The following is a 115,343-nucleotide window of genomic DNA, read 5'->3' on the forward strand; positions in this document are numbered from 1 at the left end:
AATCAAAAAAGAATAAAACTCAGTCTTGGGGGACTCAGCCCGGTAGAATACCGGACTGAGTATCAAAAAGCCGGTTAACTGAAACTGTCCAGGTTTTGGGGTTCAGTTCATGGCGCGTCTTATCCAGCTTACGCAGGCACGATAGGGGGCAGCTTATTCCTCCACATACGCCAGCGAATACGGCTTCCCCAACTTGCCCACCTCCATACGTGTCCTCCTTACCAGAAATTTATCCTTAAGCTCCTCAATAACCATTTTCCTGCTAACTAAATTCGTGGTTAAGGTTGCATGATGATATGCAACAAATGTATAACATTTTCTTTACCAAAAGAAATAAACAAAAGCGACCGACAAAAGCATCGGATTACGGCAGGAGACATAATGGCATGGCTGAAAGTACTGTAACGGCAGACAGCAAACTGACAAGTAGTGATACTCGTCGCCGCATTTGGGCAATTGTGGGGGCCTCTTCAGGTAATCTGGTCGAGTGGTTCGATTTCTATGTCTACTCGTTCTGTTCACTCTACTTCGCTCACATCTTCTTCCCTTCCGGGAACACGACGACTCAACTACTGCAAACAGCAGGTGTTTTTGCTGCGGGATTTCTGATGCGCCCAATAGGCGGTTGGCTATTTGGCCGCATAGCCGATAAACATGGTCGCAAAAAATCGATGCTGTTATCGGTGTGTATGATGTGTTTCGGCTCACTGGTTATCGCCTGTTTGCCAGGCTACGAAACAATCGGTACCTGGGCTCCGGCATTATTGCTTCTTGCTCGTTTATTCCAGGGATTATCCGTTGGCGGAGAATATGGCACCAGCGCCACCTATATGAGTGAAGTTGCCGTTGAAGGGCGCAAAGGTTTTTACGCATCATTTCAGTATGTGACGTTGATCGGCGGGCAACTGCTAGCTCTACTGGTTGTCGTGGTTTTACAACACACCATGGAAGACGCTGCACTCAGAGAGTGGGGATGGCGTATTCCTTTCGCGTTAGGAGCTGTGTTAGCTGTTGTGGCGTTGTGGTTACGTCGTCAGTTAGATGAAACTTCACAACAAGAAACACGCGCTTTAAAAGAAGCTGGATCTCTGAAAGGATTATGGCGCAATCGCCGTGCATTCATCATGGTTCTCGGTTTTACCGCTGCGGGCTCCCTTTGTTTCTATACCTTCACCACTTATATGCAGAAGTATCTGGTAAATACTGCGGGAATGCATGCCAACGTGGCGAGTGGCATTATGACTGCCGCATTGTTTGTATTCATGCTTATTCAACCACTCATTGGCGCGCTGTCGGATAAGATTGGTCGTCGTACCTCAATGTTATGTTTCGGTTCTCTGGCAGCCATTTTTACCGTTCCTATTCTCTCAGCATTGCAAAACGTTTCCTCGCCTTATGCCGCTTTTGGTCTGGTGATGTGTGCCCTGCTGATCGTGAGTTTTTATACTTCAATCAGTGGAATACTGAAGGCTGAGATGTTCCCGGCACAGGTTCGTGCATTAGGTGTTGGTCTGTCATATGCGGTCGCCAATGCTATATTTGGTGGTTCGGCGGAGTACGTAGCGTTGTCGCTGAAATCAATAGGAATGGAAACAGCCTTCTTCTGGTATGTGACCTTGATGGCCGTGGTGGCGTTTCTGGTTTCTTTGATGCTACATCGCAAAGGGAAGGGGATGCGTCTTTAGTGACGGGTCAGTTGCCAGACGGTATAGCCAGTAGTTGCACCGGCGACATCCCAGGTAAAATCTTTCCAGCTCCAGCCGCTCCCCTCGGGGCGGCTATCCCAAAGTTCTTTTGACGCCCCCAGCCCAACAGAGAACATCAGCCCGAAAGTGGCACTGCGATCGCGACTCATCCCCTGATGCTGTGCATATTCATTTCCGGCGGCGGAAAGCATCGCCGAGGCGATAAAGTGTTGAGCTTTATCCTGCCCGCTCCAGCTATCGTTAGCCATATGGCTGCATCCAGAAAGTAATAATAGCGAACAGACAAAAAGAATACGCAAAACGTGGCCTCCAAAAAACAACCCCCGTACAGGACGGGGTTGTGATTACAGGATGCGGCTAATTAATCGGTCGATGCGGATACGGCGCAAACGACGGATGAGTTTACGAACCTTCACCGGATAATCGGCAATACTTTGCAGGTCGCGATAGTGCTTAACGATGGTGGTATGCTCGCGGATCAGCTCCAGTTCTTTCTCTCGCTGTGGCGCAAGCTCCAGTTGCGGATCGTGGATCAAAATAGCGTTTTCCAGATCCAGACGCCAGGCGCGCGGGTTCAGGTTATTACCAGTGATCAACATCCACTTATCATCAACCCACATCCCTTTCAGGTGATAGGTGTTGTCGTCATCTTTCCATAACCGAACCACTAACTGGTCAGTGTTGACGTAATACTGCAAACGGCTCAGGAAACGACGCAGATTGATCTCATAGAGATAAGGCAATGCGCCAATTATCTTGAAAGGTTCATCTTCCGGAATGTAGAAGTCATTCGCGGTTTTATCACCAACAATAATTTCGACCTTTTTCCCTTCGCGCAGCAACTGGATAATATTGCGCACAAGGATTGCTGGCAGGTTGAAGTAAGGTGTGCAGATGGTTAGTTTCTGCTCGGCACAAGGCATAAGATGGAAAATGGTCTTGTTCAACAGACTCGATTTCCCCAGACCTACCAACGGCGTTACGGAAAGCTGATCGTTGTCGGCATCGCCCTGGAAATGATAAGCGGCATCACGCAGCTCCTGGCGGAACAGACGAATATCGTTCTTGATTTCCGGGCTTTTTGGCCGATTAACATCATCCAGACGATTAACGCCGCGGCCATTCATAATATTCTGTGTAACCCATTCAAACATAATGTCTGACATCTTACGGTTACGGATAAGATGATAACGGTCGTAGCGATATTTATCGTGCTGATGCAGGTAAACATCGTTCAGGCTGGCACCGCTATAAAGTACGCTATCGTCGATGATAAAGCCTTTAAAGTGCAGAACACCAAGGGCTTCACGGGTATTGATTGGAACGCCATAAACCGGAACATCTACGCCCGGATTTTCCTGCGCCATGCGGCAGTACCAGTCAGCGTTAGTGTTAGATGCCGCAGCGCCAATGCGTCCACGTTGTGCACGATGCCAGTCGACCAGCACCCGCACATCCAGTTCCGGACGCTGCCTTTTAGCCTCATACAACGCGTTCAGAATGCCTTTGCCACCGTCATCCTGTTCGAGATACAGGGCGACAATGCAAATGCGCTGCTTCGCGCTGGCTATTTTTTCCAGCAGCGTCTCCCGGAAGTCGGCGGGAGCGTAAAAGAAATCGACATCATCAACTGATTGAGAAATCTTGGGTAGTTGGGCAAGGTGTTGTTGATGTTTATTACGCTTAAATTTTGACAACATCACAGTGCATTTCTTCTCTGTTCATTGAAGGGTCCTCTGTGCAATGCAGACGACATAAGCGGGCAATAATAACACCAGTCCCGATTAAGTGGTCAACATTTCCAGTACCTTACTCATGATTCCTCGCGCTGGGCAAGATTTAGCGTAAGCCCAACGATCCCCTCTTCGAGCTGGATATCAACGTTAAACCCGAGCTTGCGGGCCAGCGCCACCATGCCACGATTGTTTGGCATCGTAATACCATTCAGACGTTGCAGTCCGTGATCTCGCGTATAGGTAATCAACTTTTCCATTAAGCGTCGACCTAAGCCTAACCCTTTGAGATCCGAGCGAACCAGCACGGCAAATTCGGCATCGATGTTATCAGGGTCGGAGATCGCACGCGTGACGCCAAGGATCTCTTCCGTTTGATCAATACGTCGTACCGCTACAAATGCCATTTCCCGATCGTAGTCGATCTGCGTCATGTTGGCTAAATCTTCATGGGTAAATTCGTTGATCTCGCTAAAGTAGCGGTAATAAAGATCTTCTTTGGTGACTCGCGAAATGAATTGCTGAAGTTGTGGCTCATCTTCTGGCAAAATCGGGCGGAACAAGCAGCGTTCACCGTTTTTCAATTCTACCCATTCTTCCAGCTGATGCGGATAAGGGCGCACTGCCAGCCGACTCTCGTTATCGCCTTCAAACGGCGCGATATCCAGCGTGACATCCAGCGCGGTAAATTCACTGCCAGAAGCCAGCAAAGGATGAATATCCAGACGCTGAATTTCCGGGCAATCGACAATCAAGTTAGAAACCTGCACCAGAAGCTGGCTCAAGCCTGCAACATCTAATGGGCGTAGCGCACTGCGCGCACGAATCTTTTTACTTTTGATCCCCTGAATAACCAGATAGCGGGCCAGGTTCATGTTCAGCGGCGGTAGTGCGACGACGGCTTGATCTTCAGGACGCCACTCCACACCGCCTTCGCCCAGCATGATCAACGGCCCGAAAACCGGATCGTGCTCAACCACAACCCGCAACTCCTGAGCGCCAGCACGGTTAGCCATACTTTGCACCAACAGGCCGTGGATCCGCGCCTGCGGCCAGGCCATTTTTACGCGATCGAAAATAGCGTTTGCCGCTTGCTGGACTTCATTAGCTGTACGCAGGTAGAGCATTACGCCCTGAACTTCCGATTTATGTGGAATATCCGGCGAACGCAATTTCAGCGCCACCGGATAACCAATCTGTTCGGCAATATGCACCGCTTCGGTGCTATCGCTGGCAATCCAGGTGGGGAGCGTGTTCATGCCATATGCTTGCAGGATGGGCTGAACTTCATGGGTATCGAGTGACGTTGCTCCTTCGGCAATCGCCTGTTGCAACAGAAGATGCGCTTCTGCGGTATTGGAGGTCAGATTGCTGGGCAACGCCGGCGTTTCGCGTAGTTGCTTCTGATTACGCCGGTACTCCACCATATGCATAAAAGCAGTGATGGTTCCTTCCGGGGTACGGTAGGTCGGCAGCCCGGCTTCGCTGAATAATCGTCGTGCCTCTTGCGAGGAATGTTCGCCACACCAGTTCGTCAGCAGAGAAACATACTTGCTGCGGGGATGATGCTTTACCGCTTCAATTAATACTTGCGCGCTTTCTGTTGCGGGAGCAGCGGCGCTGGGCGAATGAATAACCATCAGCGCATCAAAATCCTGGCTGTGGAGCAGAATGTCCAGCGTTTTGACATAATGCTCGCTGCTGGCGTCATCGCGTAGATCGAGCGGGTTAGAGATTGCCACATGTTCTGGCAGTGCATCGCGCAGTTTCTGGCAGGTTTCTTCGCTTAGCGTTGCCAGCTTGCCATTGCGTGACCATAAGGCATCCAGCGCCAGCGCGGCAGGCGCAGCACCGTTGCTGATAATCATCAGCCGGTCGCCACGCAGTGGGCGCATATGGCTGAGGGTTTCCACTGCCGAAAACAGCTCGTGAGTATCCTGTACCCGCAACAAACCGGCACGCTGAATAGCCGCATCCCACGCCGGATCCATTCCTGCCGTGGTGTTCAACAGACGTTGAGCCGCCGGGCTACGTCCGCTTTTAATCACCAGAATCGGTTTATTGCGAGAGGCACTACGGGCCGCCGAAACAAAGCGTCGCGCGTCGCTTAACTGTTCGAGATAGAGCAGGATGGCGCTGGTTTTACTGTCGCGCGCCAGATAGTCGAGCAATTCATCAACGTCGATATCCAGGCTGTCGCCGAGCGCAATAAAGTAGGAAAAGCCCATCTCACGCTGTTGCGCCCAGTCGAGGATGGTGTTGGAGACGGCAGCCGATTGCGAAATAAACGCCAGTTTGCCGCGTTTAATCGGCACAGGTGAAAAGCTGGCATTTAGACCTTGCCAGGGAGCCAGTAAACCCAGACTGTTTGGTCCTAGCAGGCGCATGTTATGGCGCAGGGCGCAGGCGCGGAGATCTTCGTGTTGCGATGCCGGGGCGGAAAGAATAATGCAGGTTTTACAGCCTTTCTCGCCGAGCTCTTCCAGAAGAGCAAGATTACGGCTGGCATTGGTACATAAAACCGCAAGGTCGGGTGTAAAGGGCAAGCTGGCAATATCCGGCCAGGCCAACACACCCAACACCGCTTTCCAGGCAGGCGTCACCGGGAGTACCGGTCCGTTAAAGCCTCCCGCCAGCAGGTTACGCATCATCAGGTAACCTGCGCGATTGGGTTTCATCGATGCGCCAATTACCGCAATCGATTTTGGTCGCAGTAGTGCTTCCAGTCCTCGCTGACTCATACCGGTCTCCCGCAGAAGTGACCGAATGATTTTAAACGCTTTCTAACTGTTCTGCTGTGATGCTACCCAGATGTTGCGTTTTTCCTGCCAGATAGCGTGTTTTAAAGCGGGTAAAATGCTCGCCTAACCCTGCCGCCGCCCCGGTATCGCCGGCCATATCTAACAGTGCGATGGCTACCTCGGCAGTACAATATTGGCCTTCAGCCTGGGCTTCACGCAGGCGATAGGCAGAAAGCCGGGAAAGATCGACGGAAATGACGGGAAGATTATCCAGATACGGACTTTTACGAAACATCTTGCGAGCTTCAGGCCAGGTACCATCGAGCATGATAAATAGCGGAGGCTTACCGGCAGGTGGTGTGAAGATCACTTCCCGTTGCTCATCAGCATACGAGGCGGGAAAGACCACCATTGGCTGATAGTCCGGGTTTTGTACCAGATCCAGCAAATCTAGCGAGGGTTCGGTACGCGACCATTGAAACGCAACGGTATCAGGCAAAATATCAGCAATCAGACGCCCGGTATTACTGGGCTTCATTGGCTCGGTGTCGAACATCAGCAAACAGAAGCGACTTTTTGCTTGTGCTGGGGTAATTGTCGAACAGAGACATAATTTCTCTGGCAAAAGACAGCGTTGGCAGCGACGAACGCGATTACCGCGGGCAAGAAAAGGACGTGTTGCGCGCGCAATACGCTCGGCGCGTAACTGGAGAACAGCGTTTTCGGTCATAAGAGAGCGTCGAAAAAACGCCATTGTCGCAGAGGAGAAAACGGGGCACAAGATGCGCCCCGGTAAGATTAAAGAGATTCGTTCAGCCAGCTATCAAACGGCGCTTTCGGTACTGCGCCATTAAGCATGTCGACAACCTGACCGTTTTTGAAAATCATGATCGTCGGTATACTACGAATTCCAAAGCGACTGCTCAATTCACGTTCAGCTTCGGTATTCACTTTCACAAAGCGCACTTTACCGCTACGCTCTTGCGCGACATCTTCAAAAATTGGTGCGAAATTACGGCAGGGGCCGCACCACGGTGCCCAGAAGTCGATCACCACAGGTAGATCATCTTTCAGCAATTTGTCGAGCGTTTCACCGGTCGCATTAATCACCTCTCCGTCAAACAAGTCGTGACCGCAGCGTCCGCATTTTGCCGCATCTTCGATCCGATCGTCGGGAATGCGATTGATGGCCTGACAATGGGTACAAACGGTATTCATAACTAACCTCGGGATGAGTAAGGAGACTTATCGGCAACGACGCCGGTATGTTTCTAATATGTTACATATTATCGGGGACATTGTTCCAGACAACAATCTGTTTTATTCAATAGGTATGATAGTCGCAGGCTTTGGTACGAAATCATGGCGAACCGCGCGGACTTCGGGTAATCTGCGCGCTTCGCGCAGCGCTGGTGGAGAAAAGCATGAACGATGAAATGAAAGGTAAAAGCGGCAAGGTCAAAGTGATGTATGTCCGCAGTGATGATGATTCTGATAAACGTACCCACAACCCGCGTACCGGGAAAGGGGGCGGGCGTCCAGGAAAATCTCGTGCTGACGGTGGCCGTCGCCCCGCCCGCGATGACAAACAGAGTCACCCCCGTGACCGCAAGTGGGAAGATTCGCCGTGGCGCACGGTTTCCCGCGCGCCGGGTGATGAGACGCCGGAAAAGGCCGATCACGGTGGCATCAGTGGTAAAAGTTTTATTGATCCGGAAGTTTTGCGTCGTCAGCGTGCGGAAGAAACCCGCGTCTACGGCGAAAATGCCTGTCAGGCACTGTTCCAGAGCCGTCCGGAAGCGATTGTTCGCGCCTGGTTTATCCAGAGTGTAACGCCGCGTTTTAAAGAAGCCTTGCGCTGGATGGCAGCAAACCGCAAAGCGTACCATGTGGTAGATGAAGCGGAACTGACAAAAGCGTCAGGCACGGAACATCACGGCGGCGTTTGCTTCCTGATCAAAAAGCGTAACGGTACAACCGTGCAGCAGTGGGTAAGCCAGGCAGGCGCGCAGGATTGCGTTCTGGCACTGGAAAACGAATCTAACCCGCATAACCTGGGTGGCATGATGCGCAGCTGTGCGCACTTCGGCGTGAAAGGCGTTGTGGTGCAGGATGAGGCACTGCTGGAGTCGGGGGCGGCTATCCGTACCGCAGAAGGCGGCGCAGAGCACGTTCAGCCGATTACTGGCGACAACATTGTTAACGTGCTGGATGATTTCCGTCAGGCAGGTTACACCGTAGTGACCACTTCCAGCGAGCAGGGGAAACCGCTGTTCAAAACCAGTCTGCCAGCGAAAATGGTACTGGTGCTGGGTCAGGAATATGAAGGGTTACCGGATGCCGCACGCGATCCAAACGATCTGCGCGTGAAGATTGACGGTACTGGCAACGTTGCCGGGCTAAATATCTCTGTCGCAACTGGCGTTTTGCTTGGTGAATGGTGGCGTCAGAATAAAGCCTGATAAATCAGCCGGGTGGCAACGCTGCCATCCGGCGTTTTCCTGCAAATTTACTCACTCTCTGCCGGTAATACTGGCATCCAGTCAATCGGTTTCTCGCCACGTTGTTCCAGCCACTGATTTGCCAGCACAAAATGGTTGCAGCCAAAGAACCCACGATGCGCAGAAAGCGGTGATGGATGCGGCGCTTTCAGTACGTGATGGCGTTGCTTATCAATAATCGCCCCTTTCTTTTGCGCATGTGAGCCCCACAACAAAAACACCACGCCTTCGCGATGCTGGTTAATCAGGCTGATGACTTTATCGGTGAAGGTCTCCCAGCCGAGGCTGGCGTGGGAATGCGCCTGACCTGCGCGAACCGTCAACACAGTATTGAGTAGCAGAACGCCCTGACGCGCCCAGCTTTCAAGATAACCATGATTAGGGCGGGTGAAACCGGGAATAGTATTTTCCAGCTCTTTATACATATTCAGCAGTGACGGCGGTGTCGCAATGCCGGGGCGAACGGAAAATGCCAGACCATGCGCCTGTCCCGGTCCGTGATAAGGATCCTGGCCGAGAATCACCACTTTAACGTCACCCAACTCTGTAAAGCGGAACGCGTTAAAGACATCCTTTTGTGGCGGATAGATAGTGACGCCGGACTGCCGCTCGCTGGCGACGGTCTGTAGGGTATTAAGAAAATAGGGTTGTTGCTTCTCTTCAGCCAGCACGTCATGCCAGGTTAATTCGTTTGCCATCTCGCTCTCCCGCGAATCTTCAATCCGCCTAGCTTAACTGCTTCTTTCTACAGAACAAAATCATGCTCATTTTTTAGACTTAAACGAGTGCAAAAAAATGTAAATTGGTAAAATTTCACACCTGCATAAGTTGATGTAAAACAATAAAATCCATTTGCAACCATACTTGATGTGTGGTTTTTATTGATTTAAATCAAAGATTCAAGGGTGTTTGAGGAGTATATATACACTCAAGCAACAATGGTTTTACCAATTGGCCGCGACAGGCTGAACAAATCAAATAATTTTGCCGGGGAGGCATCACATGATTACAGGTATCCAGATTACTAAAGCCGCTAACGACGATCTGCTGAACTCTTTCTGGCTGCTGGACAGCGAAAAAGGCGAAGCGCGTTGCATCGTTGCGAAAGCAGGTTTTGCAGAAGACGAAGTGGTTGCAGTAAGCAAACTGGGTGATATTGAATACCGTGAAGTTCCAGTAGAAGTGAAACCAGAAGTTCGCGTTGAAGGTGGTCAACACCTGAACGTTAACGTTCTGCGTCGTGAAACTCTGGAAGATGCAGTTAAGCATCCGGAAAAATATCCGCAGCTGACCATCCGTGTATCCGGTTATGCAGTTCGCTTTAACTCTCTGACTCCGGAACAGCAGCGCGACGTTATCGCTCGTACCTTTACTGAAAGCCTGTAAGGCTTAAGTAGCAAGTTATTAAGCGGAAGAGGGTGACCTCTTCCGCTTTTCTTTTTGTCTTTCAATAGAAAATGCGTACCGCACAATAGACCAGCAACAGCGCCAGCACGATATTTAACGGGCGACCATACTGGCGAAACAATCGCTGAAACAGATGCCCCGCCAGCGCCCAGCACACATTGCCAAACGTCCCAATCATCGACAGCAAAACGCTGACGCCAACTACCCAGCTTAGCGCCTGCGTTTGCGGCAGGACAAACGTCGACAGTGCCGTAACGCCATACAAAATGATTTTGACGTTCACAAACTGCAAAGCAAAGCTGGCCCAAAAGCTGATTGGTTTTGCCTGAAGTCCGTCTTCCTTTGTTGGACTGGTAGCGATTTTCCATGCCAGCCAGACAATATATGCCGCTCCTGCCCAGCTCAACAGATGCACTGCTGCCGGGTCGATAACAGCCAGTGAAAACGAAATTCCCACGCATAGCAACATGACGATTAAAAATCCCAGACTCATCCCTGCCAGCACGCGAGTACTCTGACGAAATCCGTGCGTTGTAGCTGAGCTAAGGGCGAGAATATTGTTCGGTCCTGGCGTCATGGCGGTAATCAGGGTGTAAGTCCAAAAAGCACTTAAAAGGGTCGGTGTCACTTGTTATCTCCTCTGTTTTGGTAGACAGTACCCGACACGGAACATTTAAAAAAATGAATGTTTTTACATTCTAAATTCGATATTTTCGATAGGTTTGGGGTTATGGATCTGCGCCGTTTTATTACGCTTAAAACCGTGGTGGAAGAGGGTTCCTTTTTGCGAGCTTCGCAAAAATTGTGCTGCACACAATCGACGGTGACTTTTCATATTCAGCAGCTTGAGCAGGAGTTCTCAGTCCAGTTATTTGAGAAAATTGGTCGACGAATGTGCCTTACCCGCGAAGGAAAAAAGCTGCTGCCGCACATTTATGAACTCACCAGAGTGATGGATACCCTTCGTGAGGCTGCCAAAAAAGAGTCGGATCCGGACGGGGAACTACGCGTTGTTTCAGGCGAAACGTTGCTTTCTTACCGAATGCCGCAGGTGTTGCAGCGTTTTCGGCAACGCGCACCAAAAGTGCGTTTATCGTTGCAGTCTCTGAACTGTTACGTGATCCGTGATGCGCTACTGAATGATGAGGCTGATGTCGGCGTCTTTTACCGCGTAGGGAATGATGATGCTCTAAACCGACGAGAATTGGGTGAGCAATCGCTGGTGCTGGTAGCTTCACCGCAAATTGCAGATGTCGATTTTACTGAGCCGGGAAGACATAACGCCTGTAGCTTTATTATCAACGAACCGCAATGTGTATTCCGGCAGATATTTGAGAGCACGCTGCGCCAGCGGCGGATCACGGTGGAAAACACCATTGAGCTGTTAAGCATTGAAAGTATCAAACGTTGTGTCGCGGCGAATATCGGGGTCAGCTACCTGCCGCGCTTTGCGGTAGCAAAAGAATTGGCGAGCGGCGAGTTAATCGAATTGCCTTTTGGCGAACAGTCGCAGACGATTACAGCAATGTGCGCACACCATGCTGGAAAAGCGGTTAGCCCGGCGATGCACACTTTTATTCAGTGTGTTGAAGAGTGTTTTTTGCCGGGATAAAAATAATGCCGGGCTTAAACCCGGCATTGAAATTACTCTTCTGTCGTTTGCGGAGGCACGCCCGTTCCGCTTGGTTTACGGCGCTTACCAATATTTTTGGTGTCGCGATGGCGTTTTTTCACCCGCGGCTTCTCTTTCTCTTTAGCTTTTTTCTTCTCGGCACGTTTAGCCAGTACTTTCTTCGATGGCTTGCCGGTCTGCTTCTCGCTTGGTGCACGCGTTTTCGGGCGTAACTCATCAATTACGCGAGCTTTAATTGGCTCTTCAATATAACGGCCAACTTTGCCCAGCAGCAGATGGTCATGGGCTTCCACCAGCGAAATTGCGGTGCCTTTACGACCGGCGCGCGCGGTACGTCCGATACGGTGCAAATAAGTATCACCACTGCGCGGCATATCGAAGTTAAAGACGTGGCTGACATCAGGAATGTCGATACCGCGTGCAGCAACATCGGTGGCAACCAGTACGTTTACGCGGCCTTCGGTCAAACGCTTGATCGCTTCGTTACGCTTGCCTTGTACCATCTCACCTTCGAGATAGCAGTTGTTGATGCCCGCTTCGCGCAGCCAGTTTGCCAGCTCATGCACACGCTCACGCTTACGCACAAACACAATTGAGCGGGTCGCTTCCGGCTGTTTTAACAGATGCACCAGCAATGCGGTTTTATGTTCCAGGTCATCGGCGCGGTAATACCACTGATGAATTTTTTTGCGCTCACGGGTGGACGGATTGGCAGAAACCTCCACCGGATCTTCCAGCAGACGCTCGGCAAAGTCCTGAATCGCATCGCCTTCCAGAGTTGCCGAAAAGAGCAGGGTCTGTTTACGCCAGCGCGTTTCGCCAGCAATATGTTCGATATCCTGAGCGAAGCCCATATCCAGCATACGGTCTGCTTCGTCGAGGATCAGCGTTTCAACCGCGCGGCAATCGAAGTTCTCTTCTTTTATGTATTGCAGCAGACGTCCGGTCGTGGCGACCACGATGTCCTGATTTTCGCTGAACACTTCCGCGTGGTTCATATAGGCTACGCCGCCGGTGATGGTGGCAATATCCAGATGCGTATGTTTCGCCAGTTCGCGGGCATGATCGGCTACCTGCATCGCCAGCTCGCGAGTTGGGGTGAGGATCAAAATACGCGGCGGACCGGATTTCTTACGTGGGAAATCGAGCAGGTGCTGCAACGCTGGCAGCAGATACGCCGCCGTTTTACCGGTGCCTGTCGGCGCAGAACCGAGTACATCACGGCCATCGAGCGCAGGCGGAATGGCGGCAGCCTGAATGGCGGTCGGGCGAGTGAAACCTTTATCCTGGAGGGCTTCCAGCAGGCTTTCGTCGAGTTCAAGTTCGGAAAAAGTCGTTACAGTCATGTTCTACCTCTGTGTGGGGCGCTGATTATAGACGTTACGGCTGCAATCTTCATCTGTTTGTATGGATATCGCTTCTCGGGTATTGTTCTCACCCGGTGCTATCGCCGTTTTTCCTGCAAGGTTTTATTTTCATGTCACAGTCTACATCCGTGCTTCGTCGTAATGGATTTACTTTTAAACAGTTTTTTGTTGCTCACGATCGTTGTGCGATGAAAGTTGGAACGGATGGCATTTTGCTGGGCGCATGGGCACCGGTGGCTGGGGTAAAACGTTGCCTTGATATCGGCGCGGGTAGCGGGTTGCTGGCATTAATGCTGGCGCAGCGAACCGATGACAGCGTAATGATTGATGCAGTTGAACTGGAAAGTGAAGCTGCCGCGCAGGCGCAGGAAAATATCAACCAGTCCCCGTGGGCAGAGCGGATTAACGTCCATACGGCGGATATTCAGCAGTGGATCACACAGCAGACAGTACGCTTCGATTTAATCATCAGTAACCCACCTTACTATCAGCAGGGAGTAGAGTGCTCGACACCTCAACGGGAACAGGCTCGCTATACCACTACGCTTGATCACCCATCGTTGCTGACCTGTGCGGCGGAGTGCATTACCGAAGAGGGATTTTTCTGCGTGGTGCTGCCAGAGCAGATTGGTAATGGTTTTACTGAACTGGCATTAAGTATGGGCTGGCATTTACGTTTGCGGACGGATGTGGCGGAAAACGAAGCGCGACTGCCGCATCGGGTGCTGCTGGCATTCTCCCCGCAGGCAGGAGAATGCTTTAGCGATCGCTTAGTCATTCGTGGGCCAGACCAGAACTATTCCGAAGCGTATACGGCGCTGACCCAGGCTTTTTATCTGTTTATGTAATGATTGCCGGGGGAAAGGATCGATGGACCGGAATGCGTGAGTAGTTCCGGATAATCCAGCGTGAAATGCAACCCCCGACTCTCCTTGCGCATCATCGCACAGCGAACAATCAACTCGGCAACCTGTACCAGATTACGCAGCTCCAGCAAATTATTTGAGACGCGGAAATGGGCGTAATATTCGTCTATTTCTTGTTGGAGCATGGTTATCCGCCGCAGGGCGCGTTCCAGGCGCTTCGTTGTGCGCACAATGCCAACGTAATCCCACATAAACAGCCGTAGCTCGTGCCAGTTATGCTGAATTACTACCCGTTCGTCAGGGTTCTCAACGCGGCTTTCATCCCACGGCGGTAACGTACTGACGCCGTGGGCATAAGGCATACGTCTGGTGATATCTTCTGCCGCCGACCAGCCATAGACCAGACACTCCAGCAATGAATTCGAGGCCATGCGGTTAGCGCCGTGTAAGCCGGTATAACTCACCTCGCCAATGGCATACAAGCCCTCGACGTCCGTACGCCCATGATCATCAACCATTACACCACCGCAGGTATAGTGTGCAGCAGGCACAATCGGCACCGGTTCTTTTGTGAGATCAATGCCCAGCCCGAGCAGTTTTTCATAGATCATCGGGAAATGCTGGCGAATAAAATCGGCAGGCTTATGGCTGATGTCGAGATACATACAATCCGCACCGAGGCGTTTCATTTCATGATCAATAGCGCGGGCGACAATATCGCGCGGGGCCAGTTCGCCGCGCTCATCGAAATCGGGCATAAAACGCGTGCCATCCGGGCGCTTGAGATAAGCGCCTTCGCCGCGCAGTGCTTCTGTTAACAGGAAATTGCGTGCCTGTGGGTGATACAGTGCGCTAGGGTGGAACTGATTAAATTCGAGATTGGCAACCCGGCAGCCTGCGCGCCACGCCATAGCAATGCCATCGCCAGAAGAAATATCTGGATTGGTGGTGTACTGATAAACCTTCGACGCACCGCCGGTTGCCAGTACCACTGCTTTTGCGTGGCAGGTTTCCACCGTTTCTTTATTTCGGTTCCATACCCACGCGCCAACAACCCGTCGCGTGCCCGGCAGGCCAATTTTGTCAGAAATAATCAGATCAACCGCGTTGCTGCGCTCCAGCACGCGAATATTCGGATGGTTCAGCGCCTTGCTCACCAGCGTGGTTTCTACTTCTCTACCGGTGGCGTCGGCGGCATGAAGAATACGACGGTGACTATGTCCACCTTCACGGGTCAGATGGTAGCTTTCTGCGCCATTTGGCTGAATGTGGGTATCAAACAACACCCCCTGGTCGATTAGCCATTGCACACAGGATCGTGCATTGCTGGCGACAAATTCAACTGCATGACGATCGCAAATACCAGCCCCGGCAATCAATGTGTCTTCCACATGCGAGTCAATGCTGTCAGTTTCATCAAACACGGCGGCAATACCGCCCTGGGCATAAAATGTTGAACCTTCCGTTACCGGGCCTTTACTTAGAACGATGACCTGATGCTGATCAGCCAGGCGCAGCGCCAGTGAAAGTCCGGCTGCGCCGCTACCGATAATCAACACGTCACATGAATGATCAGGGAGAGTATTCATTTTCTTTGTTTAATTTACTAAACACGGTTTGGTCAGCATAGCATCATGTTGTGCGATTAAACACCTGCTATTTTAATATTTGTTACAGTGGCTAAACACGCTGACGCAGGGCGGCGAGAAAAAGAGAAGTTACTGGCTGGTGGAGGATTAGGTGGTGAAATAAAAAGGCCGTTGGGTTACTCTTCAGGCAGTTAAATGGGCATTTCTACACAGATAATGCGATGTTCAGATTCTGTAGACTTATAATGATAGATAATGATCCGTCTACAGCATGACAAACAAAAACAGATGCGTTACGGAACTTTACAAAAACGAGACACTCTAACCCTTTGCTTGCTCAAATTGCAGCTAATGGAGTGGCGTTTCGATAGCGCGTGGAAATTTGGTTTGGGGAGACTTTACCTCGGATGAGCGAGCAGTTAACGGACCAGGTCCTGGTTGAACGGGTCCAGAAGGGAGATCAGAAAGCCTTTAACTTACTGGTAGTGCGCTATCAGCATAAAGTGGCGAGTCTGGTTTCCCGCTATGTGCCGTCGGGTGATGTTCCCGATGTGGTACAAGAAGCTTTTATTAAAGCCTATCGTGCGCTGGATTCGTTCCGGGGAGATAGCGCTTTTTATACATGGCTGTATCGGATTGCTGTAAATACAGCGAAAAATTACCTGGTTGCTCAGGGGCGTCGTCCACCTTCCAGTGATGTGGATGCCATTGAAGCTGAAAACTTCGAAAGTGGCGGCGCGTTGAAAGAAATTTCGAACCCTGAGAACTTAATGTTGTCAGAAGAACTGAGACAGATAGTTTTCCGAACTATTGAGTCCCTCCCGGAAGATTTACGCATGGCAATAACCTTGCGGGAGCTGGATGGCCTGAGCTATGAAGAGATAGCCGCTATCATGGATTGTCCGGTAGGTACGGTGCGTTCACGTATCTTCCGAGCGAGGGAAGCTATTGATAACAAAGTTCAACCGCTTATCAGGCGTTGACGATAGCGGGATACTGGATAAGGGTATTAGGCATGCAGAAAGAACAACTTTCCGCTTTAATGGATGGCGAAACGCTGGATAGTGAGCTGCTTAACGAACTGGCTCATAACCCAGAAATGCAGAAAACCTGGGAAAGCTATCACTTAATCCGTGACTCAATGCGGGGTGATACTCCCGAGGTGCTCCATTTCGATATCTCTTCACGCGTGATGGCCGCCATTGAAGAAGAGCCAGTACGTCAACCGGCGACATTGATCCCGGAAGCCCAGCCTGCGCCGCATCAATGGCAGAAAATGCCATTCTGGCAGAAAGTACGTCCGTGGGCGGCACAGCTTACCCAAATGGGCGTAGCCGCATGCGTATCGCTTGCAGTTATCGTTGGCGTCCAGCACTATAATGGACAATCTGAAACGTCCCAGCAGCCCGAAACGCCGGTATTTAATACACTGCCGATGATGGGTAAAGCCAGCCCGGTTAGCCTGGGAGTACCTTCTGAAGCGACCGCAAATAATGGTCAACAGCAGCAGGTACAGGAGCAGCGTCGTCGCATTAATGCAATGTTGCAGGATTACGAACTGCAACGCCGACTCCACTCTGAACAGCTTCAGTTTGAGCAGGCGCAAACCCAGCAAGCCGCTGTACAGGTGCCAGGAATTCAAACTTTAGGAACGCAATCGCAGTAATGAAGCAACTTTGGTTTGCCATGTCATTAGTGACAGGTAGCCTGTTATTCTCTGCTAACGCCTCGGCCACTCCCGCGTCCGGGGCGTTATTACAGCAGATGAACCTGGCCAGTCAGTCACTGAATTACGAGCTGTCATTCATCAGCATCAATAAACAGGGTGTTGAGTCTCTGCGTTATCGACATGCACGCCTCGATAACCGTCCTCTTGCACAATTGTTGCAAATGGATGGCCCGCGCCGGGAAGTGGTACAGCGCGGCAATGAAATCAGCTATTTTGAACCGGGACTTGAACCGTTCACGCTTAATGGCGATTACATTGTTGATTCTCTGCCATCGCTCATCTATACCGATTTCAAACGCCTTTCTCCTTACTACGACTTTATCTCCGTCGGGCGCACGCGTATTGCTGATCGTCTTTGCGAAGTTATTCGCGTGGTTGCCCGAGATGGTACACGCTACAGCTACATCGTGTGGATGGACACCGAATCGAAATTACCGATGAGGGTTGATCTCCTTGATCGCGATGGTGAAACGCTGGAACAATTTCGCGTGATTGCTTTTAATGTCAATCAGGATATCAGCAGCAGTATGCAGACGCTGGCGAAGGCAAATTTGCCGCCGTTGCTTTCTGTTCCTGTAGGTGAAAAAGCTAAATTCAGCTGGACGCCAACCTGGTTGCCACAGGGTTTTAGCGAAGTTTCCAGTAGCCGACGTCCGCTACCGACGATGGACAACATGCCTATCGAATCACGTCTCTATTCCGACGGATTATTCAGCTTTTCGGTAAACGTTAACCGCGCTACGCCATCGAGCACCGATCAGATGTTGCGCACCGGACGCAGAACCGTCAGTACAAGCGTACGTGATAACGCCGAAATCACCATTGTCGGTGAACTGCCGCCGCAAACGGCGAAACGCATTGCCGAGAATATTAAGTTCGGGGCAGCGCAATGATCAAAGAGTGGGCTACCGTCGTCTCCTGGGAAAACGGGCAGGCGCTGGTCAGTTGTGATGTTAAAGCCTCATGCAGCAGCTGCGCTTCACGTGCCGGTTGCGGTAGCCGCGTGTTGAATAAACTTGGCCCGCAAACCACGCATACCATTGTCGTACCCTGTGATGAGCCGTTAGTGCCGGGGCAAAAAGTAGAATTAGGAATCGCCGAAGGCAGCCTGCTTAGCTCCGCATTACTGGTTTATATGTCGCCGTTGATGGGACTATTCCTCATCGCTTCACTATTTCAGCTACTCTTTGCTTCAGATATTGCAGCATTATGCGGTGCGATTCTCGGTGGCGTTGGTGGATTCCTGATTGCACGTGGCTGCTCTCGAAAGTTTGCTGCCCGGTCTGAATGGCAACCGATCATCTTAAGCGTGGCATTGCCGCCTGGCCTTGTGCGATTTGAAACATCTTCGGAAGACGCGAGCCAGTGATTTCACTGGCTTTGTTGCATTTTGCATAACAAATGCGAGGACGTTTCCAGATACCACAATCCATACGGTATGAACATTTCCTCGCCTCAATGTTGTAGTGTAGAATGCGGCGTTTCTATTAATACAGACGTTAAGCTCAGAACAGCGACTTCTAAAAGCCTGGTTAACCGGGCATTAAGGCACAATAATCATACTTTATGAAGAATATACGTAACTTTTCGATCATAGCTCACATTGACCACGGTAAATCGACGCTGTCTGACCGTATTATCCAGATCTGCGGTGGCCTGTCTGACCGTGAAATGGAGGCGCAGGTTCTCGATTCCATGGATCTTGAGCGTGAGCGTGGCATTACCATCAAAGCGCAAAGCGTGACGCTGGACTACAAAGCGTCTGACGGCGAAACCTATCAGCTTAACTTTATCGACACCCCGGGCCACGTTGACTTCTCTTATGAAGTTTCTCGTTCGCTGGCTGCCTGTGAAGGTGCATTGCTGGTGGTCGACGCCGGGCAGGGCGTAGAAGCGCAAACCCTGGCAAACTGCTACACCGCCATGGAAATGGATCTCGAAGTGGTGCCGGTACTGAACAAGATTGACCTGCCGGCAGCCGATCCTGAACGCGTGGCGGAAGAAATTGAAGATATTGTCGGCATCGACGCCACCGACGCGGTGCGCTGTTCAGCGAAAACCGGCGTTGGCGTGCAGGACGTTCTCGAACGTCTGGTGCGCGACATTCCGCCGCCGGAAGGCGATCCGGAAGGCCCGTTGCAGGCACTCATTATCGACTCCTGGTTCGACAACTACCTGGGCGTTGTTTCACTTATCCGTATTAAAAACGGCACCCTGCGTAAGGGCGACAAAGTGAAAGTCATGAGTACCGGGCAGACCTATAACGCCGACCGTCTGGGTATCTTCACGCCAAAACAGGTTGACCGCACTGAACTGAAATGTGGCGAAGTAGGTTGGCTGGTATGTGCGATTAAAGATATCCACGGCGCTCCAGTAGGCGATACCTTAACGCTGGCGCGTAATCCGGCAGAAAAGGCGCTGCCTGGCTTTAAGAAAGTCAAACCGCAGGTATACGCCGGTCTGTTCCCGGTAAGTTCCGACGACTATGAAGCCTTCCGTGACGCGCTGGGCAAACTCAGCCTGAACGATGCTTCACTGTTCTATGAGCCGGAAAGCTCCAGCGCGCTGGGCTTTGGTTTCCGCTGCGGCTTCCTCGGCCTGCTGCACATGGAGATCATCCAGGAACGTCTGGAACGTGAATACGATCTGGATCTGATCACCACTGCGCCGACCGTAGTGTATGAAGTTGAAACCACGTCAAGAGAAGTTATCTACGTCGACAGCCCATCCAAGCTGCCAGCGGTAAATAACATCTACGAACTGCGCGAGCCGATTGCAGAGTGTCACATGCTGCTGCCGCAGGCATATCTCGGCAACGTTATTACACTGTGCGTAGAAAAACGCGGCGTGCAGACCAATATGGTTTACCACGGTAATCAGGTGGCGCTGACGTACGAGATCCCGATGGCGGAAGTGGTGCTCGATTTCTTCGATCGCCTGAAATCTACCTCGCGTGGTTATGCGTCTCTGGATTACAACTTCAAACGCTTCCAGGCGTCCGACATGGTACGTGTAGACGTATTAATCAACGGTGATCGTGTTGATGCGCTGGCGTTGATCACCCACCGTGATAATTCGCAAAACCGCGGTCGCGAGCTGGTGGAGAAGATGAAAGATCTGATCCCACGCCAGCAGTTTGATATCGCCATTCAGGCAGCGATTGGTACGCACATCATTGCGCGCTCCACCGTGAAACAGCTGCGTAAAAACGTACTGGCTAAATGTTATGGCGGCGATATCAGCCGTAAGAAAAAGCTGCTGCAGAAGCAGAAAGAAGGTAAGAAACGCATGAAGCAGATCGGTAACGTCGAGCTGCCGCAGGAAGCGTTCCTCGCCATTCTGCACGTCGGCAAAGACAACAAATAACCCTTAGGAGTTGGCATGGCGAATATGTTTGCCCTGATTCTGGTGATTGCCACACTGGTGACGGGCATTTTATGGTGCGTGGATAAATTCTTTTTCGCACCTAAACGGCGGGAACGTCAGGCAGCGGCGCAGGCGGCTGCCGGTGACTCACTGGATAAAGCAACGCTGAAGAAAGTTGCGCCGAAGCCTGGCTGGCTGGAAACCGGTGCTTCTGTTTTTCCGGTGCTGGCTATCGTATTGATTGTGCGTTCGTTTATTTATGAACCGTTCCAGATCCCGTCAGGTTCGATGATGCCGACTCTGTTAATCGGTGATTTTATTCTGGTAGAGAAGTTTGCTTATGGCATTAAAGATCCTATCTACCAGAAAACGCTGATCGAAACCGGTCATCCGAAACGCGGCGATATCGTGGTCTTTAAATATCCGGAAGATCCAAAGCTTGATTACATCAAGCGCGCGGTGGGTTTACCGGGCGATAAAGTCACTTATGATCCGGTCTCGAAAGAGCTGACGATTCAACCGGGATGCAGTTCCGGTCAGGCATGTGAAAACGCGCTGCCGGTCACCTACTCCAACGTGGAACCGAGCGATTTCGTTCAGACCTTCTCACGCCGTAATGGTGGGGAAGCGACCAGCGGATTCTTTGAAGTGCCGAAAAACGAAACCAAAGAAAATGGAATTCGTCTTTCCGAGCGTAAAGAGACACTGGGTGATGTGACGCACCGCATTCTGACAGTGCCGATTGCGCAGGACCAGGTGGGGATGTATTACCAGCAGCCAGGGCAACAACTGGCAACCTGGATTGTTCCGCCGGGACAATACTTCATGATGGGTGACAACCGCGACAACAGCGCGGACAGCCGTTACTGGGGCTTTGTGCCGGAAGCGAATCTGGTCGGTCGGGCAACGGCTATCTGGATGAGCTTCGATAAGCAAGAAGGCGAATGGCCGACAGGTGTGCGCTTAAGTCGCATTGGCGGCATCCATTAATAGCCCATCTTCGTTCACGTTGTCGCCGTTATGGCGACAACGTGAATTATTTATGAGATAAATCTCCCGTGGCTAACGACATCCCCCGTCGTTGTGTATAGAATATTCCCCCGAAGTTTAAGGTTGGCACCTCCAGGTTGCCACGGCACACGAAACAGCGTTGGTCCCCATATACCGGTAAACTGAAACTGCAGCGAAGCAGTTAGCAGAACCATGTATATCAGGTCTGTTTCGTGTGCTGAATTGTTGACGCATTTATTTATTGGTATCGCATGAACCCCATCGTAATTAATCGGCTTCAACGGAAGCTGGGCTACACTTTTAATCATCAGGAACTGTTGCAGCAGGCATTAACTCATCGTAGTGCCAGCAGCAAACATAACGAGCGTTTAGAATTTTTAGGCGACTCTATTCTGAGCTACGTTATCGCCAATGCGCTTTATCACCGTTTCCCTCGTGTGGATGAAGGCGATATGAGCCGGATGCGCGCCACGCTGGTCCGTGGCAATACGCTGGCTGAACTGGCGCGCGAATTTGAGTTAGGCGAGTGCTTACGTTTAGGGCCAGGTGAACTTAAAAGCGGTGGATTTCGTCGTGAGTCAATTCTCGCCGACACCGTCGAAGCATTAATTGGTGGCGTATTCCTCGACAGTGATATTCAAACCGTCGAGAAATTAATCCTTAACTGGTATCAAACCCGTCTGGACGAAATTAGCCCAGGCGATAAACAAAAAGATCCGAAAACGCGCTTGCAAGAATATTTGCAGGGTCGCCATCTGCCGCTGCCGACTTATCTGGTCGTCCAGGTACGTGGCGAAGCACACGATCAGGAATTTACTATCCACTGCCAGGTCAGCGGCCTGAGTGAACCGGTGGTTGGCACAGGTTCAAGCCGTCGTAAGGCTGAGCAGGCTGCCGCCGAACAGGCGTTGAAAAAACTGGAGCTGGAATGAGCATCGATAAAAGTTACTGCGGATTTATTGCTATCGTCGGACGTCCGAACGTTGGCAAATCCACATTATTGAACAAACTGTTGGGGCAGAAGATCTCTATCACCTCCCGCAAGGCGCAGACAACTCGTCACCGCATTGTGGGGATCCATACTGAAGGCGCGTATCAGGCGATCTACGTCGATACCCCGGGCCTGCATATGGAAGAAAAACGCGCCATTAACCGCCTGATGAACAAAGCGGCGAGCAGCTCCATTGGCGACGTTGAGCTGGTGATTTTTGTCGTTGAAGGCACCCGCTGGACGCCGGACGACGAAATGGTGCTCAACAAGCTGCGTGATGGCAAAGCGCCGGTAATCCTCGCGGTGAACAAAGTGGACAACGTGCAGGAAAAAGCCGATCTGCTGCCACACTTACAGTTCCTGGCAAGCCAGATGAACTTCCTCGATATCGTGCCGATCTCTGCTGAAACCGGGCTGAATGTCGACACTATCGCAGCAATCGTGCGTAAGCATCTGCCTGAAGCGACCCATCACTTCCCGGAAGATTACATCACCGATCGCTCACAGCGTTTTATGGCGTCTGAAATCATCCGCGAAAAACTGATGCGTTTCCTCGGCGCTGAACTGCCGTACTCCGTGACCGTGGAGATCGAACGTTTCGTCTCTAACGAACGAGGCGGTTATGACATCAACGGTTTGATTCTCGTTGAGCGTGAAGGGCAGAAGAAGATGGTTATTGGCAACAAAGGGGCCAAGATCAAAACCATCGGGATTGAAGCGCGTAAAGACATGCAGGAAATGTTCGAAGCGCCTGTTCACCTTGAGCTGTGGGTAAAAGTGAAATCCGGTTGGGCCGACGACGAACGCGCACTGCGCAGTCTCGGTTACGTTGACGATCTTTAAGAGTAACTCCGATGGAAGGCTGGCAGCGCGCATTTGTCCTGCATAGTCGCCCGTGGAGCGAAACCAGCCTGATGCTGGACGTCTTCACGGAGGAATCGGGTCGCGTGCGTCTGGTTGCCAAAGGCGCACGCTCTAAACGCTCTACTCTGAAAGGTGCATTACAGCCTTTCACCCCTCTCTTGCTACGTTTCGGCGGGCGTGGCGAAGTCAAAACGCTGCGCAGTGCTGAAGCCGTCTCGCTGGCGCTGCCATTAAGCGGTATCACGCTTTACAGCGGTCTGTACATCAACGAACTTCTCTCCCGCGTACTGGAATACGAGACGCGCTTCTCTGAACTCTTTTTCGATTACTTGCACTGCATTCAGTCTCTTGCCGGGGTCACTGGTACGCCAGAACCCGCGCTGCGCCGCTTTGAACTGGCACTGCTCGGGCATCTGGGCTATGGCGTCAATTTTACCCATTGTGCGGGTAGCGGCGAGCCGGTAGATGACACCATGACGTATCGTTATCGCGAAGAAAAAGGGTTTATCGCAAGCGTCGTTATCGACAATAAAACGTTCACCGGAAGGCAGTTAAAAGCGTTAAACGCGCGGGAATTTCCTGACGCAGACACACTGCGCGCCGCGAAACGCTTTACCCGCATGGCGCTTAAGCCGTATCTTGGCGGTAAACCATTAAAGAGCAGGGAACTGTTCCGGCAGTTTATGCCTAAGCGAACGGTGAAAACACATTATGAATGATGAGGATTGTCATGGCTGAATTACTGTTAGGCGTCAACATTGACCATATTGCAACGCTGCGTAACGCACGCGGTACTGCTTACCCGGATCCGGTGCAGGCGGCGTTTATTGCTGAGCAGGCGGGAGCAGACGGCATTACCGTGCATTTACGTGAAGATCGCCGCCACATTACTGACCGTGATGTGCGCATCCTGCGTCAGACGCTGGATACCCGCATGAATCTGGAGATGGCGGTGACCGAAGAGATGCTGGCGATCGCCGTTGAAACAAAGCCGCATTTTTGCTGCCTGGTACCTGAAAAGCGTCAGGAAGTAACAACCGAAGGCGGCCTGGACGTCGCAGGGCAGCGTGAAAAAATGCGCGATGCCTGCAAACGTCTGGCAGATGCCGGGATCCAGGTTTCTCTGTTTATCGACGCCGATGTAGAGCAGATCAAAGCTGCGGCAGAGGTTGGCGCACCGTTTATCGAGATCCACACAGGTTGCTATGCTGATGCCAAAACTGACGCCGAACAGGCGCAAGAGCTGGCGCGTATCGCCAAAGCCGCGACCTTTGCCGCTAGTCTCGGTCTGAAAGTTAACGCTGGTCACGGTCTGACCTATCACAACGTGAAAGCTATTGCCGCCATCCCTGAGATGCATGAACTGAATATCGGTCATGCCATTATTGGTCGTGCAGTGATGACCGGACTGAAAGATGCGGTGGCAGAAATGAAGCGTCTGATGCTGGAAGCGCGTGGCTAATGACAATATTAGGTTTAGGTACGGATATTGTGGAGATCGCTCGCATAGAAGCGGTGATCGCCCGATCCGGTGAGCGCCTGGCACGCCGCGTATTAAGCGATAACGAATGGGCAATCTGGAAAACGCACCACCAGCCGGTGCGTTTTCTGGCGAAGCGTTTTGCTGTGAAAGAAGCGGCGGCAAAAGCGTTTGGCACCGGGATCCGCAATGGTCTGGCGTTTAATCAATTTGAAGTATTTAATGATGAGCTCGGCAAACCACGGCTACGGCTATGGGGTGAGGCATTAAAACTGGCGGAAAAGCTCGGCGTTGTAAATATGCATGTAACGCTGGCAGATGAACGCCACTATGCTTGTGCCACGGTAATTATTGAAAGTTAAAAAAATACCGTTCTCTTTATAAAGTAAAACCCCCGAACTGGTAAGGAACGGGGGTTTTACTTTTTAACTTTAATTTTGTGCAGCACGCACCCTCAACAAGAGCGATTATGGATCAGGGCGGTTATCTTTTACAAGCAACTTGCAATCTTTAGCATAAAAACTCGAGCCTTTACGAAGAAAACAATATTGATGGAAAGATTAACGTGACCGCCAATTCGGAAGTACATTAAAATTGGCTTCGTTATTGGCGATTTTGCTGTGCTTTATACCATGCCACAGAATTCCCCCATTGAAACGAGTGGTGTCGTCAAAGCTCTGGTGTGGAGTGCAGCATGCACCCTCAATAACTCGCACGTTCAGTTTTGGGGAGATGTAAGGGCTAATCTGAACGGCTGCATTCCTTGTTTAAGGAAAAACGAATGACTGATTGCCGATACCTTATTAAACGGGTCATCAAAATCATCATTGCTGTTTTACAGCTGATCCTTCTGTTCTTATAACATAAGGAAACGTACTTAAGGCGCGTCAGGTTAACCAGCCAGGCGCGCCTTTAATAATTATAAATAAGTGCTTATACAGATAGTGTTATCATTCATGAAATAATTGATATTTATGATCACATCACGAAAATAAATATAAGAACCTGAAGGCTCACACTATAAAGTCAACAATAGTCTACTCCAGGAGCAGAATATTAAATTTTATCCGCGTGATGCATCAGCACAAATTTATCCCACAACTGTTCTTCCGTCTCGACATGTTGCGGATCCTTCACAATAGTATTGGGGATCGGGCACACCTTCTGGCAGGTTGGTGTCTCGTAGTGCCCTACGCATTCGGTACACTTATCGCTGTTAATCTCATAGATATGATCGCCCATTGAAATCGCCTCATTCGGGCATTCGGGTTCACACATATCACAATTGATGCATTTTTTAGTGATTAACAGCGCCATAAGGAAACTCTCAAAACAACACAAACCGGGCGGGCATTATACGCGCATTCTTTACTCAGACCAGTTTTTTCACCAGCGCTTCACTGTGACGAATACGTTCTGGAGCCAGTTCCAGATCCTGCTGAATCAGCGCAATGAACAGCAAATCCGTTAACATTCCCTGCGCGTGACAAGCAGAGATTGAAGCACTGTTTGTCGCTTGTTCTTCGGCAATGGTATACAGGCAATGAGAAGCACGCTGTTGCAGGGCATTCGGAGTAAAGCCGGTAATCGCCAGCACTTTTCCGCCCACTCGCAGCATCTCATCTGCCGCCAGGTTTAACTCGCGTCGTACACCGGTGTAAGAAATGGCTAATAACAGATCGTCAGGGGACGACGCCTGTACGGTAGCGAGTAGCGCATGCATATCGCGCACTGCGGCAGCATTGAAGCCAATCTTCATCAGCTTCCAGGCAAAGTTTTGCGCCACCAGACCCGAAGCGCCAATGCCGGTCAGAATTATCCGCCGCGCAGAGCGCAACATTGTTACGCATTCATGCAGTTTCTCTTCACTATTAACGTTTAGCGTTGCGTACATAGCGGCAGTATTTTCTTTAATCAGTTTTTCGCCGACCAGCCGTAACGGATCATCACCGCGGATTTGGTTATGAATGGGCACGGAGGGCGATTCCGGCTGGCTTGCCAGCGCTTCACTCAACGCCAACTTAAGCGCCGGAAAACCTTTATAGCCGAGTTTTTGCGCGAACTTCACGACGCTGGACTGACTGACTCCGGCTTCGTTGGCCAGTTGCTGAGAGCTTAAATGGCGCGCCGTATCAGGTTGTAGCAGAAGATAATCCGCCAGTTTTTTATCACTCTGGGCAAGCCCCTGGTAACGCTGACGGATACGAAGTAAGCCGTTCATATCTTTCCTCGCGATGAAATAGTGGCGACAACAGGCAATATGAGACAAACGCGAGTGAATTTTATATTCCATTGCCGCTAATTTCCATGAATTAAAAATTCCAGTTAGCCATGATGCGGTCGATTGTTGCCGGAAAAGTGATGATCTATCTGTTAGGCTATGTAGTAGCGAAAATTAATCAGGATGTTTCAGTCCAGAGGAGTATGGTTTGGCAACTCACGAGCGTCGTGTGGTGTTTTTTGACTTAGATGGAACATTGCATCAGCAGGATATGTTCGGCAGTTTTTTGCGTTATTTACTGCGTCGCCAACCGCTGAATGCGTTGCTTGTCCTGCCGTTGTTGCCGATCATAGCCATTGCGTTATTGATAAAAGGCCGTGCGGCACGCTGGCCGATGAGTCTGCTTCTGTGGGGATGCACTTTTGGTCACAATGAAGCGCGTTTGCAGGCGTTGCAGGCCGATTTCGTACGCTGGTTTCGTGACAATGTTACCGCCTTTCCGCTGGTTCAGGAGCGATTAACCACCTACCTGTTAAGTTCCGATGCTGATATCTGGTTGATTACCGGCTCTCCGCAGCCGCTGGTTGAAGCGGTTTATTTCGATACGCCCTGGCTGCCGCGGATTAATCTTATCGCCAGTCAGATTCAGCGTGGCTATGGTGGTTGGGTATTGACGATGCGTTGTCTGGGACATGAAAAGGTCGCGCAACTGGAGCGTAAAATCGGCACGCCACTGCGGTTGTACAGTGGCTATAGCGACAGTAATCAGGACAACCCGCTGCTTTATTTCTGTCAGCATCGTTGGCGAGTAACCCCGCGCGGTGAACTCCAGCAACTGGAATAGAGTAAAGCATAGCGTCCGTGTATAATGCGCCGCGCTTTTATAACCGGAGTTTTCTTTTTGTCTGAAGTCGAATTTAGCCACGAATACTGGATGCGTCACGCGCTGACGCTGGCAAAGCGTGCCTGGGATGAGCGGGAAGTGCCGGTCGGCGCGGTATTAGTGCATAACAATCGTGTTATTGGCGAAGGCTGGAACCGTCCGATTGGTCGACATGATCCCACCGCACATGCAGAAATCATGGCTCTGCGGCAGGGCGGTCTGGTGATGCAAAATTATCGTCTGATCGACGCCACGTTGTATGTCACGCTTGAACCCTGTGTAATGTGTGCCGGAGCGATGATCCACAGTCGCATTGGTCGCGTGGTCTTTGGTGCGCGTGACGCGAAAACTGGCGCTGCGGGATCTTTAATGGATGTGCTGCATCATCCGGGTATGAATCACCGAGTGGAAATTACCCAAGGAATACTGGCGGATGAGTGCGCGGCGTTGCTCAGTGACTTCTTTCGCATGCGCCGCCAGGAAATTAAAGCGCAGAAAAAAGCGCAATCCTCGACGGATTAATTTTGTTTCTCTTCACTCCCTTTCCTGGAAAACAGCAGAGAGGGAGAATGGGTCAAATAGTTTGATGACGACTGGGAAAGAAACGAGAGAAAAGGAAATTTCTCTTTGCCCAACTCCGTAGGCGATACCGCCGGATAATCCTGCGCCAGTTGCATCGCCGCTTCTGTAGCCTGCTTCTCTTTCTCTTGCAGATAACCCACCAGGCTAATCTGATACTTACGAATATTTTCGACATAAGCGTAGGCTTCATGCCCACGAGCGTAGCCGTAAGTCAGCTTGCTGTAATAGGGTTTCTGGCTAAGTAAAGGCAGACGCTGTTTTACGTCAGCCCAACTGTCAGGATTGCCTTTGGTTTTTGCCGTCAGAGCGCGGGCATCCAGCATATGCGCATAGCCCATATTGTATGCGGCGAGGGCAAACCAAATCCGTTCGTTCTCCGGCACACTTTCCGGCACTTTACTCATCATATCCTGCAAATAACGCACGCCGCCGCTGATGCTCTGTTCGGCATCGGTACGATCCGTAATGCCGAGGCTTTGCGCGGTATTTTTGGTTAGCATCATCATGCCGCGCACACCCGTCGGTGAAGTGGCCTGCGCATCCCAGTGCGATTCCTGATAAGCAATAGCGGCCAGCAAACGCCAGTCAATTTCTTCGGCGTATTTCTCAAACAGGGGCTTTAACTGCGGCAGTACCGCATCGACGGCGCGTAAAAATGTGCGCGTATCGACGTAATCAAAATCATCGCCATGCCCCAGGTATTTCTCTTCAATGCGTGCCAGAGTACCGTCTTCATTCATTTCGTTGAAGAAATCGAGCAGAGCGGCGGAAAGGGTATTATCGCCATCTAATGGGCTAAACCAGGTCACCGGTTGTTCATCGGTAATGTCGAGCGCTACGGCGAGTTCCGGATGAACGCGCTGAAACAGGCTAATGGCAACAGAATCAGCAATGGTGTAATCGAGTTTTCCTTCGATGACATCTTCCATTAATTCCGCAGAGCCTTTTTTGTCGTCAACCTTCCAGCTTAATTCCGGGAATTTTGTTTCTTTCAGGGTCTGGAGATCGTTAACCACCACATGACCCGGTGCAACGGTGAGTTGCTCCGCCGTCAGGTTGCCCAGTGTACGTGGGCGATACTGACCCACTTTATAAACCAGTTGTTGTGAAACGGAGTAGTAGGTCGGGCCTGGCTGATAATTTTTAACCCTTTCGCTGTTATAGACCAGTCCTGCCGCCAGCAGGTCGGCGTTACCATTATCGAGGTCGTCAAACAGCTGGCTGATATTCTGCCGCACGGTCACTTTCAGTTTTACGCCGAGGTAATCGGCAAACTGTTTCGCCAGTTCGTAATCCAGGCCAAAAGGTTTCCCGTTGATTTCGTTATACGTCAGGGGAGTATGAATGGTGCTCACACGCAACTCTCCCCGCGCTTGAATGGCGGCGATACGGTTGTCGGCTTTACCAAACCAGGGAATGGATGGCCAGAGAGCGACCGCGAGCAGCAGTGCCAGAATGCCGATGAACAGATAATTAATCTTTAATTTTTTCAATTAGTTAATTCTCTGTGTCGTGCGCGTCCCAGCTTGAAAAAACGTAATAATAGTGAAAGGTTTACTCATAAATGAGCGGCATTTTGCGTAAACCTGCGCCAGTTGGCAACTTATTACAGCCAGTGGCGGCACGCGTTGCTAATTCGCGATGGTGATTTTATTTCCACGCAAACGGTTTCGTCAGCGCATCAGATTCTTTATAATGACGCCCGTTTCCCCCCCTTGGGTACACCGAAAGCTTAGAAGACGAGAGACTTATGATGGAAATTCTGCGTGGTTCGCCTGCATTGTCGGCATTCCGAATCAACAAACTGCTGGCACGTTTTCAGGCTGCCAGGCTCCCGGTTCACACTATTTACGCCGAGTATGTCCATTTTGCTGACCTCAATGCGCCGTTAAACGATGATGAGCACGCACAACTTGAACGCCTGCTGAAATATGGCCCGGCACTCGCCAGCCACGCCCCGCAAGGCAAACTCCTGCTGGTGACCCCGCGTCCTGGCACCATCTCTCCCTGGTCTTCGAAAGCGACCGATATTGCCCATAACTGCGGGCTGCAACAGGTAAACCGTCTTGAGCGCGGCGTGGCTTACTATATAGAAGCCGGTACGCTGACCAATGAACAATGGCAGCAGGTTACCGCTGAACTGCACGACCGCATGATGGAAACGGTCTTTTTTGCTTTAGATGATGCAGAGCAGCTGTTTGCACACCATCAACCGACTCCGGTCACCAGCGTTGATTTGCTGGGGCAGGGCCGTCAGGCGCTAATCGACGCTAACCTGCGTCTTGGCCTGGCACTGGCGGAAGATGAAATTGACTATTTGCAGGATGCTTTCACAAAGCTTGGTCGTAACCCGAACGACATCGAACTGTATATGTTTGCCCAGGCGAACTCCGAGCACTGCCGCCACAAAATTTTTAACGCCGACTGGGTTATCGATGGTGAACAGCAGCCGAAATCGCTGTTTAAGATGATCAAAAACACCTTCGAAACCACGCCGGATCACGTTCTCTCTGCTTATAAAGATAACGCCGCCGTAATGGAAGGTTCTGAAGTGGGCCGCTACTTTGCTGACCACGAAACGGGCCGCTACGATTTCCATCAGGAACCGGCGCATATTCTGATGAAAGTCGAAACTCACAACCACCCGACGGCGATTTCTCCGTGGCCGGGCGCGGCGACCGGTTCCGGCGGTGAAATCCGCGATGAAGGTGCCACCGGGCGCGGCGCGAAGCCGAAAGCTGGTTTGGTTGGTTTCTCCGTTTCCAACTTGCGTATTCCGGGCTTTGAACAACCGTGGGAAGAAGATTTCGGTAAGCCTGAGCGCATTGTCACCGCGCTGGACATCATGACCGAAGGCCCGCTTGGTGGCGCGGCATTTAACAACGAATTTGGTCGTCCGGCACTGAACGGCTACTTCCGTACTTATGAAGAAAAAGTGAATAGCCACAATGGCGAAGAGCTGCGCGGTTATCACAAACCGATCATGCTGGCGGGCGGGATCGGCAACATTCGCGCCGATCACGTACAAAAAGGCGAGATCAACGTTGGTGCGAAGCTGGTCGTTCTCGGCGGCCCGGCAATGAACATCGGTCTTGGCGGCGGCGCGGCGTCTTCCATGGCGTCTGGTCAGTCTGATGCCGACCTCGACTTTGCTTCCGTACAGCGCGACAACCCGGAGATGGAGCGTCGCTGCCAGGAAGTGATCGACCGTTGCTGGCAGCTTGGTGATGCCAACCCAATCCTGTTTATCCACGACGTCGGCGCTGGCGGTCTTTCTAACGCCATGCCGGAACTGGTGAGCGACGGCGGGCGCGGCGGTAAATTCGAACTGCGCGATATCCTGAGCGACGAACCGGGCATGAGCCCGCTGGAAATCTGGTGTAACGAATCCCAGGAACGCTACGTGCTGGCGGTTGCTGCCGATCAGTTACCGCTGTTTGACGAACTGTGTAAGCGTGAGCGCGCGCCATACGCGGTGATTGGTGAAGCGACCGAAGAACTGCATCTTTCTTTGCACGATCGTCATTTTGATAATCAGCCGATCGATCTGCCGCTGGACGTCCTGCTTGGTAAAACGCCGAAGATGACCCGCGAAGTACAAACGCTGAAAGCGAAGGGTGATGCGCTGGTTCGTGAAGGGATCACCATCGCTGACGCGGTGAAACGCGTACTGCATCTGCCGACTGTGGCAGAGAAAACTTTCCTGGTGACCATCGGTGACCGCAGCGTAACTGGCATGGTGGCGCGCGATCAGATGGTGGGTCCGTGGCAGGTGCCGGTCGCTAACTGCGCGGTCACTACCGCCAGCCTTGACAGCTACTATGGTGAAGCGATGGCGATTGGCGAGCGTGCGCCGGTTGCGCTGCTAGATTTCGCCGCCTCTGCCCGTCTGGCGGTCGGTGAAGCGTTAACCAATATTGCCGCAACACAGATTGGCGATATCAAACGCATTAAACTTTCCGCCAACTGGATGGCGGCGGCAGGCCACCCTGGTGAAGATGCGGGCCTGTATGAAGCCGTTAAAGCTGTGGGCGAAGAACTTTGTCCGGCGCTGGGCCTGACGATCCCGGTGGGTAAAGACTCTATGTCGATGAAAACCCGCTGGCAGGAAGGTAACGAAGAGCGCGAAATGACGTCGCCGCTGTCGCTGGTGATTTCTGCATTTGCCCGTGTGGAAGATGTGCGTCACACCATCACGCCGCAGCTTTCTACCGAAGATAACGCATTACTGCTGATTGATCTGGGCAAAGGCAATAACGCGCTGGGCGCAACGGCGCTGGCGCAGGTTTATCGTCAGCTTGGCGACAAACCGGCAGATGTACGCGACGTTGCCCAACTGAAAGGCTTCTATGACGCGATTCAGGCGCTGGTTGCACAGCGTAAGCTGCTCGCGTACCACGACCGCTCGGATGGCGGCCTGCTGGTAACGCTGGCGGAAATGGCCTTTGCTGGTCATTGCGGCATTGACGCGGATATCGCCACTCTGGGTGACGATCGCCTGGCGGCGTTGTTTAACGAAGAACTGGGTGCGGTGATTCAGGTTCGTGCCGCTGACCGTGAAGCAGTTGAAGCGGTACTGGCACAGCATGGGCTTGCGGATTGCGTCCATTATGTTGGGCAGGCGGTTTCCGGTGACCGTTTTGTGATTACCGCCAACGGGCAGACTGTATTCAGCGAAAGCCGCACCACGTTGCGTGTCTGGTGGGCAGAAACTACTTGGCAGATGCAGCGCCTGCGTGACAACCCGGAGTGTGCCGACCAGGAGCACCAGGCGAAATCAAACGACGCCGATCCGGGCCTGAATGTAAAACTGTCGTTCGATATCAACGAAGATGTGGCAGCACCGTATATTGCCACTGGCGCACGTCCGAAAGTTGCTGTGCTGCGTGAGCAGGGCGTGAACTCGCATGTTGAAATGGCGGCAGCTTTCCACCGTGCAGGCTTCGATGCTATCGACGTGCATATGAGCGACCTGCTGGCTGGACGCACGGGCCTGGAGGATTTCCACGCCCTGGTCGCGTGCGGTGGTTTCTCCTACGGTGATGTGCTGGGTGCCGGTGAAGGTTGGGCGAAGTCTATCCTGTTCAATGACCGTGTACGCGATGAGTTTGCAACCTTCTTCCACCGTCCGCAAACGCTGGCGCTGGGGGTATGTAACGGTTGCCAGATGATGTCTAATCTGCGCGAACTGATCCCAGGTAGTGAGTTGTGGCCACGTTTTGTGCGCAATACCTCCGATCGCTTTGAAGCGCGTTTCAGCCTGGTTGAAGTAACCCAAAGCCCGTCTCTGCTGTTGCAGGGGATGGTGGGCTCGCAAATGCCGATTGCTGTATCTCATGGTGAAGGGCGCGTGGAAGTGCGTGATGCGGCGCATCTGGCGGCACTGGAAAGCAAAGGGCTGGTGGCACTGCGCTATGTCGATAACTTCGGTAAAGTCACTGAAACCTACCCGGCTAACCCGAACGGTTCACCGAACGGTATTACGGCGGTTACGACTGAAAGTGGTCGAGTCACCATTATGATGCCGCACCCGGAACGTGTTTTCCGTACTGTCAGCAACTCCTGGCATCCGGAAAACTGGGGCGAGGATGGGCCGTGGATGCGTATTTTCCGCAATGCACGTAAGCAATTGGGATAAGCCGTCAACCCATTGGTTTTGCAGCCGCATCCGGCATTAAGCACCAACCGCTATTATAAGCTCCCAACTTCGGGAGCTTTTTTGTGTCTGTAAATCACGACAATGGGTGGTTTACCGTGTCGCTTTCTGGCGACACTTAACTGATTGATTTTAATAGTATCTAATAAGTTTATCTTAAGTTGTCTCTTTTTAGCGACACAGTGGCTGATTTACATTCAAATAGCGAAGAAGCCATAAATCCCTCAAAGCAGCGTATAATCAGTACGTTACCAAACTATTTTCTTTATTGGCACAGTTACTGCATAATAGTAAGCAGTGGCTCATTCACCGACTTATGTCAGCCCCTTCGGGACGTGCTACATAAAATTCGAATGACGCACAACAAGGTGCCTGCCGTCCAACTTCTGATATCAGCGTAGCTATATCAACCATCGGGCGAAACGTCGAGTTAGGCACCGCCTTATTCCATAACAAAGCCGGGTAATTCCCGGCTTTGTTGTATCTGAACTTCCCCTCGGTTAGCATCAGGCTATTCGCGTCTGACGAGAGTAACACCTTGAAACGCTGGCCCGTTTTTCCCCGCTCATTACGACAACTGGTAATGCTGGCATTTTTGCTGATTCTGCTGCCCCTGTTGGTGCTGGCATGGCAAGCCTGGCAAAGCCTGAATGCGCTTAGCGATCAGGCGGCGCTGGTTAACCGCACTACGCTTATTGATGCCCGGCGCAGTGAAGCGATGACCAACGCGGCGCTGGAGATGGAGCGTAGTTACCGTCAGTATTGCGTGCTGGACGACCCTACGCTTGCGAAGGTTTATCAAAGCCAGCGCAAGCGTTACAGCGAAATGCTCGATGCCCACGCAGGCGTACTGCCAGACGATAAACTTTACCAGGCATTGCGTCAGGATTTGAACAATCTGGCTCAACTTCAGTGTAACAACAGTGGTCCCGATGCCGCCGCCGCCGCGCGTCTTGAAGCCTTTGCCAGTGCCAATACCGAAATGGTGCAGGCCACGCGCACAGTGGTGTTCTCTCGTGGGCAGCAACTTCAGCGTGAAATCGCCGAACGTGGGCAATATTTTGGTTGGCAATCGCTGGTGCTATTTCTGGTGAGTCTGGTGATGGTGCTACTTTTCACGAGGATGATTATCGGTCCGGTGAAAAATATCGAGCGCATGATCAACCGGCTGGGGGAAGGGCGTTCTCTGGGCAATAGCGTTTCGTTCAGTGGACCGAGCGAGTTACGCTCGGTTGGGCAACGTATTCTTTGGTTAAGTGAGCGCCTGTCATGGCTGGAATCCCAACGTCATCAATTCTTAAGACATTTATCTCATGAATTAAAAACGCCGCTGGCGAGTATGCGCGAGGGCACTGAATTACTGGCTGACCAGGTTGTCGGGCCGCTTACGCCAGAGCAAAAAGAGGTGGTGAGCATCCTCGATAGCAGCAGCCGCAATTTGCAAAAACTGATCGAACAACTGCTTGATTACAACCGTAAACAGGCGGACAGTGCGGTGGAACTGGAGAATGTTGAATTAGCACCGCTGGTGGAGACAGTAGTTTCTGCTCATAGCCTGCCCGCACGGGCTAAAATGATGCATACCGACGTCGATCTCCAAGCAACAGCTTGCCTGGCGGAGCCAATGCTGCTGATGAGCGTACTGGATAATCTTTACTCCAATGCTGTGCACTACGGGACTGAATCCGGTAACATTTGCCTTCGCAGCAGTTTACATGGCGCGCGGGTTTATATTGATGTCATCAATACAGGAACACCCATTCCGCAAGAGGAACGCGCCATGATCTTCGAACCCTTTTTTCAGGGAAGCCACCAGCGAAAAGGGGCGGTGAAGGGCAGCGGTCTGGGATTAAGCATTGCCAGGGATTGTATTCGCCGTATGCAAGGGGAACTGTATCTGGTCGACGAGAGCGGGCAAGACGTTTGCTTCCGCATTGAATTGCCGTCGTCGAAAAACACGAAATAATGCTAACAGCCTATCCCATCAGGCTATTTTATTTGCCAGTTTGGCCCTGGGCAGTGCTCGAAATCCTCACGTACGACATGTACGCTCCGGTTTCTCCGCGCTGTCCGTATCCAAACTGCCTGCAACAATTACGCCCACTGGGAAAGGCGCTAAGTCTGGTGAATATGCGACACATTTTTCAACGATTATTGCCCCGACGGCTGTGGCTGGCAGGGCTGCCATGTCTGGCATTGCTGGGTTGCGTGCAGAGTCACAATAAGCCAGCCATTGATACGCCAGCAGAAGAAAAAATTCCGGTTTATCAACTGGCTGACTATCTTTCTACTGAATGTAGCGACATCTGGGCGCTGCAAGGTAAATCAACCGAAACCAATCCGCTTTACTGGCTGCGGGCGATGGATTGTGCTGATCGTTTAATGCCTGCGCAGTCGCGTCAGCAAGCCCGCCAATATGACGACGGCAGCTGGCAAAATACCTTTAAACAAGGGATTTTGCTCGCCGACGCCAAAATTACACCGTATGAGCGCCGCCAGCTGGTCGCGCGCATTGATGCGCTAAGTACCGAGATCCCGGCACAGGTTCGCCCTCTGTATCAACTCTGGCGCGACAGTCAGGCGCTGCAACTGCAACTGGCGGAAGAGCGCCAACGCTACGGCAAGCTCCAGCAATCCAGCGACAGCGAGCTGGATACTTTGCGCCAGCAATATCACGTTCTACAGCAGCAACTGGAACTCACCACCCGCAAGCTGGAAAACCTGACTGATATTGAACGCCAGCTCTCGACCCGCAAACCGGCTGGAAATTTCTCGCCGGATACGCCACACGAGAGTGAAAAGCCCGCGCCATCCACCGATGAGGTCACTCCTGATGAGCCATAAACCTGCGCATTTATTATTGGTCGATGACGATCCGGGATTGCTGAAACTGCTTGGCCTGCGCCTGACCAGCGAAGGCTACAGCGTGGTCACGGCGGAAAGTGGTGCTGAAGGATTACGGGTACTGAATCGCGAAAAAGTAGATTTAGTTATCAGCGACCTGCGGATGGATGAAATGGATGGTATGCAGCTGTTTGCTGAAATCCAGAAAGTGCAGCCGGGAATGCCGGTAATTATTCTTACCGCACATGGTTCTATTCCCGATGCCGTTGCTGCAACACAGCAGGGAGTGTTCAGTTTCCTCACCAAGCCTGTCGATAAAGACGCGCTATATCAGGCAATTGATGATGCGCTGGAACAATCCGCGCCAGCCACCGATGAACGCTGGCGCGAGGCGATTGTCACCCGCAGCCCGCTGATGCTGCGTTTGCTGGAACAGGCGCGGCTGGTGGCGCAATCAGACGTCAGCGTTTTGATTAATGGCCAGAGCGGCACCGGGAAAGAGATTTTCGCCCAGGCTATCCACAACGCTAGCCCGCGCAATAGCAAACCATTTATTGCTATTAACTGTGGTGCATTGCCCGAGCAATTGCTGGAGTCGGAGCTGTTTGGTCATGCGCGTGGCGCGTTTACTGGCGCTGTCAGCAATCGCGAAGGTTTATTCCAGGCGGCGGAAGGCGGTACGCTATTTCTCGATGAGATTGGCGATATGCCCGCACCGTTGCAGGTTAAACTGCTGCGCGTGTTGCAGGAGCGTAAAGTGCGCCCGCTGGGCAGTAACCGCGATATTGATATCGACGTGCGGATTATTTCCGCCACTCACCGCGACCTGCCAAAAGCGATGGCGCGCGGGGAATTCCGTGAAGATCTCTATTACCGCCTCAACGTTGTCAGCCTGAAAATTCCGGCTCTGGCAGAGCGCACAGAAGACATTCCGCTACTGGCAAATCACCTGTTGCGCCAGGCGGCAGAGCGACATAAACCGTTTGTCCGCGCGTTCTCCACCGATGCGATGAAACGCCTGATGACCGCTAGCTGGCCGGGTAATGTACGCCAGTTGGTCAACGTGATTGAACAGTGCGTGGCGCTGACCTCATCTCCGGTGATTAGCGATGCATTAGTAGAGCAGGCGCTGGAGGGCGAAAACACGGCGCTGCCAACCTTTGTTGAGGCGCGTAATCAGTTTGAACTCAACTACTTGCGTAAGCTGCTGCAAATTACCAAAGGCAACGTCACCCACGCGGCGAGAATGGCGGGGCGCAACCGGACAGAATTTTATAAACTGCTATCCCGACACGAGCTGGATGCAAACGATTTCAAGGAATGAATTGGCGTTATGTGTTACGTTTAGCAGATCAAAAGACAGGCGACCTTTTCAAGGAATAGCATGAAAAAGATTGATGCGATTATTAAACCCTTCAAGCTGGACGATGTTCGCGAAGCACTGGCTGAAGTCGGCATTACTGGCATGACGGTCACTGAGGTGAAAGGTTTTGGCCGCCAGAAAGGCCATACCGAGCTGTACCGCGGCGCGGAGTATATGGTGGATTTTCTGCCGAAAGTGAAAATTGAGATTGTCGTACCGGACGACATTGTCGATACCTGTGTCGATACCATTATTCGCACGGCGCAAACCGGCAAAATCGGTGATGGTAAAATCTTCGTCTTTGACGTGGCACGGGTCATTCGTATCCGTACCGGTGAAGAAGACGACGCGGCAATTTAAACCGCGTCAAGGGTTGCCGGATGTTTCCATCCGGCAACATCAAATCACAGCACCTTATGCGGGCCAAAGCATTCGTAATGAATGTTTTCCTGCTTCACGCCCAGATCCACTAACTGTTTCGCGGCAAACTGCATGAAGCCAACCGGGCCGCAGAGATAGAACTGCATTGTCGGATCGCTGAACGCACCTTCCAGTTTGCTCAAATCCATCAGACCTTCGCTATCAAACTGACCTTTAGCGCGATCGGCTTCGCTCGGCTGACGATACCAGGTGTGCGCGGTAAAGCGCGGCAGTGACAGCCCCAGTTCCTTAACTTCATCAGCAAAGGCGTGAACATCGCCATTTTCTGCCGCATGGAACCAGTTCACTTGTGCTGTGTGGCCAGCTTTTGCCAGCGTGTCGAGCATTGCCAGCATTGGCGTTTGACCGACACCGGCAGAGATTAACGTCACTGGTGTGTCATCTGCGACAGCCATAAAAAAATCACCTGCTGGAGCGACCAGTTTCACGACATCGCCAACATTGGCGTGATTGTGCAGCCAGTTGGATACCTGCCCACCCTCTTCGCGTTTCACCGCAATACGATAGCCTTTGCCATCCGGTTTGCGAGTCAAAGAGTACTGACGAATTTCCTGATGCGGGAAACCTTCCGGCTTCAGCCAGACGCCGAGATATTGCCCCGGACGGTATTCTGCCACTGCGCCACCGTCGACCGGCTCCAGTTCGAAGCTGGTGATAAGCGCGCTGCGCGGTGTTTTAGCCACAATGCGGAAATCGCGAGTACCTTCCCAGCCACCGGCTTTGCTGGCGTTTTCGTTATAGATTTCCGCCTCGCGATTGATAAATACATTAGCCAGTACGCCATAGGCTTTACCCCACGCGTCCAGCACTTCCTGGCCCGGGCTGAACATTTCGTCCAGCGTCGCCAACAGGTGTTCACCGACAATGTTGTACTGTTCCGGTTTGATCTGGAAGCTGGTGTGCTTCTGCGCGATTTTTTCTACCGCTGGCAGCAGCGCAGGCAGGTTTTCAATATTACTGGCGTAGGCGGCAATAGCGTTAAACAGGGCTTCACGTTGATCGCCATTGCGCTGGTTACTCATGTTAAAAATTTCTTTGAGTTCTGGGTTATGAGTAAACATACGGTCGTAGAAATGGGCGGTTAACTTTGGTCCCGTTTCCACCAGTAAAGGGATGGTGGCTTTTACTGTAGCGATGGTTTGAGCGTCAAGCATATGGTCTTCCTTTTTTTTGCATCTTAATTGATGTATCTCAAATGCATCTTATAAAAAATAGCCCTGCAATGTAAATGGTTCTTTGGTGTTTTTCAGAAAGAATGTGATGAAGTGAAAAATTTGCATCACAAACCTGAAAAGAAATCCGTTTCCGGTTGCAAGCTCTTTATTCTCCAAAGCCTTGCGTAGCCTGAAGGTAATCGTTTGCGTAAATTCCTTTGTCAAGACCTGTTATCACACAATGATTCGGTTATACTGTTCGCCGTTGTCCAACAGGACCGCCTATAAAGGCCAAAAATTTTATTGTTAGCTGAGTCAGGAGATGCGGATGTTAAAGCGTGAAATGAACATTGCCGATTATGATGCCGAACTGTGGCAGGCTATGGAGCAGGAAAAAGTACGTCAGGAAGAGCACATCGAACTGATCGCCTCCGAAAACTACACCAGCCCGCGCGTAATGCAGGCGCAGGGTTCTCAGCTGACCAACAAATATGCTGAAGGTTATCCGGGCAAACGCTACTACGGCGGTTGCGAGTATGTTGATATCGTTGAACAACTGGCGATCGATCGTGCGAAAGAACTGTTCGGTGCTGACTACGCTAACGTCCAGCCGCACTCCGGCTCCCAGGCTAACTTTGCGGTGTACACCGCGCTGCTGGAACCAGGTGATACCGTTCTGGGTATGAACCTGGCGCATGGCGGTCACCTGACTCACGGTTCTCCGGTTAACTTCTCCGGTAAACTGTACAACATCGTTCCTTACGGTATCGATGCTACCGGTCATATCGACTACGCCGATCTGGAAAAACAAGCCAAAGAACACAAACCGAAAATGATTATCGGTGGCTTCTCTGCATATTCCGGCGTGGTGGACTGGGCGAAAATGCGTGAAATCGCTGACAGCATCGGTGCTTACCTGTTCGTTGATATGGCGCACGTTGCGGGCCTGGTTGCAGCTGGCGTCTACCCGAACCCGGTTCCTCATGCTCACGTTGTTACTACCACCACTCACAAAACCCTGGCGGGTCCGCGCGGCGGCCTGATCCTGGCGAAAGGTGGTAGCGAAGAGCTGTACAAAAAACTGAACTCTGCCGTTTTCCCTGGTGGTCAGGGCGGTCCGTTGATGCACGTAATCGCCGGTAAAGCGGTTGCTCTGAAAGAAGCGATGGAGCCTGAGTTCAAAACTTACCAGCAGCAGGTCGCTAAAAACGCTAAAGCGATGGTAGAAGTGTTCCTGGAACGCGGCTACAAAGTGGTTTCCGGCGGCACTGATAACCACCTGTTCCTGGTTGATCTGGTTGATAAAAACCTGACCGGTAAAGAAGCGGACGCCGCTCTGGGCCGTGCTAACATCACCGTCAACAAAAACAGCGTACCGAACGATCCGAAGAGCCCGTTTGTGACCTCCGGTATTCGCGTGGGTACTCCGGCGATTACCCGTCGTGGCTTCAAAGAAGCCGAAGCGAAAGAACTGGCTGGCTGGATGTGTGACGTGCTGGACAGCATCAATGATGAAGCCGTTATCGAGCGCATCAAAGGTAAAGTTCTCGACATCTGTGCACGTTACCCGGTTTACGCGTAAGCGAAACGGTTAATCTGTTGAAAAAAGGCTTCCTTCGGGAAGCCTTTCTACGTTATCGCGCCATCAAATCTGTCGTAACTGCGCCTCAACATACAAATAGCCAATCCCCAGCACCTGTTGTGCGCGGCTTAATTGCCCAAAGCCAATTTTCGTCGCTTTCACGCTCGGTCCTTCGTCGCGGTCGAACGGGTTAAATCCCGTCTGGCGAATAATGGTATTAAGCCAGTGCTCACCAAAGGCACAACTGCGACCGTACAACCAAATCTGATTAATATTGAGGATGTTGAGGAAGTTATACAGACTCAAACCAATGGCATTGGCAGAGCGATCAACCCAGCTGGTGATCCACGGTTCTCCACTCTGCCAGGCAGCGATTAACTGCGCTGTTGTCAGTTTTTCAGGATCAAGCTGAGTATTAACCGGTTGTGATTTTAGCCATACCCGCGCCTGTTTTTTTAATGCGCTTAACGAGGCGACGGTTTCCAGGCAGCCATAACGTCCGCAGTCGCAGACGACGCCATCCGGATTAACGATGGTGTGACCAATCTGTCCGCTACCATACAAACAGCCGCGATAAATTTGCTCGTTAATCACGAACGACGAGCCAATGCCGTAATCAACGTTGATCACGCAGAAATCCCGTTCCTGCGAATTATTTTGCCATTTCTCCGCCAGCGCCAGCATCACGCAGTCATTATCGACCATCACCCGAATGCCGAGCTTCTCTTCCAGCAGATACTTTACCTCAACCGGCGTTGTCCAGGGCGCTTGCGGCATGGTTTGCGACACTCCGGTCACAGGATCAACCTGACCGTGGATTGCCAGCGCCAGATTGATGGTGCGGTCCGGCCACAATTTACGGTGGCGATGCCAGCATTTTTCGATTTCGGACAGCAGCGCCTGCGGCGTCGGTGCATCAATCTGTAAATACTCAAATTCACCTTTCGGACTTAAACAGGCGTTAGCGACCTGACACTCAATACTGGTGGGCGTTACGTTCAGACACAGCGTCCAGTCACCTTCCGGCGCAATCAGCCATGTACCGCTACTATGCCCGCGCGTCTGGCTTTCATCGTCGATATTCACCACCCGTTTTTCGCTTTCCAGTTCCTGCAAAATATTACTGACTGCCGGAATCGAAATTTGCGCCAGCCGGGCCAGCGTTGATTTATTGGCGCGCTTTTGCCGGTACAGCAGTTCCAGAATCACGCATTTGTTATGGTGGCGAATCTGTTGATTATTAATGCAGGCTCTCATCTTCACTAAACCTTGTTTAGTTAATTGCGTGATTATTCCGCGAAAACATTGCCAGATTGTTCAATACACTGCCACAAATCTTTTAATTCAGTATGTCTTGTTAATATTGAGGGCACCATGACTCCAGTAAAAGTGTGGCAAGAGCGCGTTGAGATCCCGACCTATGAAACCGGGCCGCAGGATATACATCCTATGTTCCTGGAAAATCGCGTTTATCAGGGATCGTCCGGCGCGGTTTATCCCTACGGCGTGACCGATACGCTGAGCGAGCAGAAAACCCTGAAATCCTGGCAGGCGGTGTGGCTGGAAAACGACTACATCAAAGTGATGATCCTGCCGGAGCTGGGCGGTCGGGTGCATCGCGCGTGGGATAAAGTGAAACAACGCGATTTTGTCTATCATAATGAAGTCATTAAACCGGCGCTGGTGGGGCTGCTGGGGCCGTGGATCTCCGGCGGGATTGAGTTTAACTGGCCGCAACACCATCGCCCGACCACCTTTATGCCCGTCGATTTCACCCTCGAAGCCCATGAAGACGGCGCACAAACCGTGTGGGTCGGCGAAACGGAGCCGATGCACGGTTTACAGGTGATGACAGGTTTCACCCTGCGCCCTGAACGGGCGGCGCTGGAAATCGCCAGCCGCGTCTATAACGGCAACGCCACGCCGCGTCATTTCTTGTGGTGGGCCAACCCGGCAGTGAAAGGGGGTGAAGGGCATCAGAGCGTCTTCCCGCCGGATGTAACGGCGGTGTTTGATCACGGCAAACGGGCCGTCTCCGCTTTCCCCATCGCCACCGGCACTTACTACAAAGTGGACTACTCCGCCGGAGTGGACATTTCTCGCTATAAAAATGTGCCCGTTCCAACCTCATATATGGCTGAAAAATCACAGTACGATTTTGTTGGCGCGTGGTGTCACGATGAAGATGGCGGTTTGCTGCACGTTGCCAACCACCATATTGCGCCAGGTAAAAAACAGTGGAGCTGGGGACACAGTGAATTTGGCCAGGCGTGGGATAAGAGTCTGACCGACAATAACGGCCCGTATATCGAACTGATGACTGGTATTTTTGCCGATAACCAGCCCGATTTTACCTGGCTTGATGCTTACGAAGAGAAGCGTTTTGAGCAGTATTTCCTGCCTTACCATTCTTTGGGCATGGTGCAAAACGCCTCCCGCGATGCGGTGATTAAACTCCAGCGTAGCGAGCGGGGGATTGAGTGGGGGCTGTATGCCATCTCTCCGTTGAAAGGATACCGTCTGGCGATCCGCGAAATCGGCAAATGCAACGCGTTGCTCGATGATGCCGTGGCCCTGACACCAGCGACCGCCATCCAGGGCGTGTTGCACGGTATCAATCCTGAAAGGCTGACCATTGAACTCTCCGATGCCGACGGCAATATCATACTGAGTTATCAGGAACATCAGCCGCAAGAGTTGCCGTTGCCGGACGTCGCCAAAGCGCCACTGGCAGCACAAGACATTGCCAGTACAGATGAAGCCTGGTTTATCGGTCAGCATCTGGAGCAATATCATCACGCCAGCCGTTCACCGTTCGATTACTACCTGCGCGGCGTGGCGCTGGATCCGCTGGATTATCGCTGTAACCTGGCGCTGGCGATGCTGGAATATAACCGCGCCGATTTCCCGCAAGCGGTGGCGTATGCCACTCAGGCGCTGAAACGCGCACATGCGCTGAACAAAAATCCGCAGTGCGGACAGGCCAGTTTGATTCGCGCCAGTGCTTACGAACGTCAGGGACAATATCAACAAGCCGAAGAGGATTTCTGGCGTGCGGTCTGGAGCGGCAATAGTAAAGCAGGCGGCTATTATGGTCTGGCACGACTGGCGGCGCGTAATGGTCACTTCGATGCTGGTCTGGATTTTTGCCAACAAAGTCTTCGCGCCTGCCCAACCAATCAGGAAGTGCTTTGCCTGCATAATCTGCTGCTGGTGTTAAGTGGTCGTCAGGACAACGCGCGTTTGCAGCGCGAGAAACTGCTGCGCGATTATCCGCTGAACGCCACTCTGTGGTGGCTGAACTGGTTCGATGGTCGTAGCGAATCAGCCCTCGCGCAGTGGCGCGGTCTGTGTCAGGGACGCGACGTTAACGCCCTGATGACCGCCGGGCAACTGATTAACTGGGGAATGCCCACCCTGGCGGCAGAGATGCTAAACGCACTGGACTGCCAGCGCACGCTGCCGCTTTACCTGCAAGCCAGCTTGCTGCCGAAAGCTGAACGCGGCGAACTGGTCGCAAAAGCCATTGATGTCTTCCCACAGTTTGTCCGTTTCCCGAATACGCTGGAAGAAGTGGCGGCGCTGGAGAGTATTGAAGAGTGCTGGTTTGCCCGTCATTTACTGGCCTGCTTCTACTACAACAAACGTAGCTACAACAAAGCCATTGCCTTATGGCAACGTTGCGTAGAGATGTCGCCGGAGTTTGCCGACGGCTGGCGCGGCTTAGCGATCCATGCGTGGAATAAGCAACACGATTATGAGCTGGCCGCGCGTTATCTTGATAATGCTTATCAGCTTGCGCCGCAGGATGCACGTCTGCTTTTCGAACGGGATTTGCTTGATAAGTTAAGTGGAGCCACACCGGAGAAACGACTGGCGCGTCTGGAAAATAATCTGGAAATTGCGCTGAAACGCGACGACATGACCGCAGAACTGCTCAATTTGTGGCATCTCACGGGTCAGGCAGACAAAGCGGCGGACATTCTCGCCACGCGCAAATTCCACCCGTGGGAAGGCGGGGAAGGGAAGATCACCAGTCAGTTTATCCTCAACCAGTTATTACGCGCCTGGCAGCATCTTGATACCAGAGAGCCGCAGCAGGCCAGCGAACTGCTTCATGCCGCGCTGCATTATCCGGAGAATTTAAGCGAAGGCCGTTTACCGGGGCAAACTGATAACGACATCTGGTTCTGGCAGGCGATATGCGCCAACGCGCAGGGCGATCAAACTGAAGCGATGCGTTGTTTACGTCTGGCGGCGACTGGCGATCGCACCATTAACATTCACAGTTATTACAACGATCAGCCGGTTGATTATCTCTTCTGGCAAGGAATGGCGCTGCGACTGCTGGGTGAACAGCAAACCGCACAGCAACTGTTTAGTGAAATGAAACAGTGGGCGCAAGAGATGGCGAAAACCAGTATTGAGGCGGATTTCTTTGCTGTTTCACAACCTGACCTGTTGTCGCTGTATGGCGATTTACAACAGCAGCATAAAGAAAAATGCCTGATGGTGGCGATGCTGGCGTCCGCGGGACTCGGGGAGGTTGCGCACTATGAATCTGCTCGCGCTGAATTGACGGCGATTAATCCGGCCTGGCCGAAAGCAGCATTATTCACCACCGTGATGCCTTTTATTTTTAACCGCGTTCACTAAACCTTATTAACTGTAATATTTGAGCGGCACGCGCTGCCGCTCACGCTCAAATAATTAAAATAAGCCGTTGTAAATAAAAACCCTACAGGAGGCACTATGCCTAAAAAAATGAGAACAACCCGTAATCTATTATTAATGGCTACGCTATTAGGTAGCGCACTATTTGCCAGGGCTGCGGATAAAGAAATGACCATTGGCGCAATATACCTTGATACCCAGGGATATTACGCTGGCGTGCGTCAGGGCGTTCAGGGTGCGGCAAAAGATTCTTCAGTACAGGTACAGTTAATTGAAACTAACGCCCAGGGTGATATTTCGAAAGAAAGTACCTTTATTGATACCCTCGTGGCGCGTAATGTCGATGCCATTATTTTATCGGCAGTGTCTGAAAATGGCAGTAGTCGTACCGTTCGTCGCGCCAGTGAAGCGGGTATTCCGGTGATTTGCTACAACACCTGTATTAATCAAAAGGGTGTCGATAAATATGTCTCGGCATATCTGGTTGGTGACCCGCTGGAATTTGGTAAAAAACTGGGTAACGCTGCCGCCGATTATTTTATTGCCAACAAAATTGACCAGCCGAAAATTGCCGTCATCAATTGCGAAGCCTTTGAAGTTTGTGTGCAACGACGTAAAGGGTTTGAAGAAGTATTAAAAGCCCGCGTTCCCGGCGCGCAAATTGTCGCTAATCAGGAAGGGACTGTTTTAGATAAAGCGATTTCCGTTGGTGAAAAACTAATTATCTCCACGTCGGATCTCAACGCCATTATGGGGGAATCGGGCGGTGCGACACTCGGCGCGGTAAAAGCGGTACGTAATCAAAATCAGGCCGGAAAAATTGCTGTTTTCGGTTCGGATATGACCACTGAAATTGCTCAGGAGCTGGAAAACAATCAGGTGCTGAAAGCGGTGGTGGATATTTCCGGTAAGAAAATGGGCAATGCTGTTTTCGCGCAAACTTTGAAGGTTATCAATAAACAAGCCGACGGTGAAAAAGTGATTCAGGTGCCAATCGATCTCTATACCAAAACGGAAGACGGTAAACAGTGGCTGGCAACGCACGTTGATGGTCTGCCCTAATCGCTGATTCGCAGAGGTCCCTATGTTCACGGCAACAGAGGCAGTCCCGGTAGCAAAAGTGGTGGCAGGAAATAAGCGTTATCCCGGCGTCGTTGCGTTGGATAACGTTAACTTCACGCTCAATAAAGGCGAAGTTCGTGCGCTGTTAGGCAAAAACGGCGCGGGCAAATCGACCCTCATTCGAATGCTTACCGGCAGTGAACGTCCGGATAGCGGTGATATCTGGATTGGCGAGACGCGACTGGAAGGTGACGAAGCTACGTTGACTCGCCGTGCCGCTGAACTGGGGGTTCGTGCGGTTTATCAGGAGTTAAGTCTGGTGGAGGGACTGACGGTGGCGGAAAACCTCTGCCTCGGTCAGTGGCCCCGCCGCAACGGCATGATTGATTACCTGCAAATGGCGCAGGATGCCCAACGTTGCTTACAGGCGCTGGGCGTTGACGTTAGCCCTGAACAACTTGTTTCAACGCTAAGCCCGGCACAAAAGCAACTGGTGGAAATTGCGCGGGTGATGAAGGGCGAGCCGCGCGTGGTCATTCTTGATGAACCTACCAGTTCGCTTGCCAGTGCGGAAGTTGAACTGGTGATCAGTGCGGTTAAAAAGATGTCGGCACTGGGCGTGGCGGTGATTTATGTCAGCCACCGGATGGAAGAAATCCGCCGCATTGCCTCCTGTGCCACCGTTATGCGCGATGGTCAGGTGGCGGGCGATATGATGCTCGAAAACACCTCCACGCATCATATTGTGTCGCTAATGCTCGGGCGCGATCACGTTGATATTGCGCCGGTTGCCCCTCAGGAAATTGTCGATCAGGCTGTGCTGGAAGTCCGTGCGTTACGCCATAAGCCCAAGCTGGAGGATATCAGCTTTACGCTACGTCGTGGCGAAGTACTCGGCATTGCTGGCCTGCTGGGGGCAGGGCGCAGTGAATTGCTGAAGGCGATTGTTGGGCTGGAGACGTATGAACAGGGCGAAATTGTTATCAACGGCGAGAAAATCACGCGCCCCGATTACGGCGACATGCTGAAACGCGGCATTGGCTATACGCCAGAAAACCGCAAAGAAGCGGGGATCATTCCCTGGCTGGGCGTTGACGAAAATACAGTGCTGACCAATCGGCAAAAAATCAGCGCCAACGGTGTGCTGCAATGGTCCACCATCCGCCGCCTGACCGAAGAGGTGATGCAGCGGATGACGGTCAAGGCCGCCAGTAGCGAAACGCCCATCGGCACGCTTTCTGGCGGCAATCAGCAAAAAGTGGTGATCGGTCGTTGGGTCTATGCCGCCAGCCAGATTTTGTTGCTCGACGAGCCAACGCGTGGCGTCGATATCGAAGCCAAACAGCAGATTTACCGTATTGTCCGCGAGCTGGCTGCCGAAGGAAAAAGTGTGGTGTTTATCTCCAGTGAAGTGGAGGAGTTGCCGCTGGTGTGTGACCGCATCCTGTTATTACAGCACGGTACGTTCTCGCAGGAGTTTCACTCGCCGGTCAATGTGGATGAGCTGATGTCCGCCATTCTGTCTGTGCACTGATGAATTTTACCGAGGAACCTGAAGATGTCTGCTTCGTCATTACCATTGCCGCAGGGCAAGAGCGTCTCGCTCAAACAATTTGTCAGTCGCCATATTAATGAGATCGGTTTGCTGGTGGTGATCGCCATTCTTTATCTGGTCTTCTCTCTGAACGCGCCGGGCTTTATCTCATTGAATAACCAGATGAACGTGCTGCGCGATGCCGCCACCATCGGGATCGCCGCCTGGGCGATGACGCTGATTATTATCTCCGGTGAAATTGATGTCAGCGTTGGGCCGATGGTGGCTTTTGTCTCGGTGTGCCTGGCATTTTTGCTGCAATTTGAAGTTCCGTTGGCGATTGCTTGTCTGCTGGTGTTGCTGTTAGGCGCGCTGATGGGAACGCTCGCCGGGGTGCTGCGCGGCGTGTTTAACGTGCCAAGTTTCGTGGCCACGCTGGGGCTGTGGAGCGCCCTGCGCGGAATGGGGCTGTTTATGACGAACGCCTTGCCAGTGCCGATTGACGAAAACGAAGTGCTGGACTGGCTGGGGGGACAATTTCTCGGTGTGCCGGTATCCGCGCTGATCATGATGGTGTTATTTGCGCTGTTTGTGTTCATTAGCCGCAAAACCGCCTTCGGGCGCTCGGTTTTTGCTGTTGGCGGTAATGCCACTGCAGCACAGTTGTGCGGTATTAACGTTCGTCGGGTACGCATTCTTATTTTTACCCTTTCGGGATTATTAGCAGCGGTGACCGGCATTTTGTTGGCGGCGCGCCTCGGTTCCGGTAACGCAGGTGCCGCAAACGGTCTGGAGTTTGACGTCATCGCCGCGGTCGTGGTTGGCGGTACGGCGCTTTCCGGTGGTCGCGGTTCCCTGTTTGGTACATTGCTTGGTGTGTTGGTGATTACGCTAATCGGTAACGGTCTGGTGCTGCTCGGGATTAACTCCTTTTTCCAGCAGGTGGTGCGCGGCGTCATCATCGTGGTGGCGGTGCTGGCGAATATCTTGCTGACCCAGCGTAGCAGTAAAGCGAAACGCTAAACCTTAACGCCCCTGGCGCGGGTGCGGCAGGGATGAAAATTAATCGTATTGTTAATGAGGGATTTATGAAAACGATGCTGGCAGCTTATTTACCAGGAAATTCGACCGTCGATCTGCGGGAAGTTGCGGTGCCGACGCCGGGGATTAACCAGGTACTGATCAAAATGAAATCCTCCGGGATTTGCGGAAGTGATGTCCACTATATCTATCATCAACACCGTGCCACGGCAGCGGCACCCGATAAACCGTTATACCAGGGATTTATCAACGGTCATGAACCGTGCGGGCAGATTGTGGCGATGGGGCAAGGCTGCCGCCATTTTAAAGAGGGCGACCGCGTGCTGGTGTATCACATTTCTGGCTGTGGTTTTTGCCCGAACTGCCGCCGCGGCTTTCCTATCTCTTGTACTGGCAAAGGAAAAGCGGCTTACGGCTGGCAGCGTGACGGCGGCCATGCTGAATACCTGCTGGCAGAAGAAAAAGATCTGATCCTGCTCCCGGACGCGCTGAGCTATGAAGATGGTGCGTTTATCAGTTGCGGCGTTGGTACAGCGTATGAAGGGATTTTGCGCGGCGAAGTTTCCGGCAGTGATAACGTGCTGGTGGTCGGTCTGGGGCCGGTCGGCATGATGGCGATGATGCTGGCGAAAGGTCGCGGTGCAAAAAGGATCATCGGCGTTGATATGCTGCCGGAACGTCTGGCGATGGCGAAACAGTTAGGGGTGATGGATCACGGCTATTTAGCAACCACCGAAGGTCTGCCGCAGATTATCGCCGAACTCACCCACGGTGGCGCGGATGTTGCGCTCGATTGTTCCGGTAATGCCGCAGGTCGCTTACTGGCGTTGCAATCCACTGCTGACTGGGGACGGGTGGTTTACATCGGGGAAACCGGAAAAGTGGAGTTCGAGGTTAGCGCTGATCTGATGCATCATCAACGGCGGATTATTGGCTCCTGGGTGACCAGTCTATTCCATATGGAAAAATGCGCCCACGATTTAACGGACTGGAAACTGTGGCCGCGTAATGCCATTACCCATCGCTTCTCACTGGAACAGGCAGGAGATGCCTATGCGCTGATGGCGAGCGGTAAATGCGGGAAAGTTGTGATTAACTTCCCGGATTAAGGAGTCAGCGGATGACCATCTATACCTTATCTCACGGGCCGCTAAAGCTGGACGTTTCTGACCGGGGCGGCGTCATCGAAGGCTTCTGGCGTGACGCGACGCCGCTCTTACGTCCCGGTAAAAAAAACGGTGTGGCAACCGACGCCTCTTGTTTTCCGCTGGTGCCGTTTGCAAACCGGGTGAGCGGCAATCGTTTTGTCTGGCAGGGGCGTGAGTATCAACTGCAACCGAATGTTGAGTGGGATGCGCACTATCTGCACGGCGACGGCTGGCTGGGGCAGTGGCAATGTGTCTCGCGCAGCGAAGATAGCTTGTGTCTGGTGTATGAACATCGCAGCGGTGTTTATCACTATCGGGTAAGTCAGGCGTTTCATTTAACGGCAGATACGCTGACGGTGACGCTCTCTGTCACCAATCAAGGGGCAGAGACGCTGCCATTTGGTACCGGCTGGCATCCTTATTTTCCGTTGTCACCACAAACGCGGACTCAGGCGCAGGCGAGCGGTTACTGGCTGGAGCGGGAGCAGTGGCTGGCGGGTGAGTTTTGCGAGCAGCTACCGCAAGAGCTGGATTTCAGCCAGCTCGCGCCGTTGCCGCACCAGTGGGTGAACAATGGCTTTGCCGGATGGAATGGTCAGGCCCGCATCGAGCAGCCGCAGGAGGGTTATGCCATCATCATGGAAACGACGCCACCTGCACCGTGTTATTTCATCTTTGTTTCCGACCCGGCGTTTGATAAAGGATATGCGTTTGATTTCTTCTGTCTGGAACCGATGAGCCATGCGCCGGATGACCATCATCGCCCGGAAGGGGGTGATCTCATTGCGCTTGCACCAGGGGAATCAACAACTTCAGAGATGTCGTTGCGGGTTGCGTTACTGTAATTTATAAAATGCCGGATAAGGCGTTCACGCCGCATCCGGCATCTTTCCTAACGCCGATCGAGAGAAATTGCCCCCGGCCCGGTAATTGCCAACAGCAGGAATGCGCCAGCGATACTGACATTCTTCCAGAAATTAATCATATTTGGCCCAACCGCATCGCCGGTCATATCCCAGTAATGGTGACCAATTATCGCTGTACCCAGCGTGTAGAAAATAAACAGCACCGCCAGCGGACGGGTGAAAAAGCCAAGCACGATTAATATCGCGGCGGGCACTTCCATAACTACCGCAATAATCGCTGCCAGCATTGGCATTGGCGCGCCCAGCGAGGCCATATATTGGACCGTACCGTCAAAGCCCATCATTTTGGGAAAACCAAAAATAATGAAAATTAAGATGACGGCGATACGGGCAATTAATAACAAAACGGGGCGGGCAGCACCAAAATCAAAATAACGTAGTGAGTTCATAACCAATCCCTTTGCAAGATAATGTGATTTAAACGTAATACACACTCTTGCACCTCGCCACGCCCCAGGCGTTGAGATATTCGCTAATTATCCTGGTTACAGTGATTTAAGCGCGATGTTCTCATCTGTCAGCCGTTTCGCATCAAACGTTTTACCGCTCTGGATCCATTTGCGGATTGGGCGAATCTCACGTCCCTGATTCAGCGTTACCGCACCGATAAGCACGCCGTTTTGCAGATTAAACCAAATCGCCTTCTGAGTTTCCGGGTTGCCACGACAAAGCCAGTCATCGCCACGCATATCGCCAATAAACTGTAAGTTATCACTGTACTGATCGCTCCAGAACCACGGCGGCGGCAGTCGCGGAAGCGGTAGCCCCAACATTGCGGAAGCGGCAATTTGCGCCTGGTTATTGGCGTTTTCCCAACTTTCGCAGCGGTGTAGTGCGCCATTATCAAGACGGGTGATTGCCACATCGCCACCGGCAAAGATCGCGGGATCGCAGGTGCGGCAAGCTTCATCAATGACAATACCATTGGCAGTATCAAGGTTGGCCTCGCGAGCCAGTTGGTCGTTGGCGCTGATACCAATACCGTAAATCACCACATCGGCCCGAAGCGTTTCGCCACTTTGCAGCGTCAGTTCTACTTTTTCACCATCGACCACATGTTCAATGGCATTATTGAGCAGAATGCGCACACCAGCCTGCTGATGGCGCGGTAAAAGATAGCGTTGCACGGGCGGTGGTGCATTACGGCCCATGACGCTTGCCGCCAGTTCAATCACTGTCACCTTACATCCACGCTGCGTGGCGCTGGCAGCCAGTTCCAGACCAATAGTTCCGGCACCGACAATCACGACTGACCGTTCGGGCTGCAGAACTTCTCGCAGTCTGGCGGCATCACCGGCATGGCGCAGGGTAAAGCAGCGTTCTCCCAGTGCATCAAGCAACGGCAGCGGTCGAGCTGCCGCGCCGGTTGCTATAAAAAGCTGATCCCAGTGCCAGCTTTCGCCGTTAGCTAACACTAACTCTTGTGTGTCGCGGCCCAATGTTTTGATGGTTACACCGGAATGCAGATGAACATTGTTTTCCTGCCACCAGTGAGCGGGTAACACAGACTGCAACTGTGGGGAATCTTCCAGCAACATGGATTTCGAGAGCGGGGGGCGTTCATAAGGAAGATGTTGCTCATCGGAAAACAGATGCAGCTCACCGCTGAACCCTTGCTGGCGTAGCAAGGCCGCAGCCATTGCCGCCGCTTGCCCGCCACCGACAATAATGATCGTTTTTTCTTTCATCGTGCTTCCTTAAAGATCCAGCCCAGCCGCTACGTGGCGAATGCCGCGAATCGCTAAACCCGCATCAGCGTTGATCATCACACCGCTTAATGCGCGATTATTGCGCCGCGATGCCAACATCACATACGGACCCGTAAAATCCGCCGGTTGCGGGAAAAATTGCAGCGGTAAAATGGCGGCAATTTTCTCCGGCGTCAGAGACTGCATTATCGAGGTTTCACTTTGCCCGAGCGCCTGTGGGCCGCGCAGGTCGCTGGCCATACCACACGGGCCGACGCCATTCACCCGCACTTTCGGTGCCAGTTCATAAGCCAGTTGGCGAATAAGTCCGGTTGCGGCATGTTTACTGGCGGTGTACAGCGGGCCTCCGCCGCCGGGATACCAGGCGGCATTTGACAGTGTGAAAATCATGCTGCCTTCACTGGCGATTAACGCCGGAGCGCAGGCTTTTGCGCCCAGCAGGTAACCGAGTACGTTGACGTTAAACAGCTCGTGGAAGCCAGTTTCGAGCGTCTCTGCGGGAGTATTAACCAGTGAGGCATTGTGATCCCAGATGCCCGCATTGCCGATAAAACAATCCAGCTTGCCAGAACGAGTCAGGATCTGATTAACCGCGCGTTGATAATCGGCATAACAGGTCACGTTACCTTCCACCGCCAGAATATGTTCGCCAAATCGCTGACGCAGACTGGCGACTTTAGCCGCCGACAGTTCCAGCGTGGCAACCTGCGCGCCTTCTTCGATAAATCGCTCGACCAGCGCCAGCCCTAATCCCGATCCGCCGCCGGTAATAAAGATGGACTCGTTATGCAGATCGCTCATGGCTGCGCCTCCGGTAAGTCGATGAAGATGTCACCACCATCAACGTGTACTGGATAAGTGGTGAGCGGATCGGTGGCGGGCAGGCATAACGCTTTCCCCGTTTTCAGGCAAAAACTGGCGGCGTGCAGCGGGCACTCCACCGTGGCGTCATCTTCCAGATACCCTTCTGACATCGACGCATTACCATGGCTGCAACGATCGTTAATGGCATAAAACTCGCCGCCTACGTTGAACAGGGCGATGACGGGCGAGGTATCGATCCGGAGAGCCTCACCCTCCGGCACATCCGCAACGGGACACGCATAAATTCGATTCATCAGAACAGTACACTCAGGTTATGGGAGGAGATGACCGCTTGATCCAGGACGATATCCCGTTCCAGCAAGCGCCAGTTCCCGTCCTCCAGACGGCGAACTTTGTCGAAACGCGTTCCAACATAGAATGTTTCATCGCGCTCTTTTTGTGCCCGATAAAGCAGATAATTCACCCTCACGGCAAATACGTTTGGGATGTCGGTTTCGCTTACCTGGCAGTTGCTGATTAAGTGACGAGTGCGTGACGGCGGTTCTTCTGCCCAGGCCATGCCGGTTTCCAGACGGGCGATTCGCCGTTCCAGCTGGTCTTTGGTGTCATTAAAAATCCAGGTTGTCGGCGGTTGAACGCCTTTGCGGCGGTCGCGCGTTTGTGCGTTAACCGTGGTGCGCATGGTGTAACGAATCTCTTCGTCGAGCTGTGCCAGCCAGTCTCGAAATCTCCAGTCATCCAGCAGACTGGCTTCGTGAAAGAGAAACTGGCTAATGCGGTGATGTAACTCCAGTGAAACTTGCGCACTCATTTCATCACCTCCTGCTGGTAAGCGGCGGTTTTATCGAGCACTTCCTGCCAGCTTTCGCTACTCAGGAGATCGGCCCAGCGTTGGTACATTCCACGAGCGGCCGTTTCTGAGAAGATATAGTTAGTAATGCCTGGAATGCCGTCGTCGCGACGCTTTTCCTGACCAAGCCCCATTTCCAGACACAGTTTGCTGTTGCGGGCGCGGTGACCTTTCAGCAATTTCTGGATTTCACACCAGTTCTCCGAGTCATCCTGCTCGAGAAAACCAGCAGGACCAAAAGCACGAGTGGCGCTGTTTTCAAAAGCGGCTTTAACTTCATCGGAGGCGGCTTTGTCAGTAATACAGAACGCCCACACTTCAACTTGATCAGGGCCGCGCGGATGCCAGACGCGGAGTGTGGCAGTGCCGTTTAGCCATGAAAGCGTGGGGAATATATTGTTATGACCCGCCAGACGCAGGGCGCGAACTTCACCTAAACGTTGTTCTGCTTCGGCATAGGTTTCGCGGTAATAGCTGGAAACCGCGCCATCGACCCAGACATTAGCATCCGGTTTTTCAGTAAAGAAGAAACCGCTGCCGTGACCGTCCTGACCAAACTGCAGCGCATCTTTGGCGGTTTCCCACACCGGGCGGGCAGTTTGTCCATCACCGAGGCGCTTATCGCTGCCATCATCTTTCGCCCCTAATACCTGAACGGCAGAAGCATGGCTGAACAGAGCATGATACTGGTCACTGGCGAACTGCTCTGCCGGGAATTTCCAGTTGCAGTTGATCACCCACTTTTGTACGCCGCCGACAATTTCGGTGCCGCCTTCGCGACGATCCAGCATGCCATCCAGATACCAGGCAATGTCACCAAGGTAATCACGCAGGCCCGGTGCGCTGGTATCCCAGTTGCCAAAAATCAGCCCTTTATAACTCTCCACACAAGGAACTTCGTTTAGTCCCCAGTGGGATTTACACAACCCTTGTGGGTAGGCGCGAGGTTCCAGCGGTACATCGATCAACTCGCCGTTAATGCCATAAGACCAGCCGTGATACGGACAGGTAAAGGCGCGAGTGTTGCCGCAATCTGCATAACTCACACGCATGGCCCGGTGGCGGCATTGGTTGAGAAACGCCTTAATGCTGCCGTCTTTCTGGCGCACCACGACAACCGCATCTTCTCCCATGTAGGTGTTAAAGAAATCACCGGGTTTTGGGATCTGGCTTTCGTGGGCGAGAAATAGCCAGCAACGACCGAAAATGCGCTCAAGCTCCAGTTGGTAAATGTCCGGGTCGGTATAAATACGCGGAGTGACCCGACCGTTTTGGGTGTCAATCAGTTGGTAAATGTTCAAATCTGAGGGTGTGGTCATATTTTTTAATCCTGAAAGATAAGATGTATTGACCTTCTATTTTTGTGCCATAAGGATGTTGCTGGTTGGTTGCTAATATGTGAAATAGTTAATTTCTACCAGCTGAGACGTTTTTTCGATAACAAGGGGAAGGTGATGGAACTACGGCATTTACGCTATTTCGTCGCAGTGGCGCAGGCACTGAACTTTACCCGTGCGGCGGAAAAACTGCATACCTCACAGCCTTCGTTAAGCAGCCAGATCCGCGATCTTGAAAACTGTGTCGGTGTTCCGTTACTGGTGAGGGATAAGCGCAAAGTCGCGTTGACGGCGGCGGGAGAATGTTTTCTCCAGGACGCGCTGGCAATCCTCGAACAAGCGGAAAATGCCAAATTACGGGCGCGGAAAATTGTTCAGGAAGACAGACAATTAACCATTGGCTTTGTGCCATCGGCGGAAGTGAATTTACTGCCAAAAGTATTACCGATGTTTCGTCTCAGACAGCCAGATACCTTAATTGAGCTGGTGAGTTTAATCACCACGGAACAGGAAGAAAAAATTCGCCGTGGTGAACTCGACGTCGGCTTAATGCGCCATCCTGTTTATAGCCCGGAGATTGATTATCTGGAGCTTTTTGACGAACCATTAGTGGTGGTGTTACCGGTTGATCACCCTTTAGCACATGAAAAAGAGATCACTGCCGCGCAACTGGATGGCGTTAATTTCGTCAGTACTGATCCAGCGTATTCCGGTTCGCTTGCGCCGATCGTTAAAGCGTGGTTTGCGCAAGAAAACAGCCAGCCAAATATCGTCCAGGTGGCAACGAATATTCTGGTGACCATGAATCTGGTGGGGATGGGGCTGGGCGTCACTTTGATACCCGGTTATATGAATAATTTTAATACCGGCCAGGTGGTATTTCGACCCATTGCCGGAAATGTGCCTTCCATTGCTTTACTGATGGCGTGGAAGAAAGGGGAGATGAAGCCGGCATTACGCGATTTCATCGCCATTGTGCAGGAACGTTTGGCAAGCGTAACGGCATAATTACGCATTATTTTTGCAACATGCGTCGCGGATCGCAGTTTTTTAGTGCTTGTGAACTGGTGTTACAGACATCGGGAAGCAGGCTCGAATATTCTTATTTTTCAACTTGCACCAACATTCGATTAACCCCAGACTAACGCCTCCTGACGGGAGGGACTCATGGTTTTGCAATCCACGCGCTGGTTGGCGCTCGGCTATTTCACATACTTTTTTAGTTACGGCATTTTTCTACCTTTCTGGAGCGTCTGGCTTAAGGGGATTGGTTTAACGCCAGAAACCATCGGCCTGTTATTGGGGGCAGGTCTGATTGCCCGTTTTCTCGGGAGTTTGCTCATCGCGCCCCGCGTCAGCGATCCTTCTCGCCTGATTTCCGCCTTGCGCGTGCTGGCACTGCTGACACTTCTCTTTGCTGTCGCATTCTGGGCGGGGGCGCACGTAGCGTGGCTGATGCTGGTGATGATTGGCTTTAACCTCTTTTTCTCACCGCTGGTACCGTTGACCGATGCACTGGCGAATACGTGGCAAAAGCAGTTCCCGCTTGATTACGGCAAAGTGCGACTGTGGGGCTCGGTGGCGTTTGTCATTGGCTCGGCGCTGACGGGCAAACTGGTCACTATGTTTGATTATCGGGTGATCCTCGCGCTGTTGACGTTGGGCGTGGCATCCATGCTGCTCGGCTTTCTCATCCGTCCGACGATTCAGCCACAAGGGGCAAGCCGCCAGCAGGAGAGCGCCGGTTGGTCAGCGTGGTTGGCGCTGGTTCGCCAGAACTGGCGCTTTCTGGCCTGCGTTTGTTTATTGCAGGGGGCGCATGCGGCCTATTACGGTTTTAGCGCCATTTACTGGCAGGCAGCTGGCTACTCGGCCTCGGCGGTGGGCTATTTGTGGTCGCTGGGCGTGGTGGCGGAAGTCATTATCTTTGCGCTGAGTAATAAACTTTTCCGCCGTTGTAGTGCACGCGATATGCTGTTGATCTCGGCGATTTGCGGCGTAGTGCGCTGGGGCATTATGGGAGCAACGACGGCGATGCCGTGGTTGATAGTGGTGCAAATTCTGCATTGCGGCACCTTCACGGTCTGCCACCTGGCCGCCATGCGCTATATTGCCGCTCGCCAGGGTAGCGAAGTCATCCGTTTACAGGCGGTTTACTCTGCCGTCGCGATGGGCGGCAGTATCGCGATCATGACCGTTTTCGCCGGTTTCCTGTATCAATATCTGGGGCACGGCGTGTTCTGGGTGATGGCGCTGGTGGCGCTTCCGGCAATGTTTTTGCGCCCGAAAGTTGTTCCCTCATGCTGATTCGAGCATTTTGCGGATTTGCTCCTGTTGATGTGTTGTCAGCGTCAGGTCCGTATAGATCAGCGGTGGTGAAAAGAGCGGTAACGGCATGGTATAAGGAGCAATAATCAGTGCCGCGCCGCGCGGAGCGCCTGTCTGCAAAAATACCTTTACCGACATATGTTTAATGTTGAGCGGCAGTAACGTTAGTTCGCGTAGCTGCTGCTCAATCTGCGCTTCTCGCTCGCTATCATTCCCGGTCAGTAGAATAATCTGTTTCTCATGCAGGTCGTTTTCCTGCATTAGCCAGGCACCAAAAATCACCGCGACCAGACCGCTTTCCTCATCAGAAAGATGGACGCCGTATTCACTTTCAAATCCGGCCAGCGCCGCGCGGGTGGTGCGCACCAGGCGTGGGTACAGGCGGGCGAACTCTTCCGGCAGGGTGTTATCAATACCGATGGCAAACAAACTGCGATTTAACGCCTGGGCGAGGTGGGTATAAAGCTGATCGCATAACCCCTGTTCATCATAAAAACGAACATTTCCCAGCTCACGAAAATGGTTTACCAGACGTTTGATAGACTGACGCAGTTGTCTGTCCCGCTGATGCGCATCCCGCAGTGGATCGGGAACCCGCAACATGGAAAAAAGTAATGCCATAAACAGTGGCTCATCAGGCGGTACAGGCTGGAGCGCCCGACGCTGCCAGTGGCGTCCAATTTCCTGCGCTACCTGAAATTCAAGGCAGGATTCCGCCCAGCGACGTTGGAGCGGATTAAACTGAGGCGTAATTCCAGCGTGGTGTTGCAGCAAACAATATTGCAGATACAGACACAGGAAATGAATATCGCGCGTTTCAAAGCGTTTTTGCAGCCGTCGGGAGCAGAGATTCACTAACGCTTGTAGATTGGTATCGTCGTAAAAGTTACGCGCAATTCCGCGCCGCTTCAGTTCACTCTTCAGGGCGGGGGTGAAATGGCTGGTAATAAATGACGGACAGAGACGGAAACCACGTCGTAGCCAGTGAAATAAACACAAACGTTGGTTAAGCACTGTACCTTCAACCCGGTAGCTACCGTCATAACCAGTAGTCAGTGTGAGTTGATGATAGCGCAGGATCTCCCGTCCTGTTTCGCTGATATCAAGACTGGCAATATCATCATCCACACCATTAAGCTCGCTGAAAGTTGCCGTGGTGGCGGTCAACCCCGGCTGAAAGAGTGTCAGCAAGATCTGGCAGCGGCGCTGGGGAGCCGAAAGGACAGATGGTGGAGCAAGCGTAGGCATCATCTGTAGATCTCCCATAAGCATAATTGATAAGAATAGCTAAAGTTTGCTCAGGGAAATGGCGAAGGGAATGCTAATCATCAGAAATGTTGGCAAGCGTCACAGAATTTTTCTCATCTTAAACTGTTCTGACCAGTGGATTAGCATGTCTTAAGGTGGTTTTGTGAATGATTATCGTGCTAGCGATCATGGGTTAGTTCTGCGGATTCAACGCGCTAAGGATAAAATCCACCATCTGTTCGCGATAAACATCGCCGTGACGATCGGAAAAAGCATCAATGTGTTCGCCATCCGGGATTAGGATCAACCGTTTTGGCTCTTTTGCCAGGCTATACAACTTTTCGCTGTGCTGCCATGGGATAACGTGATCAGCTTTACCGTGAATCAGTAAAAGCGGGATCGGGCTGACGCTGGCGATGTAATTTTCGCCGCTGTAACTCTCATCAAGTAAGTAGCCACTGCCGGGGATCATCTGGTTGGCGATGGTCGCATAAGAGGCAAATGTGGAGTCGAGGATCACCGCACGTATGCCTTCACGATCACCCTGACCAATAACATCCAGAATATTCGCCCCGCCAATACTCTGCCCGAACAGCACCAGCCGTTGTGGGTTTACATCACTGCGATGGCGCACCACATTGATGGCACTTTGCGTATCGTCCAGCAATCCGGCCTGGGACGGCGTGCCTTTTGATTTACCAAACCCGCGATAATCAAACATAAAAACGTTGAAATTACGCTCGGGTAACCAACTGACCAGCGGCCAGTGGGCGGACATATTTCCGGCATTGCCGTGAGCATGAATAATGGTGGCAATGGCATTTTCAGCGGGGCCAGTTGCAGAAGGGATAAACCAACCATGTAGGCGAGTGCCATCTTTAGCGGTGAATTCTACTGATTCGGCTGACCAGGGATCGGGGCCGTAGATTTTGTCGTCAGGGTAATAGAAAAAATTGATGGCGATGCGCGGTATTAAATAAATGCAGAAGGCAACAACAAAGAGAATAAACAGAATTTTGAGAACGCGTTTGTTCACTGGCAGCGCCATAACCTTTCCTTGCGACTTCTTTATCATCCATTAATCGGGGAAAGATGGTGGGAGAGTGGCGAAAGAAAGTAAAGCGGTGAGGAAGTATTTCGGAATAGCGCCTGAAAGGCGAGGGCGGGTGAGTGACATCACCCGCCAGAGTCATTAACGCTTCAGGGCGTCGCTTAACTCGTCACGCATGTTCGCCAGCATGGCTTTAACAACGCGCGGGTTACCAGCAACGATGTTACCGGTCAGCATGTAGTTATGACCACCGGTGAAGTCGCTGACGATGCCGCCCGCTTCACGAACCAGCAGCTCGCCTGCCGCGAAATCCCACGGACGCAGACCGATTTCAAAGAAACCGTCAACGCGACCCGCAGCAACGTAAGCCAGATCCAGCGCCGCAGAACCGGTACGACGGAAGTCTGCACATTCGTTGAACAGTTTGCCGACGATGTTGATGTAGGTGGTGGCGTACTGTTTTGCTTTGAACGGGAAGCCGGTCGCCAGAATAGTACCGTCGAGATCGCGAGCGGTGCTGCCGCGCAGACGGTAGCCGTTCAGCTGTGCGCCCTGACCGCGAGTGGCGGTGAACAGTTCGTTACGCATAGGATCGTAAACCACAGCAACTTCAGTGCGGCCTTTGATACGAACGGCGATAGATACCGCGAAGTGCGGCAGACGTTTGATAAAGTTGGTAGTGCCATCCAGTGGATCGATAACCCATTGAACATCCTGATCAGTACCTTCAAGTTCACCGCTTTCTTCGGTGATGATGGTGTGCTGTGGGTAAGATTTACGAATCGTGTCGATAATCACCGCTTCGGCAGCTTTATCTACGTTGGTCACGAAGTCGTTACTGCCTTTCTGGCTCGCTTCTACAGCGTCCGGGGTTTCATAGTTTTTGGCAATTAAATTACCCGCCTTGCGCGCTGCGCGCACGGCGATGTTCAGCATCGGATGCATCGGTCTCTCTCACTGGATGTTAAAGAACGGGAAAACGGCGCAGAGTATAGCAGCGAGATCGGCATCTGTCTTCGTTTTATGATAAGATGCGCGAATAATCTTTAGACGAAGAAAGACAATGCTGCAAAATATTCGAATTGTGCTGGTGGAGACGTCACACACCGGCAATATGGGTTCTGTTGCCCGTGCCATGAAAACAATGGGATTAACCAATCTGTGGTTGGTTAATCCACTGGTGAAACCTGACTCCCAGGCGATTGCCCTGGCAGCAGGGGCCAGCGATGTGATTGGTAATGCTCATATCGTCGATACGCTCGACGAAGCGTTAGCCGGTTGTAGCCTGGTGGTGGGCACCAGCGCACGCTCCCGCACGCTGCCGTGGCCGATGCTCGACCCGCGCGAATGCGGTCTGAAAAGCGTCGCTGAAGCGGCAAATACCCCGGTGGCGCTGGTTTTTGGTCGCGAACGCGTCGGCTTGACCAATGAAGAGTTACAGAAATGCCATTATCATGTCGCGATTGCCGCTAACCCGGAATACAGTTCGCTGAACCTGGCAATGGCGGTTCAGGTTATTGCCTATGAAGTGCGCATGGCCTGGCTTGCAACTCAGGAAAATGGTGAGCAGGTCGAGCATGAAGAGACGCCGTATCCGCTGGTCGATGATCTGGAGCGTTTTTATGGTCATCTGGAACAAACGCTGCTGGCAACCGGTTTTATCCGTGAAAACCATCCGGGGCAGGTGATGAATAAATTGCGTCGTTTGTTTACCCGTGCGCGCCCGGAAAGCCAGGAATTGAATATCCTGCGCGGGATTCTGGCTTCTATAGAGCAGCAGAATAAAGGTAATAAGGCCGAATAATAGTGGTTGCCTGATGCGACGCTTAACGCGTCTTATCAGGCCTACAATGTACAGAACCGTAGGTCGGATAAGGTGTTCACACCGCATCCGACAACAGGTACAAACGCCACGATAAAAAAATGGCACTGAAGGTTAAATACCCGACTAAATCAGTCAAGTAAATAGTTGACCAATTTACTCGGGAATGTCAGACTTGACCCTGCTATGCAATACCCCCACTTTTACAATAAAAAACCCCGGGCAGGGGCGAGTTTGAGGTGAAGTAAGACATGAGACTGACATCTAAAGGGCGCTATGCCGTGACCGCAATGCTTGACGTTGCGCTCAACTCTGAAGCGGGCCCGGTACCGTTGGCTGATATTTCCGAACGTCAGGGAATTTCCCTTTCTTATCTGGAACAACTGTTTTCCCGTCTGCGTAAAAATGGTCTGGTTTCCAGCGTACGTGGACCAGGCGGTGGTTATCTGTTAGGCAAAGATGCCAGCAGTATCGCCGTTGGCGAAGTGATTAGCGCCGTTGACGAATCTGTAGATGCCACCCGTTGTCAGGGTAAAGGCGGCTGCCAGGGCGGCGATAAATGCCTGACCCACGCGCTGTGGCGTGATTTGAGCGACCGTCTCACCGGTTTTCTCAACAACATTACTTTAGGCGAACTGGTTAATAACCAGGAAGTGCTGGATGTGTCTGGTCGTCAGCATACTCACGACGCGCCACGCACCCGCACACAAGACGCGATCGACGTTAAGTTACGCGCTTAATAAAAAGTATTCAGAATCAGGCCGGAGTGTTTAACACTCCGTAAACACGGTCGTACATCCAGCCGGTAGCCTGGTTCCTTGCATTGAGTGATGTACGGAGTTTATAGAGCAATGAAATTACCGATTTATCTCGACTACTCCGCAACCACGCCGGTGGACCCGCGTGTTGCCGAGAAAATGATGCAGTTTATGACGATGGACGGAACCTTTGGTAACCCGGCCTCCCGTTCTCACCGTTTCGGCTGGCAGGCTGAAGAAGCGGTAGATATCGCCCGTAATCAGATTGCCGATCTGGTCGGCGCTGACCCGCGTGAAATCGTCTTTACCTCTGGTGCAACCGAATCTGACAACCTGGCGATCAAAGGTGCAGCCAACTTTTATCAGAAAAAAGGCAAGCACATCATCACCAGCAAAACCGAACACAAAGCGGTACTGGATACCTGCCGTCAGCTGGAGCGCGAAGGTTTCGAAGTCACCTACCTGGCACCGCAGCGTAATGGCATTATCGACCTGAAAGAACTGGAAGCAGCGATGCGTGACGACACCATCCTCGTTTCCATAATGCACGTAAATAACGAAATCGGCGTGGTGCAGGATATCGCGGCTATCGGCGAAATGTGCCGTGCTCGAGGCATTATCTATCACGTTGATGCAACCCAGAGCGTGGGCAAACTGCCTATCGACCTGAGCCAGTTGAAAGTTGACCTGATGTCATTCTCCGGTCACAAAATCTATGGCCCGAAAGGTATCGGTGCGCTGTATGTGCGTCGTAAACCGCGCGTACGCATCGAAGCGCAAATGCATGGCGGCGGTCACGAGCGCGGTATGCGTTCCGGCACTCTGCCTGTTCACCAGATCGTTGGTATGGGCGAAGCCTATCGCATCGCAAAAGAAGAGATGGCGACCGAGATGGAACGTCTGCGCGGCCTGCGTAACCGTCTGTGGAACGGCATCAAAGATATCGAAGAAGTTTACCTGAACGGTGACCTGGAACACGGTGCGCCGAACATTCTCAACGTCAGCTTCAACTACGTTGAAGGTGAGTCGCTGATTATGGCGCTGAAAGACCTCGCGGTTTCTTCAGGTTCCGCCTGTACGTCAGCAAGCCTCGAACCGTCCTACGTGCTGCGCGCGCTGGGGCTGAACGACGAGCTGGCACATAGCTCTATCCGTTTCTCTTTAGGTCGTTTTACTACTGAAGAAGAGATCGACTACACCATCGAGTTAGTTCGTAAATCCATCGGTCGTCTGCGTGACCTTTCTCCGCTGTGGGAAATGTACAAGCAGGGCGTGGATCTGAACAGCATCGAATGGGCACATCATTAATCGGTATCGGAATCAGGAGAATTTATAATGGCTTACAGCGAAAAAGTTATCGACCATTACGAGAATCCGCGTAACGTGGGTTCCTTTGACAACAACGACGAGAACGTCGGCAGCGGCATGGTGGGTGCACCGGCCTGTGGCGACGTAATGAAGTTGCAGATTAAAGTCAACGATGAAGGTATCATTGAAGACGCGCGTTTTAAAACTTACGGCTGCGGTTCTGCTATCGCTTCCAGCTCCCTGGTCACCGAATGGGTGAAAGGGAAGTCTCTCGACGAAGCGCAGGCGATCAAAAACACCGATATTGCTGAAGAACTTGAACTGCCGCCGGTGAAAATTCACTGTTCTATTCTGGCAGAAGACGCGATCAAAGCCGCCATTGCGGACTATAAAAGCAAACGTGAAGCAAAATAAGAGTTGAGGTTTGGTTATGTCGATTACACTGAGCGACAGTGCAGCAGCGCGAGTAAATACCTTTCTGGCTAACCGCGGCAAAGGGTTTGGCCTGCGTCTGGGCGTGAGAACCTCCGGATGTTCAGGTATGGCTTATGTACTGGAATTTGTTGACGAACCGACGCCGGAAGACATCGTGTTTGAAGACAAAGGCGTGAAAGTCGTGGTCGATGGCAAAAGCCTGCAATTTCTGGACGGTACGCAGCTGGACTTCGTAAAAGAAGGCCTGAACGAAGGGTTTAAATTCACCAACCCGAACGTCAAAGATGAGTGTGGTTGCGGCGAAAGCTTCCACGTTTGATGCGCATACCGATAACCCCACCGTGGTCGCCTGCGCGTGGGGTTTGTTTTACCTGATTCGCCGTTATCGCGGCGGATCGCAGCCCTGAGAATGTTATGGATTACTTCACCCTCTTTGGCTTGCCTGCCTGTTATCAACTCGATACCCAGGCGCTGAGCCTGCGTTTTCAGGATCTACAACGTCAGTATCATCCTGATAAATTCGCCAGCGGAAGCCAGGCGGAACAACTCGCCGCCGTACAGCAATCTGCAACCATTAACCAGGCCTGGCAAACGCTGCGTCATCCGTTAATGCGCGCGGAATATTTGCTTTCTTTGCACGGTTTTGATCTCGCCAGCGAGCAGCATACTGTGCGCGACACCGCGTTCCTGATGGAACAGCTGGAGCTGCGCGAAGAACTGGACGAGATCGAACAGGCGAAAGATGAAGCGCGGCTGGAAAGCTTTATCAAACGTGTGAAAAAGATGTTTGATACCCGCCATCAGTTGATGGTTGAACAGTTAGACAACGAGACGTGGGACGCGGCGGCGGATACCGTGCGTAAGCTGCGTTTTCTCGATAAACTGCGAAGCAGTGCCGAACAACTCGAAGAAAAACTGCTCGATTTTTAATTTCTGGAAGCTAAACATGGCCTTATTACAAATTAGTGAACCTGGTTTGAGTGCTGCGCCGCATCAGCGTCGTCTGGCGGCCGGTATCGACCTGGGCACAACCAACTCGCTGGTGGCGACAGTGCGCAGCGGTCAGGCCGAAACGTTAGCCGACCATGAAGGCCGTCACCTGCTGCCGTCTGTTGTTCACTATCAACAGCAAGGGCATTCGGTGGGTTATGACGCGCGTACTAACGCAGCGCTTGACACCGCCAACACCATTAGTTCTGTTAAACGCCTGATGGGGCGCTCGCTGGCTGATATCCAGCAACGCTATCCGCATCTGCCTTATCAATTCCAGGCCAGCGAAAACGGCCTGCCGATGATTGAAACGGCGGCGGGGCTGCTGAACCCGGTGCGCGTTTCTGCGGACATCCTCAAAGCACTGGCGGCGCGGGCAACTGAAGCCCTGGCAGGCGAGCTGGATGGTGTCGTTATCACCGTTCCGGCGTACTTTGACGATGCCCAGCGTCAGGGCACCAAAGACGCGGCGCGTCTGGCGGGCCTTCACGTCCTGCGCTTACTTAACGAACCGACCGCTGCGGCTATCGCCTACGGGCTGGATTCCGGTCAGGAAGGCGTGATCGCCGTTTATGACCTCGGCGGCGGGACGTTTGATATTTCCATTCTGCGCTTAAGTCGCGGCGTGTTTGAAGTGCTGGCGACCGGCGGTGATTCCGCGCTCGGCGGCGATGATTTCGACCATCTGCTGGCGGATTATATTCGCGAGCAGGCGGGCATTCCTGATCGTAGCGATAACCGCGTTCAGCGTGAACTGCTGGATGCCGCCATTGCAGCCAAAATCGCGCTGAGCGATGCGGACTCCGTGACCGTTAACGTTGCGGGCTGGCAGGGCGAAATCAGCCGTGAACAATTCAATGAACTGATCGCGCCACTGGTAAAACGAACCTTACTGGCTTGTCGTCGCGCGCTGAAAGACGCGGGTGTAGAAGCTGATGAAGTGCTGGAAGTGGTGATGGTTGGCGGTTCTACCCGCGTGCCGCTGGTGCGTGAACGGGTGGGCGAATTTTTCGGTCGTCCACCGCTGACTTCTATCGACCCGGATAAAGTCGTCGCTATTGGCGCGGCGATTCAGGCGGATATTCTGGTGGGTAACAAGCCGGACAGCGAAATGCTGTTGCTGGATGTGATCCCGCTGTCGCTGGGCCTCGAGACCATGGGCGGCCTGGTGGAGAAAGTGATCCCGCGTAATACCACGATTCCGGTGGCCCGCGCCCAGGATTTCACCACCTTTAAAGATGGTCAGACGGCAATGTCTATCCATGTGATGCAGGGTGAACGTGAACTGGTGCAGGACTGCCGCTCGCTGGCGCGTTTTGCACTGCGTGGTATCCCGGCGCTACCGGCTGGCGGCGCGCATATTCGCGTAACGTTCCAGGTCGATGCCGACGGTCTTTTGAGCGTGACGGCGATGGAGAAATCCACCGGCGTTGAGGCGTCTATTCAGGTCAAACCGTCTTACGGTCTGACCGATAGCGAAATCGCTTCGATGATCAAAGACTCAATGAGCTATGCCGAGCAGGACGTAAAAGCCCGTATGTTGGCAGAACAAAAAGTAGAAGCGGCGCGTGTGCTGGAAAGTCTGCACGGCGCGCTGGCTGCTGATGCCGCGCTGTTAAGCACCGCAGAGCGTCAGGTCATTGACGATGCTGCCGCTCACCTGAGTGAAGTGGCGCAGGGCGATGATGTTGACGCTATCGAACAAGCGATTAAAAACGTAGACAAACAAACCCAGGATTTCGCCGCTCGCCGCATGGACCAGTCGGTTCGTCGTGCGCTGAAAGGCCATTCCGTGGACGAGGTTTAATATGCCAAAGATTGTTATTTTGCCTCATCAGGATCTCTGCCCTGATGGCGCTGTTCTGGAAGCGAATAGTGGTGAAACCATTCTCGACGTTGCGCTGCGTAACGGTATCGAGATTGAACACGCCTGTGAAAAATCCTGTGCTTGCACCACCTGCCACTGCATCGTTCGCGAAGGTTTTGACTCGCTGCCGGAAAGCTCAGAGCAGGAAGACGACATGCTGGACAAAGCCTGGGGACTGGAGCCGGAAAGCCGTTTAAGCTGCCAGGCGCGCGTTACCGACGAAGATTTAGTGGTCGAAATCCCGCGTTACACTATCAACCATGCGCGTGAGCATTAACAGAGGTTAGTATGGGACTTAAGTGGACCGATAGCCGCGAAATTGGCGAAGCACTGTACGATGCGTATCCCGATCTTGATCCGAAAACGGTTCGATTCACCGATATGCATCAGTGGATTTGCGATCTGGAAGATTTCGACGACGACCCGCAGGCATCCAACGAGAAAATCCTCGAAGCGATTTTGTTAGTCTGGCTGGACGAAGCCGAATAAATGAACGGGCTGCCTGGGGGTAGCCCGTTTTGCTGTTAAACGAATAAGGATAACTAAAATGACAGAAGAGATGAAAATTACCCTCTCTACCCAACCTGCCGACGCGCGCTGGGGAGAAAAAGCGACTTACAGCATTAATAATGATGGCATTACCCTGCATTTGAACGGGGCAGACGATCTGGGGCTGATCCAGCGTGCGGCGCGCAAGATTGACGGTCTGGGCATCAAACATGTTCAGTTAAGCGGTGAAGGCTGGGATGCGGATCGCTGCTGGACATTCTGGCAAGGTTACAAAGCCCCGAAAGGCACGCGTAAAGTGGAGTGGCCGGATCTGGACGATGCCCAGCGGCAGGAACTGGATAACCGCCTGATGATCATCGACTGGGTGCGTGACACCATCAACGCACCGGCAGAAGAATTGGGACCATCGCAACTGGCACAGCGTGCTGTTGATCTGATCAGCAACGTCGCGGGCGATCGTGTGACTTATCGGATCACCAAAGGTGAAGATCTGCGTGATCAAGGTTATATGGGGCTGCACACGGTCGGGCGCGGTTCAGAACGTTCCCCGGTATTGCTGGCGCTGGATTACAACCCAACAGGCGATAAAGAAGCGCCAGTGTACGCGTGCCTGGTAGGTAAAGGTATCACTTTTGACTCCGGCGGCTACAGCATCAAACAGACTGCGTTTATGGACTCGATGAAGTCGGACATGGGCGGCGCGGCAACGGTTACCGGGGCGCTGGCATTTGCCATTACGCGCGGACTGAACAAGCGCGTGAAGCTGTTCCTCTGCTGTGCGGATAACCTGATCAGCGGCAACGCGTTCAAACTGGGCGATATTATTACCTATCGCAACGGTAAAAAAGTTGAAGTGATGAACACTGATGCCGAAGGGCGTTTGGTGCTGGCCGATGGCCTGATTGATGCCAGTGCGCAGAAACCGGAACTGATCATTGATGCGGCGACCCTCACCGGGGCGGCGAAAACTGCGCTGGGTAATGATTATCACGCGCTGTTCAGTTTTGACGATGCGCTTGCCGGTCGCTTGCTGGCGAGTGCCGCGCAGGAGAATGAACCGTTCTGGCGTCTGCCGCTGGCGGAGTTCCACCGCAGCCAGCTGCCGTCTAACTTTGCGGAACTGAACAATACCGGAAGCGCGGCGTATCCGGCAGGCGCGAGCACGGCGGCGGGCTTCCTGTCGCACTTTGTTGAGAACTATCAGCAAGGCTGGCTGCATATCGACTGCTCGGCGACTTACCGTAAATCGCCGGTTGAACAGTGGTCTGCGGGCGCGACCGGGCTAGGTGTGCGCACGATTGCTAATCTGTTAACGGCGTAAACGTCTTATTTGGCCTACAAAATTGCGAAAATCCAATAGATTGAGATTCCCTTGTAGGCCTGATAAGCGTAGCGCATCAGGCACTTGTGCCCCGAACGTTGAATGAATTGTGGTTCTTATGTCCGAAACAAAAAACGAACTTGAAGATCTGCTGGAAAAAGCAGCAACCGAACCGGCGCACCGCCCGGCCTTTTTCCGTACGCTACTGGAATCCACCGTCTGGGTGCCTGGTACGGCGGCGCAGGGCGAGGCTGTGGTTGAAGATAGCGCGCTTGATTTACAGCACTGGGAAAAAGAAGACGGCACCAGCGTCATTCCTTTTTTCACCTCGTTAGAAGCACTTCAACAGGCGGTTGAAGACGAACAGGCATTTGTCGTAATGCCCGTTCGCACATTGTTTGAGATGACCCTTGGCGAAACGCTCTTCCTTAATGCCAAACTGCCAACCGGTAAAGAATTTATGCCGCGTGAAATCAGTTTGTTGATTGGTGAAGAAGGAAATCCGCTGAGCAGCCAGGAAGTACTGGAGGGCGGTGAATCGCTGATATTATCGGAAGTCGCAGAGCCACCAGCACAAATGATTGATTCTCTCACCACCTTATTTAAAACTATTAAGCCGGTGAAGCGTGCTTTTATTTGTTCAATTAAAGAGAACGAAGAGGCACAGCCTAATTTACTTATTGGCATTGAAGCCGATGGTGATATCGAAGAAATTATTCAGGCGGCGGGAAGTGTAGCGACCGATACATTACCTGGCGATGAACCCATCGATATTTGTCAGGTGAAAAAAGGGGAAAAAGGAATTAGCCACTTTATTACCGAACATATTGTGCCATTCTATGAACGTCGCTGGGGTGGTTTTTTGCGTGACTTTAAACAGAACCGGATAATCTAAAATATGCCGCCCCAAAGGGCGGCATTCGGGCTTACCTGCTGTTCTGAAGGTTGTTAACAACCAATAAATTGTTGCCGGAGAGACTCCGGTTATTATTTACCTCGGTTAACAGCGCACCAGAAACAATAAGTACGATACAAAAGCACCGTATCTTCATTGTGCGGTCCATGCGAAGACCGCATCACGACAGCACCACTGGCGATATTGCCGCGATAGCAAGCGCTGAGACGCGCTTGCCCTAACGGTCGCGGAACATCCTTTCCTTGAGCCAGCGCCCGCTTGCGAGACGGCGGAAAGGTCCGCAGTGGATAATACACTAACAGAACAATAATAACTCTCTTTTACTTGACAAAGAGAGAGTTACTGGCGAGTATTGTGTCCGCTGAGACGCGCTTGCATTACTACGGTAATACAATCTGCTGGAAAGGCCGCGAACCAAACCAGCAACAAATAACCGCCTGATTTTGGCGGTTTTTTGTTGTTTAAAGAAAGTGAAGTTACACGTTTAACTAATATCTTTTATCAGTTAGTATATTTTAATATTAAGCGGGATTTGTTTATATTTGTCTGAATTCGGACTGATAAGCTAAATGAATTCAAAATCTATCCTTTTTTATCTACTTGACATCGTTGATGCATAAAGCGAGTATTGAGTAGACGAGATACACTTGCAGTAATACAATCTGCTGGAAAGGCCGCGAACCAGACCAGCAATAAAAAACCGCCAAATTCGGCGGTTTTTTATTGCCTGTAAAAAGCTTATTTTACGGGCTCAACCGGTAAATCTGCTCGTGCGCCCCATTCACTCCATGCGCCGTCGTACAGTTTCACGTTTGGCACATCCAGCGTCGCGAGTGCCAACAAAACCACGGCTGCCGTTACACCAGAGCCGCAGCTGACGATAATCGGTTTGTCATAGCTGACGCCGCGACCAAAAAATATCGCATCCAGTTCATCGGTCGTTTTTAGTTCGCCTTCGCGCACCAGTTCTGTCCACGGAACGTTAAACGCGCCGGGAATATGTCCGCGACGTAAACCTGGGCGAGGTTCATCAACTTCTGCGTTAAAACGTGCAGCCGGGCGGGCATCGATAATTTGCGCCGTATTTTCATGGCTTGCCAATAACACATCGGTTACTTTCACCACGGCTTCAGGATTAAACGCGGCGTTAAACTCTCCTTCCGGCAGCTCTACTGCGCCTTCTTCAAATAGCAGATCATCACGCTGCCAGCCTGCAAGTCCACCACCCAGAATCGACACTTTCTCTACACCAAAGGTGCGCAGCATCCACCATGCTCGTGGGGCTGAGAAAAGATTACCTTCGTCATAGACAATCAGGTGCTTATCCTGGTTAACGCCTAATTCACGCATCGCCACGGCGAACGTTTCCGGGCGCGGCAGCATGTGCGGAAGCGGGGAAGTGTGATCAGAAAGCGCTTCGATATCAAAAAACACTGCGCCGGGAATATGTCCATTCAGATACTCCTGAGCAACGTTACGATCTTCCTGTCCAGGCGACGCCATGCGGGCATCGATAATCTGAATTTCCGGGTCATCAATATGTTCGGCGAGCCAGTCGGCTCCTACAAACCATGTCGTGGACATAGGCATCTCCATTTTTGCCGGGGTTAGGCTAAATTGTCGGATGTTTAGTGAAAAGCGACAAGCAAAAGAGGCTGATTTGGCTGTCTGAGCCACAATTCTCACTAAAATTCGGATTGTATGGGCGTGATACTGAATTACATAACGTAAATTCTCACGCATAATAATTATTCGACGTTGCTAACGGGCCATTGTGGCAGGGATGAAAAATGAAAAAGTTACGCGTAGCCGCCTGCATGCTAATGCTGGCGCTGGCAGGGTGCGACAACAACGATAACGCGCCAACAGCGGTGAAAAAAGATGCGCCTTCTGAAGTTACTAAAGCGGCCTCTTCAGAAAACGTGAGTTCAGCAAAACTTTCCGCGCCGGAGCGACAAAAACTGGCCCAACAGAGTGCCGGTAAGGCGCTGACATTGCTGGATCTCTCTGAAGTTCAACTTGATGGCGCAGCCACGCTGGTGCTGACGTTCTCCATTCCTCTCGACCCGGATCAGGATTTCTCACGCGTTATCCATGTCGTCGATAAGAAAAGCGGCAAAGTGGATGGTGCCTGGGAGCTGTCAGATAATCTTAAAGAGTTGCGTTTACGCCACCTCGAACCGAAACGTGATTTGATCGTCACTATTGGCAAGGAGGTCAAAGCACTCAACAACGCAACCTTCAGTAAAGATTACGAAAAAACTATAACTACCCGCGATATCCAACCCAGCGTTGGTTTTGCCAGCCGTGGTTCGTTGTTACCTGGTAAAGTTATTGAAGGGCTGCCGGTAATGGCGCTCAACGTTAACAATGTTGATGTTAACTTCTTCCGTGTGAAGCCCGAATCTCTGCCTGCATTCATTAGCCAATGGGAATACCGCAATTCGCTGGCGAACTGGCAGTCTGAAAAACTGCTGCAGATGGCGGATCTGGTTTATACCGGACGGTTTGATCTCAATCCTGCGCGTAACACCCGTGAAAAATTATTGCTGCCGCTGGGTGATATCAAACCGCTTCAGCAGGCAGGCGTGTATCTGGCTGTGATGAATCAGGCTGGACGTTACGATTACAGTAATCCCGCGACGCTGTTTACGTTAAGTGATATCGGCGTTTCAGCTCACCGTTATCACAATCGTCTGGATATCTTTACCCAAAGTCTGGAAAACGGCGCGGCCCAGCAAGGAATAGAAGTCTCTTTATTAAATGAGAAAGGGCAGACTCTGACTCAGGCAACCAGTGATGCTCAGGGGCATGTGCAGCTGGAAAATGATAAAAACGCGGCATTACTGCTGGCGCGTAAAGACGGTCAGACAACGCTACTCGATTTAAAACTTCCGGCGCTGGACTTAGCAGAATTTAACATTGCTGGCGCGCCAGGCTATAGCAAACAGTTTTTCATGTTTGGCCCGCGCGATCTTTATCGCCCTGGTGAAACAGTCATCCTCAATGGTTTATTGCGTGATGCAGATGGAAAAGCATTGCCCGATCAACCCATCAAGTTAGACGTGATTAAACCCGACGGGCAGGTACTCAGGAGCGTCGTTAGTCAACCGGAGAATGGCCTCTACCACTTTACCTGGCCACTCGATAGCAATGCGGCAACCGGTATGTGGCATATTCGCGCTAACACGGGCGATAACCAGTACCGGATGTGGGATTTCCACGTCGAAGATTTTATGCCAGAGCGCATGGCGCTGAATCTGACTGGTGAGAAAACCCCGCTAACGCCGAAAGATGAAGTGAGATTCTCCGTGGTGGGGTACTACCTGTATGGTGCGCCTGCTAATGGTAATACTTTGCAAGGGCAACTTTTCCTGCGCCCACTGCGTGAAGCTGTGTCAGCCTTACCTGGTTTCGAATTCGGCGATATAGCTGCCGAAAATCTTTCCCGCACGCTGGATGAAGTTCAGTTGACGCTGGATGATAAAGGGCGTGGCGAAGTTTCTACAGAAAGCCAGTGGAAGGAAACGCATTCCCCATTACAGGTTATTTTCCAGGGTAGTTTGTTGGAATCGGGCGGTCGCCCGGTGACGCGCCGCGCTGAGCAGGTTATCTGGCCTGCCGATGCATTGCCGGGGATCCGTCCGCAGTTCGCCTCGAAATCGGTTTACGATTATCGCACTGACAGCACGGTGAAACAGCCCATTGTTGATGAAGGCAGTAACGCCGCTTTTGACATCGTTTATAGCGATGCGCAAGGCGTAAAAAAAGCCGTGTCGGGCTTGCAGGTGCGCCTGATTCGCGAACGCCGCGATTACTACTGGAACTGGTCAGAAGATGAAGGCTGGCAGTCACAGTTTGATCAAAAAGATCTGATTGAAAATGAACAAACTCTGGATCTGAAAGCGGACGAAACCGGCAAGGTCAGTTTCCCGGTAGAGTGGGGCGCTTATCGTCTGGAAGTCAAAGCGCCGAATGAAGCGGTCAGTAGTGTGCGTTTCTGGGCTGGCTATAGCTGGCAGGACAACAGCGACGGGAGCGGTGCCGTGCGACCCGACCGTGTCACGCTGAAACTGGATAAAGCCAGTTATCGCCCTGGCGATACCATTAAGTTGCATATTGCTGCGCCAACGGCGGGTAAAGGTTATGCGATGGTCGAGTCCAGTGAAGGGCCGCTGTGGTGGCAAGAGATTGATGTTCCGGCTCAAGGGCTGGATCTGACGATTCCGGTCGATAAAACCTGGAATCGTCATGATTTGTATTTAAGTACGCTGGTGGTACGTCCTGGCGATAAATCTCGCTCTGCGACGCCAAAACGCGCAGTTGGGGTGTTGCATCTGCCGCTTGGCGATGAAAACCGTCGTCTCGATCTGGCGCTGGAAACCCCCACCAAAATGCGCCCCAATCAGCCATTAACCGTGAAAATTAAAGCCAGCAATAAAAATGGTGAGATGCCAAAACAGGTGAATGTGCTGGTGTCTGCCGTTGATAGCGGTGTGCTGAATATTACTGATTACGTTACCCCCGATCCGTGGCAGGCGTTCTTTGGTCAGAAACGCTATGATGCAGACATTTACGATATTTACGGTCAGGTCATTGAAGGTCAGGGGCGTCTGGCAGCTCTGCGTTTTGGTGGCGATGGTGATGAGCTGAAACGTGGTGGTAAACCGCCGGTCAATCACGTCAATATTGTCGCGCAGCAGGCGCTGCCGGTAACGCTCAACGAACAGGGCGAAGGCTCGGTTACACTGCCGATTGGCGATTTTAACGGTGAACTACGCGTCATGGCGCAAGCCTGGACGGCAGATGACTTCGGTAGCAACGAAAGCAAAGTGATAGTTGCCGCACCGGTGATTGCTGAACTGAACATGCCGCGCTTTATGGCGAGTGGCGATACCTCGCGTCTGACGCTGGATATCACTAATCTTACCGATAAACCGCAAAAACTGAACGTTGCCCTGACCGCCAGTGGTTTGCTTGAACTGGTCAGCGTTTCACCCGCAGCCGTTGAATTAGCGCCAGGTGTGCGTACTACGCTGTTTATCCCGGTGCGAGCATTGCCGGGTTATGGCGATGGAGAAATTCAGGCCACCATTAGCGGGTTAGCGTTACCGGGTGAAACCGTTGCCGATCAGCATAAGCAGTGGAAAATCGGCGTCCGTCCGGCGTTCCCGGCACAAACGGTTAATTACGGTACGGCGTTGCAGCCTGGTGAGACATGGGCGATTCCGGCGGATGGATTGCAAAACTTCTCGCCTGTTACACTGGAAGGGCAATTGTTGTTGAGCGGCAAACCACCGCTGAACATCGCACGTTATATCAAAGAGTTAAAAGCGTATCCGTACGGCTGTCTTGAGCAAACCGCCAGCGGCCTGTTCCCGTCACTTTATACCAACGCAGCCCAACTGCAGGCGTTGGGCATCAAAGGCGACAGTGATGAGAAGCGCCGTGCATCGGTCGATATCGGCATTTCCCGTTTGCTGCAAATGCAACGTGATAACGGCGGCTTTGCGCTGTGGGATAAAAACGGTGACGAAGAGTACTGGCTGACGGCTTACGTGATGGATTTCCTGGTCCGCGCAGGTGAGCAGGGTTACAGCGTGCCGACAGACGTCATTAACCGGGGAAATGAGCGTCTGCTGCGCTATTTACAAGATCCGGGCATGATGTCGATCCCGTACGCGGATAATCTCAAAGCCAGTAAATTCGCCGTACAGTCTTACGCTGCGCTGGTGCTGGCCCGTCAGCAAAAAGCACCACTGGGTGCGCTGCGTGAAATCTGGGAGCATCGTGCAGATGCTGCGTCTGGATTACCGCTGCTGCAACTTGGCGTTGCGCTGAAAACCATGGGGGATGCGACGCGTAGTGAAGAAGCGATTGCGCTGGCGCTGAAAACGCCGCGTAATGATGAGCGGAAATGGCTGGGTGATTACGGTAGCCCACTGCGCGACAACGCGTTAATGCTCTCCTTGCTGGAAGAAAATAAACTGCTACCCGATGAGCAAAACACTTTGCTGAACACGCTTTCGCAGCAGGCGTTTGGTGAACGCTGGCTATCGACGCAGGAAAGCAACGCGTTGTTCATGGCTGCCCGTACGATCCAGGATTTACCGGGTAAATGGCAGGCGCAAACCTCTTTCTCAACTGAGCCGCTGACAGGCGAGAAAGCGCAAAACAGCAATCTGAATAGCGATCAACTTGCCGCCTTGCAGGTGACCAACAGTGGCGATCAGCCGTTATGGCTGCGTGTGGATGCCAGCGGTTATCCGCAATCCGCACCTTTACCGGCGAACAATGTGCTGCAAATCGAGCGTCATATTCTTGGTACTGATGGTAAGAGCAAATCGCTGGACTCGTTACGTAGCGGCGATCTGGTGCTGGTCTGGTTGCAGGTTAAAGCCAGTAACAGCGTGCCGGATGCGTTAGTCGTGGATCTGCTGCCTGCGGGTCTGGAACTGGAAAATCAGAATCTGGCGAACGGTAGCGCCAGCCTGGAGCAAAGTGGTGGCGAAGTGCAAAACTTACTGAACCAGATGCAGCAGGCGAGCATTAAGCACATTGAGTTCCGTGACGATCGCTTTGTGGCGGCGGTTGCCGTTGATGAATACCAACCGGTAACGCTGGTGTATCTGGCGCGGGCGGTGACGCCGGGAACGTATCAGGTACCGCAACCGATGGTGGAATCAATGTATGTTCCCCAATGGCGGGCGACCGGCGCGGCTGAAGATTTGCTGATTGTCAGACCGTAAATGCCTCGCTTGTTAACCAAACGCGGCTGCTGGATAACGCTGGCAGCTGCGCCATTTCTCCTTTTTCTTGCAGCGTGGGGAGCAGATAAACTCTGGCCTCTACCGCTGCATGAAGTCAATCCCGCACGAGTGGTTGTGGCGCAGGATGGGACGCCGCTCTGGCGCTTTGCCGATGCGGAAGGCATCTGGCGTTATCCGGTAACAATCGAAGATGTTTCTCCACGTTACCTTGAAGCGCTGATCAATTATGAAGATCGCTGGTTCTGGAAGCATCCGGGGGTGAATCCATTCTCGGTGGCGCGCGCAGCATGGCAAGATCTCACTTCGGGAAGAGTTATTTCCGGTGGCAGCACGCTCACTATGCAGGTTGCTCGTCTGCTTGATCCTCACCCCAAAACATTTGGCGGCAAAATTCGCCAGCTCTGGCGCGCGTTGCAACTGGAGTGGCATCTGTCTAAGCGTGAAATTCTGACCTTGTATCTTAACCGCGCTCCGTTTGGCGGTACGTTGCAGGGGATCGGTGCGGCAAGTTGGGCTTATCTCGGAAAATCGCCTGCGAATTTAAGCTATTCCGAGGCGGCAATGCTGGCGGTTTTGCCGCAAACTCCCAGCCGTCTTCGCCCGGATCGTTGGCCGGAGCGTGCCGAAGCCGCGCGTAATAAAGTGCTCGAACGGATGGCCGTGCAAGGTGTGTGGTCCCGTGAGCAGGTAAAAGAGTCAAGGGAAGAACCCATCTGGCTGGCACCCCGACAAATGCCGCAACTGGCACCGCTGTTTTCGCGCATGATGCTCGGTAAAAGCAAAAGCGACAAAATCGTTACTACGCTGGATGCCGGTCTTCAACGACGTCTGGAAGAACTGGCGCAAAACTGGAAAGGACGATTACCACCGCGCAGCTCACTGGCGATGATCGTGGTTGATCATACCGATATGCGTGTTCGCGGCTGGGTGGGTTCGGTTGATCTCAACGATGATTCACGCTTTGGTCATGTTGATATGGTCAATGCGATCCGATCGCCAGGATCGGTGCTCAAACCGTTTGTTTATGGTCTGGCGCTGGATGAAGGCTTGATCCACCCGGCATCACTGCTGCAAGACGTTCCCCGGCGTACCGGTGATTACCGACCTGGCAACTTTGACAGCGGTTTTCATGGCCCGATCAGCATGAGCGAGGCGCTGGTGCGCTCGCTGAATTTACCTGCTGTGCAGGTGCTGGAAGCCTATGGGCCGAAACGGTTTGCGGCAAAGTTACGCAATGTTGGATTGCCGTTATATTTGCCCAACGGTGCTGCACCGAATCTTTCGCTCATTCTCGGCGGCGCTGGTGCAAAACTGGGGGATATGGCGGCGGCCTATACCGCGTTTGCTCGCCACGGCAAGGCAGGCAAATTGCGCTTACAGCCTGACGATCCGCTGCTTGAACGGCCTTTAATGTCGTCGGGGGCGGCGTGGATCATTCGCCGGATTATGGCTGATGAAGCGCAACCCTTGCCGGATGGTGCCTTGCCGCGCGTCGCCCCACTGGCATGGAAAACGGGCACCAGCTATGGCTATCGTGATGCCTGGGCGATTGGGGTTAACGCTCGCTATGTTATTGGGATCTGGACTGGCAGACCGGACGGCACGCCCGTTGTTGGTCAGTTTGGCTTTGCCAGCGCCGTACCATTGTTGAATCAGGTTAATAATATCTTACTGTCGCGCAGTGCGAATCTGCCGGAAGACCCACGTCCTGACTCTGTAAGTCGTGGCGTTATCTGCTGGCCGGGCGGACAGTCTTTGCCGGAAGGTGACGGTAACTGCCGCCTCCGCCTGGCAACCTGGCTGCTGGACGGGAGTCAGCCGCCAACTCTATTACTGCCGGAGCAGGAAGGCATTAATGGCATTCGTTTCCCCATCTGGCTGGATGAAAACGGCAAACGTGTTGCCGCTGATTGCCCTCAGGCGCGACAAGAAATGATAAATGTCTGGCCGCTACCGCTGGAACCCTGGTTGCCCGCATCAGAACACCGCGCTGTGCGCTTACCACCGGCCTCGACAATTTGCCCGCCATACGGTCACGATGCACAACTCCCACTACAGCTGACAGGTGTTCGCGATGGCGCGATTATTAAACGTTTACCGGGCGCAGCGGAAGCGACTTTGCCGTTGCAATCAAGTGGAGGGGCAGGTGAACGCTGGTGGTTTCTAAACGGCGAACCGTTAACTGAACGCGGGCGCAACGTGACCCTGCATTTGACGGATAAAGGCGATTATCAATTGCTGGTGATGGATGACGTGGGGCAAATCGCGACAGTGAAATTTGTCATGCAATAGTCTGTTTTGTCCCTGATTGTTGCTTAAACTAGGTTTATTTTAAAAAAATGTTACCTTCATCAATAGTCAACGGCCCTGTTGCTCATTATAATCCGCGCCATCTCGTACGCTGGTACAGACAACAACAGAACAATTTACAGAGGTAAAAATGGCTATTGAACGTACTTTTTCCATCATCAAACCGAACGCGGTAGCAAAAAACGTCATTGGTAATATCTTTGCGCGCTTTGAAGCTGCAGGGTTCAAAATTGTCGGCACCAAAATGCTGCACCTGACCGTTGAACAGGCTCGTGGCTTTTATGCTGAACACGATGGAAAACCGTTCTTTGATGGTCTGGTTGAATTCATGACCTCTGGCCCGATCGTGGTTTCCGTGCTGGAGGGTGAAAACGCCGTTCAGCGTCACCGCGATCTGCTGGGCGCGACCAATCCGGCAAACGCACTGGCCGGTACTCTGCGTGCTGATTACGCTGACAGCCTGACCGAAAATGGTACCCACGGTTCTGATTCCGTCGAATCTGCCGCTCGCGAAATCGCTTATTTCTTCGGCGAAGGCGAAGTGTGCCCGCGCACCCGTTAATAATTTCGTAAATGCTACGTGCAAACGTGGCATCCGTGCGCCAGAATTTGTACAATGCAGCGCCCCCGGACGAGCAGCCGCTCACCGGGGCGTTTCTTTTTTCAACCCTCCAGGGGCCATAACGTGTAATAACGAGGCCGGAATAGCATATGTCTGAACAATTAGTCACACCTGAAAACGTCACCACGAAAGATGGAAAAATCAACCTGCTGGATCTCAACCGTCAGCAGATGCGGGAGTTTTTTAAAGATTTAGGTGAAAAACCCTTCCGCGCCGATCAGGTGATGAAGTGGATGTATCACTATTGCTGCGACAACTTTGATGAGATGACCGACATCAACAAAGTGTTGCGCGGCAAACTGAAAGAGGTGGCGGAGATCCGCGCACCGGAAGTGGTTGAAGAACAGCGTTCATCTGACGGCACCATTAAATGGGCAATTGCCGTTGGCGATCAGCGCGTCGAAACGGTGTATATCCCGGAAGACGACCGTGCCACGCTCTGCGTCTCTTCGCAGGTGGGGTGTGCGCTGGAGTGTAAATTCTGTTCCACTGCCCAGCAGGGCTTTAACCGCAACCTGCGGGTATCGGAAATTATCGGCCAGGTGTGGCGTGCAGCGAAAATCGTCGGCGCAGCAAAAGTCACCGGTCAGCGTCCAATCACTAACGTAGTGATGATGGGCATGGGCGAGCCGCTGCTCAACCTGAACAATGTCGTTCCGGCGATGGAAATCATGCTTGATGATTTCGGTTTTGGCCTGTCTAAACGTCGCGTGACGCTTTCCACTTCCGGTGTAGTTCCGGCGCTGGATAAACTGGGCGATATGATCGACGTTGCACTGGCAATTTCCCTGCACGCGCCGAACGACGAAATTCGTGACGAAATTGTGCCGATCAACAAAAAGTACAATATCGAAACGTTCCTTGCTGCGGTGCGCCGTTATCTGGAGAAATCCAACGCCAATCAGGGCCGAGTCACTATTGAATACGTGATGCTTGACCACGTTAACGACGGCACTGAACACGCGCACCAACTGGCGGAGCTACTGAAAGATACGCCGTGTAAGATCAACCTGATCCCGTGGAACCCGTTCCCGGGTGCGCCGTATGGACGCAGTTCGAACAGCCGTATCGACCGTTTCTCAAAAGTGCTGATGAGCTACGGTTTCACCACTATTGTGCGTAAAACTCGTGGTGATGATATCGATGCTGCCTGTGGACAGTTGGCGGGCGATGTTATCGACCGTACGAAACGTACTCTGCGTAAACGGATGCAGGGTGAAGCCATCGACATTAAAGCGGTCTGATAGCCATTACGCCACGGTTACTTTATGTACCGTGGCGTAATCTTTTATGAATGAAGTATTAAGTTGCAATTGTCTGGTCAATATTAACGGTGCGTTTTTGCTGACTTTAAGGCAGTATGTAACGATGCAACAGTAAGTTAGCCTTAGTGAATGTGGGCTTTGTCACGAGCACACAGACGGTCTTATACTGTATGATAACGGTTAACTTAACGGATGTTTCGCGGTGTGGGTGAGCATGATGGTTCACCGGCATCTCAATTCTCATTTAAACGTACCTGCAGCGAATGAATACTGAAGCCACGCACGACCAAAATGAAGCACTTACTACCGGCGCTCGCCTGCGTAATGCTCGCGAACAACTAGGACTTAGTCAGCAGGCCGTTGCCGAGCGACTTTGCCTGAAGGTTTCCACGGTACGCGACATTGAAGAAGATAAGGCACCCGCCGATCTTGCTTCAACATTCCTGCGCGGATATATCCGCTCTTATGCGCGTCTGGTACATATTCCAGAAGAAGAACTGCTGCCAGGGCTGGAAAAGCAGGCTCCACTACGGGCTGCAAAAGTTGCGCCGATGCAGAGTTTTTCCCTCGGTAAACGCCGCAAAAAACGCGACGGCTGGCTGATGACCTTCACCTGGCTGGTGTTGTTTGTGGTTATCGGCCTGAGCGGTGCCTGGTGGTGGCAAGACCACAAAGCTCAGCAGGAAGAGATCACCACTATGGCCGATCAATCTTCGGCGGAACTGAGCAGTAATAGCGAGCAGGGGCAGAGTGTTCCGTTAAATACGTCGACAACTACAGACCCGGCTACAACGTCCACGCCGCCAGCGTCTGTGGATACTACCGCAACCAACACGCAAACACCTGCCGTAACTGCGCCAGCACCAGCTGTTGATCCGCAACAGAATGCGGTTGTTTCGCCTTCGCAGGCAAATGTTGATACCGCCGCGACCCCGGCACCAACGGCAACAACAACGCCAGATGGTGCTGCGCCGTTGCCAACCTATCAGGCTGGCGTGACCACGCCGGCGGCTGATCCGAATGCGCTGGTGATGAACTTTACTGCCGATTGCTGGCTGGAGGTCACTGATGCTACCGGTAAAAAACTGTTTAGCGGGATGCAGCGTAAAGACGGTAATTTGAATTTAACCGGCCAGGCACCGTATAAACTGAAAATTGGTGCGCCAGCCGCAGTACAGATCCAGTATCAAGGGAAACCTGTCGATCTGAGTCGTTTTATCAGAACTAACCAGGTTGCGCGTCTGACCCTCAATGCCGAACAATCACCGGCGCAGTAACAGACGGGTAACGCGGGAGATTTTTCATGCATAACCAGGCTCCAATTCAACGTAGAAAATCAACACGTATTTACGTTGGGAATGTGCCGATTGGCGATGGTGCTCCCATCGCCGTACAGTCCATGACCAATACGCGTACGACAGACGTCGAAGCAACGGTCAATCAAATCAAGGCGTTGGAACGTGTTGGCGCTGATATCGTCCGTGTCTCAGTACCGACGATGGACGCGGCAGAAGCGTTCAAACTCATCAAACAGCAGGTTAACGTGCCGCTGGTGGCTGACATCCACTTCGACTATCGCATTGCGCTGAAAGTAGCGGAATACGGCGTCGATTGTCTGCGTATTAACCCTGGCAATATCGGTAATGAAGAGCGTATTCGCATGGTGGTTGACTGTGCGCGCGATAAAAACATTCCGATCCGTATTGGCGTTAACGCCGGATCGCTGGAAAAAGATCTGCAAGAAAAGTATGGCGAACCGACGCCGCAGGCGTTGCTGGAATCCGCCATGCGTCATGTTGATCATCTCGATCGCTTGAACTTCGAACAGTTCAAAGTCAGCGTGAAAGCGTCAGACGTCTTCCTCGCTGTTGAGTCTTATCGTTTGCTGGCAAAACAGATCGATCAGCCGCTGCATCTGGGGATCACCGAAGCGGGTGGTGCGCGCAGCGGGGCGGTTAAATCCGCCATTGGTTTAGGTCTGCTGCTGTCTGAAGGCATTGGCGACACGCTGCGCGTATCGCTGGCGGCCGATCCGGTTGAAGAGATCAAAGTCGGTTTCGATATTTTGAAATCGCTGCGTATCCGTTCGCGCGGGATCAACTTCATCGCCTGTCCAACCTGTTCGCGTCAGGAGTTTGATGTTATCGGTACGGTTAACGCGCTGGAGCAACGCCTGGAAGATATCATCACTCCGATGGACGTTTCGATTATCGGCTGTGTGGTGAATGGCCCAGGTGAGGCGCTGGTTTCTACACTCGGCGTCACCGGCGGTAACAAGAAAAGCGGCCTCTATGAAGATGGCGTGCGCAAAGACCGTCTGGACAACAACGATATGATCGACCAGCTGGAAGCGCGCATTCGTGCGAAAGCCAGTCAGCTGGACGAAGCGCGTCGAATTGACGTTCAGCAGGTTGAAAAATAATAACGTGATGGGAAGCGCCTCGCTTCCCGTGTATGATTGAACCCGCATGGCTCCCGAAACATTGAGGGAAGCGTTGAGGGTTCATTTTTATATTCAGAAAGAGAATAAACGTGGCAAAAAACATTCAAGCCATTCGCGGCATGAACGATTACCTGCCTGGCGAAACGGCCATCTGGCAGCGCATTGAAGGCACACTGAAAAACGTGCTCGGCAGCTACGGTTACAGTGAAATCCGCTTGCCGATTGTAGAGCAGACCCCGCTATTCAAACGTGCGATTGGTGAAGTCACCGACGTGGTTGAAAAAGAGATGTACACCTTTGAGGATCGCAATGGCGACAGCCTGACTCTGCGCCCTGAAGGGACGGCGGGCTGTGTACGCGCCGGCATCGAGCATGGTCTTCTGTACAATCAGGAACAGCGTCTGTGGTATATCGGGCCGATGTTCCGTCACGAGCGTCCGCAGAAAGGGCGTTATCGTCAGTTCCATCAGTTGGGCTGCGAAGTTTTCGGTCTGCAAGGCCCGGATATCGACGCTGAACTGATTATGCTCACCGCCCGCTGGTGGCGCGCGCTGGGTATCTCCGAGCACGTAACTCTTGAGCTGAACTCTATCGGTTCGCTGGAAGCACGCGCCAATTACCGCGATGCGCTGGTGGCATTCCTTGAGCAGCATAAAGAAAAGCTGGACGAAGACTGCAAACGCCGCATGTACACTAACCCGCTGCGCGTGCTGGATTCAAAAAATCCGGAAGTGCAGGCGCTTCTCAACGACGCTCCGGCATTAGGCGATTATCTGGACGAGGAATCTCGTGAGCATTTTGCCGGTCTGTGCAAACTGCTGGAGAGCGCGGGGATCGCTTACACCGTAAACCAGCGTCTGGTGCGTGGTCTGGATTACTATAACCGTACCGTTTTCGAGTGGGTGACTAACAGTCTCGGCTCCCAGGGCACCGTGTGTGCAGGCGGTCGTTATGACGGTCTGGTGGAACAACTGGGCGGTCGTGCAACACCGGCTGTCGGTTTTGCGATGGGCCTCGAACGTCTTGTATTGTTAGTACAGGCCGTTAATCCGGAATTTAAAGCCGATCCTGTTGTCGATATATACCTGGTGGCTTCAGGTGCTGATACACAATCTGCGGCTATGGCATTAGCTGAGCGTCTGCGTGATGAATTACCGGGCGTGAAATTGATGACCAACCACGGCGGCGGCAACTTTAAGAAACAGTTTGCCCGTGCTGATAAATGGGGTGCCCGCGTTGCTGTGGTGCTGGGTGAGTCTGAAGTGGCTAACGGCACAGCAGTAGTGAAGGATTTGCGCTCTGGTGAGCAAACGGCAGTTGCGCAGGATAGCGTAGCCGCGCATTTGCGCACGTTACTGGGTTAAGGAAGGAGAAGGACAGCGTGGAAATTTACGAGAACGAAAACGACCAGGTAGAAGCGGTTAAACGCTTTTTTGCTGAAAATGGCAAAGCACTGGCTGTTGGGGTGATTTTGGGCGTTGGCGCACTAATTGGCTGGCGCTACTGGAACAGCCATCAGGTTGATTCTGCACGCTCCGCTTCTCTTGCCTATCAAAATGCGGTTACCGCAGTGAGCGAAGGCAAACCGGATAGCATTCCGGCGGCGGAAAAATTTGCTGCTGAAAATAAAAATACTTATGGTGCGCTGGCTTCTTTGGAACTTGCGCAGCAATTTGTTGACAAAAATGAACTAGAGAAAGCTGCCGCCCAGTTACAACAGGGGCTGGCAGACACGAGCGATGAAAATCTCAAAGCCGTGATAAATCTGCGTCTTGCTCGCGTTCAGGTACAGCTCAAGCAGGCTGATGCCGCGCTGAAAACCCTTGATACCATCAAAGGTGAAGGGTGGGCTGCCATTGTTGCCGACCTGCGTGGTGAAGCATTGCTGAGCAAAGGTGATAAGCAAGGTGCGCGTAGTGCATGGGAAGCAGGCGTGAAAAGCGATGTTACTCCGGCACTGAGCGAAATGATGCAGATGAAAATTAATAATTTGTCCATCTGAGAGGGACCCGATGCAATTGCGTAAATTACTGCTGCCAGGACTGCTTTCCGTTACCCTTTTAAGCGGCTGTTCGCTGTTTAACAGCGAAGAAGATGTGGTAAAGATGTCCCCATTGCCAACCGTTGAAAACCAGTTTACGCCGACCACGGCGTGGAGCACTTCCGTTGGTAGCGGCATTGGCAACTTCTATTCCAATCTTCATCCGGCACTGGCGGACAACGTTGTCTATGCAGCGGACCGCGCTGGTTTAGTAAAAGCGCTGAATGCGGATGATGGCAAAGAAATCTGGTCTGTCAGCCTGGCCGAGAAAGATGGCTGGTTCTCTAAAGAGCCTGCATTACTTTCTGGCGGCGTGACCGTGTCTGGCGGGCATGTCTACATTGGCAGTGAAAAGGCGCAGGTTTACGCGCTGAATACCAGCGATGGTACTGTGGCATGGCAAACTAAAGTCGCGGGTGAAGCACTTTCGCGTCCGGTGGTCAGCGACGGTCTGGTGTTAATCCACACCAGTAATGGTCAGTTACAAGCGCTGAACGAAACCGACGGCGCTGTCAAATGGACAGTTAACCTCGATATGCCTTCGCTCTCTTTGCGTGGCGAGTCTGCGCCGGCAACGGCTTTTGGTGCGGCCGTCGTGGGTGGCGATAATGGTCGCGTCAGCGCAGTGCTGATGGAACAGGGCCAGATGATTTGGCAGCAGCGTATTTCCCAGGCGACCGGTTCAACCGAAATTGACCGTCTGAGCGATGTTGACACGACTCCCGTCGTTGTTAACGGCGTTGTTTTCGCGCTGGCCTATAATGGTAACCTGACGGCGCTTGATCTGCGCAGCGGTCAGATTATGTGGAAACGCGAACTGGGTTCGGTGAATGATTTCATCGTCGACGGCAACCGCATCTATCTGGTCGATCAAAATGACCGGGTGATGGCGTTGACCATTGATGGCGGCGTTACGCTGTGGACACAAAGCGATCTGTTGCATCGCCTGCTGACTTCTCCGGTGCTGTATAATGGCAACCTGGTGGTAGGTGACAGTGAAGGTTATCTGCACTGGATTAACGTCGAAGATGGTCGTTTCGTTGCCCAGCAAAAAGTTGATAGTTCCGGTTTCCAGACTGAACCGGTTGCCGCTGACGGCAAACTGCTGATCCAGGCAAAAGACGGAACCGTGTACTCTATTACACGTTAATCGTCTCTGTCGTTCACTTTGAAAACGGCTCCTGGACAGGGGCCGTTTTCCTGTTTTTAACAACGACACGAATATAGCGTGCGTTGTCTGATGATTTATAAAAATGAGGCTTTAAACATGGTACCTGTGGTCGCGCTTGTCGGGCGCCCTAACGTAGGAAAATCCACGTTATTTAACCGTCTAACTCGCACCCGAGATGCGCTGGTTGCGGATTTCCCGGGTCTGACTCGTGACCGTAAGTACGGTCGTGCAGAAATTGAAGGCCGTGAGTTTATCTGCATTGATACCGGCGGGATTGATGGCACAGAAGACGGTGTAGAAACCCGCATGGCGGAACAGTCGCTGCTGGCGATTGAAGAAGCGGACGTCGTACTGTTTATGGTGGATGCGCGCGCGGGCCTGATGCCGGCGGATGAAGCGATTGCTAAACATCTGCGCTCCCGTGAAAAACCGACCTTCCTGGTGGCAAACAAAACTGACGGTCTGGATCCCGATCAGGCAGTGGTTGATTTCTACTCGCTTGGTTTAGGGGAAATCTACCCGATCGCCGCGTCTCACGGTCGTGGCGTATTAAGTCTGCTTGAGCACGTGCTGCTGCCGTGGATGGAAGATCTCGCACCGCAAGAAGAAGTCGACGAAGACGCTGAATACTGGGCGCAATTTGAAGCAGAAGAAAACGGCGAAGAAGAAGAGGAAGATGACTTCGACCCGCAAAGTCTGCCGATCAAACTGGCGATTGTGGGTCGTCCGAACGTAGGTAAGTCTACACTCACTAACCGTATTCTTGGTGAAGAGCGCGTTGTTGTTTACGACATGCCTGGCACGACGCGTGACAGCATCTACATTCCAATGGAGCGCGATGGACGTGAGTATGTACTCATTGACACCGCTGGCGTACGTAAACGCGGCAAAATCACCGATGCTGTAGAGAAATTCTCGGTAATCAAAACGTTGCAGGCCATTGAAGATGCCAACGTGGTGATGTTGGTGATTGACGCCCGCGAAGGTATTTCCGATCAGGATCTCTCGCTGCTGGGCTTTATTCTCAATAGTGGGCGCTCACTTGTCATTGTGGTGAATAAGTGGGATGGCCTGAGCCAGGAAGTGAAAGAGCAGGTGAAAGAAACGCTGGACTTCCGTCTGGGCTTTATCGATTTTGCTCGTGTGCACTTTATCTCTGCCTTGCACGGCAGTGGTGTTGGTAACCTGTTTGAATCAGTGCGTGAAGCGTATGACAGCTCTACCCGTCGCGTGGGTACGTCTATGCTGACCCGCATCATGACCATGGCTGTTGAAGATCACCAGCCGCCGCTGGTACGCGGGCGTCGCGTGAAGCTGAAATATGCCCACGCCGGTGGTTATAACCCGCCGATTGTGGTGATTCACGGTAACCAGGTAAAAGACCTGCCGGATTCCTATAAGCGTTATCTGATGAACTATTTCCGCAAGTCTCTGGATGTGATGGGGACGCCGATTCGTATTCAGTTCAAAGAAGGGGAAAACCCGTATGCGAACAAGCGTAACACCCTGACGCCGACCCAGATGCGCAAGCGTAAGCGCCTGATGAAGCATATCAAGAAAAGTAAGTAATCACTTATTTGGTTTCCCTTTCCACACGGAAAGGGAAACCGAATAACGCGCGAGGAGTATTTATGGCACTCAACTGTCCAACCTGCAAAACCCCTCTCGAACGCAATGGCGAGACTGCCCACTGTGCAACTTGCGACAAAGACTTTACCGTCCAGGCACTTTGCCCTGAGTGTCATCAGCCGTTACAAGTGTTAAAAGCTTGTGGTGCTGTGGACTATTTCTGCCAACATGGGCACGGTTTAATATCTAAAAAACGCGTTGAATTTGTTATTGCTTAATATCATGTGAATATATTGTTTTATCATTTATATTTAATATGTGAATGGTAAAACAATCTGTTATTAGTGGAATAACTAATGTAATTGAGTGAAATCACTAATTTAAATAATTAAGAATATATTTATTCTTTATGACATGCCTTTCTGAATAATCAGGGATACAATATTAAAGCTTATTTTTGACTGTATCATTGTCACAGGGAAAGTGCATGCTGCGATGGAAACGCTGTATTATTCTAACATTTATCTCTGGTGCTGCTTTCGCGGCACCAGAGATAAATGTTAAGCAAAACGAATCGTTACCTGATTTAGGTAGCCAGGCAGCACAGCAGGATGAACAAACCAACAAGGGTAAATCGCTGAAAGAGCGCGGAGCCGATTACGTCATCAACTCCGCCACGCAAGGGTTTGAAAACTTGACCCCTGAGGCGCTGGAATCTCAGGCCAGAAGCTATCTGCAAAGTCAAATCACCTCAACCGCACAATCTTATATTGAAGACACACTCTCTCCCTACGGTAAGGTCCGTTCGAACCTCTCCATTGGCCAGGACGGCGATCTGGATGGCAGTTCCATCGATTATTTTGTTCCCTGGTACGATAATCAAACCACTGTTTATTTCAGTCAATTTTCTGCGCAGCGAAAAGAAGATCGTACAATCGGGAATATTGGTCTTGGGGTAAGACATAATTTTAATGAATGGTTATTGGGTGGAAATATATTTTATGATTATGATTTTACCCGAGGACATCGCCGTTTAGGTTTAGGCGGCGAAGCGTGGACTGATTATTTAAAATTCTCTGGCAACTATTATCATCCGCTTTCTGACTGGAAAGACTCTGAAGATTTCGACTTTTATGAAGAACGCCCTGCGCGCGGCTGGGATATTCGTGCCGAAGCCTGGTTACCTTCTTATCCGCAACTGGGGGGCAAAGTTGTCTTCGAGCAATATTACGGCGATGAAGTCGCCCTTTTTGGTACGGATAATTTGGAGAAAGATCCCTACGCGGTAACACTTGGACTGAATTATCAACCGGTGCCATTACTAACCGTTGGGGCGGACTATAAAGCGGGGACCGGAGATAACAGCGATGTCAGCATTAATGCCACTCTTAATTATCAGTTCGGCGTTCCGCTAAAAGATCAATTGGATAGCGATAAAGTGAAAGCGGCTCACTCGTTGATGGGCAGTCGTCATGATTTTGTTGAGCGTAATAACTTTATTGTTCTGGAATACAAAGAAAAAGATCCGCTTGATGTCACCCTGTGGTTAAAAGCGGATGCCACCAACGAGCACCCTGAGTGCGTCATTAAGGACACTCCCGAAGCGGCCGTCGGGCTGGAAAAATGTAAGTGGACCATTAACGCGCTTATCAACCACCACTACAAAATTGTCGCTGCGTCATGGCAGGCGAAAAACAATGCTGCCCGCACGTTGGTTATGCCGGTTATCAAAGAGAATACCCTGACAGAGGGTAACAATAACCACTGGAACCTGGTGCTGCCCGCCTGGCAGTACAGCTCTGACAAAGCCGAACAAGAAAAACTCAATACCTGGCGAGTACGTCTGGCACTGGAAGATGAAAAGGGCAACCGACAGAACTCTGGCGTGGTGGAAATCACCGTTCAGCAGGACCGTAAAATAGAGTTGATTGTTAATAACATCGCGAACGTGCCGGAAGAGAACAACCACAGCCACGAAGCCAGCGCTCAGGCAGATGGCGTTGATGGTGTGGTGATGGATCTCGATGTAACCGACAGCTTTGGCGATAACACCGACCGCAATGGCGATGCGCTGCCGGAAGATAACCTCACGCCGCAGCTTTACGACGCGCAGGACAAACGAGTGACGTTAACCAACAAGCCTTGCTCGACCGACAACCCCTGCGTTTTTATCGCTAAACAAGATAAAGAAAAGGGCACTGTCACCCTCTCCAGTACCTTACCCGGCACCTATCGCTGGAAAGCAAAAGCTGCGCCCTACGACGACAGTAACTATGTGGATGTCACTTTCCTCGGGGCAGAAATTGGTGGGCTAAATGCATTTATCTATCGTGTGGGGGCGGCTAAACCCAGCAACCTGATAGGTAAAGATAAAGAACCGCTGCCGCTCAACAACACTTATCGATTTGTTTTGTGGCGTGACATCAATAAAGACGGTGTCTTCCAGCAGGTCGAAAAACTGACTGACGAAGAGATGGCGCAGTACGACTACAAGTGGGAATTTACCGGCAAGAGCATCAATGGTGAAGTGGGTGCACAGGCGAACACTTCCAATGAGGACATTGTGATTCCGGCCACTAACCGCGAAGCAGCGCAAACCTATGGCGCACAAGCGGGAGATGGCTTGCAGGGATACGGTTTACGCGTGCTGTATACCAAAAAATAAGATTGGCGTAAGGCCAGTCGGCCAGTCGCTGAAGGTTCATTAAGGAGAGCATCAATGAAGCAGGATAAAAGACGCGGTCTGACCCGGATCGCATTGGCGCTGGCACTGGCAGGTTATTGTGTGGCACCTGTGGCGCTGGCGGAAGAAAGCGCCTGGGTCGACAGCGGCGAAACCAATATTTTCCAGGGAACCATTCCGTGGCTCTATTCGGAAGGGGGAAGCGCTACGACAGATGCCGACCATGTAACGTTGACTTCTGATCTAAAAGGCGCTCGCCCGACAGGCAGTGAAACGGACAAGCGTCTTTACTCGGGTGATAAATTAACCGTAAGTTGGGAAATTGGTGATACCGAAGGCGACGTGGATCATGGGGGATTGGGCGATAACGCAAAGACTATCGATACTATCCGCTGGATGAGCTACAAGGACGCTCAGGGGGGCGATCCGAAAGAGCTGGCAACGAAGGTGACCAGTTACACTCTTACCGATGACGACCGTGGTCGTTATATCGGTATTGAAATTACGCCGACCACGCAGACCGGTACGCCAAACGTCGGGACTGCGCTGCATCTTTATGACATTTCCACTGCCAGCGGCGGCGGAAGCGACAGCGATAACGTTGCGCCAGGGCCGGTGGTTAACCAGAACCTGAAAGTCGCCATCTTTGTTGATGGTACCAGTATCAACCTTATCAACGGCAGCACGCCAATCGAACTTGGCAAAACCTACGTGGCCAAACTGTACTCGGATGAGAACAAAAACGGCAAGTTTGATGCGGGTACCGATGCTGACGTTACCGCCAATTATGACTTCCGTTGGGTACTTTCTGGCAGCAGCCAGCAGCTCGGCACTTCGGGTGGTATCGTTAACTCAAGCTTCGATAATAACAATCTGGCCATCCCTGCGACCAACGACGAAGCCAGAACCAACCTTAACGGTCCTGCGCGCGATGGTAAAGAGGCTCTTACCATTCCGACAAACGGCGACGGGGTACAGGGTTACAAACTTCACATTATTTACAAACACAAATAACGCGTACTCAGCAGCATTCCCGCAAGGGAATGCTGTTTCCGCATATTTTGCTTAATCCCGGATTAAGCAAAATATGTTGATGCGACAAGCGTCCGTTTAACAACCGGTGGAGTTTCTGTCATGTCCCTGACCCTGAATAAAATCCTTGTGTTATGCGCATTGCTGATAAGCGCAATGCTGCCTGGGTGGTCATGGGCAGAATCTGCATGGCAAGACTCTTCAGATACGGTCGGCGAATTTAACGGTACCGTGCCCACCGCCGACAGTGCCAGCATACCCGTCTACCAGGGCAGTGTCTTTCTGGATCCTGCAAAGACGCATGAGGTAGCGTTTACCGCTAAACCGAGTGAATTCAGCGCGGATATTAGCGTCTCTAAATTGCTCGTCACCAATCCGCAAGACAGAGAAGGCGATATCATTTCCACCCCACGTTGGGAAAACCAAACGCCACCGACAGTATCTTTAGTTTGGGCGGATGCCGCGACGCCGGACACCTTACTGGACCCACAGCCAGTCGCAGATCGCTCGTTTTGCGCTCAGGGACTTGCCGGGCGTTCGCTGGTCGCCTGGGCGCAGCCTGATCCCCAACAGACCATGCCGCTGTTATATTTACTCACCTCGACGGGCTATCCCTATGAAAGTGTTCTGACGCTCGCCGATCAGAAAGTGACGCTGAAGATTGCGCCCGCGCAGGGTGACCTTATTTCCGTCAGCGCCGCGGGCTATGACGAATCCTCCGGTGCGGCGAAAACGACGGTTGGCGGCAGTATCACGTTAACGGTCACTACCAAAGATTGCGTCGGTAATGTTGTGGGGAATATTCCTTTTGTTATCAAACGCAAAGATGCTGAAAACCGCTTGGGTGTGGTGAACAATACTGCGCCGGTAAAACTGGGCACGACCGAATTAACCACCACCGCGACGGAATATCGTGGTTCTACCGATGCGAATGGTGTTGCCACGGTTACGGTCACCCAGGCCAACGGCCCTGGTGTAAAAACGCCGTTGGTCGCGAGCCTCGCGGGTATTGCTCAGGCCAGTGAAACGGCGGTGATCTTTACCGTCCTCACCAGCCCGGATGTCCCGCAGGCCACAATGTGGGGTCATATGCCCGATACGCTGAAGGCCCTTGATTACACCTTTAGCCGACCAAAACTGGCGGCGGAAGTCGATAATGAAGACGGTACGGTTAACGATCACAATGAAACCTGGTCAACCTTCACCTGGAGTGGCGCGGATAAACATTGCGACATTTTGCCCGGAATGCGTCAGTTCGGTGCGCTGGCGACGGTGGTGCCAACGTCAGTGCAGGATGTGGCTGGTTGGCCGATGCAGGGTAACTACTACTGGTCATCACTGGCGGGGATGAGCGGCCAGCACCATGCGGCGGATGTTTCGAACCGCAGCGAAGCGCAAAAACCGGACGATACGACGTTTATTGTGAGCTGTGTCGATAAAGAAGCGCCCGATGTTGAACCGAAGCTGGTACTGACGCCGGGCAGCTATGATTCGACGATAAAAGCGATGAAAGTAAAGGTGGGGGAAGAGGCTTCTTTACGCCTGACGATTACCGATAGCAAGAACAACGATCAGCCGCTGGCGTACTACTACTTTTCGCTGCATCTGGATGACGGCGTTAACCGTAAGAATCAAACTGACGCCGCGTGGGAGGCGTACCCGGTACAAATTGATGGCGGCAGTAACGTTCGCAAAGTTGACGCCCATACCTATGAAGGGATCACTGATGCTAACGGAGAGGCCTCTCTGACGCTGACCCAGCCAGGCGGCGTGGGGGTGAAAACTCACATCACCGCGAGAATGCGCAGTGATTTTACTGCCTCGGATGAGAAAGACGTTATTTTTACGGTGATCACCAGCCCCGATACCGACAAAGCGCGGATGTGGGGACATATGTTAGGCATTATTGAAGCGAACAATATCTTTAAACGCCCACGGCTGGCGGATGAAACCGCCAACGAACTGGGAGCAGTGCGGGAAAATAACGAAGACTGGGCGCTGTTTGATCAGAATAGCAGTATGCAGGCTGAGTGTGGTTTAGGTCATATTCCGAGCCAAAGCTCATTGCACAGTTTGTTTGCCGCACATCCAGCCAATGTCATCGGCACCGAATATGGCTGGCCAACGTTGCAAAAAGCGTATCTTAGTGCGGTGGAAGAGACGTCGCATGCGTCGGTGAACCTGGCCACGGGCAACATCGATACCTATTCCGGCTTTAAGCAAAACTACCTTTCTTGTTCGGGCAATGAGATGGTCGCCCAGATTGCTGCGACCACCGATCATGATGTTTCCACAAGCAGCAGAGCGCAGGCGAAAGTGGGTGAAACGATTACCATGACGGTACGCACCTTTAATGCCTTGAATAATGCGCCCGTGCCGTATACCGCGTTCACCATCACGAAAGATATGGGGAAAAATCGTCAGGGGCAGACCACGGGTTTCGATGATCCAACCCGCGGCGCAATCGAGATGAATGGCACGCTCTACGGAACATCGCAACCGTCTTTAGTCTATGCAGGTACTACGGATGCGCAGGGTTTTGCTACTGTGGAAATTAAGCAACCGCAAGGTGTGGGCTTAGCGACGCCGCTGAATATTGCGCCTGTAAACTCCTATATTCCCAATACTGTTAATTACAATGTGATTTTCACTACGCTCACCAGTCCGGATGCGGTTGGCGCGCAGATGTGGGGGCATATGGATGAGACGATTACCGTCGATGCATTAACCTTTGCCCGACCCCGACTGGCTGCGGAAGTGTCCAGCCCGGACGGCACATTAACGGAAAATAACGAAGTATGGTCGCGCGTTAGCCAGGCCAACACTTCCAGCACCAGTAAAGGTGGCTGTGGTGCCAATATGCTCCCACGCCGTTCCCAGCTTAACGCGCTCTATGATGCTAACAGTGGTAACGCCGTTCAAACGGTACACGGTTGGCCAACGCAGCGTCAGCCCTACTGGAGCAGTTCGCCCGCGGATCAGGTGCCGCATTACTACACCATAGCCCTCAACGATGGCGCGCGGACCGTTGGTGGTAGCACGGCGGTTTATGTCAGTTGCCTGACGACGGCTAACAATCCTGCCAGCAGCATTACGCTGGAAGTGGTGGACCCGGCGCAGTGGAACGCGGCAGCAAATGCGGCGAAGCTGAAAAAAGGCGAAACGCTACAGGTGAAGGTGACGGTAAAAGATGCTCAGGGCAATCCATTGGGTGATATGCCTTTTACGCTGAAGCGTGGCGATGGTTATACCCGATCAAACGAAAAACACATTGCCGGTAGCGGTGATGCGCTGGTTGCGCCGGTTGTGATCAATAGTGGCCTGGCGGATGAAACTTCGCTCAATGATACCGCCGCAGCATACAGCGCGATGACCGGCAGCGATGGCACTAAAATTCTCACTATTACCCGCCCGGATACCCATGGCACAAAAACGTCGCTGACCGCCGCGCTCTATTCAGACACAACGAAAAAAGCGACCCTCGATACCATTTTTACCGTTGTCACCAGCCCGGACAGCGATAAGGCGAAAATGTGGGGGCATATGCCTGAAACGGTGACGGCTGTGGATGGAACGGTCTTTAAACGCCCATTATTGTTGAAAGAGTTATCCAGTACGTCGGGTCGAACAGCGATTGCAGAAGATAATGAGGACTGGGCGCAATTTACCCAAACTCAGGCGACAAGCACATCCTCTAATGGTTGTGGTAGTGAATATGTTCCCTCCCAGGCCGGGCTGGAGTCATTGTATGAAGCCAACCGCGGCAATGCGATGAAAACGGTTCAGGGCTGGCCCGTCGCCTCAAGTTACCTTTCCAGCACGACAGGCAGCAGTAGCCTGGAACAGCGTGACTTCAAGGCCGTCAATCTCAGTTCAGGCACCAGTTCGATAATTCCATCGGCCACAAAAGAACTGCTTACCTGCCAGACGACGCCGATCGTCAAGGCTAGCCAAATCGTTCTTGAGGCTGCGGACCCCACAAAATTTGACAGTACGAATAATGTTGTCAAAGCGAAAAAAGGGGAAGAAGTCGTGGTTCGCGTGACCACTAAAGATTCGCAGGGTAACCCGGTGGGAAATACCGCGTTTACGCTTAAACGTAACCTTAGCGTCAATCGGGCAAATGCGTCTACAACGGTGACAGCAGGCGCGCTCATCGTGACGGATGCCTGGGGTAACACGCAGAGTAATTTTTCCTCAACAACAGCACTGATTTATGGCGTTACCGGCGCAGATGGTACGACAACACTTGCACTGAAACAGGACAATACCACGGGTTTAAAAACCGAACTGACCGCCATGCTGGATACAGATAATAACGTAAAATCAATGCTTCCGGTGGTCTTTACGGTGATAACCAGCCCCGATACCCCTAAAGCAAAATTCTGGGGGCATATGGCCGAAACGATGACCGGTGCAGGCGGGCTTATTTATAAAAGACCGTTATTGCAAGATGAGCTTTCCGTTACAACCAGTCGAAGCTCTTTTCAGGAAGATGGAGAGAGCTGGTCACTGTTCTCGCCGGACCAGTCGAACAACACATCTGTAAATGGTTGCGGTGCAGGATATGTCCCGATTGAAAGTGAGCTGGAGTCACTGTATGCCGATGAAGGTTACGTGCCAATACATGACGTTACGGGATGGCCTGTATCACGCGCCTATATCTCCAGTACGGTTGTTGCCTATTACACTCAAACATTTAATTTTAAAGCGGTTTCGTTAAAAACGGGTGATGGAACGGAGGTCATGTCAAGCAGTCTAGGACTGCTAAGTTGTCGGGCTACCCCAGTGGCGGTGACCAGCCACATTATTGTTGAAGCGAACGATGCGACACAATTTGTCAAAGTTGACGAAACCCTCAGCGCACTAAAACGGAAAAAAGGTGACGACGCGGTGATTCGCGTGGTGACAAAAGATGCGCAGGGAAATGTCGTACCAAATGTTCCGTTTATTCTCAAACGTGAAGGATCGACAAATCGCCAGAATGTACAGTTGTCGAACAGAACTATCACTGTAATCAACGCTGCGGGAACGTCGGCAAGAGTGGATACTCCATCAATCTCCCTTTATGCGGTGACAGGTGCAGACGGGACAGCCACGTTTACGGTAAAGCAGGATGATTCTATAGGCCTGGTAACCAATGTGTACGCTCAGGCCTATCAGTCGAGCCTGGAATCCAACAAATTACCCGTGATGTTTACCGTGATAACCAGCCCGGATACCCCCCTGGCAAGTTACTGGGGGCATATGGCGGAAACGTTCACTACGCGTTCTGGTACTGCCTTCAAACGCCCCTTACTCTCTGCTGAAAGATCGTCGGGCCAGTCGTTTATAGAAGACAATGAAGAGTGGGCCGTGTTGAGATCGGCAACAAAGGGGGATATCGATAAAAGCGGGTGCGATGTACATTATCAACCACTGTTAAGCGAACTACAGGCATTGTACGACGAACACCCAAGTCGTGCGATAAAGACCGATCTGGGTATTCCGGTAAATAGCTACTGGTGGGCTTACGACATGGTGGCATATGCGGGTAACTGGTACGATCAATATATTTATCTGTTAAATGGATCAAGTGGAAGAGCGTCTTCAACCACCTCGGCATTAATGCTGTGCCTGGTAAACCCTCATCCAGAGGCGGCTTCTATTGAAATGACCTCAACGGCGGAGGATGCAACGAAAACGGCCAGCAATGATGGCAGGCCCAGCGCAACAGCGAAGAAGGGAGAGGTTATCCCGATGACTGTTACGGTGCGAGATAGCGCAGGCAATCCACTGCCAGGTGCCAGCTTTAACCTTAAACGAGGAACTGCGCTGAACCGCGCTAAAGCTGCGTACGATGCCTCTGCAGATGATCTTACCATCATACCTGTGGAACCTACTGGGGTAACGTCAATCTTGTATGGGGATGGGACGCAGGCTCTTCTGAAGACAGGGAGCGATGGTAAAGCTACGTTTGAGGTCAGCCAGAATAGCAGTTATGGGCTGTCAACGCCGCTCAGCGCAGAACTCATGCGCGATACCTCGAAAAGCGTCACGCTGGATGTCATTTTCACGGTGATAACCAGCCCGGATTCGCCAAAAGCGAAATACTGGGGCCATATGCCGGAAACGTTTACCAGTTCGGCAGGCGTGACCTTCAAGCGCCCATTACTGGCAGCGGAAGCGACTACGGGGAGCTCGGTAAACGGTAATAATGAGACATGGTCATATATATATAGTACTCAAAAAGCGACGGCAGATTGTTCGCTGGAATATCAACCGCGCCTCAGCGAATTGCAGGGGTTATATGACGATCACCCAAACGGGGCGTTAACGAAAGATCTGGGGTTGCCGATAGCGTCAGGAAACTGGTGGATTTATGAATTGCTTAACTCCAATGGTAGCTCCTGGTATTATCAGGTCTTTAACCTAAGTACGGGACGAGTATCATCCGCACTCTCTCCGGTTGCTCTAATGCTCTGCCTGGCACAGCCTCACTCTAAGCCGTCAAGCGTTACCCTGACTTCAATAGCATTTGATGAGACGAGAACCGCAAGTAACGGCGGCACACCTTCGGCATCGGCGAAAAAGGGCGAGACAATCCCGTTAGTCGTGACAGTAAAAGACCAAAATGGCAACCTGGTGAGTGGTGAGGGCGTGACGCTTCAGCGGGCGCAGGCGAAAAGTCGTTCAGGAATTAGGCCCTCATCGTTGGCAGATGATCTTATTGTAGATGTTGTCACACCGACAGCAACCCGTATTTCCTTTGCTCAGGATACGGCAAAATGGCTTGGTTTTACCGGCAGTGATGGCACAGTGACGTTCAATGTTACGCAAAACGCCACCACCGGCCTGGCAACGCCGTTTACGGTCTCGCTTGCACAAGATCCGCAGATCACGTCAAACTTGGACCTGATATTTACCGTGGTCACCAGCCCTGACGCCCAGGATGCCGACTACTGGGGTCATATGCCAGAAACGGTGACAGCGGCAAATGGAACCGTCTTTGAACGACCGAAATTGTGGAAGGAGCTGCCATCGACCTCCGGGGTAAATAAAACCAATAACAATAATGAGGACTGGCCCTATTTTTCGTCAACCACTAAAGCAAATGCCAGCCTCAGCCCTTGTGAGGAAGCCCGGCAACCGTTGCTCAGCGATATGAAGTCACTGTATCAACGTTATCCCAATAACACCCTTACGACGGAAACTGGCTGGTCAGTTTATTATTACTGGTGGGCGCAGGATAAGACTACAGATGGTAAAAATCAGTCGCTCAATATGAAAGATGGCACAACGACATTGAATGGTAATGCCGCTTATCAGGCGTGTCTGGTGTCTGCGCGCGCGACGGTTTCCAGCGTCACACTGACCTCAACAGCGTTTGATGCTGACAGCCAGGCGGCGAAAGTGAAAAAAGGCGAAGCCATGCCCGTTACCGTGACGGTGAAAGACAGCGCCGGGAATACGGTACCGAATGTGGAATTTACTTTGAAACGTGGCGATGCATCGCCGCGTAACGCTGGGGCGACGTTGTATGGTGATGTGGTGGCGATGGACGATCTCATCGTTCAGCCGTTATCTGGTTCGGCTGTTACGCTGAGTGAAAGCGGTAATACCATTAGTGGCATGACAGGCGCGGATGGGACGGCAAGTTTTACGCTCCGCCAGGATAATACCCCTGGTTATAAAACGCCACTGACGGTTACTCTGGCTAATTACGCTTCCGCGACAGACACGCTGGACGCTATTTTTACGGTACCAACCAGCCCGAATGTTTCCTCGGCGCACTTTTGGGGACATATGGCAGACACTGTAGTGGTGAATGGTAAATCGCTACATCGACCGTTGTTAACGACAGAATTGCCGTCCGGGGCAAATCCCGTATCCTCACCGATTATTAACTACGAAAACTGGGCTTCTGCACATATCATTGATGCCAGTAAATGGGATATTGCAAGGCAGTGTGGCAGCATAGAAAATGCACCGACATACAATGAATTAGAGTTGTTGCACACTGTTTTTAATTCACTGGGATGGCCGTCTTCACCAAGTTTTCCTTATTTGTCCTCTCAACAGTGTGGGATGGACGAAGGCACTGGAGCACAGGATTGTAGTATCACGCTAATGAATAAACCGGGTCTGGTGACCTGCTTCCAGTAACCAGCATGGCGCATCTGGCGTGGCCTGGGAGCCAGTGCCGGATGCGATGCTGGCGCATCTTATGGATTAGCAGCTTTCTTACGCGGTTTACGCGTTTTTGTTACGGCGCTAACTTCACTAATCACCACACCATCACCAAGTCGAGTGGTCAACGTATCGCCCGCTTTCACCTGCTTCACCTGCTTTAACACTGCGCCATCTGCGGCGCTGGTGACGCTATAACCACGCGCCAGCGTCGAAAGCGGGCTAACTGCTTCCAGGTGCGTTACTGCATTACCAAACCGTTCTCGCGTTGCGCTCAGTTGCGCGCGCAACGTTTCTGCCAGGCGATATTCCAGTTGTTGAATTCGCGTCTGTGCGCGGTGAATACGCGGCTGCGGATTTTGCTGGTTTAGCCTCTGTGTTAATCGCTGCTGCTGTTGCCCGGCACGCTTAAGCTGATTTTCCAGCGCAAAGCTCATCCGCTTTTGCAGGCGCTCAAGCATGGTTTGCTGGCGTGCCAGCCGGAGCTGTGGATGCTGCTGCTGTAAGCGATGATGGATCTGCGTAAAACGACGCGTGCGGTTGGCGAGATAATAATCCATCGCCATCTCCAGCCGTTGACGGGCCGATTGCACCTGGCGCAGTAACTCTTGCTGATTTCGGCTCACTACTTCAGCGGCAGCCGAGGGCGTTGGCGCACGCAAATCAGCGACAAAATCGGCAATCGTCACATCGGTTTCATGCCCGACGGCACTCACTACCGGAATGCGGCTGGCAAAAATCGCCCGCGCTACACGTTCGTCGTTAAAACTCCATAAATCTTCCAGCGAACCGCCACCGCGCCCAACGATCAATACGTCACACTCGTTGCGCTGATTCGCCATTTCAATGGCGCGAACAATTTGCCCCGGCGCGTCATCGCCCTGAACGGCGGTGGGGAAGATGATCACCGGCAGAGAAGGATCGCGACGTTTCAACACATGCAAAATATCATGTAGCGCAGCACCGGTTTTTGAGGTGATCACACCAACGCAATGCGCAGGGGAGGGAAGTGGTTTTTTGTATTGCTGATCGAACAGACCTTCAGCCTGCAATTTCGTTTTAAGCTGTTCGTATTTTTGTTGCAGCAACCCTTCACCGGCAGGCTGCATACTTTCGACGATAATCTGGTAGTCACCGCGCGGCTCGTAGAGCGTAATATTGGCGCGAACTAAAACCTGTTGCCCATGCTGTGGGCGAAAGGTCACCCGTCGATTGCTGTTACGGAACATCGCACAGCGCACCTGCGCGGTATCGTCTTTAAGCGTAAAGTACCAGTGACCGGAAGCCGGTTGTGTGAAATTAGAAATTTCGCCGCTGATCCAAACCTGTCCCATCTCATGCTCAAGCAGCAGACGAACCGTTTGATTCAGGCGACTAACGGTAAAAATTGCAGGGGATTGAGAAGGTAACATGTGAGCGAGATCAAATTCTAAATCAGCAGGTTATTCAGTCGATAGTAACCCGCCCTCCGGGGATAGCAAGCATTTTTTGCAAAAAGGGGTAGATGCAATCGGTTACGCTCTGTATAATGCCGCGGCAATATTTATTAACCACTCTGGTCGAGATATTGCCCATGCTACGTATCGCTAAAGAAGCTCTGACGTTTGACGACGTTCTCCTCGTTCCTGCTCATTCTACCGTTCTGCCGAATACTGCTGACCTCAGCACCCAGCTGACGAAAACTATTCGTCTGAATATCCCTATGCTTTCCGCAGCAATGGATACCGTAACGGAAGCGCGCCTGGCTATTGCTCTGGCTCAGGAAGGCGGTATCGGCTTTATCCACAAAAATATGTCCATTGAACGCCAGGCGGAAGAAGTTCGCCGTGTGAAAAAACACGAATCTGGCGTGGTGACTGACCCGCAGACTGTTCTGCCAACCACGACGCTGCGCGAAGTGAAAGAACTGACCGAGCGTAACGGCTTTGCGGGCTACCCGGTCGTTACCGAAGAAAACGAACTGGTGGGTATTATCACCGGTCGTGACGTACGTTTTGTTACCGACCTGAGCCAGCCGGTTAGCGTTTACATGACGCCGAAAGAACGTCTGGTCACCGTGCGTGAAGGTGAAGCCCGTGAAGTTGTGCTGGCAAAAATGCACGAAAAACGCGTTGAAAAAGCGCTGGTGGTTGATGACGAATTCCACCTGATCGGCATGATCACCGTGAAAGATTTCCAGAAAGCAGAACGTAAACCGAACGCCTGTAAAGACGAGCAAGGCCGTCTGCGTGTTGGTGCAGCGGTTGGCGCGGGTGCGGGTAACGAAGAGCGTGTTGACGCGCTGGTTGCCGCAGGCGTTGACGTTCTGCTGATCGACTCCTCTCACGGTCACTCTGAAGGCGTTCTGCAGCGTATCCGTGAAACTCGTGCTAAATATCCGGATCTGCAAATCATCGGCGGCAACGTGGCAACAGCTGCGGGGGCACGCGCTCTGGCAGAAGCTGGTTGCAGCGCGGTTAAAGTCGGCATTGGCCCTGGCTCTATCTGTACGACTCGTATCGTGACTGGCGTAGGTGTTCCGCAGATCACCGCCGTTGCTGACGCCGTAGAAGCCCTGGAAGGCACCGGTATTCCGGTTATCGCTGACGGTGGTATCCGTTTCTCAGGCGATATCGCCAAAGCTATCGCCGCAGGTGCAAGCGCGGTAATGGTGGGTTCCATGCTGGCGGGTACTGAAGAATCTCCGGGTGAAATCGAACTCTACCAGGGCCGTTCTTACAAATCTTACCGTGGGATGGGCTCTCTGGGTGCGATGTCCAAAGGTTCTTCTGACCGTTACTTCCAGAGCGACAACGCTGCCGACAAACTGGTGCCGGAAGGTATCGAAGGTCGCGTGGCCTATAAAGGTCGCCTGAAAGAGATCATTCACCAGCAGATGGGCGGCCTGCGCTCCTGTATGGGCCTGACCGGCTGTGGTACTATCGACGAACTGCGTACTAAAGCGGAGTTTGTACGTATCAGCGGTGCGGGCATTCAGGAAAGCCACGTTCACGACGTGACCATTACTAAAGAGTCCCCGAACTACCGTCTGGGCTCCTGATTCTCTTCGCCCGACTTCATGTCGGGCGATTTATATTATCTGTTTCACTTGCCTCGGAATAAGCGTCAATGACGGAAAACATTCATAAGCATCGCATCCTCATTCTGGACTTCGGTTCTCAGTACACTCAACTGGTTGCGCGCCGCGTGCGTGAACTGGGTGTTTACTGCGAACTGTGGGCGTGGGATGTGACAGAAGCACAAATTCGTGACTTCAACCCAAGCGGCATTATTCTTTCCGGCGGCCCGGAAAGCACCACCGAAGAAAACAGCCCGCGTGCGCCGCAGTATGTCTTTGAAGCAGGCGTACCGGTATTCGGCGTTTGCTATGGCATGCAGACCATGGCAATGCAGTTGGGCGGTCACGTTGAAGCCTCTAACGAACGTGAATTTGGCTACGCGCAGGTTGAAGTCGTAAACGACAGCGCACTGGTTCGCGGTATCGAAGATGCGCTGACTGCAGACGGTAAACCGCTGCTCGATGTCTGGATGAGCCACGGCGATAAAGTTACCGCTATCCCGTCCGACTTCGTCACCGTAGCCAGCACCGAAAGCTGCCCGTTTGCCATTATGGCTAACGAAGAAAAACGCTTCTATGGTGTACAGTTCCATCCGGAAGTGACTCACACCCGCCAGGGTATGCGCATGCTGGAGCGTTTTGTGCGTGATATCTGCCAGTGTGAAGCCCTGTGGACGCCAGCGAAAATTATCGACGACGCCGTAGCTCGCATCCGCGAGCAGGTAGGCGACGATAAAGTGATCCTCGGCCTCTCTGGTGGCGTGGATTCCTCCGTAACCGCAATGCTGCTGCACCGCGCTATCGGTAAAAACCTGACTTGCGTATTCGTCGACAACGGCCTGCTGCGTCTCAACGAAGCAGAGCAGGTTCTGGATATGTTTGGCGATCACTTTGGTCTCAATATTGTTCACGTTCCGGCAGAAGATCGCTTCCTGTCAGCGCTGGCTGGCGAAAACGATCCGGAAGCAAAACGTAAAATCATCGGGCGCGTTTTCGTTGAAGTATTCGATGAAGAAGCGCTGAAACTGGAAGACGTGAAGTGGCTGGCGCAGGGTACTATCTACCCTGACGTTATCGAATCTGCGGCGTCTGCAACCGGTAAAGCACACGTCATCAAATCTCACCACAACGTGGGCGGCCTGCCGAAAGAGATGAAGATGGGCCTGGTTGAACCGCTGAAAGAGCTGTTCAAAGACGAAGTGCGTAAGATTGGTCTGGAGCTGGGCCTGCCGTACGACATGCTGTACCGTCATCCGTTCCCGGGACCAGGCCTTGGCGTTCGTGTTCTGGGTGAAGTGAAGAAAGAGTACTGTGACCTGCTGCGCCGCGCTGACGCCATCTTCATTGAAGAACTGCGTAAAGCGGACCTGTACGACAAAGTCAGCCAGGCGTTCACCGTCTTCCTGCCAGTACGTTCCGTTGGCGTAATGGGCGATGGTCGTAAGTATGACTGGGTTGTCTCTCTGCGTGCTGTCGAAACCATCGACTTTATGACCGCACACTGGGCGCATCTGCCGTACGATTTCCTCGGTCGCGTTTCCAACCGCATTATCAATGAAGTGAACGGTATTTCCCGCGTGGTGTATGACATCAGCGGCAAGCCGCCAGCTACCATTGAGTGGGAATGATTTTGATCCCTGCACTATGAATGAACAAAACCCTCTGTTACTACAGAGGGTTTTTTATCTTCAAGAATTATAGGCTTGAAGTTACTTACATCGATTAATTAAACCAGCTGTCCGATTTGTTCTCTTCTGCTTTGCCCACGCTTTTCATCAGATCTCGACCGCCCTCAGTCATATTCCTGTTTGCGTCAGCTTCAGATTGCACCACATCGGTTTGCGCAGCTTTGTGCTTCAGTTCCTGATCGATAAATTCGTTTTCTCGCTTAACGCGGGCTTCTTCTTTCGCCAGCGCCAGTTTTTGTTTCTGAATCTCTAAGCTGCGTAGCTCATCTTGATAACTTTGATCGCGTTTTTTGTCCGCAGAGGCTTCGGCGTCCAGTTTATCCTGACGAGCTTTCTTATTTGCCGCTGCCGTTGTCGCTCTTTTGTTAGCGGCGGCCTGGGCGTTTGCGCGACGTTGCTTCTCTTGCTGGATTTCCCTGTTGCGCTCCGCGACCCATTCGTCATGCTGCCTTTGCTCTTCATTTTTACCTTGCTGTTCCGCTTCTGCGACAGCAGAGAGTTGATCCTGCAATGATGAGGCGATAGCCGGATAGCTTAAGGAAGCTAAGATGGCGCAAAGAAAAACTTTCTTCATGACTCCTCCTGATTATTAGCTCTTTTCAGGACATTTGGTATTTGGCTGAATACGCGTTTCGTTATACGTCGTGGTAATAACAACGGCTAAACCTGTCGTAAACTGGCACTCTTTACCCACCTGGGTGGAGGTATACACTTTGGTGCCTTCCTTATACGTTAGAGAAACACCTTCCACTAAGGTTTTATCATTCACCATAGAACCCGCTGCCGCGCCAACAGCTCCGCCGCCAACTGCACCTGCCGTCGTTCCGGAATTGCTGCCAGACCCGACGTTGTGGCCAATAACACCGCCAGCGACTGCACCAATAAGCGCGCCGAAGGCTTGTGCGTTTCGTTTATTTTGGGAGTTGTCTACGGCAACTTTTGCGGGAAGAATGGAAATAATATTAACGGTTTTAGTTTCTTGTTTGGTATTCAGTTGATCGGTTTGATAAACATCGGCGGCATGATCATCAGCATTTGACTGGCATCCTGCCAGAGTGAATGACGCTAACATTACCACAGGCAGAAGACATTTTTTAAATTTCATCACTATTCCTTGTTATACACATTACGAAAAATAAGACATTTAAGATCATCAAAAGAGGAAAGTAAATGTATTGCGTATTAAGGAATAGATTAAATTTATTAAAATTCATGTGGAAAATAATTTATAAAAATACATCATTAAAACATATGTATTAATTTTATATTTATTTCGCAGCCAAACAGGATAAACATCAGTCAGGACAAAGACGTAAAATTTAAGATGAAAGAATATCTGCCGCTTTGATAATCCCAAAGAGCAAAAGCATCCGACAGCGAGGTGCCGTTATGTTCTGTGAAAGTGGAGAAGGTAACCGCTAACGTTGTACCGGTGATTCGACGGAGAGTGTGGATTGCTGAGCTTCTTTTTTGCTCTGATGGTGCTGCCATGCACCGACGGACGAGTAGATAAAACGGCCAAAGAAGAAGATAAAGCTGATGAGCAGTACGATACGGGTCATGCGACTGTTAAATCGGTGTCGTTTTCGCATACTGGTTGCCTGACTCACAAAAGGTTCCTTGAAGTATGTCCCACGCTGTGGACGGTACTTACATTAAGGCACAACAGGACAAAATGGTCAATTCTTCGTTATGTAAAAAAGCGTCAGTGGATACATATTTTAATGTTATGGAAGTTAATTTAATTATTTACAATGATGATGTAATAATGATGAATTAACATGATAAACGTAATAATTCATTAATCAGGGTTATTTTGTTTGATATATATCAATTGGAACTTTCATATGACACTTAGAATCAATGCTCTCTATAGTGATGAATAATCATCATTCGAAGTCAGGTGGGATGCCTGTCTGAATACACCTCCTTCAGGATGTGGGGGATTCTGCTGAGCATCTATGAAACTGAATGCAACTTATATAAAAATACGTGATAAATGGTGGGGGCTTCCGCTGTTCCTGCCTTCTTTAATCTTGCCCATTTTCGCCCACATTAATACTTTCGCGCATATTTCTTCCGGTGAGGTTTTTCTCTTTTATCTGCCTCTGGCTCTGATGATCAGCATGATGATGTTTTTCAGCTGGGCGGCATTGCCAGGGATCGCCTTAGGGATTTTTGTCCGCAAATATGCAGAGCTGGGTTTTTACGAAACGCTCTCATTAACGGCTAATTTTATTATCATTATCATTCTCTGTTGGGGCGGTTACAGGGTCTTTACTCCCCGGCGTAACAACGTTTCACATGGTGATACCCGTTTAATTTCCCAGCGTATATTCTGGCAGATTGTGTTTCCTGCAACGCTGTTTCTGATACTTTTCCAGTTTGCTGCGTTTGTAGGATTACTGGCGAGCAGAGAAAATCTGGTCGGCGTCATGCCTTTTAACCTCGGGACCTTAATCAATTATCAGGCCTTACTGGTGGGCAATCTGATTGGTGTCCCGCTGTGCTACTTCATCATTCGTGCAGTGCGAAATCCGTTTTATTTACGTAGTTATTATTCGCAATTAAAACAGCAGGTTGATGTAAAAGTCACCAAAAAAGAGTTCGCACTCTGGCTACTGGCATTAGGTGCTTTACTGCTGCTGTTATGCATGCCGTTAAATGAAAAAAGCACAATTTTTAGCACCAACTATACCTTGTCATTATTGCTGCCCCTGATGATGTGGGGAGCGATGCGCTATGGTTATAAGCTAATTTCGCTGCTCTGGGCGGTCGTGTTGATGATCAGCATCCACAGCTATCAAAATTACATTCCCATTTATCCTGGCTATACCACGCAGCTGACCATAACCTCCTCCAGTTATCTGGTATTCTCTTTTATTGTCAATTATATGGCTGTACTGGCAACCCGTCAGAGAGCGGTAGCCAGACGCATTCAGCGGCTTGCGTATGTGGACCCGGTGGTTCATCTGCCAAATGTTCGCGCCCTGAATCGCGCGTTGCGTGATGCCCCCTGGTCTGCGCTTTGTTATTTACGCATCCCTGGCATGGAAATGCTGGTTAAGAACTATGGCATCATGCTGCGGATTCAATACAAGCAAAAACTTTCTCACTGGCTGTCACCCTTGCTGGAACCGGGTGAGGATGTTTATCAGCTTTCGGGTAACGATCTCGCGCTGCGACTGAATACAGAATCGCACCAGGAGCGCATTACCGCACTGGATAGCCATCTCAAGCAATTTCGTTTCTTTTGGGATGGAATGCCGATGCAACCGCAGATTGGCGTCAGTTACTGCTATGTGCGCTCGCCAGTGAATCATATCTACCTGCTGCTGGGAGAGCTAAATACGGTCGCCGAGCTTTCCATCGTGACCAACGCCCCTGAAAATATGCAGCGTCGCGGGGCAATGTATTTGCAACGCGAATTGAAAGATAAAGTCGCGATGATGAATCGGCTACAGCAGGCGCTGGAACACAACCATTTTTTCCTGATGGCCCAGCCGATTACCGGTATGCGTGGCGATGTCTACCATGAAATTCTTCTGCGTATGAAAGGTGAGAATGATGAACTGATCAGCCCCGACAGCTTCTTGCCGGTCGCGCACGAATTTGGTTTATCGTCGAGTATCGACATGTGGGTCATTGAACATACGCTGCAATTTATGGCTGAAAACAGAGCGAAGATGCCCGCTCACCGTTTTGCCATTAATCTGTCGCCAACCTCGGTATGTCAGGCTCGTTTTCCCGTTGAAGTCAGTCAGCTGCTGGCTAAATATCAGATTGAAGCGTGGCAACTTATTTTTGAAGTCACCGAAAGTAATGCTCTGACCAATGTTAAGCAGGCGCAAATCACCTTGCAGCATCTTCAGGAATTAGGCTGCCAGATTGCGATTGATGATTTCGGCACCGGCTACGCCAGCTATGCGCGGCTTAAAAATGTGAATGCCGATCTGCTTAAAATTGACGGCAGTTTTATCCGCAATATTGTGTCAAATAGTCTGGATTATCAGATAGTGGCGTCGATTTGCCACCTGGCGCGAATGAAGAAAATGCGGGTAGTGGCAGAGTACGTTGAAAACGAAGAGATCCGCGAGGCGGTGCTCTCTTTGGGGATCGATTATATGCAGGGTTATCTTATTGGTAAGCCGCAACCGTTAATTGATACGCTGAATGAAATCGAACCCATTCGCGAAAGTGCCTGAATAATGCGGGCCGACATTTCTTGTCGGCCCGCAAAGCATTAAGCGGCGATTTCTGGTGTACTTTCTTCTTCAATTTTCAACCGCCAGCCAGCCACGCCTTCCCAGTATTCTTGCTCCTTTTCCAGATCAAGCAGTACCAGCGCATTCTGACTAAACCAGTCATGCGGAAAACGCAGTGTCCAGTGACTGTCATCGGTAATCAGCGTCAATGTTGGCGGTGTGGTGGTTGCCTGACGTTGATTATTGAGTAATACGCCAAGGCGCAATAGCTGAATCAGTGGCAGGAACTGTTTCTTCTTAAACAAGGTAAAGCGCGGCAGATCGTCGAGCTTAATCGCTTTACGGTGATAGCGCACCAGCGTCGCCATCATCAACTGCTGTTCCTGATTAAAACCCGGCAAGTCGCTGTTTTGCAGAATATAAGCGGAGTGGCGATGCAAACCGCTGTGGTTGATATTCAACCCGACCTCATGCAGCATGGCGGCCCATCGCAGTAGCGCCTCCAGTTGCGGATGCGCCAGCTTCGGTTGCTGTTCCCGCCACTGTTCGTACATTTGCATAGTGGTATCCAGCACCCGTCGGGCCTGTTCACTGTCGATGTGATACTGGTTGGCGAGGCTGCTGGCGGTGCGACTACGCACATCCTGATGACGGAAACGTCCTTCCATTTCATACAGTACGCCTTCGCGTAACGCCCCGTCAGAAAGGCGCAGTTCACGGATGGCTAAAGCATCAAACACACCGCATAAAATCGCCAGTCCAGGAACGAAGACTGTTTTCCGCTCTTCGGAAAGACCCGGTAAACTCAGCGATGCGAAATTACGGTGACGTAAAACTTCTTTTACCAGTTTTTCCAGACGTTCCGGGGTAATTATCCCGTCTTTCTCGCCCATTTCCATTAACACTTCATGGGCGGCTTTTATGGTACCGGAAGCGCCCATTGCCACGTTCCAGCCCTGAATACGGAATTGCCAGGTTAAAGTTTCCAGTTTTTGTGCTGCCGCCATACGAGCGCGCTGAAAATTCTCTTTATTGATGACCCCGCCAGGGAAGTAAAGCTGGGCAAAGCTGACACAACCCATCCGGCGGCTTTCAACGAGAATCGGTTCGAAATTTTCACCAATTACCAGTTCCGTAGATCCGCCGCCAATATCAATAACCAGTTTGCGACCTTTCTCCGGTTGGGTATGTTCCACGCCCATAAAAATCAGACGGGCTTCTTCATTACCGGAAATAATTTCAATCGGGTAGGGAATGACCTTTTCCGCGCGTTTCAGAAAGTCAGTGGCGTTCAGCGCCTGACGCAGTGTATGGGTGCCAACTATACAGACGCTGGCAGGAGAAAACCCTTGCAGCCGTTCGGCAAACAGCGACAGACAGTTTAAACCGCGCGTCATTGCCTCTTCACTCAACATATTATCTGGCCCCAGGCCGTCCGCCAGATGCACCCGCTGTTTCAGGCGGCCAATAATCTGCATGGCACCATCTACCACACGGGCAATGACCATGTGAAAACTGTTTGAACCAAGATCGACCGCAGCAAACTCCTGCGGACGAGGGGATTTATCGTGTATTGGCATAGGGTTATTCAGGTTGTTCGAGTGATTTGATGTAGTCGTAAATCGCCAACTGCGCCCGTACTTTGCGGCGATTGCCGCGGGGAACGTAGCGATTACTGAGTTCTTTATCGATATAACGTGCTTTGACCGTATCGCTGAACAATATGTCGATGATGTCCAGCACCCGCTGCTTCAGGCGCGGATCGAGCAGCGGTGTCGCCACTTCAATACGATAATCAATATTGCGCGTCATCCAGTCGGCGGAAGAAAGGTAGACCTTTTTATCGCCGCCATTTTCAAAAATATAAACCCGGTCATGTTCAAGGTAACGGTCAACAATACTGATGGCACGAATGTTGTCGCTAATGCCTTCCAGATTGGGGATCAGCGAACACATGCCGCGAACCAGCAGATTAACCGGTACGCCGGAGCTGGAGGCCGCATACAGACGATCAACCAGGCCTTTATCGACAAGGTTATTTAGCTTCAGGGTGATACCGCTGGGCAGCCCTTGCTGCGCGTTGGCGATTTCGCGGTCCACCATTTCATACAACAGGCGGCGGGAGTTTTGCGGCGACACCATTAAATAATCAAATGTCACCGGGCGGTATGGGTTTTCAATAAAGTTGAACACCCGCCGTACTTCGTTGGTGATGCGCGCATCGGCGGTCAGCAACGAATAGTCAGTATAAAGACGCGCGGTTTTTTCGTTAAAGTTCCCGGTCCCGATGTGTGCGTAACGCACCACTTCACCGTTTTCTTTACGTGAAATCAGGAACAGTTTGGCGTGAATTTTCAGCCCCGGCGCAGAGAAGATAACGTGCACGCCTGCTTCGGTCAGGCGCTTCGCCCAGTGAATGTTGGCTTCTTCGTCGAAACGCGCCTGTAACTCAACCACCACGGTGACTTTCTTACCGTTGTGTGCGGCGTGGATCATCGAGTCGATGATGCGTGAATCTTTCGCCACGCGGTAAATGTTAATTTTAATCGCCAGTACGCTCGGGTCGAACGAAGCCTGACGCAGCAGTTCCAGCACATGCTCAAAGGTATGATAAGGATAATAGAGCAACACATCGCGTTCGCGAATGGCATCAAAACCATTGCGGAACTGGGCTTTATCAAACCAAATGTGGCGTAAACGCGGCAGTGGTTTGTTCACCAGATTGGCTTTGCCGACATTGGGGAAATTAATAAAGTCTTTAAAATTATGATAACGACCGCCGGGGACGATGGAGTCGTAGCGGGAAATAGTCAGTTTTTCGCGTAACACTTCAACCAGCGCATTGGGCATATCGCGCTGATAAACAAAACGCACCGGCTCAGCAGTTAAACGCTGCTTGAGACTGGAAGACATCAACTCCATCAGGCTGGCTTCCATCTCATGCACTAAATCGTATTCGGCATCGCGGGTCATCTTCATTGAATAGGCATTCAGCGCGTCATAATCAAAGAAGCCTTTGAAAATATCATCAAGGCAGTAACGCAGAATGTTATCCAGAAGAATCATCGGCTTGCGTCGACGCGGCGCTTCTGGCGGTAAATTCACAAAGCGCGGCACTTTATCTGATGGGATCTCCAGCAGCGCGTAACGGATGGTATCGCCACGGATAATTTCCACCGCCAGATAGGTGTAATCATCTTTCAGGAACTGCACTAAATCAGTGTCAGGATTGATTAAAATCGGCGTAATGTGCTGACGCAGATACTGCTTAAAATAATGACGCAGCCAGTTTTGTTGATTGACGGAGAGCTGGCGTTCATTAATCAGGAAGATCTGGTTGCGCGCCATCTCCAGCAACAACTCGTTGTAGAGGCCGTCGAATTCCTGATCGGCTTTCAGCACCCGGGACTGAATTTTGCCCAGTAAATGGCGGGAATGAGAGTTGGAACCTTGTTCTTCGCTAATAATGATGCGTCGCTTCAGTTCAGCGAAGCGGACTTTATAGAACTCATCAAGGTTATTGGAATAGATCCCCAGGAAACGCATCCTTTCAATCAGCGGGTTAGATTTGTCCGCCGCTTCCTGAAGCACGCGTTCATTGAACGATAACCAACTGAGCTCTTTTTCGATGTATAGCTTTTCCTGACCCATTACCACTTTTACTCCGTTTTATTCACGGGACACTGCCTGGATATTATGGCGAGCAATATTGGCAGATGTCCAACTATGCCAGAAAAGGGGGAAAAAAACTGCTGGAGCTTGCGATTTACAGGTGAATTGAAAAACGCCAGCGGCAGAGCTGGCGCTTTAACTACGGGGCATTACTCGTCGGCAGCGTAGCCCTGCGGCGGCAGACGTTGACCATCCAGCCACGCGGCGTTTTCGTGCATTTTCAGACGACCATCGGCAAACCAGCTAATCACCAGTGGATAAATAGCGTGTTCCTGGGTTTGCACGCGGGCGGTGATGTCATCCTCCGTATCACCAGCAAATACCGGGACTTTCGCCTGTAAAATAACCGGGCCACCGTCCAGTTCATCGGTGACGAAATGCACCGATGTACCGTGCTCTTCATCGCCATTTTCCAGCGCCTGACGATGGGTGTGTAATCCGGGATATTTCGGCAGCAGAGAAGGGTGAATGTTCAGCAAACGCCCGGCATAGTGGGAGACAAACGCCGGGCTGAGAATGCGCATAAAACCAGCCAGCACAACCACATCGGGTGCGTACATGTCGATTTCATGAATCAACTCCCGGTCATAGGCTTCACGACTGTCAAACGCGCTGGCGATGAGCGTATGCGTTGCAATACCCGCCTGGCGGGCGCGTTCAAGGCCGAACGCGTCGGCCTTATTGCTGAAAACTGCCCGTGCGGTGCCTTTAATTTTGTTGGTTTTGCAGGCGTCAATAATTGCCTGCAAATTACTTCCGTTGCCGGAAATAAGCACCACAATATTCATTATTCGATAACCACGCGTTGTTCGGAATCAGAGGCTTTGATGATACCGATTTTCCACGCGTTTTCACCGTTGGCATTGAGCAGGGCGAGGGCTTTGTCCACTTCCGGAGCAGGCAGGGCAATAATCATCCCGACGCCGCAGTTGAAGGTGCGATACATTTCATGGCGCTCAACGTTACCTGCCGTTTGCAGCCAGTTGAACACTTCCGGCCACTGCCAGGATGATTCATCAATCACTGCCTGAGTATTATCTGGCAATACGCGCGGAATGTTTTCCCAGAAGCCGCCGCCGGTCAGGTGCGCAATAGCATGCACATCGACCTTTTCAATCAACTCCAGCACGGACTTCACGTAAATGCGGGTCGGTGCCAGCAGATGATCGGCTAATGGCTTACCATCAAGTTCGGTGGTTTGCGGATCACAACCGCTGACTTCAAGAATTTTGCGCACCAGCGAATAGCCGTTCGAGTGCGGACCGCTGGAGCCGA

General features: G+C 51.9%; 97 protein-coding genes (1 of these 97 running past the window's edge). 64 read left to right on the forward strand and 33 right to left on the reverse strand.

Going from position 1 to position 115,343, the window contains the following annotated elements:
* Window positions 1-78: IS3 family transposase (locus ACJHWK_RS12515; RefSeq protein ID WP_322967685.1), on the forward strand; the 78-nt coding region annotated here is incomplete at its 5' end.
* 308 nt (window positions 79-386) lie between these two features.
* Entirely contained in the window at window positions 387-1,685 is a 1,299-nt protein-coding gene (gene kgtP / locus ACJHWK_RS12520) for an alpha-ketoglutarate permease (RefSeq protein WP_000841103.1), read from the forward strand.
* Here kgtP and ACJHWK_RS12525 read toward each other — a convergent pair.
* From ACJHWK_RS12525 to trxC, 5 genes are all read right to left on the reverse strand, one after another.
* Window positions 1,682-2,005, reverse strand: coding sequence for a YfiM family lipoprotein (locus ACJHWK_RS12525; RefSeq protein WP_001696047.1), 324 nt, complete (start codon window positions 2,003-2,005; stop codon window positions 1,682-1,684). The two genes, kgtP and ACJHWK_RS12525, sit on opposite strands and share 4 nt — an antisense overlap.
* A 45-nt stretch (window positions 2,006-2,050) precedes the next feature.
* Window positions 2,051-3,406 (reverse strand): CDP-diacylglycerol--serine O-phosphatidyltransferase, encoded by a 1,356-nt coding sequence (gene pssA / locus ACJHWK_RS12530; protein ID WP_000949265.1) that lies wholly within the window; start codon window positions 3,404-3,406, stop codon window positions 2,051-2,053.
* 113 nt (window positions 3,407-3,519) lie between these two features.
* On the reverse strand, window positions 3,520-6,180 hold the full coding sequence (patZ, locus tag ACJHWK_RS12535) for a peptidyl-lysine N-acetyltransferase PatZ (protein ID WP_001521091.1): 2,661 nt from the start codon (window positions 6,178-6,180) through the stop codon (window positions 3,520-3,522).
* Window positions 6,181-6,211: 31 nt separating this feature from the next.
* Entirely contained in the window at window positions 6,212-6,910 is a 699-nt protein-coding gene (gene tapT, locus ACJHWK_RS12540; protein ID WP_001308860.1) for a tRNA-uridine aminocarboxypropyltransferase, read from the reverse strand.
* Window positions 6,911-6,978: 68 nt separating this feature from the next.
* Entirely contained in the window at window positions 6,979-7,398 is a 420-nt protein-coding gene (gene trxC, locus ACJHWK_RS12545) for a thioredoxin TrxC (RefSeq protein ID WP_001098726.1), read from the reverse strand.
* A gap of 206 nt (window positions 7,399-7,604) precedes the next feature.
* On the opposite strand from trxC, the gene ACJHWK_RS12550 reads away from it, so the two are divergent.
* Window positions 7,605-8,642 carry a tRNA/rRNA methyltransferase gene (locus tag ACJHWK_RS12550; protein WP_001521090.1) on the forward strand — a complete coding sequence of 346 codons (1,038 nt, stop codon included), beginning with the start codon at window positions 7,605-7,607 and terminating at the stop codon, window positions 8,640-8,642.
* Window positions 8,643-8,689: 47 nt separating this feature from the next.
* On the opposite strand, the gene ung is transcribed toward ACJHWK_RS12550, so the two are convergent.
* On the reverse strand, window positions 8,690-9,379 hold the full coding sequence (gene ung / locus ACJHWK_RS12555) for a uracil-DNA glycosylase (RefSeq protein ID WP_001262721.1): 690 nt from the start codon (window positions 9,377-9,379) through the stop codon (window positions 8,690-8,692).
* A 304-nt stretch (window positions 9,380-9,683) separates the two neighbouring features.
* Between ung and grcA the strand changes: the two genes are divergently transcribed.
* A complete protein-coding gene (grcA, locus tag ACJHWK_RS12560) occupies window positions 9,684-10,067 on the forward strand; it encodes an autonomous glycyl radical cofactor GrcA (protein WP_000627804.1) in 384 nt (127 codons plus the stop codon).
* Between the two features lie 61 nt (window positions 10,068-10,128).
* Here grcA and eamB read toward each other — a convergent pair whose 3' ends face one another.
* Window positions 10,129-10,716: a cysteine/O-acetylserine transporter gene (eamB, locus tag ACJHWK_RS12565; protein WP_170886116.1), complete on the reverse strand. Its 588-nt coding sequence runs from the start codon at window positions 10,714-10,716 to the stop codon at window positions 10,129-10,131.
* Window positions 10,717-10,818: 102 nt separating this feature from the next.
* Between eamB and ACJHWK_RS12570 the strand changes: the two genes are divergently transcribed.
* On the forward strand, window positions 10,819-11,700 hold the full coding sequence (locus ACJHWK_RS12570) for a LysR family transcriptional regulator (RefSeq protein ID WP_001521087.1): 882 nt from the start codon (window positions 10,819-10,821) through the stop codon (window positions 11,698-11,700).
* 32 nt (window positions 11,701-11,732) lie between these two features.
* On the opposite strand, the gene srmB is transcribed toward ACJHWK_RS12570, so the two are convergent.
* Window positions 11,733-13,067 carry an ATP-dependent RNA helicase SrmB gene (srmB, locus tag ACJHWK_RS12575; RefSeq protein WP_000219193.1) on the reverse strand — a complete coding sequence of 445 codons (1,335 nt, stop codon included), beginning with the start codon at window positions 13,065-13,067 and terminating at the stop codon, window positions 11,733-11,735.
* A 131-nt stretch (window positions 13,068-13,198) separates the two neighbouring features.
* Here srmB and trmN point away from each other — a divergent pair, with 131 nt between their 5' ends.
* Window positions 13,199-13,936, forward strand: a complete 738-nt coding sequence (gene trmN, locus ACJHWK_RS12580; protein ID WP_001295363.1) for a tRNA(1)(Val) (adenine(37)-N(6))-methyltransferase TrmN — start codon at window positions 13,199-13,201, stop codon at window positions 13,934-13,936.
* On the opposite strand, the gene nadB is transcribed toward trmN, so the two are convergent.
* Entirely contained in the window at window positions 13,921-15,543 is a 1,623-nt protein-coding gene (nadB, locus tag ACJHWK_RS12585; RefSeq protein ID WP_001094401.1) for an L-aspartate oxidase, read from the reverse strand. The genes trmN and nadB overlap by 16 nt on opposite strands.
* Window positions 15,544-15,798: 255 nt before the next feature.
* Between nadB and rseD the strand changes: the two genes are divergently transcribed.
* The 13 genes from rseD to shoB all read left to right on the forward strand — a co-directional run bounded on the left by rseD (window position 15,799) and on the right by shoB (window position 25,846).
* Window positions 15,799-15,954 (forward strand): rpoE leader peptide RseD, encoded by a 156-nt coding sequence (gene rseD / locus ACJHWK_RS12590; protein ID WP_001303621.1) that lies wholly within the window; start codon window positions 15,799-15,801, stop codon window positions 15,952-15,954.
* On the forward strand, window positions 15,951-16,526 hold the full coding sequence (gene rpoE, locus ACJHWK_RS12595; RefSeq protein ID WP_001295364.1) for an RNA polymerase sigma factor RpoE: 576 nt from the start codon (window positions 15,951-15,953) through the stop codon (window positions 16,524-16,526). Before rseD ends, rpoE begins: the two co-directional genes overlap by 4 nt.
* A 32-nt stretch (window positions 16,527-16,558) precedes the next feature.
* On the forward strand, window positions 16,559-17,209 hold the full coding sequence (rseA, locus tag ACJHWK_RS12600) for an anti-sigma-E factor RseA (RefSeq protein WP_001168459.1): 651 nt from the start codon (window positions 16,559-16,561) through the stop codon (window positions 17,207-17,209).
* Window positions 17,209-18,165 carry a sigma-E factor regulatory protein RseB gene (gene rseB / locus ACJHWK_RS12605; RefSeq protein WP_000812053.1) on the forward strand — a complete coding sequence of 319 codons (957 nt, stop codon included), beginning with the start codon at window positions 17,209-17,211 and terminating at the stop codon, window positions 18,163-18,165. The genes rseA and rseB overlap by 1 nt, the downstream gene beginning before the upstream one ends.
* On the forward strand, window positions 18,162-18,641 hold the full coding sequence (rseC, locus tag ACJHWK_RS12610; protein ID WP_000589053.1) for a SoxR-reducing system protein RseC: 480 nt from the start codon (window positions 18,162-18,164) through the stop codon (window positions 18,639-18,641). Before rseB ends, rseC begins: the two co-directional genes overlap by 4 nt.
* Before the next feature lie 197 nt (window positions 18,642-18,838).
* The gene (gene lepA, locus ACJHWK_RS12615) at window positions 18,839-20,638 is read left to right on the forward strand and encodes a translation elongation factor 4 (protein ID WP_001521085.1); all 1,800 of its coding nucleotides are present in this window, start codon (window positions 18,839-18,841) and stop codon (window positions 20,636-20,638) included.
* A gap of 15 nt (window positions 20,639-20,653) precedes the next feature.
* Entirely contained in the window at window positions 20,654-21,628 is a 975-nt protein-coding gene (lepB, locus tag ACJHWK_RS12620) for a signal peptidase I (protein ID WP_000002542.1), read from the forward strand.
* 272 nt (window positions 21,629-21,900) lie between these two features.
* Window positions 21,901-22,581 (forward strand): ribonuclease III, encoded by a 681-nt coding sequence (rnc, locus tag ACJHWK_RS12625; protein WP_001068343.1) that lies wholly within the window; start codon window positions 21,901-21,903, stop codon window positions 22,579-22,581.
* On the forward strand, window positions 22,578-23,483 hold the full coding sequence (gene era, locus ACJHWK_RS12630) for a GTPase Era (protein ID WP_000020737.1): 906 nt from the start codon (window positions 22,578-22,580) through the stop codon (window positions 23,481-23,483). The genes rnc and era overlap by 4 nt, the downstream gene beginning before the upstream one ends.
* A gap of 11 nt (window positions 23,484-23,494) precedes the next feature.
* Window positions 23,495-24,223 carry a DNA repair protein RecO gene (gene recO, locus ACJHWK_RS12635; RefSeq protein WP_000399404.1) on the forward strand — a complete coding sequence of 243 codons (729 nt, stop codon included), beginning with the start codon at window positions 23,495-23,497 and terminating at the stop codon, window positions 24,221-24,223.
* An 11-nt stretch (window positions 24,224-24,234) separates the two neighbouring features.
* Window positions 24,235-24,966, forward strand: a complete 732-nt coding sequence (gene pdxJ / locus ACJHWK_RS12640) for a pyridoxine 5'-phosphate synthase (RefSeq protein ID WP_001314938.1) — start codon at window positions 24,235-24,237, stop codon at window positions 24,964-24,966.
* Window positions 24,966-25,346 carry a holo-ACP synthase gene (acpS, locus tag ACJHWK_RS12645; protein WP_001521083.1) on the forward strand — a complete coding sequence of 127 codons (381 nt, stop codon included), beginning with the start codon at window positions 24,966-24,968 and terminating at the stop codon, window positions 25,344-25,346. The genes pdxJ and acpS overlap by 1 nt, the downstream gene beginning before the upstream one ends.
* Window positions 25,347-25,765: 419 nt before the next feature.
* A complete protein-coding gene (gene shoB, locus ACJHWK_RS12650) occupies window positions 25,766-25,846 on the forward strand; it encodes a type I toxin-antitoxin system toxin ShoB (RefSeq protein WP_000128776.1) in 81 nt (26 codons plus the stop codon).
* A 194-nt stretch (window positions 25,847-26,040) separates the two neighbouring features.
* Here shoB and yfhL read toward each other — a convergent pair whose 3' ends face one another.
* Together yfhL and ACJHWK_RS12660 are read right to left on the reverse strand one after the other, a co-directional pair.
* Complete coding sequence (yfhL, locus tag ACJHWK_RS12655) at window positions 26,041-26,301, reverse strand: 4Fe-4S dicluster ferredoxin YfhL (protein ID WP_001196285.1); 261 nt, start codon at window positions 26,299-26,301, stop codon at window positions 26,041-26,043.
* A gap of 55 nt (window positions 26,302-26,356) precedes the next feature.
* Complete coding sequence (locus tag ACJHWK_RS12660; RefSeq protein ID WP_001013779.1) at window positions 26,357-27,205, reverse strand: MurR/RpiR family transcriptional regulator; 849 nt, start codon at window positions 27,203-27,205, stop codon at window positions 26,357-26,359.
* A gap of 208 nt (window positions 27,206-27,413) precedes the next feature.
* On the opposite strand from ACJHWK_RS12660, the gene yfhb reads away from it, so the two are divergent.
* The gene (yfhb, locus tag ACJHWK_RS12665) at window positions 27,414-28,049 is read left to right on the forward strand and encodes a phosphatidylglycerophosphatase C (RefSeq protein ID WP_000190642.1); all 636 of its coding nucleotides are present in this window, start codon (window positions 27,414-27,416) and stop codon (window positions 28,047-28,049) included.
* Between the two features lie 57 nt (window positions 28,050-28,106).
* A complete protein-coding gene (tadA, locus tag ACJHWK_RS12670) occupies window positions 28,107-28,610 on the forward strand; it encodes a tRNA adenosine(34) deaminase TadA (protein WP_001521081.1) in 504 nt (167 codons plus the stop codon).
* On the opposite strand, the gene mltF is transcribed toward tadA, so the two are convergent.
* Window positions 28,607-30,163, reverse strand: a complete 1,557-nt coding sequence (gene mltF / locus ACJHWK_RS12675; RefSeq protein ID WP_000734212.1) for a membrane-bound lytic murein transglycosylase MltF — start codon at window positions 30,161-30,163, stop codon at window positions 28,607-28,609. The two genes, tadA and mltF, sit on opposite strands and share 4 nt — an antisense overlap.
* A gap of 257 nt (window positions 30,164-30,420) precedes the next feature.
* On the opposite strand from mltF, the gene purL reads away from it, so the two are divergent.
* The 5 genes from purL to glnB all read left to right on the forward strand — a co-directional run bounded on the left by purL (window position 30,421) and on the right by glnB (window position 38,893).
* Complete coding sequence (gene purL, locus ACJHWK_RS12680; RefSeq protein WP_021523225.1) at window positions 30,421-34,308, forward strand: phosphoribosylformylglycinamidine synthase; 3,888 nt, start codon at window positions 30,421-30,423, stop codon at window positions 34,306-34,308.
* Between the two features lie 556 nt (window positions 34,309-34,864).
* A complete protein-coding gene (gene qseE, locus ACJHWK_RS12685; RefSeq protein ID WP_001309666.1) occupies window positions 34,865-36,292 on the forward strand; it encodes a two component system sensor histidine kinase QseE/GlrK in 1,428 nt (475 codons plus the stop codon).
* A 164-nt stretch (window positions 36,293-36,456) separates the two neighbouring features.
* Window positions 36,457-37,170 (forward strand): two-component system QseEF-associated lipoprotein QseG, encoded by a 714-nt coding sequence (qseG, locus tag ACJHWK_RS12690; protein WP_001590522.1) that lies wholly within the window; start codon window positions 36,457-36,459, stop codon window positions 37,168-37,170.
* Window positions 37,160-38,494 (forward strand): two-component system response regulator GlrR, encoded by a 1,335-nt coding sequence (gene glrR / locus ACJHWK_RS12695; RefSeq protein ID WP_001298983.1) that lies wholly within the window; start codon window positions 37,160-37,162, stop codon window positions 38,492-38,494. The genes qseG and glrR overlap by 11 nt, the downstream gene beginning before the upstream one ends.
* 60 nt (window positions 38,495-38,554) lie before the next feature.
* Window positions 38,555-38,893 carry a nitrogen regulatory protein P-II gene (glnB, locus tag ACJHWK_RS12700; protein ID WP_000717694.1) on the forward strand — a complete coding sequence of 113 codons (339 nt, stop codon included), beginning with the start codon at window positions 38,555-38,557 and terminating at the stop codon, window positions 38,891-38,893.
* 44 nt (window positions 38,894-38,937) lie between these two features.
* On the opposite strand, the gene hmpA is transcribed toward glnB, so the two are convergent.
* A complete protein-coding gene (gene hmpA, locus ACJHWK_RS12705; protein ID WP_001521077.1) occupies window positions 38,938-40,128 on the reverse strand; it encodes an NO-inducible flavohemoprotein in 1,191 nt (396 codons plus the stop codon).
* 328 nt (window positions 40,129-40,456) lie between these two features.
* On the opposite strand from hmpA, the gene glyA reads away from it, so the two are divergent.
* Complete coding sequence (glyA, locus tag ACJHWK_RS12710; protein WP_000919159.1) at window positions 40,457-41,710, forward strand: serine hydroxymethyltransferase; 1,254 nt, start codon at window positions 40,457-40,459, stop codon at window positions 41,708-41,710.
* A 63-nt stretch (window positions 41,711-41,773) separates the two neighbouring features.
* Here glyA and ACJHWK_RS12715 read toward each other — a convergent pair whose 3' ends face one another.
* Window positions 41,774-42,967: an ROK family protein gene (locus ACJHWK_RS12715; RefSeq protein ID WP_001200774.1), complete on the reverse strand. Its 1,194-nt coding sequence runs from the start codon at window positions 42,965-42,967 to the stop codon at window positions 41,774-41,776.
* A 117-nt stretch (window positions 42,968-43,084) separates the two neighbouring features.
* Between ACJHWK_RS12715 and ACJHWK_RS12720 the strand changes: the two genes are divergently transcribed.
* The 6 genes from ACJHWK_RS12720 to ACJHWK_RS12745 all read left to right on the forward strand — a co-directional run bounded on the left by ACJHWK_RS12720 (window position 43,085) and on the right by ACJHWK_RS12745 (window position 52,014).
* The gene (locus ACJHWK_RS12720; RefSeq protein WP_001521076.1) at window positions 43,085-46,366 is read left to right on the forward strand and encodes a DUF5107 domain-containing protein; all 3,282 of its coding nucleotides are present in this window, start codon (window positions 43,085-43,087) and stop codon (window positions 46,364-46,366) included.
* 96 nt (window positions 46,367-46,462) lie between these two features.
* The gene (locus ACJHWK_RS12725; RefSeq protein ID WP_170886117.1) at window positions 46,463-47,446 is read left to right on the forward strand and encodes a substrate-binding domain-containing protein; all 984 of its coding nucleotides are present in this window, start codon (window positions 46,463-46,465) and stop codon (window positions 47,444-47,446) included.
* A 22-nt stretch (window positions 47,447-47,468) separates the two neighbouring features.
* Window positions 47,469-48,980, forward strand: a complete 1,512-nt coding sequence (locus ACJHWK_RS12730; protein ID WP_001521073.1) for a sugar ABC transporter ATP-binding protein — start codon at window positions 47,469-47,471, stop codon at window positions 48,978-48,980.
* Between the two features lie 24 nt (window positions 48,981-49,004).
* On the forward strand, window positions 49,005-50,003 hold the full coding sequence (locus ACJHWK_RS12735) for an ABC transporter permease (protein WP_001276664.1): 999 nt from the start codon (window positions 49,005-49,007) through the stop codon (window positions 50,001-50,003).
* A 32-nt stretch (window positions 50,004-50,035) separates the two neighbouring features.
* On the forward strand, window positions 50,036-51,130 hold the full coding sequence (locus tag ACJHWK_RS12740) for a zinc-dependent alcohol dehydrogenase family protein (protein WP_000700809.1): 1,095 nt from the start codon (window positions 50,036-50,038) through the stop codon (window positions 51,128-51,130).
* 11 nt (window positions 51,131-51,141) lie between these two features.
* Window positions 51,142-52,014 (forward strand): aldose 1-epimerase, encoded by an 873-nt coding sequence (locus ACJHWK_RS12745; RefSeq protein WP_001521069.1) that lies wholly within the window; start codon window positions 51,142-51,144, stop codon window positions 52,012-52,014.
* Between the two features lie 47 nt (window positions 52,015-52,061).
* Here ACJHWK_RS12745 and ACJHWK_RS12750 read toward each other — a convergent pair whose 3' ends face one another.
* From ACJHWK_RS12750 to hcaE, 6 genes are all read right to left on the reverse strand, one after another.
* Entirely contained in the window at window positions 52,062-52,484 is a 423-nt protein-coding gene (locus tag ACJHWK_RS12750) for a DoxX family protein (RefSeq protein WP_001521067.1), read from the reverse strand.
* 96 nt (window positions 52,485-52,580) lie between these two features.
* Window positions 52,581-53,783, reverse strand: a complete 1,203-nt coding sequence (hcaD, locus tag ACJHWK_RS12755; protein ID WP_001521066.1) for a phenylpropionate dioxygenase ferredoxin reductase subunit — start codon at window positions 53,781-53,783, stop codon at window positions 52,581-52,583.
* A gap of 9 nt (window positions 53,784-53,792) precedes the next feature.
* The gene (gene hcaB / locus ACJHWK_RS12760; protein ID WP_001281389.1) at window positions 53,793-54,605 is read right to left on the reverse strand and encodes a 3-phenylpropionate-dihydrodiol/cinnamic acid-dihydrodiol dehydrogenase; all 813 of its coding nucleotides are present in this window, start codon (window positions 54,603-54,605) and stop codon (window positions 53,793-53,795) included.
* A complete protein-coding gene (locus tag ACJHWK_RS12765; RefSeq protein WP_001590509.1) occupies window positions 54,602-54,922 on the reverse strand; it encodes a bifunctional 3-phenylpropionate/cinnamic acid dioxygenase ferredoxin subunit in 321 nt (106 codons plus the stop codon). Before ACJHWK_RS12765 ends, hcaB begins: the two co-directional genes overlap by 4 nt.
* Window positions 54,922-55,440, reverse strand: coding sequence for a 3-phenylpropionate/cinnamic acid dioxygenase subunit beta (hcaF, locus tag ACJHWK_RS12770; RefSeq protein WP_001521063.1), 519 nt, complete (start codon window positions 55,438-55,440; stop codon window positions 54,922-54,924). Before hcaF ends, ACJHWK_RS12765 begins: the two co-directional genes overlap by 1 nt.
* Window positions 55,437-56,798 carry a 3-phenylpropionate/cinnamic acid dioxygenase subunit alpha gene (gene hcaE, locus ACJHWK_RS12775; protein WP_000211172.1) on the reverse strand — a complete coding sequence of 454 codons (1,362 nt, stop codon included), beginning with the start codon at window positions 56,796-56,798 and terminating at the stop codon, window positions 55,437-55,439. Before hcaE ends, hcaF begins: the two co-directional genes overlap by 4 nt.
* 135 nt (window positions 56,799-56,933) lie before the next feature.
* Between hcaE and hcaR the strand changes: the two genes are divergently transcribed.
* Both hcaR and ACJHWK_RS12785 read left to right on the forward strand, forming a co-directional pair.
* Window positions 56,934-57,824, forward strand: coding sequence for a DNA-binding transcriptional regulator HcaR (gene hcaR / locus ACJHWK_RS12780; protein ID WP_000423251.1), 891 nt, complete (start codon window positions 56,934-56,936; stop codon window positions 57,822-57,824).
* Window positions 57,825-57,983: 159 nt separating this feature from the next.
* A complete protein-coding gene (locus ACJHWK_RS12785) occupies window positions 57,984-59,123 on the forward strand; it encodes a 3-phenylpropionate MFS transporter (RefSeq protein ID WP_001521062.1) in 1,140 nt (379 codons plus the stop codon).
* On the opposite strand, the gene csiE is transcribed toward ACJHWK_RS12785, so the two are convergent.
* The 3 genes from csiE to suhB form a co-directional block, all read right to left on the reverse strand.
* On the reverse strand, window positions 59,115-60,395 hold the full coding sequence (csiE, locus tag ACJHWK_RS12790) for a stationary phase inducible protein CsiE (RefSeq protein ID WP_000983023.1): 1,281 nt from the start codon (window positions 60,393-60,395) through the stop codon (window positions 59,115-59,117). The genes ACJHWK_RS12785 and csiE overlap by 9 nt on opposite strands.
* 190 nt (window positions 60,396-60,585) lie before the next feature.
* Window positions 60,586-61,440 carry an alpha/beta hydrolase gene (locus tag ACJHWK_RS12795; protein WP_001445864.1) on the reverse strand — a complete coding sequence of 285 codons (855 nt, stop codon included), beginning with the start codon at window positions 61,438-61,440 and terminating at the stop codon, window positions 60,586-60,588.
* Window positions 61,441-61,584: 144 nt separating this feature from the next.
* Entirely contained in the window at window positions 61,585-62,388 is an 804-nt protein-coding gene (gene suhB, locus ACJHWK_RS12800) for an inositol-1-monophosphatase (RefSeq protein ID WP_000553451.1), read from the reverse strand.
* A 118-nt stretch (window positions 62,389-62,506) separates the two neighbouring features.
* On the opposite strand from suhB, the gene trmJ reads away from it, so the two are divergent.
* From trmJ to sseB, 11 genes are all read left to right on the forward strand, one after another.
* Window positions 62,507-63,247 carry a tRNA (cytosine(32)/uridine(32)-2'-O)-methyltransferase TrmJ gene (trmJ, locus tag ACJHWK_RS12805; RefSeq protein ID WP_000940019.1) on the forward strand — a complete coding sequence of 247 codons (741 nt, stop codon included), beginning with the start codon at window positions 62,507-62,509 and terminating at the stop codon, window positions 63,245-63,247.
* Between the two features lie 269 nt (window positions 63,248-63,516).
* Window positions 63,517-64,005, forward strand: coding sequence for a Fe-S cluster assembly transcriptional regulator IscR (gene iscR, locus ACJHWK_RS12810; protein WP_001241357.1), 489 nt, complete (start codon window positions 63,517-63,519; stop codon window positions 64,003-64,005).
* A gap of 111 nt (window positions 64,006-64,116) precedes the next feature.
* Window positions 64,117-65,331 (forward strand): cysteine desulfurase, encoded by a 1,215-nt coding sequence (gene iscS, locus ACJHWK_RS12815; RefSeq protein WP_001295373.1) that lies wholly within the window; start codon window positions 64,117-64,119, stop codon window positions 65,329-65,331.
* A gap of 27 nt (window positions 65,332-65,358) precedes the next feature.
* Entirely contained in the window at window positions 65,359-65,745 is a 387-nt protein-coding gene (gene iscU, locus ACJHWK_RS12820) for a Fe-S cluster assembly scaffold IscU (protein WP_000331707.1), read from the forward strand.
* 16 nt (window positions 65,746-65,761) lie between these two features.
* On the forward strand, window positions 65,762-66,085 hold the full coding sequence (gene iscA, locus ACJHWK_RS12825) for an iron-sulfur cluster assembly protein IscA (protein WP_000028953.1): 324 nt from the start codon (window positions 65,762-65,764) through the stop codon (window positions 66,083-66,085).
* 95 nt (window positions 66,086-66,180) lie between these two features.
* Entirely contained in the window at window positions 66,181-66,696 is a 516-nt protein-coding gene (gene hscB, locus ACJHWK_RS12830) for a co-chaperone HscB (protein WP_001357290.1), read from the forward strand.
* A gap of 16 nt (window positions 66,697-66,712) precedes the next feature.
* Window positions 66,713-68,563, forward strand: coding sequence for a Fe-S protein assembly chaperone HscA (gene hscA / locus ACJHWK_RS12835; protein WP_001196617.1), 1,851 nt, complete (start codon window positions 66,713-66,715; stop codon window positions 68,561-68,563).
* Between the two features lies 1 nt (window position 68,564).
* Window positions 68,565-68,900: an ISC system 2Fe-2S type ferredoxin gene (gene fdx / locus ACJHWK_RS12840; RefSeq protein WP_001124471.1), complete on the forward strand. Its 336-nt coding sequence runs from the start codon at window positions 68,565-68,567 to the stop codon at window positions 68,898-68,900.
* An 11-nt stretch (window positions 68,901-68,911) separates the two neighbouring features.
* Window positions 68,912-69,112 carry a Fe-S cluster assembly protein IscX gene (gene iscX, locus ACJHWK_RS12845; RefSeq protein ID WP_000523616.1) on the forward strand — a complete coding sequence of 67 codons (201 nt, stop codon included), beginning with the start codon at window positions 68,912-68,914 and terminating at the stop codon, window positions 69,110-69,112.
* Between the two features lie 58 nt (window positions 69,113-69,170).
* Entirely contained in the window at window positions 69,171-70,454 is a 1,284-nt protein-coding gene (pepB, locus tag ACJHWK_RS12850) for an aminopeptidase PepB (protein ID WP_001521059.1), read from the forward strand.
* A gap of 118 nt (window positions 70,455-70,572) precedes the next feature.
* The gene (gene sseB / locus ACJHWK_RS12855; RefSeq protein ID WP_001521057.1) at window positions 70,573-71,349 is read left to right on the forward strand and encodes an enhanced serine sensitivity protein SseB; all 777 of its coding nucleotides are present in this window, start codon (window positions 70,573-70,575) and stop codon (window positions 71,347-71,349) included.
* A gap of 31 nt (window positions 71,350-71,380) precedes the next feature.
* Here the strand turns inward: sseB and timP are convergent, their stop codons facing one another.
* Complete coding sequence (gene timP, locus ACJHWK_RS12860) at window positions 71,381-71,506, reverse strand: small toxic inner membrane protein TimP (protein WP_004974226.1); 126 nt, start codon at window positions 71,504-71,506, stop codon at window positions 71,381-71,383.
* A 602-nt stretch (window positions 71,507-72,108) separates the two neighbouring features.
* Complete coding sequence (sseA, locus tag ACJHWK_RS12865; RefSeq protein ID WP_001521056.1) at window positions 72,109-72,954, reverse strand: 3-mercaptopyruvate sulfurtransferase; 846 nt, start codon at window positions 72,952-72,954, stop codon at window positions 72,109-72,111.
* Between the two features lie 206 nt (window positions 72,955-73,160).
* Here sseA and yfhM point away from each other — a divergent pair, with 206 nt between their 5' ends.
* The 14 genes from yfhM to ACJHWK_RS12935 all read left to right on the forward strand — a co-directional run bounded on the left by yfhM (window position 73,161) and on the right by ACJHWK_RS12935 (window position 101,421).
* Window positions 73,161-78,119 (forward strand): alpha2-macroglobulin, encoded by a 4,959-nt coding sequence (gene yfhM, locus ACJHWK_RS12870; protein ID WP_410234849.1) that lies wholly within the window; start codon window positions 73,161-73,163, stop codon window positions 78,117-78,119.
* Complete coding sequence (gene pbpC / locus ACJHWK_RS12875) at window positions 78,120-80,432, forward strand: peptidoglycan glycosyltransferase PbpC (protein WP_001521053.1); 2,313 nt, start codon at window positions 78,120-78,122, stop codon at window positions 80,430-80,432.
* A 148-nt stretch (window positions 80,433-80,580) separates the two neighbouring features.
* Window positions 80,581-81,012, forward strand: a complete 432-nt coding sequence (ndk, locus tag ACJHWK_RS12880; protein ID WP_000963837.1) for a nucleoside-diphosphate kinase — start codon at window positions 80,581-80,583, stop codon at window positions 81,010-81,012.
* A 149-nt stretch (window positions 81,013-81,161) separates the two neighbouring features.
* On the forward strand, window positions 81,162-82,316 hold the full coding sequence (locus ACJHWK_RS12885) for a bifunctional tRNA (adenosine(37)-C2)-methyltransferase TrmG/ribosomal RNA large subunit methyltransferase RlmN (RefSeq protein WP_000003317.1): 1,155 nt from the start codon (window positions 81,162-81,164) through the stop codon (window positions 82,314-82,316).
* Between the two features lie 284 nt (window positions 82,317-82,600).
* Complete coding sequence (gene rodZ, locus ACJHWK_RS12890) at window positions 82,601-83,614, forward strand: cytoskeleton protein RodZ (protein ID WP_410234850.1); 1,014 nt, start codon at window positions 82,601-82,603, stop codon at window positions 83,612-83,614.
* A 26-nt stretch (window positions 83,615-83,640) separates the two neighbouring features.
* Entirely contained in the window at window positions 83,641-84,759 is a 1,119-nt protein-coding gene (gene ispG, locus ACJHWK_RS12895; RefSeq protein ID WP_000551813.1) for a flavodoxin-dependent (E)-4-hydroxy-3-methylbut-2-enyl-diphosphate synthase, read from the forward strand.
* 110 nt (window positions 84,760-84,869) lie between these two features.
* Window positions 84,870-86,144, forward strand: coding sequence for a histidine--tRNA ligase (hisS, locus tag ACJHWK_RS12900; protein WP_001107167.1), 1,275 nt, complete (start codon window positions 84,870-84,872; stop codon window positions 86,142-86,144).
* A gap of 17 nt (window positions 86,145-86,161) precedes the next feature.
* Window positions 86,162-86,782 carry an ancillary SecYEG translocon subunit YfgM gene (yfgM, locus tag ACJHWK_RS12905; protein WP_000409205.1) on the forward strand — a complete coding sequence of 207 codons (621 nt, stop codon included), beginning with the start codon at window positions 86,162-86,164 and terminating at the stop codon, window positions 86,780-86,782.
* A 10-nt stretch (window positions 86,783-86,792) separates the two neighbouring features.
* Window positions 86,793-87,971: an outer membrane protein assembly factor BamB gene (bamB, locus tag ACJHWK_RS12910; protein WP_001521051.1), complete on the forward strand. Its 1,179-nt coding sequence runs from the start codon at window positions 86,793-86,795 to the stop codon at window positions 87,969-87,971.
* 117 nt (window positions 87,972-88,088) lie between these two features.
* Window positions 88,089-89,561 carry a ribosome biogenesis GTPase Der gene (gene der / locus ACJHWK_RS12915; RefSeq protein WP_001317982.1) on the forward strand — a complete coding sequence of 491 codons (1,473 nt, stop codon included), beginning with the start codon at window positions 88,089-88,091 and terminating at the stop codon, window positions 89,559-89,561.
* 62 nt (window positions 89,562-89,623) lie between these two features.
* On the forward strand, window positions 89,624-89,839 hold the full coding sequence (locus ACJHWK_RS12920; protein ID WP_001196896.1) for a zinc ribbon domain-containing protein: 216 nt from the start codon (window positions 89,624-89,626) through the stop codon (window positions 89,837-89,839).
* Between the two features lie 209 nt (window positions 89,840-90,048).
* On the forward strand, window positions 90,049-92,226 hold the full coding sequence (sinH, locus tag ACJHWK_RS12925) for an intimin-like inverse autotransporter SinH (protein ID WP_001521048.1): 2,178 nt from the start codon (window positions 90,049-90,051) through the stop codon (window positions 92,224-92,226).
* 54 nt (window positions 92,227-92,280) lie between these two features.
* Window positions 92,281-93,258, forward strand: a complete 978-nt coding sequence (locus tag ACJHWK_RS12930) for a SinI family autotransporter-associated protein (RefSeq protein ID WP_170886121.1) — start codon at window positions 92,281-92,283, stop codon at window positions 93,256-93,258.
* Window positions 93,259-93,378: 120 nt separating this feature from the next.
* On the forward strand, window positions 93,379-101,421 hold the full coding sequence (locus tag ACJHWK_RS12935; protein ID WP_001521047.1) for an adhesion domain-containing protein: 8,043 nt from the start codon (window positions 93,379-93,381) through the stop codon (window positions 101,419-101,421).
* A gap of 59 nt (window positions 101,422-101,480) precedes the next feature.
* Here ACJHWK_RS12935 and xseA read toward each other — a convergent pair whose 3' ends face one another.
* Entirely contained in the window at window positions 101,481-102,857 is a 1,377-nt protein-coding gene (gene xseA, locus ACJHWK_RS12940) for an exodeoxyribonuclease VII large subunit (RefSeq protein ID WP_021551967.1), read from the reverse strand.
* Window positions 102,858-103,018: 161 nt separating this feature from the next.
* Here xseA and guaB point away from each other — a divergent pair, with 161 nt between their 5' ends.
* Both guaB and guaA read left to right on the forward strand, forming a co-directional pair.
* A complete protein-coding gene (gene guaB, locus ACJHWK_RS12945; RefSeq protein ID WP_001296289.1) occupies window positions 103,019-104,485 on the forward strand; it encodes an IMP dehydrogenase in 1,467 nt (488 codons plus the stop codon).
* Window positions 104,486-104,553: 68 nt separating this feature from the next.
* Window positions 104,554-106,131 (forward strand): glutamine-hydrolyzing GMP synthase, encoded by a 1,578-nt coding sequence (gene guaA / locus ACJHWK_RS12950; RefSeq protein ID WP_000138282.1) that lies wholly within the window; start codon window positions 104,554-104,556, stop codon window positions 106,129-106,131.
* A 94-nt stretch (window positions 106,132-106,225) separates the two neighbouring features.
* Here the strand turns inward: guaA and ACJHWK_RS12955 are convergent, their stop codons facing one another.
* From ACJHWK_RS12955 to ACJHWK_RS12965, 3 genes are all read right to left on the reverse strand, one after another.
* Window positions 106,226-106,765: a DUF5384 family protein gene (locus tag ACJHWK_RS12955; protein WP_001521044.1), complete on the reverse strand. Its 540-nt coding sequence runs from the start codon at window positions 106,763-106,765 to the stop codon at window positions 106,226-106,228.
* 15 nt (window positions 106,766-106,780) lie between these two features.
* Complete coding sequence (locus tag ACJHWK_RS12960) at window positions 106,781-107,299, reverse strand: glycine zipper 2TM domain-containing protein (protein ID WP_014639259.1); 519 nt, start codon at window positions 107,297-107,299, stop codon at window positions 106,781-106,783.
* Between the two features lie 310 nt (window positions 107,300-107,609).
* Window positions 107,610-107,801, reverse strand: a complete 192-nt coding sequence (locus tag ACJHWK_RS12965; RefSeq protein ID WP_000076001.1) for a YfgG family protein — start codon at window positions 107,799-107,801, stop codon at window positions 107,610-107,612.
* A 17-nt stretch (window positions 107,802-107,818) separates the two neighbouring features.
* Here ACJHWK_RS12965 and ACJHWK_RS12970 point away from each other — a divergent pair, with 17 nt between their 5' ends.
* Window positions 107,819-107,971: a hypothetical protein gene (locus ACJHWK_RS12970; protein WP_000017552.1), complete on the forward strand. Its 153-nt coding sequence runs from the start codon at window positions 107,819-107,821 to the stop codon at window positions 107,969-107,971.
* Between the two features lie 181 nt (window positions 107,972-108,152).
* Window positions 108,153-110,396 (forward strand): cyclic-guanylate-specific phosphodiesterase PdeF, encoded by a 2,244-nt coding sequence (gene pdeF, locus ACJHWK_RS12975; RefSeq protein ID WP_001521043.1) that lies wholly within the window; start codon window positions 108,153-108,155, stop codon window positions 110,394-110,396.
* Window positions 110,397-110,434: 38 nt separating this feature from the next.
* On the opposite strand, the gene ppx is transcribed toward pdeF, so the two are convergent.
* The 4 genes from ppx to purM all read right to left on the reverse strand — a co-directional run.
* Window positions 110,435-111,976: an exopolyphosphatase gene (gene ppx / locus ACJHWK_RS12980; RefSeq protein WP_001121363.1), complete on the reverse strand. Its 1,542-nt coding sequence runs from the start codon at window positions 111,974-111,976 to the stop codon at window positions 110,435-110,437.
* A 4-nt stretch (window positions 111,977-111,980) separates the two neighbouring features.
* Window positions 111,981-114,047, reverse strand: a complete 2,067-nt coding sequence (gene ppk1, locus ACJHWK_RS12985; RefSeq protein WP_000529576.1) for a polyphosphate kinase 1 — start codon at window positions 114,045-114,047, stop codon at window positions 111,981-111,983.
* Between the two features lie 170 nt (window positions 114,048-114,217).
* Window positions 114,218-114,856 carry a phosphoribosylglycinamide formyltransferase gene (gene purN / locus ACJHWK_RS12990; RefSeq protein ID WP_020233339.1) on the reverse strand — a complete coding sequence of 213 codons (639 nt, stop codon included), beginning with the start codon at window positions 114,854-114,856 and terminating at the stop codon, window positions 114,218-114,220.
* Window positions 114,856-115,343, reverse strand: the final stretch of a protein-coding gene (purM, locus tag ACJHWK_RS12995) for a phosphoribosylformylglycinamidine cyclo-ligase (RefSeq protein ID WP_001295474.1). 550 nt of this gene lie beyond the right edge of the window; only the last 488 of its 1,038 coding nucleotides appear in the window; its start codon lies off the right edge, out of view; it ends in the stop codon at window positions 114,856-114,858. Before purM ends, purN begins: the two co-directional genes overlap by 1 nt.

Origin of the sequence: Escherichia sp. WS547 (genome assembly GCF_046486065.1) — a bacterium.
GTDB classification, from domain to species: domain Bacteria; phylum Pseudomonadota; class Gammaproteobacteria; order Enterobacterales; family Enterobacteriaceae; genus Escherichia; species Escherichia coli.

What these genes read in the sequence shown, in the direction of transcription:
- kgtP (WP_000841103.1), top strand. Translation starts at nt 387, where the DNA reads ATGGCTGAAAGTACTGTAACGGCAGACAGCAAACTGACAAGTAGTGAT.
- pssA (WP_000949265.1), bottom strand. Translation starts at nt 3,406, where the DNA reads ATGTTGTCAAAATTTAAGCGTAATAAACATCAACAACACCTTGCCCAA.
- patZ (WP_001521091.1), bottom strand. Translation starts at nt 6,180, where the DNA reads ATGAGTCAGCGAGGACTGGAAGCACTACTGCGACCAAAATCGATTGCG.
- tapT (WP_001308860.1), bottom strand. Translation starts at nt 6,910, where the DNA reads ATGACCGAAAACGCTGTTCTCCAGTTACGCGCCGAGCGTATTGCGCGC.
- trxC (WP_001098726.1), bottom strand. Translation starts at nt 7,398, where the DNA reads ATGAATACCGTTTGTACCCATTGTCAGGCCATCAATCGCATTCCCGAC.
- ACJHWK_RS12550 (WP_001521090.1), top strand. Translation starts at nt 7,605, where the DNA reads ATGAACGATGAAATGAAAGGTAAAAGCGGCAAGGTCAAAGTGATGTAT.
- ung (WP_001262721.1), bottom strand. Translation starts at nt 9,379, where the DNA reads ATGGCAAACGAATTAACCTGGCATGACGTGCTGGCTGAAGAGAAGCAA.
- grcA (WP_000627804.1), top strand. Translation starts at nt 9,684, where the DNA reads ATGATTACAGGTATCCAGATTACTAAAGCCGCTAACGACGATCTGCTG.
- ACJHWK_RS12570 (WP_001521087.1), top strand. Translation starts at nt 10,819, where the DNA reads ATGGATCTGCGCCGTTTTATTACGCTTAAAACCGTGGTGGAAGAGGGT.
- srmB (WP_000219193.1), bottom strand. Translation starts at nt 13,067, where the DNA reads ATGACTGTAACGACTTTTTCCGAACTTGAACTCGACGAAAGCCTGCTG.
- trmN (WP_001295363.1), top strand. Translation starts at nt 13,199, where the DNA reads ATGTCACAGTCTACATCCGTGCTTCGTCGTAATGGATTTACTTTTAAA.
- nadB (WP_001094401.1), bottom strand. Translation starts at nt 15,543, where the DNA reads ATGAATACTCTCCCTGATCATTCATGTGACGTGTTGATTATCGGTAGC.
- rseD (WP_001303621.1), top strand. Translation starts at nt 15,799, where the DNA reads ATGATCCGTCTACAGCATGACAAACAAAAACAGATGCGTTACGGAACT.
- rpoE (WP_001295364.1), top strand. Translation starts at nt 15,951, where the DNA reads ATGAGCGAGCAGTTAACGGACCAGGTCCTGGTTGAACGGGTCCAGAAG.
- rseA (WP_001168459.1), top strand. Translation starts at nt 16,559, where the DNA reads ATGCAGAAAGAACAACTTTCCGCTTTAATGGATGGCGAAACGCTGGAT.
- rseB (WP_000812053.1), top strand. Translation starts at nt 17,209, where the DNA reads ATGAAGCAACTTTGGTTTGCCATGTCATTAGTGACAGGTAGCCTGTTA.
- rseC (WP_000589053.1), top strand. Translation starts at nt 18,162, where the DNA reads ATGATCAAAGAGTGGGCTACCGTCGTCTCCTGGGAAAACGGGCAGGCG.
- lepA (WP_001521085.1), top strand. Translation starts at nt 18,839, where the DNA reads ATGAAGAATATACGTAACTTTTCGATCATAGCTCACATTGACCACGGT.
- lepB (WP_000002542.1), top strand. Translation starts at nt 20,654, where the DNA reads ATGGCGAATATGTTTGCCCTGATTCTGGTGATTGCCACACTGGTGACG.
- rnc (WP_001068343.1), top strand. Translation starts at nt 21,901, where the DNA reads ATGAACCCCATCGTAATTAATCGGCTTCAACGGAAGCTGGGCTACACT.
- era (WP_000020737.1), top strand. Translation starts at nt 22,578, where the DNA reads ATGAGCATCGATAAAAGTTACTGCGGATTTATTGCTATCGTCGGACGT.
- recO (WP_000399404.1), top strand. Translation starts at nt 23,495, where the DNA reads ATGGAAGGCTGGCAGCGCGCATTTGTCCTGCATAGTCGCCCGTGGAGC.
- pdxJ (WP_001314938.1), top strand. Translation starts at nt 24,235, where the DNA reads ATGGCTGAATTACTGTTAGGCGTCAACATTGACCATATTGCAACGCTG.
- acpS (WP_001521083.1), top strand. Translation starts at nt 24,966, where the DNA reads ATGACAATATTAGGTTTAGGTACGGATATTGTGGAGATCGCTCGCATA.
- shoB (WP_000128776.1), top strand. Translation starts at nt 25,766, where the DNA reads ATGACTGATTGCCGATACCTTATTAAACGGGTCATCAAAATCATCATT.
- yfhL (WP_001196285.1), bottom strand. Translation starts at nt 26,301, where the DNA reads ATGGCGCTGTTAATCACTAAAAAATGCATCAATTGTGATATGTGTGAA.
- ACJHWK_RS12660 (WP_001013779.1), bottom strand. Translation starts at nt 27,205, where the DNA reads ATGAACGGCTTACTTCGTATCCGTCAGCGTTACCAGGGGCTTGCCCAG.
- purL (WP_021523225.1), top strand. Translation starts at nt 30,421, where the DNA reads ATGATGGAAATTCTGCGTGGTTCGCCTGCATTGTCGGCATTCCGAATC.
- qseG (WP_001590522.1), top strand. Translation starts at nt 36,457, where the DNA reads ATGCGACACATTTTTCAACGATTATTGCCCCGACGGCTGTGGCTGGCA.
- glrR (WP_001298983.1), top strand. Translation starts at nt 37,160, where the DNA reads ATGAGCCATAAACCTGCGCATTTATTATTGGTCGATGACGATCCGGGA.
- glnB (WP_000717694.1), top strand. Translation starts at nt 38,555, where the DNA reads ATGAAAAAGATTGATGCGATTATTAAACCCTTCAAGCTGGACGATGTT.
- hmpA (WP_001521077.1), bottom strand. Translation starts at nt 40,128, where the DNA reads ATGCTTGACGCTCAAACCATCGCTACAGTAAAAGCCACCATCCCTTTA.
- glyA (WP_000919159.1), top strand. Translation starts at nt 40,457, where the DNA reads ATGTTAAAGCGTGAAATGAACATTGCCGATTATGATGCCGAACTGTGG.
- ACJHWK_RS12715 (WP_001200774.1), bottom strand. Translation starts at nt 42,967, where the DNA reads ATGAGAGCCTGCATTAATAATCAACAGATTCGCCACCATAACAAATGC.
- ACJHWK_RS12720 (WP_001521076.1), top strand. Translation starts at nt 43,085, where the DNA reads ATGACTCCAGTAAAAGTGTGGCAAGAGCGCGTTGAGATCCCGACCTAT.
- ACJHWK_RS12725 (WP_170886117.1), top strand. Translation starts at nt 46,463, where the DNA reads ATGCCTAAAAAAATGAGAACAACCCGTAATCTATTATTAATGGCTACG.
- ACJHWK_RS12730 (WP_001521073.1), top strand. Translation starts at nt 47,469, where the DNA reads ATGTTCACGGCAACAGAGGCAGTCCCGGTAGCAAAAGTGGTGGCAGGA.
- ACJHWK_RS12735 (WP_001276664.1), top strand. Translation starts at nt 49,005, where the DNA reads ATGTCTGCTTCGTCATTACCATTGCCGCAGGGCAAGAGCGTCTCGCTC.
- ACJHWK_RS12740 (WP_000700809.1), top strand. Translation starts at nt 50,036, where the DNA reads ATGAAAATTAATCGTATTGTTAATGAGGGATTTATGAAAACGATGCTG.
- ACJHWK_RS12745 (WP_001521069.1), top strand. Translation starts at nt 51,142, where the DNA reads ATGACCATCTATACCTTATCTCACGGGCCGCTAAAGCTGGACGTTTCT.
- ACJHWK_RS12750 (WP_001521067.1), bottom strand. Translation starts at nt 52,484, where the DNA reads ATGAACTCACTACGTTATTTTGATTTTGGTGCTGCCCGCCCCGTTTTG.
- hcaD (WP_001521066.1), bottom strand. Translation starts at nt 53,783, where the DNA reads ATGAAAGAAAAAACGATCATTATTGTCGGTGGCGGGCAAGCGGCGGCA.
- hcaB (WP_001281389.1), bottom strand. Translation starts at nt 54,605, where the DNA reads ATGAGCGATCTGCATAACGAGTCCATCTTTATTACCGGCGGCGGATCG.
- ACJHWK_RS12765 (WP_001590509.1), bottom strand. Translation starts at nt 54,922, where the DNA reads ATGAATCGAATTTATGCGTGTCCCGTTGCGGATGTGCCGGAGGGTGAG.
- hcaF (WP_001521063.1), bottom strand. Translation starts at nt 55,440, where the DNA reads ATGAGTGCGCAAGTTTCACTGGAGTTACATCACCGCATTAGCCAGTTT.
- hcaE (WP_000211172.1), bottom strand. Translation starts at nt 56,798, where the DNA reads ATGACCACACCCTCAGATTTGAACATTTACCAACTGATTGACACCCAA.
- hcaR (WP_000423251.1), top strand. Translation starts at nt 56,934, where the DNA reads ATGGAACTACGGCATTTACGCTATTTCGTCGCAGTGGCGCAGGCACTG.
- ACJHWK_RS12785 (WP_001521062.1), top strand. Translation starts at nt 57,984, where the DNA reads ATGGTTTTGCAATCCACGCGCTGGTTGGCGCTCGGCTATTTCACATAC.
- csiE (WP_000983023.1), bottom strand. Translation starts at nt 60,395, where the DNA reads ATGATGCCTACGCTTGCTCCACCATCTGTCCTTTCGGCTCCCCAGCGC.
- ACJHWK_RS12795 (WP_001445864.1), bottom strand. Translation starts at nt 61,440, where the DNA reads ATGGCGCTGCCAGTGAACAAACGCGTTCTCAAAATTCTGTTTATTCTC.
- suhB (WP_000553451.1), bottom strand. Translation starts at nt 62,388, where the DNA reads ATGCATCCGATGCTGAACATCGCCGTGCGCGCAGCGCGCAAGGCGGGT.
- trmJ (WP_000940019.1), top strand. Translation starts at nt 62,507, where the DNA reads ATGCTGCAAAATATTCGAATTGTGCTGGTGGAGACGTCACACACCGGC.
- iscR (WP_001241357.1), top strand. Translation starts at nt 63,517, where the DNA reads ATGAGACTGACATCTAAAGGGCGCTATGCCGTGACCGCAATGCTTGAC.
- iscS (WP_001295373.1), top strand. Translation starts at nt 64,117, where the DNA reads ATGAAATTACCGATTTATCTCGACTACTCCGCAACCACGCCGGTGGAC.
- iscU (WP_000331707.1), top strand. Translation starts at nt 65,359, where the DNA reads ATGGCTTACAGCGAAAAAGTTATCGACCATTACGAGAATCCGCGTAAC.
- iscA (WP_000028953.1), top strand. Translation starts at nt 65,762, where the DNA reads ATGTCGATTACACTGAGCGACAGTGCAGCAGCGCGAGTAAATACCTTT.
- hscB (WP_001357290.1), top strand. Translation starts at nt 66,181, where the DNA reads ATGGATTACTTCACCCTCTTTGGCTTGCCTGCCTGTTATCAACTCGAT.
- hscA (WP_001196617.1), top strand. Translation starts at nt 66,713, where the DNA reads ATGGCCTTATTACAAATTAGTGAACCTGGTTTGAGTGCTGCGCCGCAT.
- fdx (WP_001124471.1), top strand. Translation starts at nt 68,565, where the DNA reads ATGCCAAAGATTGTTATTTTGCCTCATCAGGATCTCTGCCCTGATGGC.
- iscX (WP_000523616.1), top strand. Translation starts at nt 68,912, where the DNA reads ATGGGACTTAAGTGGACCGATAGCCGCGAAATTGGCGAAGCACTGTAC.
- pepB (WP_001521059.1), top strand. Translation starts at nt 69,171, where the DNA reads ATGACAGAAGAGATGAAAATTACCCTCTCTACCCAACCTGCCGACGCG.
- sseB (WP_001521057.1), top strand. Translation starts at nt 70,573, where the DNA reads ATGTCCGAAACAAAAAACGAACTTGAAGATCTGCTGGAAAAAGCAGCA.
- timP (WP_004974226.1), bottom strand. Translation starts at nt 71,506, where the DNA reads ATGAAGATACGGTGCTTTTGTATCGTACTTATTGTTTCTGGTGCGCTG.
- sseA (WP_001521056.1), bottom strand. Translation starts at nt 72,954, where the DNA reads ATGTCCACGACATGGTTTGTAGGAGCCGACTGGCTCGCCGAACATATT.
- yfhM (WP_410234849.1), top strand. Translation starts at nt 73,161, where the DNA reads ATGAAAAAGTTACGCGTAGCCGCCTGCATGCTAATGCTGGCGCTGGCA.
- pbpC (WP_001521053.1), top strand. Translation starts at nt 78,120, where the DNA reads ATGCCTCGCTTGTTAACCAAACGCGGCTGCTGGATAACGCTGGCAGCT.
- ndk (WP_000963837.1), top strand. Translation starts at nt 80,581, where the DNA reads ATGGCTATTGAACGTACTTTTTCCATCATCAAACCGAACGCGGTAGCA.
- ACJHWK_RS12885 (WP_000003317.1), top strand. Translation starts at nt 81,162, where the DNA reads ATGTCTGAACAATTAGTCACACCTGAAAACGTCACCACGAAAGATGGA.
- rodZ (WP_410234850.1), top strand. Translation starts at nt 82,601, where the DNA reads ATGAATACTGAAGCCACGCACGACCAAAATGAAGCACTTACTACCGGC.
- ispG (WP_000551813.1), top strand. Translation starts at nt 83,641, where the DNA reads ATGCATAACCAGGCTCCAATTCAACGTAGAAAATCAACACGTATTTAC.
- bamB (WP_001521051.1), top strand. Translation starts at nt 86,793, where the DNA reads ATGCAATTGCGTAAATTACTGCTGCCAGGACTGCTTTCCGTTACCCTT.
- der (WP_001317982.1), top strand. Translation starts at nt 88,089, where the DNA reads ATGGTACCTGTGGTCGCGCTTGTCGGGCGCCCTAACGTAGGAAAATCC.
- ACJHWK_RS12920 (WP_001196896.1), top strand. Translation starts at nt 89,624, where the DNA reads ATGGCACTCAACTGTCCAACCTGCAAAACCCCTCTCGAACGCAATGGC.
- sinH (WP_001521048.1), top strand. Translation starts at nt 90,049, where the DNA reads ATGCTGCGATGGAAACGCTGTATTATTCTAACATTTATCTCTGGTGCT.
- ACJHWK_RS12930 (WP_170886121.1), top strand. Translation starts at nt 92,281, where the DNA reads ATGAAGCAGGATAAAAGACGCGGTCTGACCCGGATCGCATTGGCGCTG.
- ACJHWK_RS12935 (WP_001521047.1), top strand. Translation starts at nt 93,379, where the DNA reads ATGTCCCTGACCCTGAATAAAATCCTTGTGTTATGCGCATTGCTGATA.
- xseA (WP_021551967.1), bottom strand. Translation starts at nt 102,857, where the DNA reads ATGTTACCTTCTCAATCCCCTGCAATTTTTACCGTTAGTCGCCTGAAT.
- guaB (WP_001296289.1), top strand. Translation starts at nt 103,019, where the DNA reads ATGCTACGTATCGCTAAAGAAGCTCTGACGTTTGACGACGTTCTCCTC.
- guaA (WP_000138282.1), top strand. Translation starts at nt 104,554, where the DNA reads ATGACGGAAAACATTCATAAGCATCGCATCCTCATTCTGGACTTCGGT.
- ACJHWK_RS12955 (WP_001521044.1), bottom strand. Translation starts at nt 106,765, where the DNA reads ATGAAGAAAGTTTTTCTTTGCGCCATCTTAGCTTCCTTAAGCTATCCG.
- ACJHWK_RS12970 (WP_000017552.1), top strand. Translation starts at nt 107,819, where the DNA reads ATGTCCCACGCTGTGGACGGTACTTACATTAAGGCACAACAGGACAAA.
- pdeF (WP_001521043.1), top strand. Translation starts at nt 108,153, where the DNA reads ATGAAACTGAATGCAACTTATATAAAAATACGTGATAAATGGTGGGGG.
- ppx (WP_001121363.1), bottom strand. Translation starts at nt 111,976, where the DNA reads ATGCCAATACACGATAAATCCCCTCGTCCGCAGGAGTTTGCTGCGGTC.
- ppk1 (WP_000529576.1), bottom strand. Translation starts at nt 114,047, where the DNA reads ATGGGTCAGGAAAAGCTATACATCGAAAAAGAGCTCAGTTGGTTATCG.
- purN (WP_020233339.1), bottom strand. Translation starts at nt 114,856, where the DNA reads ATGAATATTGTGGTGCTTATTTCCGGCAACGGAAGTAATTTGCAGGCA.